Annotated in this window: 107 protein-coding genes, 1 tRNA gene and 1 pseudogene (1 of these 109 cut by a window edge); 49 read left to right on the top strand and 60 right to left on the bottom strand. The window is 69.9% G+C overall.

Going from position 1 to position 109,859, the window contains the following annotated elements; all coding sequences use genetic code 11:
* Nucleotides 1-136 precede the first annotated feature (136 nt).
* From dnaB to FM051_RS25270, 7 genes are all read right to left on the bottom strand, one after another.
* The gene (dnaB, locus tag FM051_RS25300) at nt 137-2,731 is read right to left on the bottom strand and encodes a replicative DNA helicase (RefSeq protein WP_202919003.1); all 2,595 of its coding nucleotides are present in this window, start codon (nt 2,729-2,731) and stop codon (nt 137-139) included.
* A gap of 411 nt (nt 2,732-3,142) precedes the next feature.
* Nucleotides 3,143-3,601, bottom strand: a complete 459-nt coding sequence (gene rplI / locus FM051_RS25295) for a 50S ribosomal protein L9 (protein ID WP_158847525.1) — start codon at nt 3,599-3,601, stop codon at nt 3,143-3,145.
* Between the two features lie 13 nt (nt 3,602-3,614).
* Nucleotides 3,615-3,854 (bottom strand): 30S ribosomal protein S18, encoded by a 240-nt coding sequence (gene rpsR / locus FM051_RS25290; RefSeq protein WP_015805710.1) that lies wholly within the window; start codon nt 3,852-3,854, stop codon nt 3,615-3,617.
* 52 nt (nt 3,855-3,906) lie between these two features.
* Complete coding sequence (locus FM051_RS25285; RefSeq protein ID WP_158847458.1) at nt 3,907-4,407, bottom strand: single-stranded DNA-binding protein; 501 nt, start codon at nt 4,405-4,407, stop codon at nt 3,907-3,909.
* A gap of 13 nt (nt 4,408-4,420) precedes the next feature.
* Entirely contained in the window at nt 4,421-4,771 is a 351-nt protein-coding gene (gene rpsF, locus FM051_RS25280) for a 30S ribosomal protein S6 (RefSeq protein WP_158847523.1), read from the bottom strand.
* A 138-nt stretch (nt 4,772-4,909) separates the two neighbouring features.
* Entirely contained in the window at nt 4,910-5,842 is a 933-nt protein-coding gene (locus tag FM051_RS25275) for a trypsin-like serine peptidase (RefSeq protein WP_158847456.1), read from the bottom strand.
* 109 nt (nt 5,843-5,951) lie between these two features.
* The gene (locus tag FM051_RS25270; RefSeq protein ID WP_158847454.1) at nt 5,952-6,947 is read right to left on the bottom strand and encodes a hypothetical protein; all 996 of its coding nucleotides are present in this window, start codon (nt 6,945-6,947) and stop codon (nt 5,952-5,954) included.
* A 166-nt stretch (nt 6,948-7,113) separates the two neighbouring features.
* Here FM051_RS25270 and FM051_RS25265 point away from each other — a divergent pair, with 166 nt between their 5' ends.
* The 3 genes from FM051_RS25265 to FM051_RS25255 all read left to right on the top strand — a co-directional run bounded on the left by FM051_RS25265 (nt 7,114) and on the right by FM051_RS25255 (nt 9,721).
* Nucleotides 7,114-7,884: a deoxyribonuclease IV gene (locus FM051_RS25265; RefSeq protein WP_158847452.1), complete on the top strand. Its 771-nt coding sequence runs from the start codon at nt 7,114-7,116 to the stop codon at nt 7,882-7,884.
* Nucleotides 7,881-9,290: a glycosyltransferase family 87 protein gene (locus FM051_RS25260; RefSeq protein WP_158847450.1), complete on the top strand. Its 1,410-nt coding sequence runs from the start codon at nt 7,881-7,883 to the stop codon at nt 9,288-9,290. The genes FM051_RS25265 and FM051_RS25260 overlap by 4 nt, the downstream gene beginning before the upstream one ends.
* Before the next feature lie 263 nt (nt 9,291-9,553).
* On the top strand, nt 9,554-9,721 hold the full coding sequence (locus FM051_RS25255; protein WP_158847448.1) for a DUF397 domain-containing protein: 168 nt from the start codon (nt 9,554-9,556) through the stop codon (nt 9,719-9,721).
* Here the strand turns inward: FM051_RS25255 and FM051_RS25250 are convergent.
* The 9 genes from FM051_RS25250 to FM051_RS25210 all read right to left on the bottom strand — a co-directional run bounded on the left by FM051_RS25250 (nt 9,718) and on the right by FM051_RS25210 (nt 18,959).
* Entirely contained in the window at nt 9,718-10,053 is a 336-nt protein-coding gene (locus FM051_RS25250) for a hypothetical protein (RefSeq protein ID WP_158847446.1), read from the bottom strand. The genes FM051_RS25255 and FM051_RS25250 overlap by 4 nt on opposite strands.
* Nucleotides 10,054-10,082: 29 nt before the next feature.
* Entirely contained in the window at nt 10,083-11,639 is a 1,557-nt protein-coding gene (locus tag FM051_RS25245) for a glycosyltransferase family 87 protein (protein ID WP_158847444.1), read from the bottom strand.
* A gap of 90 nt (nt 11,640-11,729) precedes the next feature.
* Nucleotides 11,730-12,908: a hypothetical protein gene (locus FM051_RS25240; RefSeq protein WP_158847442.1), complete on the bottom strand. Its 1,179-nt coding sequence runs from the start codon at nt 12,906-12,908 to the stop codon at nt 11,730-11,732.
* A gap of 97 nt (nt 12,909-13,005) precedes the next feature.
* Nucleotides 13,006-13,434, bottom strand: coding sequence for a hypothetical protein (locus FM051_RS25235; protein WP_158847440.1), 429 nt, complete (start codon nt 13,432-13,434; stop codon nt 13,006-13,008).
* Nucleotides 13,435-13,790: 356 nt separating this feature from the next.
* Nucleotides 13,791-14,048, bottom strand: a complete 258-nt coding sequence (locus FM051_RS25230) for a hypothetical protein (protein WP_158847438.1) — start codon at nt 14,046-14,048, stop codon at nt 13,791-13,793.
* A gap of 16 nt (nt 14,049-14,064) precedes the next feature.
* Entirely contained in the window at nt 14,065-14,316 is a 252-nt protein-coding gene (locus FM051_RS25225) for a hypothetical protein (protein ID WP_158847436.1), read from the bottom strand.
* Nucleotides 14,288-14,746 carry a hypothetical protein gene (locus tag FM051_RS25220; RefSeq protein ID WP_158847434.1) on the bottom strand — a complete coding sequence of 153 codons (459 nt, stop codon included), beginning with the start codon at nt 14,744-14,746 and terminating at the stop codon, nt 14,288-14,290. The genes FM051_RS25225 and FM051_RS25220 overlap by 29 nt, the downstream gene beginning before the upstream one ends.
* 170 nt (nt 14,747-14,916) lie before the next feature.
* Nucleotides 14,917-18,312, bottom strand: coding sequence for an RICIN domain-containing protein (locus FM051_RS25215; protein WP_158847432.1), 3,396 nt, complete (start codon nt 18,310-18,312; stop codon nt 14,917-14,919).
* Nucleotides 18,313-18,620: 308 nt separating this feature from the next.
* On the bottom strand, nt 18,621-18,959 hold the full coding sequence (locus tag FM051_RS25210) for a hypothetical protein (RefSeq protein WP_420803623.1): 339 nt from the start codon (nt 18,957-18,959) through the stop codon (nt 18,621-18,623).
* A 50-nt stretch (nt 18,960-19,009) separates the two neighbouring features.
* Here FM051_RS25210 and FM051_RS25205 point away from each other — a divergent pair, with 50 nt between their 5' ends.
* Nucleotides 19,010-19,159 carry a hypothetical protein gene (locus FM051_RS25205; RefSeq protein ID WP_158847430.1) on the top strand — a complete coding sequence of 50 codons (150 nt, stop codon included), beginning with the start codon at nt 19,010-19,012 and terminating at the stop codon, nt 19,157-19,159.
* A 605-nt stretch (nt 19,160-19,764) separates the two neighbouring features.
* On the opposite strand, the gene FM051_RS25200 is transcribed toward FM051_RS25205, so the two are convergent.
* Both FM051_RS25200 and FM051_RS25195 read right to left on the bottom strand, forming a co-directional pair.
* Nucleotides 19,765-22,140, bottom strand: coding sequence for a transglycosylase domain-containing protein (locus FM051_RS25200; protein ID WP_238412634.1), 2,376 nt, complete (start codon nt 22,138-22,140; stop codon nt 19,765-19,767).
* Between the two features lie 652 nt (nt 22,141-22,792).
* Nucleotides 22,793-23,197, bottom strand: a complete 405-nt coding sequence (locus FM051_RS25195) for a DUF5318 domain-containing protein (protein WP_202919002.1) — start codon at nt 23,195-23,197, stop codon at nt 22,793-22,795.
* A gap of 168 nt (nt 23,198-23,365) precedes the next feature.
* Here FM051_RS25195 and FM051_RS25190 point away from each other — a divergent pair, with 168 nt between their 5' ends.
* Both FM051_RS25190 and FM051_RS25185 read left to right on the top strand, forming a co-directional pair.
* Nucleotides 23,366-23,911: a PadR family transcriptional regulator gene (locus tag FM051_RS25190; RefSeq protein WP_158847428.1), complete on the top strand. Its 546-nt coding sequence runs from the start codon at nt 23,366-23,368 to the stop codon at nt 23,909-23,911.
* A gap of 29 nt (nt 23,912-23,940) precedes the next feature.
* Nucleotides 23,941-25,032 (top strand): inositol-3-phosphate synthase, encoded by a 1,092-nt coding sequence (locus FM051_RS25185; RefSeq protein ID WP_158847426.1) that lies wholly within the window; start codon nt 23,941-23,943, stop codon nt 25,030-25,032.
* Nucleotides 25,033-25,098: 66 nt separating this feature from the next.
* On the opposite strand, the gene FM051_RS25180 is transcribed toward FM051_RS25185, so the two are convergent.
* Both FM051_RS25180 and FM051_RS25175 read right to left on the bottom strand, forming a co-directional pair.
* A complete protein-coding gene (locus FM051_RS25180; protein ID WP_158847424.1) occupies nt 25,099-25,827 on the bottom strand; it encodes an SDR family NAD(P)-dependent oxidoreductase in 729 nt (242 codons plus the stop codon).
* A gap of 21 nt (nt 25,828-25,848) precedes the next feature.
* Nucleotides 25,849-26,490, bottom strand: coding sequence for an HAD family hydrolase (locus FM051_RS25175; protein WP_158847422.1), 642 nt, complete (start codon nt 26,488-26,490; stop codon nt 25,849-25,851).
* Between the two features lie 369 nt (nt 26,491-26,859).
* Here FM051_RS25175 and FM051_RS25170 point away from each other — a divergent pair, with 369 nt between their 5' ends.
* Together FM051_RS25170 and FM051_RS25165 are read left to right on the top strand one after the other, a co-directional pair.
* Nucleotides 26,860-28,902, top strand: coding sequence for a PhoX family protein (locus tag FM051_RS25170; protein ID WP_420803622.1), 2,043 nt, complete (start codon nt 26,860-26,862; stop codon nt 28,900-28,902).
* Between the two features lie 308 nt (nt 28,903-29,210).
* A complete protein-coding gene (locus tag FM051_RS25165; RefSeq protein WP_158847418.1) occupies nt 29,211-29,894 on the top strand; it encodes an SDR family oxidoreductase in 684 nt (227 codons plus the stop codon).
* A gap of 43 nt (nt 29,895-29,937) precedes the next feature.
* On the opposite strand, the gene FM051_RS25160 is transcribed toward FM051_RS25165, so the two are convergent.
* The gene (locus FM051_RS25160; protein WP_158847416.1) at nt 29,938-31,239 is read right to left on the bottom strand and encodes an amidohydrolase family protein; all 1,302 of its coding nucleotides are present in this window, start codon (nt 31,237-31,239) and stop codon (nt 29,938-29,940) included.
* A 174-nt stretch (nt 31,240-31,413) separates the two neighbouring features.
* Here FM051_RS25160 and FM051_RS25155 point away from each other — a divergent pair, with 174 nt between their 5' ends.
* Both FM051_RS25155 and FM051_RS25150 read left to right on the top strand, forming a co-directional pair.
* Nucleotides 31,414-32,505: a hypothetical protein gene (locus tag FM051_RS25155; protein WP_158847414.1), complete on the top strand. Its 1,092-nt coding sequence runs from the start codon at nt 31,414-31,416 to the stop codon at nt 32,503-32,505.
* Nucleotides 32,506-32,528: 23 nt separating this feature from the next.
* Nucleotides 32,529-32,786 carry a hypothetical protein gene (locus FM051_RS25150; RefSeq protein WP_158847412.1) on the top strand — a complete coding sequence of 86 codons (258 nt, stop codon included), beginning with the start codon at nt 32,529-32,531 and terminating at the stop codon, nt 32,784-32,786.
* 1 nt (nt 32,787) lies between these two features.
* Here the strand turns inward: FM051_RS25150 and FM051_RS25145 are convergent, their stop codons facing one another.
* The 4 genes from FM051_RS25145 to FM051_RS25130 form a co-directional block, all read right to left on the bottom strand.
* Nucleotides 32,788-33,948, bottom strand: coding sequence for a sensor histidine kinase (locus FM051_RS25145; RefSeq protein WP_158847410.1), 1,161 nt, complete (start codon nt 33,946-33,948; stop codon nt 32,788-32,790).
* A gap of 282 nt (nt 33,949-34,230) precedes the next feature.
* Entirely contained in the window at nt 34,231-35,352 is a 1,122-nt protein-coding gene (locus FM051_RS25140; RefSeq protein WP_238412633.1) for a nitric oxide synthase oxygenase, read from the bottom strand.
* Nucleotides 35,353-35,508: 156 nt separating this feature from the next.
* Complete coding sequence (trmB, locus tag FM051_RS25135) at nt 35,509-36,150, bottom strand: tRNA (guanosine(46)-N7)-methyltransferase TrmB (RefSeq protein ID WP_238412639.1); 642 nt, start codon at nt 36,148-36,150, stop codon at nt 35,509-35,511.
* Nucleotides 36,151-36,242: 92 nt separating this feature from the next.
* Nucleotides 36,243-36,824 carry a hypothetical protein gene (locus tag FM051_RS25130; protein WP_158847404.1) on the bottom strand — a complete coding sequence of 194 codons (582 nt, stop codon included), beginning with the start codon at nt 36,822-36,824 and terminating at the stop codon, nt 36,243-36,245.
* Nucleotides 36,825-37,094: 270 nt separating this feature from the next.
* On the opposite strand from FM051_RS25130, the gene FM051_RS25125 reads away from it, so the two are divergent.
* On the top strand, nt 37,095-38,252 hold the full coding sequence (locus tag FM051_RS25125; RefSeq protein WP_158847402.1) for a S8 family serine peptidase: 1,158 nt from the start codon (nt 37,095-37,097) through the stop codon (nt 38,250-38,252).
* Between the two features lie 36 nt (nt 38,253-38,288).
* On the opposite strand, the gene FM051_RS25120 is transcribed toward FM051_RS25125, so the two are convergent.
* The 3 genes from FM051_RS25120 to FM051_RS25110 all read right to left on the bottom strand — a co-directional run bounded on the left by FM051_RS25120 (nt 38,289) and on the right by FM051_RS25110 (nt 41,028).
* On the bottom strand, nt 38,289-39,200 hold the full coding sequence (locus tag FM051_RS25120) for an ABC transporter ATP-binding protein (RefSeq protein ID WP_158847400.1): 912 nt from the start codon (nt 39,198-39,200) through the stop codon (nt 38,289-38,291).
* A 139-nt stretch (nt 39,201-39,339) separates the two neighbouring features.
* Nucleotides 39,340-40,101: a hypothetical protein gene (locus FM051_RS25115; protein WP_158847398.1), complete on the bottom strand. Its 762-nt coding sequence runs from the start codon at nt 40,099-40,101 to the stop codon at nt 39,340-39,342.
* A 6-nt stretch (nt 40,102-40,107) separates the two neighbouring features.
* Nucleotides 40,108-41,028, bottom strand: coding sequence for an ABC transporter ATP-binding protein (locus tag FM051_RS25110; RefSeq protein WP_158847396.1), 921 nt, complete (start codon nt 41,026-41,028; stop codon nt 40,108-40,110).
* Nucleotides 41,029-41,240: 212 nt separating this feature from the next.
* Between FM051_RS25110 and FM051_RS25105 the strand changes: the two genes are divergently transcribed.
* Nucleotides 41,241-41,675 carry a PPOX class F420-dependent oxidoreductase gene (locus FM051_RS25105; protein ID WP_158847394.1) on the top strand — a complete coding sequence of 145 codons (435 nt, stop codon included), beginning with the start codon at nt 41,241-41,243 and terminating at the stop codon, nt 41,673-41,675.
* 84 nt (nt 41,676-41,759) lie between these two features.
* Here the strand turns inward: FM051_RS25105 and FM051_RS25100 are convergent, their stop codons facing one another.
* Together FM051_RS25100 and FM051_RS25095 are read right to left on the bottom strand one after the other, a co-directional pair.
* A complete protein-coding gene (locus FM051_RS25100) occupies nt 41,760-42,410 on the bottom strand; it encodes a response regulator (RefSeq protein WP_158847392.1) in 651 nt (216 codons plus the stop codon).
* Complete coding sequence (locus FM051_RS25095; RefSeq protein ID WP_158847390.1) at nt 42,407-43,543, bottom strand: sensor histidine kinase; 1,137 nt, start codon at nt 43,541-43,543, stop codon at nt 42,407-42,409. Before FM051_RS25095 ends, FM051_RS25100 begins: the two co-directional genes overlap by 4 nt.
* A gap of 250 nt (nt 43,544-43,793) precedes the next feature.
* On the opposite strand from FM051_RS25095, the gene FM051_RS25090 reads away from it, so the two are divergent.
* A complete protein-coding gene (locus FM051_RS25090; protein ID WP_158847388.1) occupies nt 43,794-45,254 on the top strand; it encodes a multicopper oxidase family protein in 1,461 nt (486 codons plus the stop codon).
* Here FM051_RS25090 and FM051_RS25085 read toward each other — a convergent pair whose 3' ends face one another.
* The gene (locus tag FM051_RS25085; protein ID WP_158847386.1) at nt 45,255-46,049 is read right to left on the bottom strand and encodes an HAD family hydrolase; all 795 of its coding nucleotides are present in this window, start codon (nt 46,047-46,049) and stop codon (nt 45,255-45,257) included.
* Nucleotides 46,050-46,099: 50 nt separating this feature from the next.
* On the opposite strand from FM051_RS25085, the gene FM051_RS25080 reads away from it, so the two are divergent.
* Nucleotides 46,100-46,669, top strand: coding sequence for a TetR/AcrR family transcriptional regulator (locus tag FM051_RS25080; RefSeq protein WP_158847384.1), 570 nt, complete (start codon nt 46,100-46,102; stop codon nt 46,667-46,669).
* Nucleotides 46,669-47,583 carry an SDR family oxidoreductase gene (locus FM051_RS25075; RefSeq protein WP_202919007.1) on the top strand — a complete coding sequence of 305 codons (915 nt, stop codon included), beginning with the start codon at nt 46,669-46,671 and terminating at the stop codon, nt 47,581-47,583. The genes FM051_RS25080 and FM051_RS25075 overlap by 1 nt, the downstream gene beginning before the upstream one ends.
* 49 nt (nt 47,584-47,632) lie before the next feature.
* Here the strand turns inward: FM051_RS25075 and FM051_RS25070 are convergent, their stop codons facing one another.
* The 3 genes from FM051_RS25070 to FM051_RS25060 all read right to left on the bottom strand — a co-directional run bounded on the left by FM051_RS25070 (nt 47,633) and on the right by FM051_RS25060 (nt 50,090).
* Complete coding sequence (locus FM051_RS25070) at nt 47,633-48,289, bottom strand: response regulator (protein WP_158847382.1); 657 nt, start codon at nt 48,287-48,289, stop codon at nt 47,633-47,635.
* Nucleotides 48,290-48,320: 31 nt separating this feature from the next.
* Complete coding sequence (locus FM051_RS25065; protein WP_158847515.1) at nt 48,321-49,484, bottom strand: sensor histidine kinase; 1,164 nt, start codon at nt 49,482-49,484, stop codon at nt 48,321-48,323.
* A 129-nt stretch (nt 49,485-49,613) separates the two neighbouring features.
* On the bottom strand, nt 49,614-50,090 hold the full coding sequence (locus FM051_RS25060; RefSeq protein WP_158847380.1) for a hypothetical protein: 477 nt from the start codon (nt 50,088-50,090) through the stop codon (nt 49,614-49,616).
* 87 nt (nt 50,091-50,177) lie between these two features.
* Between FM051_RS25060 and FM051_RS25055 the strand changes: the two genes are divergently transcribed.
* The 8 genes from FM051_RS25055 to FM051_RS25020 all read left to right on the top strand — a co-directional run bounded on the left by FM051_RS25055 (nt 50,178) and on the right by FM051_RS25020 (nt 58,453).
* Nucleotides 50,178-51,722, top strand: a complete 1,545-nt coding sequence (locus tag FM051_RS25055; RefSeq protein ID WP_158847378.1) for a dynamin family protein — start codon at nt 50,178-50,180, stop codon at nt 51,720-51,722.
* Nucleotides 51,719-52,138, top strand: a complete 420-nt coding sequence (gene grpE / locus FM051_RS25050) for a nucleotide exchange factor GrpE (protein ID WP_158847376.1) — start codon at nt 51,719-51,721, stop codon at nt 52,136-52,138. Before FM051_RS25055 ends, grpE begins: the two co-directional genes overlap by 4 nt.
* A gap of 13 nt (nt 52,139-52,151) precedes the next feature.
* Nucleotides 52,152-53,969 carry a dynamin family protein gene (locus FM051_RS25045; protein ID WP_158847374.1) on the top strand — a complete coding sequence of 606 codons (1,818 nt, stop codon included), beginning with the start codon at nt 52,152-52,154 and terminating at the stop codon, nt 53,967-53,969.
* A gap of 429 nt (nt 53,970-54,398) precedes the next feature.
* Complete coding sequence (locus tag FM051_RS25040; protein ID WP_158847372.1) at nt 54,399-55,238, top strand: hypothetical protein; 840 nt, start codon at nt 54,399-54,401, stop codon at nt 55,236-55,238.
* Nucleotides 55,235-56,125: a copper resistance D family protein gene (locus tag FM051_RS25035; protein WP_238412632.1), complete on the top strand. Its 891-nt coding sequence runs from the start codon at nt 55,235-55,237 to the stop codon at nt 56,123-56,125. Before FM051_RS25040 ends, FM051_RS25035 begins: the two co-directional genes overlap by 4 nt.
* 26 nt (nt 56,126-56,151) lie before the next feature.
* Nucleotides 56,152-57,048, top strand: a complete 897-nt coding sequence (locus FM051_RS25030; RefSeq protein WP_238412631.1) for a cupredoxin domain-containing protein — start codon at nt 56,152-56,154, stop codon at nt 57,046-57,048.
* A 59-nt stretch (nt 57,049-57,107) separates the two neighbouring features.
* On the top strand, nt 57,108-57,704 hold the full coding sequence (locus FM051_RS25025; RefSeq protein ID WP_158847368.1) for a cupredoxin domain-containing protein: 597 nt from the start codon (nt 57,108-57,110) through the stop codon (nt 57,702-57,704).
* A 74-nt stretch (nt 57,705-57,778) separates the two neighbouring features.
* Entirely contained in the window at nt 57,779-58,453 is a 675-nt protein-coding gene (locus FM051_RS25020; protein WP_158847366.1) for a DUF6802 family protein, read from the top strand.
* Here FM051_RS25020 and FM051_RS54030 read toward each other — a convergent pair.
* Nucleotides 58,440-58,535, bottom strand: a complete 96-nt coding sequence (locus FM051_RS54030) for a DUF397 domain-containing protein (RefSeq protein WP_420803626.1) — start codon at nt 58,533-58,535, stop codon at nt 58,440-58,442. The two genes, FM051_RS25020 and FM051_RS54030, sit on opposite strands and share 14 nt — an antisense overlap.
* 462 nt (nt 58,536-58,997) lie before the next feature.
* Between FM051_RS54030 and FM051_RS25010 the strand changes: the two genes are divergently transcribed.
* Both FM051_RS25010 and FM051_RS25005 read left to right on the top strand, forming a co-directional pair.
* Nucleotides 58,998-60,809 carry a phosphoenolpyruvate carboxykinase (GTP) gene (locus FM051_RS25010; protein ID WP_158847362.1) on the top strand — a complete coding sequence of 604 codons (1,812 nt, stop codon included), beginning with the start codon at nt 58,998-59,000 and terminating at the stop codon, nt 60,807-60,809.
* A 261-nt stretch (nt 60,810-61,070) separates the two neighbouring features.
* Nucleotides 61,071-61,418 carry a hypothetical protein gene (locus FM051_RS25005; protein WP_158847360.1) on the top strand — a complete coding sequence of 116 codons (348 nt, stop codon included), beginning with the start codon at nt 61,071-61,073 and terminating at the stop codon, nt 61,416-61,418.
* 52 nt (nt 61,419-61,470) lie between these two features.
* On the opposite strand, the gene FM051_RS25000 is transcribed toward FM051_RS25005, so the two are convergent.
* Nucleotides 61,471-62,301, bottom strand: a complete 831-nt coding sequence (locus tag FM051_RS25000) for a septum formation family protein (protein ID WP_158847358.1) — start codon at nt 62,299-62,301, stop codon at nt 61,471-61,473.
* A 53-nt stretch (nt 62,302-62,354) separates the two neighbouring features.
* Nucleotides 62,355-63,128: a LamB/YcsF family protein gene (locus FM051_RS24995; protein ID WP_158847356.1), complete on the bottom strand. Its 774-nt coding sequence runs from the start codon at nt 63,126-63,128 to the stop codon at nt 62,355-62,357.
* Between the two features lie 112 nt (nt 63,129-63,240).
* On the opposite strand from FM051_RS24995, the gene FM051_RS24990 reads away from it, so the two are divergent.
* From FM051_RS24990 to mctP, 3 genes are all read left to right on the top strand, one after another.
* Complete coding sequence (locus FM051_RS24990; protein WP_158847354.1) at nt 63,241-63,939, top strand: GntR family transcriptional regulator; 699 nt, start codon at nt 63,241-63,243, stop codon at nt 63,937-63,939.
* A gap of 121 nt (nt 63,940-64,060) precedes the next feature.
* Nucleotides 64,061-64,327: a DUF3311 domain-containing protein gene (locus tag FM051_RS24985; RefSeq protein WP_158847352.1), complete on the top strand. Its 267-nt coding sequence runs from the start codon at nt 64,061-64,063 to the stop codon at nt 64,325-64,327.
* The gene (mctP, locus tag FM051_RS24980) at nt 64,327-65,961 is read left to right on the top strand and encodes a monocarboxylate uptake permease MctP (RefSeq protein WP_158847350.1); all 1,635 of its coding nucleotides are present in this window, start codon (nt 64,327-64,329) and stop codon (nt 65,959-65,961) included. The genes FM051_RS24985 and mctP overlap by 1 nt, the downstream gene beginning before the upstream one ends.
* Before the next feature lie 23 nt (nt 65,962-65,984).
* On the opposite strand, the gene FM051_RS24975 is transcribed toward mctP, so the two are convergent.
* The 8 genes from FM051_RS24975 to FM051_RS24940 form a co-directional block, all read right to left on the bottom strand.
* On the bottom strand, nt 65,985-66,890 hold the full coding sequence (locus tag FM051_RS24975) for an ROK family protein (protein WP_158847348.1): 906 nt from the start codon (nt 66,888-66,890) through the stop codon (nt 65,985-65,987).
* A gap of 63 nt (nt 66,891-66,953) precedes the next feature.
* Entirely contained in the window at nt 66,954-67,325 is a 372-nt protein-coding gene (locus FM051_RS24970; protein ID WP_158847346.1) for a hypothetical protein, read from the bottom strand.
* A gap of 155 nt (nt 67,326-67,480) precedes the next feature.
* Nucleotides 67,481-69,661 carry a hypothetical protein gene (locus tag FM051_RS24965; protein WP_158847344.1) on the bottom strand — a complete coding sequence of 727 codons (2,181 nt, stop codon included), beginning with the start codon at nt 69,659-69,661 and terminating at the stop codon, nt 67,481-67,483.
* Nucleotides 69,662-69,724: 63 nt separating this feature from the next.
* Nucleotides 69,725-70,504 carry an amino acid ABC transporter ATP-binding protein gene (locus FM051_RS24960; protein WP_158847342.1) on the bottom strand — a complete coding sequence of 260 codons (780 nt, stop codon included), beginning with the start codon at nt 70,502-70,504 and terminating at the stop codon, nt 69,725-69,727.
* Nucleotides 70,501-71,325: an amino acid ABC transporter permease gene (locus FM051_RS24955; protein ID WP_158847340.1), complete on the bottom strand. Its 825-nt coding sequence runs from the start codon at nt 71,323-71,325 to the stop codon at nt 70,501-70,503. The genes FM051_RS24960 and FM051_RS24955 overlap by 4 nt, the downstream gene beginning before the upstream one ends.
* A gap of 75 nt (nt 71,326-71,400) precedes the next feature.
* Nucleotides 71,401-72,219 (bottom strand): transporter substrate-binding domain-containing protein, encoded by an 819-nt coding sequence (locus FM051_RS24950; protein WP_158847338.1) that lies wholly within the window; start codon nt 72,217-72,219, stop codon nt 71,401-71,403.
* A 156-nt stretch (nt 72,220-72,375) separates the two neighbouring features.
* Complete coding sequence (locus FM051_RS24945) at nt 72,376-75,057, bottom strand: MGH1-like glycoside hydrolase domain-containing protein (protein WP_238412630.1); 2,682 nt, start codon at nt 75,055-75,057, stop codon at nt 72,376-72,378.
* A gap of 229 nt (nt 75,058-75,286) precedes the next feature.
* Complete coding sequence (locus FM051_RS24940) at nt 75,287-76,717, bottom strand: M20/M25/M40 family metallo-hydrolase (RefSeq protein WP_158847334.1); 1,431 nt, start codon at nt 76,715-76,717, stop codon at nt 75,287-75,289.
* A 489-nt stretch (nt 76,718-77,206) separates the two neighbouring features.
* Here FM051_RS24940 and pdhA point away from each other — a divergent pair, with 489 nt between their 5' ends.
* From pdhA to FM051_RS24925, 3 genes are read left to right on the top strand one after another with little or no spacing between them, the layout of a single operon-like run.
* Nucleotides 77,207-78,400, top strand: coding sequence for a pyruvate dehydrogenase (acetyl-transferring) E1 component subunit alpha (gene pdhA, locus FM051_RS24935; RefSeq protein WP_158847332.1), 1,194 nt, complete (start codon nt 77,207-77,209; stop codon nt 78,398-78,400).
* Nucleotides 78,400-79,428, top strand: coding sequence for an alpha-ketoacid dehydrogenase subunit beta (locus FM051_RS24930; RefSeq protein ID WP_158847330.1), 1,029 nt, complete (start codon nt 78,400-78,402; stop codon nt 79,426-79,428). The genes pdhA and FM051_RS24930 overlap by 1 nt, the downstream gene beginning before the upstream one ends.
* A gap of 10 nt (nt 79,429-79,438) precedes the next feature.
* Nucleotides 79,439-80,812 carry a dihydrolipoamide acetyltransferase family protein gene (locus FM051_RS24925; protein ID WP_158847328.1) on the top strand — a complete coding sequence of 458 codons (1,374 nt, stop codon included), beginning with the start codon at nt 79,439-79,441 and terminating at the stop codon, nt 80,810-80,812.
* Between the two features lie 54 nt (nt 80,813-80,866).
* On the opposite strand, the gene FM051_RS24920 is transcribed toward FM051_RS24925, so the two are convergent.
* Nucleotides 80,867-81,094: a hypothetical protein gene (locus FM051_RS24920; RefSeq protein WP_158847326.1), complete on the bottom strand. Its 228-nt coding sequence runs from the start codon at nt 81,092-81,094 to the stop codon at nt 80,867-80,869.
* Between the two features lie 50 nt (nt 81,095-81,144).
* Between FM051_RS24920 and FM051_RS24915 the strand changes: the two genes are divergently transcribed.
* Entirely contained in the window at nt 81,145-82,047 is a 903-nt protein-coding gene (locus FM051_RS24915) for a helix-turn-helix domain-containing protein (protein WP_202919001.1), read from the top strand.
* A 1-nt stretch (nt 82,048) separates the two neighbouring features.
* On the opposite strand, the gene FM051_RS24910 is transcribed toward FM051_RS24915, so the two are convergent.
* The 3 genes from FM051_RS24910 to FM051_RS24900 form a co-directional block, all read right to left on the bottom strand.
* The gene (locus FM051_RS24910; protein WP_158847322.1) at nt 82,049-82,417 is read right to left on the bottom strand and encodes a VOC family protein; all 369 of its coding nucleotides are present in this window, start codon (nt 82,415-82,417) and stop codon (nt 82,049-82,051) included.
* A gap of 92 nt (nt 82,418-82,509) precedes the next feature.
* A complete protein-coding gene (locus tag FM051_RS24905; RefSeq protein WP_158847320.1) occupies nt 82,510-83,724 on the bottom strand; it encodes an acyl-CoA dehydrogenase family protein in 1,215 nt (404 codons plus the stop codon).
* Between the two features lie 7 nt (nt 83,725-83,731).
* Entirely contained in the window at nt 83,732-84,388 is a 657-nt protein-coding gene (locus tag FM051_RS24900; protein ID WP_158847318.1) for an SCP2 sterol-binding domain-containing protein, read from the bottom strand.
* A 101-nt stretch (nt 84,389-84,489) separates the two neighbouring features.
* Here FM051_RS24900 and FM051_RS24895 point away from each other — a divergent pair, with 101 nt between their 5' ends.
* Nucleotides 84,490-85,191 carry a TetR/AcrR family transcriptional regulator gene (locus FM051_RS24895; protein ID WP_158847316.1) on the top strand — a complete coding sequence of 234 codons (702 nt, stop codon included), beginning with the start codon at nt 84,490-84,492 and terminating at the stop codon, nt 85,189-85,191.
* On the opposite strand, the gene FM051_RS24890 is transcribed toward FM051_RS24895, so the two are convergent.
* A complete protein-coding gene (locus tag FM051_RS24890) occupies nt 85,188-86,114 on the bottom strand; it encodes an alpha/beta hydrolase (protein ID WP_158847314.1) in 927 nt (308 codons plus the stop codon). The two genes, FM051_RS24895 and FM051_RS24890, sit on opposite strands and share 4 nt — an antisense overlap.
* A 131-nt stretch (nt 86,115-86,245) precedes the next feature.
* Between FM051_RS24890 and FM051_RS24885 the strand changes: the two genes are divergently transcribed.
* Nucleotides 86,246-86,677, top strand: a complete 432-nt coding sequence (locus FM051_RS24885; protein ID WP_202919000.1) for a MarR family winged helix-turn-helix transcriptional regulator — start codon at nt 86,246-86,248, stop codon at nt 86,675-86,677.
* On the opposite strand, the gene FM051_RS24880 is transcribed toward FM051_RS24885, so the two are convergent.
* Together FM051_RS24880 and FM051_RS24875 are read right to left on the bottom strand one after the other, a co-directional pair.
* Complete coding sequence (locus tag FM051_RS24880) at nt 86,667-87,491, bottom strand: MaoC/PaaZ C-terminal domain-containing protein (RefSeq protein ID WP_158847312.1); 825 nt, start codon at nt 87,489-87,491, stop codon at nt 86,667-86,669. The genes FM051_RS24885 and FM051_RS24880 overlap by 11 nt on opposite strands.
* Nucleotides 87,491-88,798, bottom strand: coding sequence for a 3-oxoacyl-ACP reductase (locus FM051_RS24875; RefSeq protein WP_158847310.1), 1,308 nt, complete (start codon nt 88,796-88,798; stop codon nt 87,491-87,493). Before FM051_RS24875 ends, FM051_RS24880 begins: the two co-directional genes overlap by 1 nt.
* A gap of 87 nt (nt 88,799-88,885) precedes the next feature.
* On the opposite strand from FM051_RS24875, the gene FM051_RS24870 reads away from it, so the two are divergent.
* The gene (locus tag FM051_RS24870; RefSeq protein WP_158847308.1) at nt 88,886-90,154 is read left to right on the top strand and encodes an acetyl-CoA C-acetyltransferase; all 1,269 of its coding nucleotides are present in this window, start codon (nt 88,886-88,888) and stop codon (nt 90,152-90,154) included.
* A gap of 259 nt (nt 90,155-90,413) precedes the next feature.
* Here the strand turns inward: FM051_RS24870 and FM051_RS24865 are convergent, their stop codons facing one another.
* Nucleotides 90,414-91,040, bottom strand: coding sequence for an SIMPL domain-containing protein (locus FM051_RS24865; protein WP_158847306.1), 627 nt, complete (start codon nt 91,038-91,040; stop codon nt 90,414-90,416).
* A 123-nt stretch (nt 91,041-91,163) separates the two neighbouring features.
* On the opposite strand from FM051_RS24865, the gene FM051_RS24860 reads away from it, so the two are divergent.
* The 3 genes from FM051_RS24860 to FM051_RS24855 all read left to right on the top strand — a co-directional run bounded on the left by FM051_RS24860 (nt 91,164) and on the right by FM051_RS24855 (nt 93,552).
* Entirely contained in the window at nt 91,164-92,357 is a 1,194-nt protein-coding gene (locus tag FM051_RS24860) for an ATP-binding protein (RefSeq protein ID WP_158847304.1), read from the top strand.
* A 252-nt stretch (nt 92,358-92,609) separates the two neighbouring features.
* Nucleotides 92,610-92,756 carry a hypothetical protein gene (locus FM051_RS50715; protein WP_170211556.1) on the top strand — a complete coding sequence of 49 codons (147 nt, stop codon included), beginning with the start codon at nt 92,610-92,612 and terminating at the stop codon, nt 92,754-92,756.
* 418 nt (nt 92,757-93,174) lie between these two features.
* Nucleotides 93,175-93,552: a PIN domain-containing protein gene (locus FM051_RS24855; protein ID WP_158847302.1), complete on the top strand. Its 378-nt coding sequence runs from the start codon at nt 93,175-93,177 to the stop codon at nt 93,550-93,552.
* A 121-nt stretch (nt 93,553-93,673) separates the two neighbouring features.
* Here FM051_RS24855 and FM051_RS24850 read toward each other — a convergent pair whose 3' ends face one another.
* Entirely contained in the window at nt 93,674-94,246 is a 573-nt protein-coding gene (locus FM051_RS24850) for a PIN domain-containing protein (RefSeq protein ID WP_158847301.1), read from the bottom strand.
* 3 nt (nt 94,247-94,249) lie between these two features.
* Entirely contained in the window at nt 94,250-94,714 is a 465-nt protein-coding gene (locus FM051_RS24845; protein ID WP_238412629.1) for a helix-turn-helix domain-containing protein, read from the bottom strand.
* A gap of 126 nt (nt 94,715-94,840) precedes the next feature.
* Here FM051_RS24845 and FM051_RS24840 point away from each other — a divergent pair, with 126 nt between their 5' ends.
* From FM051_RS24840 to FM051_RS24825, 4 genes are all read left to right on the top strand, one after another.
* Complete coding sequence (locus FM051_RS24840; RefSeq protein WP_238412628.1) at nt 94,841-96,676, top strand: NHL domain-containing thioredoxin family protein; 1,836 nt, start codon at nt 94,841-94,843, stop codon at nt 96,674-96,676.
* 36 nt (nt 96,677-96,712) lie between these two features.
* On the top strand, nt 96,713-97,006 hold the full coding sequence (locus FM051_RS24835) for a GroES family chaperonin (protein ID WP_158847508.1): 294 nt from the start codon (nt 96,713-96,715) through the stop codon (nt 97,004-97,006).
* A gap of 102 nt (nt 97,007-97,108) precedes the next feature.
* Nucleotides 97,109-99,367 (top strand): VanW family protein, encoded by a 2,259-nt coding sequence (locus FM051_RS24830; RefSeq protein ID WP_238412627.1) that lies wholly within the window; start codon nt 97,109-97,111, stop codon nt 99,365-99,367.
* A 65-nt stretch (nt 99,368-99,432) separates the two neighbouring features.
* Nucleotides 99,433-100,221 (top strand): DUF1206 domain-containing protein, encoded by a 789-nt coding sequence (locus FM051_RS24825; RefSeq protein ID WP_238412626.1) that lies wholly within the window; start codon nt 99,433-99,435, stop codon nt 100,219-100,221.
* Nucleotides 100,222-100,381: 160 nt separating this feature from the next.
* Here the strand turns inward: FM051_RS24825 and FM051_RS24820 are convergent, their stop codons facing one another.
* Entirely contained in the window at nt 100,382-102,220 is a 1,839-nt protein-coding gene (locus FM051_RS24820; RefSeq protein ID WP_158847502.1) for an acyl-CoA dehydrogenase, read from the bottom strand.
* Between the two features lie 185 nt (nt 102,221-102,405).
* Nucleotides 102,406-103,035 (bottom strand): response regulator transcription factor, encoded by a 630-nt coding sequence (locus FM051_RS24815; protein ID WP_238412625.1) that lies wholly within the window; start codon nt 103,033-103,035, stop codon nt 102,406-102,408.
* Nucleotides 103,036-103,355: 320 nt separating this feature from the next.
* Between FM051_RS24815 and FM051_RS24810 the strand changes: the two genes are divergently transcribed.
* From FM051_RS24810 to FM051_RS24795, 4 genes and pseudogenes are all read left to right on the top strand, one after another.
* Nucleotides 103,356-104,870: a sodium:solute symporter family protein gene (locus tag FM051_RS24810; protein WP_158847294.1), complete on the top strand. Its 1,515-nt coding sequence runs from the start codon at nt 103,356-103,358 to the stop codon at nt 104,868-104,870.
* Between the two features lie 105 nt (nt 104,871-104,975).
* Nucleotides 104,976-105,362, top strand: coding sequence for a hypothetical protein (locus FM051_RS24805; RefSeq protein WP_158847293.1), 387 nt, complete (start codon nt 104,976-104,978; stop codon nt 105,360-105,362).
* A gap of 139 nt (nt 105,363-105,501) precedes the next feature.
* Nucleotides 105,502-105,819: pseudogene (locus FM051_RS24800) on the top strand (MarR family winged helix-turn-helix transcriptional regulator); the annotation flags it as partial.
* The gene (locus FM051_RS24795; RefSeq protein WP_158847291.1) at nt 105,816-106,094 is read left to right on the top strand and encodes a DUF5313 family protein; all 279 of its coding nucleotides are present in this window, start codon (nt 105,816-105,818) and stop codon (nt 106,092-106,094) included. The pseudogene FM051_RS24800 and the gene FM051_RS24795, both read left to right, overlap by 4 nt.
* Before the next feature lie 66 nt (nt 106,095-106,160).
* On the opposite strand, the gene FM051_RS24790 is transcribed toward FM051_RS24795, so the two are convergent.
* Nucleotides 106,161-106,231: transfer RNA gene (locus tag FM051_RS24790), tRNA-Gly, on the bottom strand.
* Between the two features lie 36 nt (nt 106,232-106,267).
* On the opposite strand from FM051_RS24790, the gene dcd reads away from it, so the two are divergent.
* Nucleotides 106,268-106,849, top strand: coding sequence for a dCTP deaminase (gene dcd, locus FM051_RS24785; RefSeq protein ID WP_158847289.1), 582 nt, complete (start codon nt 106,268-106,270; stop codon nt 106,847-106,849).
* Here dcd and FM051_RS24780 read toward each other — a convergent pair.
* Nucleotides 106,846-107,829: a cation diffusion facilitator family transporter gene (locus tag FM051_RS24780; RefSeq protein WP_158847287.1), complete on the bottom strand. Its 984-nt coding sequence runs from the start codon at nt 107,827-107,829 to the stop codon at nt 106,846-106,848. The genes dcd and FM051_RS24780 overlap by 4 nt on opposite strands.
* 116 nt (nt 107,830-107,945) lie before the next feature.
* On the opposite strand from FM051_RS24780, the gene FM051_RS24775 reads away from it, so the two are divergent.
* Entirely contained in the window at nt 107,946-109,253 is a 1,308-nt protein-coding gene (locus FM051_RS24775; protein WP_158847285.1) for a hypothetical protein, read from the top strand.
* Between the two features lie 34 nt (nt 109,254-109,287).
* Nucleotides 109,288-109,671 (top strand): phage holin family protein, encoded by a 384-nt coding sequence (locus FM051_RS24770; RefSeq protein ID WP_158847283.1) that lies wholly within the window; start codon nt 109,288-109,290, stop codon nt 109,669-109,671.
* 81 nt (nt 109,672-109,752) lie between these two features.
* On the opposite strand, the gene FM051_RS24765 is transcribed toward FM051_RS24770, so the two are convergent.
* Nucleotides 109,753-109,859 carry the final stretch of a (Fe-S)-binding protein gene (locus FM051_RS24765; RefSeq protein ID WP_158847281.1) on the bottom strand. Its footprint extends 2,167 nt past the window's final position, so only the last 107 of its 2,274 coding nucleotides appear in the window; the start codon falls outside the window, past its right edge — the gene reads right to left on this strand; the stop codon is at nt 109,753-109,755.

Raw genomic sequence — 109,859 nt, 5'->3', positions numbered from 1 at the left:
CGACCACATGGACCACGAGTACCAGCAACCGATCTTGCTCGGGGCGCCTGTCTCAAACCCGACTTCATTCATGAAGCCGAGACGAAGTCGGCCGTGAGAATATGAAGTGAGATTTGAGATCCTACACAAAAGCCGGTCAGCCCTGGGCGAGGTCGGCGAAGCGGCTGTAGTGGAGTTGGTGGGCGACGGTGATGGTGGCGGTCGGGCCGGCGCGGTGCTTGGCGATGATCAGGTCCGCCTCGCCCGCGCGCGGGTCGTCGCGTTCCCAGGCGTCCGGGCGGTTGATCAGGATCACCATGTCGGCGTCCTGCTCCAGCGAGCCCGATTCACGCAGGTCGGAGAGCTGCGGTCGCTTGTCGGTCCGTTGCTCCGGACCGCGGTTCAGCTGGCTGATCGCGATGACCGGCACCTCGAGTTCCTTGGCGATCAGCTTGAGGTTTCGGGAGAACTCCGACACCTCCTGCTGACGGGACTCGGTGCGCTTGCCCGACGACATCAGCTGGAGGTAGTCGACCACCACCAGCCGCAGGTCGTGGCGCTGCTTCAACCGCCGCGCCTTGGCCCGGATCTCCATCATGGTCAGGTTCGGCGAGTCGTCGACGAACAGCGGCGCCTCGCTGATCTCGCTCATCCGCCGGGCGAGCCTGGTCCAGTCGTCGTCGCTCATCCGCCCACCGCGCATGTCACCGAGCCGGATCCGCGCCTCGGCCGACAACATGCGCATGACGATCTCGGTGCGCGACATCTCCAGCGAGAAGATCGCGCTGGTCAACCCGTGCTTCACCGAGCACGACCTGGCAAAGTCCAGTCCCAGCGTGGAGTTGTGGGTCGGGATCATCGATCGGCCGGCGAGGTACAGGTGGTCGTGGTTGTCCACCTCCACGCAGCGCACCGGCACACTGGGGATCGGACGCACGTCGACGATGAACCGCGCCCCCGTCCGAACGGCGCTCTTGGCGCGCCGCCGTTCCTTCAGGACCAGCCGCTTGCGCTCCAACCGGAACACGTCGTCATCGGTGCCGAAGGTCAGGGTGTAGGCGGTGGAAGACCGGTCGCCGCGAACCTGCTTGGTGCTGGTCGAGCACCGGTAGCCGAGGCTCACCACCAGTTCGCGAACGTCTTCGGCGAGGCGTTGGTCGGTCACCGAGAACTGCACGGACCCACCGGCCGTCACCGTGCCGTCGGTGTCGAGCAGCCCGGCCAGCAGCGCGCGCCGTTGTGCGACGGACGCCCGGAGGTAGGCCGCCGGGATGTGCTTGTCGCCGAGCACACCGAGGCTGCGGAGGAGCGCCTGAACGGTCCCGTGGTCGTTGTGGCAGTCCTGGCACCGGCGCAGGCCGCACGACGGCCCACCGCAGTCCGGGCAGGTCGGCGCCGGCACGGGGCCCGACGTGAAACGCGACTTGCCGCCGCAGCTGCGGCCACACGTCTTGACCTGTGCGGTCTTGGGCGTGAAAGGAGTTCCGCAGACCACGCAATCGCGTGTCTCTGGTGCACCGGTCGCGGGCAGCCTGATGCTGTAGGCCAGTCCGCTCTGCGGCACCACGTCGTAGCCGTCGGCCTCGATGTTCCACGCGATCTCGGGATCCGCCGTGGTGAACCTGGCGCCCGCGGAATGACCGTCGCCCAGCCACGCGCCGAGGGTGTACGGACCGACCGGCAGCGATGCGTCGGGCAGGTCCAGTGGTTCGGTGTTGGTCACCGAGTGGTTCAGCCGCCGGTCCGCCGTTTCGCAGCGCAGGGTCGCGGCGATCTCGCGCGTGGTGCGGACTTCACCGAAGGTGCGCCGGCTGCGCCGGGGCACGGCCGCGGCCTCCTGCGCCGAACGACGTGAGGCCCGCGTCTCGGTGAGCCACTGGTGTTCGGCATCGGCCACGAGCACCGAGCCGTCGGAGAACTCGACCTCGTAGCACGGCCTGCCGCGCATCACGTCGGTCGCGGCCACCACGGTCGTCGGCCGACCGTCCGCACCGATGAGCCGGTCGCCGACCGCGACCTCGCCCATGGTCGTCCACCCGGTCGGCGTGGCGAGCGGGGTGTCGAGCGCGAGCGCCTTGCCGACGCCGGGTCGTGCCGCGACGATGATCATCTGGCCGGGGTGCAGGCCGTTGGTCAGCTCGTCCAGGTCGGCGAAGCCGGTGGGGATGCCGAGGGACGACCCGCCGCGCGAGGCGATGGCGTCGATCTCGTCCATGGTCGGCTGGAGCAGTTCCTCCAGCACCACGTAGTCCTCGGTGGTGCGGCGCTCGGTGACCTCGTAGATCGCCGCCTGCGCCCGGTCGACCACCTCGTCCACGTCGGCGCCCTCGGCGCCGTTGTAGCCGAGCTGCACGATCCTCGTGCCGGCCTCCACCAACCGCCGCAGCACGGCCTTCTCGGCCACGATCTCGGCGTAGTAGGACGCGTTGGCCGCCGTCGGCACGGTGGCGATCAGGGTGTGCAGGTACGGGGCGCCGCCCACGCGCAGCAGCTCGCCCCGGCGCTCCAGCTCGGCCGACACCGTGATCGGGTCCGCCGGCTCGCCCCGCCCGTACAGGTCGAGGATGCAGTCGTACACGGCCTGGTGCGCGGGCCGGTAGAAGTCGTTGGGCGCCAGGACCTCGACCACGTCGGCGATCGCGTCCTTGCTCAGCAGCATGCCGCCGAGCACGGACTGCTCCGCGGCGAGGTCCTGCGGCGGCTGCCGTTCGAAGCCGGGCTCGGCCATGCCCCGGTCGTCCACCAGCGCCACCGTGAGCTCACCCCAATCTGCTGCCGTGCGGATGTTGTACCTCGTGGGTCCGACAATTTCCGCGACGCCACGTTCGGCGATCCAGCGACGCTAGAGCCACCTGGATGGCCTAGGCAAACGCGCCTGTGGACAACTCGGTGGACAGCTTGGGGATGGTCACGCCGAGCTGACCACAAGATTGGGGAAAGCTGTGGACAACTTGGGTACAACTCGGGTCCAGAAAAAAGTTTTACCAGGTCAGACCCTGTGGACAAGTTTGTGGAAAACTCGTTCGCCACACCTTCGGCGTGTCGCGTGTTACCGCCGACACGGCGTGTCGCGCACAACGTGTAACACGAGTTGTCCACAGCCAGACGAGCGAAAGCGCCGCCCGACCAGAACACCTGGTCGAACGGCGCTTCCGGGGGTGTTTCAGCTCGCGTTCGCGACCTCGACGGACAGCGACACGGTGACCTCCGGGTGGAGCCGGACGCTCACCGAGTGCTTGCCGAGGGTCTTGATGTGACCCGCGATCTCGACGGCCCGCTTGTCGAGCGTGGGGCCGCCCGCGGCACGCACGGCCGACACGACGTCGGACGTGGTGACGGAGCCGAACAGCTTCTTCGAACCCGCCGCGGCCTTGGCCTTCAGCGTCACGGAGCCCAGGCCCTCGAGCGAGGCCTTGATCTCCTTGGCGTGGTCCAGGTCGCGGACCCGGCGGGACTCCTGCGCCCGGCGGATGACCTCCACCTGCTTGGCCGCGCCCTTGGTGGCGACGATCGCCAGGCCGCGGGGCAGCAGGTAGTTGCGGCCGTAGCCGTCCTTGACCTCGACGATGTCGCCGGGGCCGCCGAGGCCGGTCACGTCAGCGGTGAGGATGAGCTTCACGATGCCGTCCCCTTTCTCAGCGAGCGGTCGAGGTGTAGGGCAGCAGCGCCATCTCGCGGGCGTTCTTGACGGCGACCGCGACGTCGCGCTGGTGCTGGGAGCAGTTGCCGGTGACCCGGCGGGCGCGGATCTTGCCCCGGTCCGAGATGTACTTCCGGAGCAGGGTGGTGTCCTTGTAGTCGATGAGGTTGGCGTTCTTGTCCTTGCAGAACGCGCAGACCTTCTTCTTGGGCTTGCGCACAGGCGGCTTGGCCATGTGTGAACTCCTGGTATTACGCAGTGAAGTGTGGAGTGGACCGGTGCCGGGTCTAGAAGGGGGGCTCGTCGGCGAAGCCACCGGAGCCGGCCGGGGGCGCGGAGCCCCACGGGTCGTCCGCCGGAGCGCCACCGCCGCCGCCACCGCGAGACTGACCGCCGCCGCCGAAGCCGCCGCCGCCGTCTCCACGGCTCACCTTGTTGACCTTCGCGGTCGCGTAGCGCAGCGAGGGGCCGATCTCGTCGACCTCAAGCTCGATGACGGTGCGCTTTTCGCCTTCCTTCGTCTCGAAGGAACGCTGGCGCAGCCGCCCGGTCACGAGCACGCGCGAACCGCGGGTGAGCGACTCGGCCACGTTCTCCGCGACCTGACGCCACACGTTGCACCGCAGGAACAGCGCCTCCCCGTCCTTCCACTCACCGCTCGCCTTGTCGAACGTGCGAGGGGTGGATGCCACGGTGAAGCTCGCCACCGCGGCGCCGGACTGGGTGAAGCGGAGTTCGGGATCGGCGGTCAGGTTCCCGACCACCGTGATCGTCGTCTCGCCTGCCATGGTCGGAGAGCTCCTAGGCCTTGGAAGACTTGGCCGCGGCCTTGGCAGCGATCCGAGCGGCGGTCTTCGCGGCCTTGGCGGGCTCGCGGCGGATGACCTTCGTCCGGAGCACCGTCTCCTGGAGACCGAGCTGGCGGTCCAGTTCCTTCACCGCGTCGGGGCTCGAGATCAGGTCGAGGACGGCGTAGATGCCCTCGGCGTTCTTGTTGATCTCGAAGCTCAGCCGGCGCTTGCCCCACACTTCGACCTTTTCCACGTTGCCACCCGTGGTGCGGATGACGTTGAGGAACGTGTCAAGGGACGGCGCGATCGTGCGCTCGTCGAGACTGGGGTCGAGGATGACCATCACTTCGTAATGACGCATGAAGACCACTCACCTCCTGTGGACTCGGCGGCCACGGACGTTCCGTGGCAGGAGGGTCGTCGCGTCAGCAACTCACGAAGAGTAACAGGCCCAGGGGCTCGTACTCCCCCAGGGCCTGTTCGGGCAGCTCAGAGCGGCTCAGAGCTTCCAGTTGTCGAAGTTGTTGTACGCCGCTTCGGTGATCCGGGTCCCCCGGTTGTGGTCGCCGTAGCCGTACGCGTGAACGGCCAACGCGCAGAACGTGGTGCAGCCGCTGGTGTAGACCGCCGAACCGCTCTGCCCGCCCACGGTGTCCAGGTGGTAGGCCAGCTGGCGGGTGTAGGTGGCGCTGACCGTGCTGGACGTGAACCACTGCGTCGCCGACGCCTTGTCCTGCGGGTAGCCCGCGCTGCTGACGGCGGTGCCGTTGAACGAGCCGGTGGTCCAGCGCAGGCCGTACCAGCCGGTGGTGTTGCCGACGGTGCAGGTGAGCTTGAGTGCCGCGTAGTCGTACTCGGCGCTCGCGCTCTGCGTCCACCCGGTGACGCTGAACGCGGTGGACACGCCGCAGCTGCCGTACGGCGACGAGCTGCCGTTGCGGCCGGGGTAGACGGTGAAGTTGGTGTTCCACGCACCGCCGGTGCCGCCGGAGTAGACGCAGTGGCCCGCCGTCGCGACCGCGTTCGCCGCGTACATCCAGCCCGTGCACCAGCTCGTGGAGCCGTTGGGCTTTCTGTAGGTGAAGTAGACGTTGGCGCGGGCCGGGTAGGTGGTGGTGTTGGTGACCTGGGTGCGCTGGTCCGGCGCGATGATCGACTCGGTGGAGAACTCGTCGGGTGCCACCACGCGCGGTCCGGTGCCGGTGACCGGCCGCACGCCCTTGGCGTCGGCCGGGTTGCCGGTGCCCGCCGATCCGGCGGTGGTGAGGCGTCGGCCGGTCGGGATCTGGTCGATCTGCTGGATCTGCTGGATCTGGGAGCCGATGCGGCCGTCGTCGGAGATCGGGGTGTTCGGGTCGAGGGCCGGCGCCGCGGCCGCCGTCGTGGTCTGCACCGCGGTCAACGCCGCGGCCAAGCACAAAGCGGAGAGCATTCGTCGGGTCACCCTGAGAACGCTTCCACCGCCGGACGTGGTGAGGCAGAGAGCAGATGCAGGAAGAACTCGCGCCGGATTCGCCCTTATGGCGACTCAAGAGGGCGGCTCAAGCGAGCGCGCGCCGCAGCACCCACGTCCGGACGAGCGCACCCGTCACGCAGGACAGCAGCAGCACGGCCATCAGCACGGGAGCCGCAACGCCCCCGCCCATCCGGCCGCTGCCGGGCAGCGCCTGGGCCCGGCCCGCGGTCTGCACGCCGTCCGAGTCGGTCGCGCCGGGCAGCCCGTAACCGGGCCGGTAGCCGCTCACGCCGCCGCCGTAGCGCACGCCGGGCGACGGCGCGTACAGGCCGGGCATGGCGAACGGCAGGGAGCCGTAGCTGAACAGCGGCACGCGGCCGAAGTTGGAGCCCCACGGGCTCGACCCGTACAGCGGCACCTCCGGCCCGCCGACGCCGCCGACCGGGCTGACCGGGCTCGGGTTGCCAGGAGCGGTACCCGGATCGGCGCCGGGGTCGGTGCCAGGCCGGCCGGTCTTCGGCGGCTGGTTCGGCGCAGGCGTGGTGCCGGGCAGACCCGGCAACACGCCGGTGGCCTGCTCGGAGACGTCCGCGAGCGCCTTCGACCCGTCCTGGACGGGCGCGACGGCGGTGTTGGCGGCCTGCACGGTGACGCCGCACACCTTGGTCAGCTCGGTGCGCACGCCGTTGGAGAGGGTGACGATGACCGGTCCGAGCAGCGGCAGCTTGACCAGCTCGGCGTTGACCTTGTCCGCGATCTCGCCGCCGGTGATGACGCCGGAGCCGGTGGGGATCGCGCCGATCGGGATGGGCGGCAGGGCCGAGAACGCCTGCCGGAACGGGTCCGCGAGCGGCGGCCCGAGCAGCGGGATCGCCCGGATCAGCTGCACCACGGGGTCGAGCACGGCGGCCGGGCTCAGCGACACCGGCGTGCCGGGCGCGCCCTGCACGGTGGCCGCGCAGTCGCCCACGACGATGGGTTCGGCGGCCACGGCCGACCCGGAACCGGCGGCGGCACCGACCGCGCCGACCGCGAAAACGACACCGGCCGCGCTCAGCAGTCGAGTGAGCCGGGTCCGCATGTCTGGCCTCCTGGCGTGCCGCGCCCATCCCTTGCGAACATCTGTTCCTACTTGCAAGTAACGAGCGTAGGTCCTGATCGTGACGGCGGCCATCCCCCCTGGATGACAATTTTGGTATCGGCGGCGGTCGGCGGGGCGTTGCGGCGCACGACTACCCTGCACAGTCATGCGCATCGGGGCCCACGTCCGCGACGACGACCCGCTCGGCGCCGCCGTCGATCGCGGCGCCGACGTGGTGCAGTTCTTCCTGGCCGACCCGCAGGGGTGGAAGGCGCCGAAGCCGCACCCGCAAACAGAGGGGTTGCTGGCCTCCGACCTGGACGTTTTCATCCACGCGCCGTACCTGGCGAACGTCGCGTCGCTCAACAACCGCATCCGCATCCCGTCCCGGAAGATCGTGCTCCAGCACGCCGAGGCGGCGGCGAAGGTCGGCGCCAAGGGCCTGATCGTGCACGGCGGGCACGTCACCAAGGGCGAGGACCCGAACGAGGGCATCTCGAACTGGCGGAAGATGTTCGAGCGGCAGGCGGAGAGCGGCGGGTTCGCCGTGCCGATCCTGATCGAGAACACCGCCGGCGGCGAGAACGCCATGGCGCGGACGTTCGACATGCTCGGCAGGCTGTGGGACGCGGTCGGCGAGTTCGACGCCGGGTTCTGCCTCGACACGTGCCACGCGTTCGCCTCCGGTGAGGACCTGGTCGGCATCGTGGACCGGGTCAAGGCCGTCACCGGCCGCATCGACCTGGTCCACCTCAACAGCTCGCGCGACGAGTTCGGCTCCTCGCGCGACCGGCACGCCAACATCGCGTCCGGCACGATCGACCCCGAGCAGCTGGTCGCGGTGGCCGCCGCCGCCGGCTCACCGGTGCTGGTCGAGACGCCGGACGAAGGCCAAGCGGAGGACATCGCGTTCCTCCGCGAGCACTTGGGCCGATGAGCGTGACACGGGAGGTGGTGGCCGTGCCCGAGCGCGCGGACGCCGGGCCGCGGTCGCCGCGGTTCGGGCGGGTCGCGCTCGCCGCGGTCGTCCTCCTGTGCGGGCTGACGATGTTCGTCGGCTTCCTCAACAAGGACCGGTGCACGGGTCCGGAGTTCGACCAGTGGGGCCGCAGCGCGCCGGACTACGAGGAGCGCAACAAGGCCGAGGTCTGCTATTCGGACATCCAGCACCTGTGGATCGGCCGTGACGTCGACCGGCACGTGTTCCCGTACGTGCACGGCAGCATCAACAGCAAGGGCGTGCTGATCGGGGGCGTGGTCGAGTACCCGGTGCTGACCGGGCTGCTGATCTGGGCCGGCGCGATCTTCGCGCACACCGACGCGGCGTTCCTGCTGTTCTCGGCGTTGCTGATGGCGCCGTTCGGGCTGGCCACCGGGTGGCTGCTGGGCAAGCTGAGCCGGTGGCGGGCGCTGATCTGGGCGCTCGGCCCGCCGATGGTGCTGTACGCGTTCCACAACTGGGACCTGCCGGTCGTGTTCTGCGCGGTGGCGGCGGTGTACGTCGTGCACCGGGGTTGGGGACGGCGCGAGCGGCCGTTGGTGGAACGCGCGGTGGTCGCGTCGGTGCTGTTGGGCATCGGGTTCGCGTTCAAGATCTACCCGGCGATCTTCGTGCTGCCGCTCTGCTTGTACGTGCTGACCGGTGGGCCGGGTGGCCGTTCGCTGCCGCGCGGGTCGCGGTACGACGTGGCGGGCGCGGTGAAGGTCGCGCTGGCGTCCATCGTGACGGTGGTGCTGATCAACCTGCCGTTCGTGGTGGTCGGGTTGGAGGGCTGGAAGGCGTCGTTCGCGTTCCAGGGCCTGCGGCGGGTGGACATCACCACGAACTCGATCTGGTTCTGGTCGATGCGGCCGTTCATGTCGGACGCCACCATGCAGTCGGTGGTCGGTGTGCTGTCGCCGGTCGGGATCGTGGCGTCGTTCGTGCTGGCGTGCTGGATCGGGTGGCGGCGGTACTCGCGCGAGGGCAGCTACCCGTGGGTGCCGGTGTCGGCGGCGATGCTGTGCGGGTTCCTGTTGCTGCACAAGGTGCACTCGCCGCAGTACACGTTGTGGCTGGTGCCGATGTTCGTGCTGCTGCGGGTGAACTGGGGTTGGGTGGCGGCGTACTTCGCGGCGGACTTCGCCATGGGCGTCGGCATCTTCCGCTGGTACTACGCGATCGAGTTCGGTGAGCCGTCGGGCATCTACGACGGGTTCTCCGCGCAGGCCGTGGTGATCGGCGTCTGGGGCCGTGCCGCACTGCTGGTCGCGCTGTTCGTCGTCTTCCTGCGCTCCGAAGTCACCTTCGCCGACCGCAAACCCACCCGCCGCCGACGCCCCGCCTCCGCACCTGCCGCCTGAGGAGCAGGGCAACTAGCCACCGTGTCGGCCCGGCGCACTCCGGGCAAAAAATGTGGCCCCCGAGGGGGCCACCCTGTCGGCCGTGACCGACGTCGTATGCCAATAGGATATTGGCCGCTCCTGGACCGGCTGTTCAACTGGAGACCCTGTGGGTCGCGCCGTCTTCTATGTCGACGGCATGAACGCCTATCACGGAAGTTGATCGGTCGCGTGATCGACGAGCTGTCAGGGGAGACGATCCCCTACTGACGTGAGGGGCCGACATGACCTTGGCGTGGCGCAAGAGCAGCTACAGCACTGCCGGCCAAGAGTGCGTCGAGGTCGCGTACGGCGAGCGGACGGTCGGCCTTCGGGATTCCAAGAACCCTGAAGGCGACCGGCTCGCTGTCAGCCCGCGGGCGTGGCGGAGCTTTCTGACCCGGCTGCGCTAGGCCGCGTGCGCGCACGTCGTGCAGGTGCAGTCGTCACAGGTGCACGACGAGCACGCGTCCGAGCAGTTCGCGCACGAGCACGTGGCGTGGTTGCACGTCTCGCACGTGCAGTCCGCACAGTCGCACGCCGCGCAGAAGTCACCGCAACCCTCGCACGCACACCGCGTGCACTCGTCGTAGTGCACGCCGGTCTTCGTGGCGTGCTCGTGGTGCAGGTGGCCGTCGTGCACGTAGTCGACGTGGTTCTCGTGCAGCACGGCGTCGTGCCCGCAGCCGGGACCGTGGGTGTGGCGGTGTTCCTCTGCCTGCTGGTGCTCGATCGTCGCGGTCATCTGCGGCCTCCTATGCGCTTATGCGCACGTTAGGCCGGCTGGTCCACCTTCGCCCGGCGGCGGAACCGGAGCACGAAACGGTCCGGCGCGCCGTCGATGAAACCGCCGCACGGGTCGTCGTCCCCGGTCTGGCGCACCTTGTCCAACGCCGGCCGGTAGATCTCGCGCACGATGAACGCGCACAGCACGATCACCGCGATGTCACGCGCCACCACCGCGCCCAGGAACCAGTCGATCGGCAGCCCCTTGTTCTCCTCACCCAGGTAGAAGAACATCCGCGGCACCCAGACGAACGCGTCCAGCGCCATCCACGCCAGCAGCAGCTTCCACCGGGGCAACGCGAGCACCGCGAGCGGCACGAGCCACAGCGAGTACTGCGGGCTCCACACCTTGTTCGTCAGCAGGAACGCCGCCACCACGAGGAACGCCAGCTGCGCGAACCTCGGCCGGCGCGGCGCGGACATGGCCACGAACCCGACCGCCGCGCAGCACACCAGGAACAGCACCGCGCTGACCGCGTTCAACACCTCCGGCGCCTGCCCGTGCGGCAACCCCGGGTCGAAGCCGGGCCACCCGGTCCACTGCGCGACCACGTTGTACAGCGAGTCCGGGTCGACCCCGCGTTCGGTGTTCAGCCGGAAGAACTCACGCCACCCGTCCGGGTACAGCAACGCGATCGGCGCGTTCACCAGCGCCCACGTCGCCAGCGTCGCGCCCAACGTCGTCAACCCGGCCCGCAGCCGGTCCGACCGCCAGCACAGCAACAGCAACGGCCCGAGCAGGAACAACGGGTACAGCTTCGCCGCGCCGCCCAACCCCAGCAGCACTCCCGCGAGCACCGGCTTCTTCCGCGCCCACGCCAGCATGCCCGCCGTCGCGAACGCCGTCGCCAACGTGTCGAAGTTGGTGAACGCGTGCACGATGACCAGCGGCGACACCGCCACCAGCACCGCGTCGTACGGCCGTCGCCTGGCCAGCTGCGCCACCGCGTAGGCGGTCACCAGCCACGCCAGCGCCAACCACAGCGCGGTGATGTTGAAGTACACGATCACCGTCATGGGTGAAGGCAGCCACCCGGACGCGGCGATCGCCGTCCACCCCTGCGCCATGCGCGCGTTGAGCAACTGGAACATGCCCGTCAGCACCGGGTACTCCATGTACCGCACGTGCGCCGTCGGCTTGCCCTCGTCGTCGACCCAGGACGTCTTGTAGGGGAACGTGTCCGGCTTGTCCAACCGCTCCGCCGTGTACAGCGGCACGGTGTCCGAGTAGCACATGGCGGTGAACTGCTTGCTGCCCCGCCAGTCGAGCTGCACCACGCCGTTGTCGTCCACGTACTGCTGGATGCACGGCGATTTCTGGAACCACGCCAGCGCCAGCGTGACGACCGCGAACAGCAGCACCACCCGCAACGGCGTCCAGAACCACTGCCGCCCGACCGACGCGTGCCGGCCGACCGGCCCGCCGAGCGGCTTGCTCGCCGCCCGCGCCAGCGGTTCGGTCCAGGTCGGGTTGACCCGCTCTTCGGGACCGAGCGAATCGGTGTCGTCGGCGTTCGCCTGCGAGGGATGCGAGGGGCTGGCCACGCAGGGATGCTACGGGCACCGGCCGACGGAGGTCGTGAGGTCCGGCCCAGGCCCGCCACGAACCCCGAAGGTTCGTGGCGGGCCCGCGGGTCAGCTCGCAGGCCAGAGCACGGCGTGCGCCACGAACCCGGGCAAGATCGCGAGGCCGACGACCGCGCCGCCGTCGTTCGCCCCGACCACGCTGGCCGAGGTCGCACCGGCCGGTGCGCCGAGTTGCTGAGCGACGTCACCGGTCCAGCGCACCGGGCGGTCGGTCTCACCGGCCGAGGAGGAGTTGCCGACGACGGAACCGTCCTCGGTCACGTCCACGGCACGGCTCGACACGTCACCCGCCAACGGGGGCAGTTCGGTGAGCTGCCCGGCCGCGTCCCAGGACAAGCCCAGGTAGAGCTGGCGGCCGACCCCGGCGTTGCCCGCGACGACGCCCGTCTCGTTCAGCCCCACCAGCTCGTAGAAGTTCCTGCCCGCCATGCTCAGCGCGCTCGTGCCCGCGCCGGTCCACCGCACCGGCACTGTCGGCCCCGCAGTGGTCTGGAACGACCCGACCACGTCGCCGGCCCCGTTCACGAACTGCGCCCGGGCACGCCCGCCGCCCGGCACGCCGAGTTCGCTGATCGCGCCGCTCGCGTCCCAACGCACCGCGTGCTCCTTGGCGTCGGCCGTGTAGACCGCGCCGACGACGACGCCGGCGTCGTTGATCGACGACGCCCGGTCGCTCACGACCGGCTCACCCGGCGGGTAGGAGCCGCCGGGCAGCACGCCCAGGTCGGTGACCGTGCCGTCGGCGGCCCACTTCACCGCGTGCGACCGGCCGTCCGCCGCGAACGAGTGGCCGACCGCGACGCCCGACGCGTTGACCGCCACCACCTCGCCTCTGGCGCCGCCGGGCAGCAGCGGCAGGGCGGTGATCGCGCCGTTCGCGTCCCAGCGGACCGGCCGCCGCTGACCCGACAACTGTGCGACGCCGACGACCACCGTGCCGGCGTCGTTGACGTCGACGGCGGTGCTCCACGTGCTGCCCGCCAGCGTGCCGAGCTGTCTGATGGCGTGGTCCGCGCCCCAGCGCACGGCGTGCGTCTGGCCACCGGCCGTGGTCGCCTCACCCACGATCACACCGGTCTCGCTGATGTCGACCGCCTTGCTCTCCGTGCCGCCGGGCAGCGTGCCCAGGTCGATCGGCCCGGTCGTGTCGGCGCCGGCGGGTTGGACACCCAGCAGCGCGACCCCCGCGGCGAGCAGTCCCACGGTGACGACAATGTTTTTTCGCATGACAAACAACTCCTGTTGTCCTTCTCGGTGACCGCCACCGAAGCCCGGCGCGGCCTCCGGTGGCGGTGCAATTCCTCGGACTATCAGGTCACCAGGGTCAGATGCAGACGTGGCCACCGGTGACGATCGGCGTGTAGTTCGGCGGCGGGCCAGTCATGATCTGCCCGTAGTAGCAGTTGTCCCACAGGTACACGTGGCGCCAGATGTAACCGCGGACCTCGCCCGCCGAAATGGTGAACGCGCCCTCGTCGTAGCCATTGCCCCCGCCGGCGTAGCGCAGTCGGATCGTGACCGGTGCGCCGGCGTGCTTGTCGTACCAGACCGTGATGTCGGCGTGATTGCCGTCGTAGCGGTCCCCGATTCTGATGCACACGTCGCCGTTGCCGATGTTCGCGCAGCTCTCACCGATCTGGGCGATGCTGATCGGCACCTCGGAGATCGGTTGCGCGCCGGCCTGGCCGGCACCGACCGCGGTGAGGGCGGCCAGTGTCAGGAAAATTGCGGAGAGCATGCGGATGAATCGCACTTGTTTCCTTCCGGTGTTTGCGCGGAAGCGACAGCGCGCAATGAAAAAGAATTCATCAGGCCCCCCTGATGTTGACGCTCCGTAGCGCCTGGTAGTCAACGTAAACCGGCTGGCCGCTCTATGTCAACGGATTGAAACCCCGCCGAATGTCGAGCAGTCCGGCATCGTCAGGCGTCAACCACCCGGTGCGGATCCATGACCGCTGACAAATCCCCTGCTGTTTCTTTTGATGAACGTGCCGTCCTGCCGCAGGACAGCGACGACCAGTCGGTGAGCCGAACAGTCCGGTCGAACGCGCCGAACCCCGGCGCACCGATCTGACGCGGCGGGGGTCCCGAAGAACCCCCGCCGCGCCGTCAGCCGTTCCGCCGGACCAGCAGCGCGCCCAGCCGGGCGAACACCACCAGCACTCCCGGCCCGACGATCGCGCACGTCAGGACGAGGTCGTCGGACGCACCGAACTCGGCGGCGGTCGCGGCCACCGCCCACGCGGACAGCCCGACGTGCACGGCGAACAGGGCCAGCCGCGCCGGCACGTTCCGCACCGGCGCGAGCGCCACCACGGCCCAGATCGCCGCGGCGACGAACGCCAGCGCGAGCACGATCAGTCCCACTTGTTCGTCCTCCCGGTCAGCCGCTGTGGCCCGGATCCGGTACCAGTGTCCCGAGCGAGCAGAACTTCTTGAACGGTGGGTTGATCCCGGCGTCGGTCGGGACCATCGGGTTGATCTCCCACGGGTTGCCGAACCGCTCCTGCGACGAAACCGCGCTGCAGAGGCCGTACGCCGTCGCCGACGAGAGCTCGGGCACGGCGCTGAACCGGAAGAAGTCACCCTTGGAGACGGGCTGGTTGCTACCGGAGTAGCGACCGGTCCGGTCCATCGCCCGACCGTCGTGGTACAGGTACTGGTCCGGCATCAGACTGCTGACCAGCACCGGTGCTGCCCGCCGCGAGCACCTCGTCGCGCCACCGGGAAGCCGCCGCCTTCGTCGCCGGCGGCAGGCAGCCGCTCGTCGCGGTCGAGCAACCCGACAACGCCATCATGTCGCCGGACGTCCTGGTGCCCCAGTCGTACGGCTTGACCCGGTCGCCGAGGGTGCCCGCCAGCCATGACGCCGCCAGCGGGGTGTCGATGTTCTGGTCCTCGTCGAACACGGCCACGGCCTCCACGGTCTCCTCGTGGTAGTCGCCGCTGATCGGCACGAAGGCGACCGCGTCGAAGGCGATGTCCTCGGAGCCGTTCCCGTCGGGGGCCACCGAGCCCAGGACCACCTCGGGAACGCCGTTGAACATGAACGCGCCCAGCCGCACCCAGAACCGGAGCAGCTCGTTGGCGCAGTGCGACCGCGCCGCCCGATTGTCATCTCTGCTGCTTGCATCACGATGCGTTTCCCTTTGTGGGTGTTCCAGGGACACGCGCCATCACGGCCGGAATTGCTCCGACCGTGATGACGCGTTTGTTCGCGGTTCGTGCCGACTGACTAGCCGAGGAACGTGAAACGCCACGTGGTGGCATTGGCGTCGTTGTTGCACACCTGGCCGTACGGGATTTGCTGCACCGGAGCACCCGGTGTCGTGTCGCAGCCCGCGAGGCCCATGTACAGCCCGCTGTTCCGGTTGGCGAAGTCGTTCTTGCCGTTGATGTCGAGGATGGTGCTGCCGGACGACCACTGCTGGTTGTAGGCGGTCCACACGCAATCCGCCTGCTGAACGGGTGCGCCCACGTCGGTCCGGTTGTTCGGGACCTCCAGGCACTTGCCGCTGTTCTCGTTCCGGAACTTGTAGACGTAGCGCTTGAGGCCGTTCGCGTCGGTGTAGGTCGTGATCCAGTTCACGGACCATTTCTCCGCGAAATCATCGTTGCACGCCCGCTGCACGGCAGGCACGCCGGAATCGACCCCGTTGTTCTGGGGGGCCAGGCACAGGCCGGCGTGGCTGGTGATCTTGGCGACCTTGCCGCTCGACGCCTGCGCCGGAACGAAGGCGACCGCGTCGAAGGCGATCTTGGGGGTGGTGGCGAAGCTGGTCTGCTTGAGGGAGCTGACCGACACCGACGGCTTGCCGTTGAACGGGAAGGTGCCGAGGTTGATCCACTTGTCGCCCAGGCCCGGGTACTGCGCGGTGACGGTCAGCGGCCCGTTGGCCGTGTCGACCACGTAGTCCATCGGGAGGGTGCTGTCCTCCATCGCCTTCGGCCGGTTCACCCACACCTCGGCCGGCGTGGTGATGACCCGGTCGAGCGTCCACCGCGCCTTGACCTCCAGCTGACGGCTCTCCTCGTCGGAGGCCATGCCGAGGTCGGTGAAGTAGAAGTGCGAGCCGTACCCGCCGCCGGACTGCTGGAGGCCGATCTTCCCGGATTCCTGGCCCGCGGCGTTGCGGCCGTAGGTCAGTTGGAAGGCGCCGTCGGCGAAGTTGGTGCGCTTGCAGTTGACGTCCCGGACCGGCGGGGTCAGCCGCGGGATGTCGTCCACCACCAGGGCGCTGGTGGGCAGCCCGGCCGTACCGCACGTCGGCGGGTAGCTGGTGCCGTCGACGGGCTCGGAGTTCGCGTAAGCCGGGTAGTCGTAGCGGATGAACTCGTTGCCGCAGGTGTTCGGGCAGTCGGTCTTCCAGCTGACCGAGTCGTGCCACCAGCACTTCAGGTCGTAGTACCCGTCCACCGACTTGTGCCCGCACGGTCCCGCCGGCTCACCGATCACGTCCGGGTGGTTCGGGACGTAGTCGTTCTCCGGGAAGCACGTGTTCTTCGCCGGGTCGCAGAAGGTCCTCCAGTCCGGCTTGACGCCATCGCGGAACGCCTCCGAGTTCCACCAGGCGGCGCGGAAGAACGGCACCTCGACGCCCGGCGCCTCGTACCCGGACGGCGGGTTGGCCGCGAAGCCCATGACCCGCTCGGGGTAGGGCCACTGCTGCGGCCTCGCGAAGTCGCGCGGGTCCTTGCCGAACGGCGCGCGGCCCTCGGGGTAGCGCGGGTTGGCCGGGTTGTTGGTCCAGCCGAGGCCGTACGCGCCGTTCGAGCCTTCCTTGCCCGGCTGGTGGTAGCCGGAGTTGTACGACCACGCCGCCGCGAACCAGTTCTCGATCTTCGACGGGTCGTTGTCGTTCATCCGCACGCCGGCGGCCTGCAACTCGTTCCACTTGTCCTGCAGCAGCTGCATGCCGGCGGCGATGGCCGTCGCGTAGTCCGTCGCGATCGCCTTCTGCTGGAAGGGCGACAGGCTGCCGCCGCGCCGCATCCCGTCGGTCATCTGGGACACGCCGTAGCCGCAGTCCGCGTGCTCGGGCCGGATGATCCAGTCGTTGCTCGGGTCGTCGTCGTAGCTCTCGAGGCCGTAGTAGTTGCCGATCAGCGGGTTGCCGTAGTCGCCGGGCATGATGTGCTTGCTGGCCTGCCAGAGGTTGGACTCCTGGCCCAGGATGCCGAGCATGACCTGCGCGGGAACCTTGCCGGTCATGATGCGGGGCGGGAAGAGGCCCTGCGGGCTGTAGGCGGGGAGCCCGTTGCTGTGCCAGTTGTCCGGCCGCTGGATGCTCAGGCCGCCCTCGATCGCCATGTTCGCCGCCCACTCCACCTGCTTCGGCTTGGGCTGCAAGACCTGGATGGCCGGGTCGTTGCGCGGCACGGAGCACAGCGAGTCCGGGTCGTCGGCCGCGATGCCGACCTCGCCGGTGGTGGCGTCGCCGTTCGCCGGGGGCTGCTGGATCTCGACGCCCTCGGACTTCGACCCCGTGCCGCGGACGGGGTTGTCCGCCGGGTTCACGGTGAACCCGAGGTCGCGTCCGGTCTTCGTGCTCTTCGCCGCGATGTGCACCGGCTGGGTGGCGAGGACCGCCTTGCCGGACGCGCGCAGCCCGGTGACCACGGCCTCACCGGAGGTGGAGACCTCCGCGCGGGCGTCGACGTCGAGCTTGACGACGCTCTTGGGGAGCTTCTCGACCTTCGCGGGCTTGCCGGTCAGGAACACCCGGCCCTGCGTGCCGCGGGCGATGCCGACCTCGCCGGTGCGGCCCGCCGCCAGCAGCTCCGACTCCTTGCCGGAGCCGGGGAAGCGCCGCACCTCGACGCCGTCCTTGTCCGCGCCCTGGGCGTAGACCACGCCGCCGTCCGCGTCCGGCGTGAGGTTGTACGCCACGCCGCGGGTCGGGTTGAGGCGCTCCAGCTTCCCGTCCTTGCCGACCAGCGCCAACGTGCCCGCGGCGGCCACGACGAGCCCCTTCGGGGTGGGCACGGCCGAGGTGAGCTGGCTGCGCAGCTCGGTGCGCGCGCTCAGCGCGCCGGTCGCGGTGTCCAGGGTGAACACGCCGGTCTTGCCCATGTCCGTGTCCGCGCCCTGGGTGAGGGCGACGACGTCGCCCGCGCCGCAGCCCGGGTTGAAGTAGGCGAGAGAGGTGCGGACCGGCAGTTCGGTCACCGCGCCGGAGGCGAGGTCGACCACGGCCGTGTACCCGCCGCGGTTGGAGAGCTTCTCGTCGTTGGTGAAGGTGCGGGGCGCGTACACGACGACCGCCCGCTTGCCCGAGCCGGTCACGCAGACGTTGCCGATCCACTGGTCGGCGGCCAGACCGGGCTGCCGCAACGAGGCGGCGGTGCGCCAGGTGTAGCCCGTCTTGGCCTCGGCGGTCAGCAGGTGGAAGCCCTCGGCGTCGCCGGAGGTCGTCCACAGCAGGTCGCCCGACTGCTGCCACCCCTGGCCGAGGAGCTCGTCGCGCTTGCCGTTGTCGATCGAAGGCGGCTCCACGGGCGGCGCCGCCGCCTGTGTCGCCTGTACGGACCCCGGCGGGAGCGTGGGTTCCGCTTGCGCGGTACCCACCACCGGGGCGAGCAGCAGCAGCGAGAACGCGCACAGCGCGGCTCGCGACCACGTTCTTGACATGGTTGCCTTTCATTGTGATCGAGGCGCGGACCGACACCGCGCGGTGATTTCGCCGCGCGGTGAACAATTTGGGGCCCGTGCCGTTAATTGGGCGTTTTTGAGCGCACCCGGCCGCCGCGATCGGGCGGGGGTGCGCCGAAGAACTTGATCACCGCCGGAATCCGGAGGGTGTCGAGGTGCTGGTGAACGTCAGATCAGGAAGCGCTCGTTCTGATTCGGGAAAACGACGGCCCACGAAAGGAAATATTCATCAGCCCCTCTGATGCCGGCACTCCGCAGTGACCGGTAAAATCAGTAAAACCGGCTGATCAAGGATTGTCAACGGGTGCTGGGGACGGCCTCACGAAGGGACTTGGAACGTAGTGCCCGGCGGTCCGGCGCGCCGTCCGGGAACCACCACACGGGTCATCATCGCCGGCTTGGCGCACCAAGTCCCGGACGAGTCGGTAGATCTCTCGGACGATGAACACGCACAGCACGACCACTGCGATATCCCGCACCACCACCACGCCGGGGAACCAGTCGATCGGCAGGCCCTTATTGTCCGGTCCCAGGTAGAAGAAACCGCCGCGCCCGGCCAGTTCGTCCTTGTTCGTGAAGATGCGCGGCGCGTGCACCACGACCGCGCGCTTGCCCGACTCCGTCACGCAGGCGTGCGAAACCGTCCCGCAGCGGGACAGCGGAGGTGAACTGACCGGTGACCTCGGTGTGCTCGCTCACCTTCCCGGTGTTCGCGTGGACCGCCAGGTCGGTGACGACGCCGGTCACCAGGTCGCCCGCGTTGCCGATCCACGTGTCGGCCTCGACGCCGGGTTCGGCCGGTGTGGCGGCCGTGCGCCAGGAGTAGCCGGTCTTCGCCTCGGCGACCAGCACGTGGAGGCCCGCGCCGTCACCGGTGGTGGTCCACAGCCGGTCCCCGGACGACTGCAGCCGTTTTCGAGCAGTTCACCGCGCTTCTCGGCCGCCACCACCGGCGGCTCGACCGGGGCGGTCACCAATGCCGCGACCACTGCTGTCTCAGGGCTACCGGTGTCGTTTTTCTCCGCATGTGCCCACCGTTCCTCGATTGATCGCAGGGGTGATCACGTCGAATTTGTGGAGCAGGTGAATTTGCGCGCGATGAATGCAGCGGTCGGCGGTCGGCGGTCGCTGCGCGCGCGACCTCGGCCGGTATGTGCTGATCAGGTGCTGTGGGAAACCGTCTAATGGCGCGCTTCGGTCTCGCTCACCCGTTCCCCCCGGGGTGTGATGGACCCTCGGTATCGAGCAAACTCCACAGGCCGTTCATGGTCAACCGGATTAAAACATGATTGAGATCACGTTGGTCTATTTGTGTGAGCGTCGGCAATGGGAAGTCTGATTCCCGATACGCCGGTCGAGTGAATATGCCGGAAAAAGCGAGAAGGGGCCCGGCACATGGCCGAGCCCCTTCTGGTGCGCTTAACCGGTGCGCTAACCGTTCGGTGGTGCGCCGCCACCGCCGTTCGGATCGGGCTCTTCCTCGCCCGTCGTGGTGGGCGTGGTCGGACAGATGAGGGCTCCGCACGACCCCGGCCGGGTCGGGCGGGGCTGCGTGGTCGTCGGCGGCTGAGTGGTCGTGACCTCGCCGGTCGTCGTCCGGTTGTCCTCGTCCCTCTTGGGCGTGGTGATCGACGGGGGCGTGCTGGGCGGCTTCGTCGCGGCCGTGGCCGGACCCAGCAGCTTGATCTTCGGGAACGGCTCCGCGGCCGTGCCGTTCAGGGCCCTGTCCATGAACTTCTTCCAGATCTGACCCGGCAGGCCGCCACCGAAGATCGGGTTGCCCTTGTTGTCCACCAACGCCTCGTCGCCCCGGTCACGACCCATCCAGACGGACGCGGACAGCGACGGCGTGTAGCCGACCGTCCAGGCCTTCGAGTTCTGGTTGACGCTGCCCGGGAGCTCGTGCGTGCCGGTCTTGGCTGCGCACTCGCGGCCCGCGCACTGGATCTTCGCTTCCTTCACGACGCCCTTGAGCGCTTCGGTCACGTTGTCCGCGATGTCCTGGCTCTTGGTGGGGTCCGGGTCGAACGCGGGTTTGGACTTGTCGATGTGCTGGTAGACCGGCTTGCCCTCGCTGTCGACGATCTTCGAGACGAAGAACGGCTCGTGGTAGACGCCGCGTGCGGCGAAGGTCGCGTAGGCCGAGGCCATGTCGAACGGCCGCACCTGCGCCTGACCGTCGCCGATCGCGATACCGACGTTCGGCGCGCCGCCGTTCTCGTTGACCAGGAGCTTTTGCTCCCCCTCACCCGTCGGCACCGACTTGGGGATTCCCGCCTCGAAGGCGGCGTCCGCGACCGGCTGGGTGCCGATCTCGATCACCATCTCGTAGAACACCGTGTTCAGCGACAGTTCCATCGCCCTCTTGACGGGGCACTTCTCGCCACAGGTGTTGTTCCGGTCGGAGGCGTTGCGGATGACGAGGGGTTCGTTGCCGCCGAGCTTGAACTCCTTGGGCGACCGGCCGTCGTAGGTCGAGTTGAGACCCTTGCCCTTCTTCAGCGCGGCGACCAGGTCGAACGGCTTGAACGACGAGCCGGGCTCCTGGAGCGTGCCGAGCGCGTAGTCCAGGCCGGTGCCATCCTCACCCGCGTAGTACGCCTTGACCGCGCCCGTCTGCGGGTCGATCGCGGTGAGCGAGGACTTCAACCCTTCCGTCTGGCCCTTCAGCACCTCGTTCACCGAGTCCTCCGCCGCCTGCTGCATCGGCGGGTCGATGGTGGTGTGCACGGTGACACCGAGCTGCTGAGCCTTCTGCTGCGGCCACTCGAACCGCGCCATCTCCTGGAGGACCTGGTCCTTGATGTGCAGGCGCGGGCCGCTGAGGCCGGAGTCGTCGGTCACCTCGACGGGCACCGGCTCCGGCTCGGAATTCCGGTAGGCCTCGTCGATCCACTGGTGCCTGAGCAGCTGGTCCATGACGTAGTTCCAGCGCTCTTTCCGGTACGCGGGCTTCTCGGAGTTGCTCGGGCTCTGGATCATGCCGGCGAGCAGGGCGGCCTGCGACTGGGTGAGCTTCTGGAGGTCGTCGACGTCGAAGTACTCCTTCGCCGCTGTCTTGATGCCGTAGGCGGAGCGACCGAAGTAGATCGTGTTCAGGTACGCGGTCAGGATGTCGGGCTTCTTCTGCTGCTCCGACATCTTGTACGCGGTGACCATCTCGTTGAACTTGCGGGTCAGCGTCCCGTCGTCCTGCTCGGTCGCCTGCTTCACGTACTGCTGCGTCAGACCGGAGCCGCCGGACTGGCGGTCGGTCAGCTGGTAGTAGACCGCACGGGCGATGGCCGACATGTCGAAGCCGGGGTTCGTCTCGAACGTCGGGTCCTCGGCGGCGAAGACGGCCTTCTTGACGGTGTCCGGGATCTCCTCGTACGTGACCAGGGTGCGGTTCGCGCCCTCGGGGGCGATCGTGGTCATCGGCGAGCCGTCGGAGTAGAGGATCGTGATCGTCTTGTTCTGCTCGGAGGCGACCTGCTCCGGGTTCGGGACCTCGACCACCTGGTAGGCGACCGCGAAGGCGACGACCGGGGCGAGGAGCATCAGGCCCAGGGCCATGTAGGTGCCGCGGCGCACGCGGCGCCAGACCTTCTTCCGACGCACGACGCGGGCCTCCTCTTCGGTCAGCTCCTCGTCGTACTCGTCGTCGTAGAACGGTTCGACCTCGAGCTCGTCCTCGCGGTGCGTGAGGAGCTCGGGCTCGCGCGGCGTGCTCTGGTACACGGGCGGCAGCAGGTCCGTCGGCTCTTCACCGGGACGCCGTTCCGGACCGGGGCCACCGGGGCGACGAGGACCGCCGGGACCGGACATCGGGGGACGGCCGCCTGGCGGCACCGGACCGCCGGGGCCTCCGGGACCGCCCGGTCGGCGCATGCCGCCGGGAGGGGTATTCGGGCGCAGGGGCGGGCCGCCGGGCACGCTGCCCGCGGCTGCCACGCCGTCGAGGCCACCCGGACCACCCGGACCACCAGGACCGCCGGGGCGTGCGCCGGGACCGGCCGGGCCGAGCCTGCCGTTCGGGCCGGGACCGCCGGGGCCTGCCGGACCGCCTGGTCCACCCGGACCACCGGGAACGGCCGGTCGGCGTGGCGGCGGGCCACCTCGGGGGATGCCGCCGGGCGGGGTACCTCCCGCCGGCGGGAGACCGCCCGGCGGCGTCATCGGGCGGGAGAACCCACCCGGTGGGGTGCCGTGGCGCGGGCCGGGGCCGTCGAGCGGAGCGCGTGCGAAACCACCTGGTGGGGTGTTCGGACGCTCCGGCTGATCCCCGGCGCCGTGCCGCGGTGGGTGCGCGGCGCCGTCCGGGTCTTCCCCGGTAGGCCACTGCGGCTCCGCGCCACGATGCCTGTCGTCATGCTGGTCGTTCACGAAATGGCCTCCCAGACCGGCGTGCTCCTGCACGCGGTTCGGTGGTCGTACGCCACTGCCCCTAGTCGGAGCGGCGCCCGTGGCGGGAGCAGGTTCACTCCGCCGCGGTCCTCCTGCGCGGCTTTCGGGAATTCAGGCCACGCGTTCCCAGGACGTATGACTGCACCAGGTGGTTCCAACTACATGTGCGGCAAACTTCAACCACATACACGGTGAACTCCTCGAAAAGGTTCGCCATGCGGGTGAGCTCATCGGCGGTGCGCGCGGATCCGGCCGCGTGCTTGAGCTCGTCGCCGTAGACCCAGGACACGTGCGTGAGCGGTTCCTTCCGGCACACAGGACAGGTCACATCGCTCGGTTGGCCGTGGAACTTCGCAGCTCGCAGCAGGTACGGGCTGGCGTCGCAGACCTCCATCGTGCCCACTCGACCCGCGTAGACCTCCGCCAGCAGCGCACGGCGCTGCAAGGCGTAGTCCACGACCTGTCGTTGGGTCAACACGACGACCAGAGTACGTGGCACCCCAACTCCACCGATGGGCCGTTCGGGGCAGTGGCCCGAAGGCAGGGGGTCATGTGTGCCACGCGACACAGCGTCAAGATGCGTGGATGTATCGGGCCGATATACTGGTTGCACCCATCGGCGCTCGCCGGAGCGAGGAGGTGCTACGTGCTGGAGTTCGCGATCCTCGGCCTGCTGCACGAAGCGCCCATGCACGGCTACGAGCTGCGCAAGCGCTTGCACGAGCTGCTGGGGGCGTTCCGCGCGTTCTCCTACGGGACGCTGTACCCCACGCTGCGCAAGTTGCAACGTGGTGGCCTCATCGTCGAGGAAGTGCCCGAGGACGACTCGGCCCGTTGGGGCCGCCGGGCGCGCAAGGTCTACAAGCTCACCGCCGAGGGCAAGGAGAGGTTCGCCGAACTGCTGGCCAACGCCGGTCCTCAGACGTGGGACGACGACTCGTTCGGCGTCCACCTCGCGTTCTTCTCCCGCACCCCCGCCGAGATCAGGATGCGCATCCTGGAAGGCCGCAGGCGCCGCGTCGAAGAACGCCGCGAAGGACTGCGCACCTCATTATCGGCGACCAGCGAGCGCATCGACCGGTACACCCGGGAGTTGCACCGCCTCGGGCTGGAGAGCACCGAGCGCGAGGTGCGGTGGTTGAACGAGCTGATCGCCCACGAGCAGGCCGAACAGCGCGAGCGGGACCAATAACTCTCACTGATGAACAAGGAGGACTCGGCATGGGCGACAACCGCCGCACCGTTCGAGTGGCCATTGTCGGGGTCGGCAACTGCGCGGCGTCGCTGGTGCAGGGCGTCCACTACTACCGCGATGCCGACCCGAGCACCCGCGTGCCCGGTCTGATGCACGTCCGCTTCGGCGAGTACCACGTCAGCGACATCGAGTTCGTCGCCGCGTTCGACGTGGACGCCAAGAAGGTCGGCACCGACCTGTCCGAGGCCATCGGCGCGAGTGAGAACAACACGATCAAGATCGCCGACGTGCCGCCGCTGGGCGTCACCGTGCAGCGCGGGCACACGTTCGACGGGCTCGGCAGGTTCTACCGGGAGACCATCGAGGAGTCCGACGAGCAGCCGGTCGACGTGGCGCAGGCGTTGCGCGACGCGTCGGTCGACGTGCTGGTGTCGTACCTGCCGGTCGGCTCGGAGGAGGCGGACCGCTTCTACGCGCAGGCCGCCATCGACGCCGGTGTGGCGTTCGTCAACGCGCTGCCGGTGTTCATCGCCTCCGACCCGGAGTGGGCGGAGAAGTTCCGCGCGGCCGGCGTGCCGATCGTCGGCGACGACATCAAGTCGCAGGTCGGCGCCACCATCACGCACCGCGTGCTGGCGAAGCTCTTCGAGGACCGCGGCGTCCAGCTCGACCGGACGATGCAGCTCAACGTGGGCGGGAACATGGACTTCCTGAACATGAAGGAGCTGGAGCGGCTGGAGTCCAAGAAGGTCTCCAAGACGCAGGCGGTGACCTCGCAGGTCGACCGCGACCTCGGCAAGCGGAACGTCCACATCGGACCGTCCGACTACGTGGCGTGGCTCGACGACCGCAAGTGGGCGTACGTGCGGCTGGAGGGCCGGGCGTTCGGCGACGTGCCGCTGAACCTGGAGTACAAGCTCGAGGTGTGGGACTCGCCGAACTCGGCGGGCATCATCATCGACGCGGTGCGGGCGGCGAAGATCGCGCTGGACCGGGGGATCGGTGGCCCGATCCTGTCCGCGTCGTCGTACTTCATGAAGTCCCCGCCGGTGCAGTACTCGGACTCCGAGGCGCACGAGGCGGTCGAGGCCTTCATCCGCGGCGACGTCGAGCGCTGACAACGTTGAGCGGTACCCCCTTGGACCCGGCTCGCCGGGCCCAAGGGGGTTTTGTCGTGGGCGTGATCAGCGCTTCGACAGCCGCAGCGACTGCCACGACCCGTCGGCCGTCCAGCCGCCGTCCACGGGCAGCGCGACACCGTTGACGAACCCGCTGCGCGCCGGGTCGGCCAGGAACGCCACGGCCTGCGCGATGTCGTCGGGAACGGCGAACCGGCCGAGCGGCACGTGGTCGGTGATGTCGGTGTCGCCGTAGTGCCCGCCGGCCTGCGACTCGACGTCCATCTCGGTCTTGACCCAGCCGGGGCACACCGCGTTGACCCGGACACCGCGCCCACCCCACTCCACCGCGAGGGTGCGCGTCATCCCGATGAGCCCGTGCTTGGTGGTGTTGTAGGCGGCCCGATCCGCCACCCCGCGCAAGCCGGCCACGGACGCGATGTTGACCACCGACCCCGTGCCCGCGTCCAGCATCAGCCTGCCCAGCGCCTGCGTGAGCAGGAACGGCCCGGTCAGGTTGACTTCGAGCATCCGCTGCCACTGCGCCAAGGACGTGTCCTCGAACGGCACGATCCCCGCGATCCCGGCGTTGTTGACCAACACGTCGACCCGCCCGGCCACCCGCTCGACCACCTTGGCGACGTCACCGGGCGACGACACGTCCCCGACCACCCCGCCGTCCGTCGCGGCGAGGTCGAACCCCACCACCTCGTACCCGTCCCCCCGCAACACCTCGGCGATCCGCAACCCGATCCCCTGAGCCGCCCCGGTGACAACCGCAACCCGTCGTTCCATGAGCTGCACGCTAGGCGGTCGTCATCGGCCGGACAGCGCTCCGGGCAGGTCGGACAGCGAGCGCAACACCGTGACGTGCGCCAACACCGCCGGGTCCGGGGGGAAGTGGGGGTTGGGTACGGCGTAGACGGTCATGCCGGCGGCCAGGGCCGAGCGCAGGCCGTTGGTCGAGTCCTCCACGGCGGCGCAGTCGGTCGGCTCCACGCCCAGCTTGGACGCGGCCAGCAGGTAGACGTCCGGCGCGGGTTTGCCGGCGCCCGCCTGCTCGCTCGACAACGCCACCGGGACGACGCCGGTCAGGTCGGTCGCCGCCAGGAACGACTTGATCAGCACCGGCGGTGACGAGCTGGCGATCGCCACCGGGTAGCGGGACGCCACCTCGCGCACGACCTCGACCGCGCCCGGCAGCACGGGCGGGCCCTCGGCGTAGCGCTCGGCCATCTCGCCGATCACGCCCGCCGCCGTCTCGGCCGGGGTGAGCCGGACGCCCACCTCGGTCACCAGGTACGTCGCCCACTCGGGTGTGCTCATGCCCTGCATCGCGCGTGTCGACGCGGGCAGCCACCTGCCCCCGTGTCGAGCGGCGAAGGCTTGGCGCACCTCGTCCCACATCCGCTCGGAGTCCACCAGCACGCCGTCCAGGTCGAACACCACAGCTTCCACACCCATGACCGTAGTGCGAGGCCGCTTGCTTAGCTAGGCTAAGCAAAATCGGAACTGGTCGAATGGTGGGTTGACGAAGGGTGAGCGTGATCGGCGGAAAATGAGTCGCGAACGACCGACGCGACCTCGCGGTGTGGGTTGCCGTGGAAGTCGTGGGGGAGGGCGGGCGCATCGGCGTGTGATCGACTGACCACACGCCGTGTGAGCAGGCGGTTCCGGTTGGTTGGCCGTGGAGGTGTTCTCCTGCCGTTCACTTCGACGTTTGTTGCAGGAGGGGTTGCACTCCTACGGTCGCCCAGTTCCCACTGAGCGATCTCGGAGGTCCGTGTGTCCTCATCCACCGATCGGGGCCGGCGCCTGCTGCCCCTGTTGCCCAATCACCCCCTCGGGCGTTCGGCGATCACCTGCAAGTACCGCTGCGGCGACGCGTGCGCGCACGAGGCGCCCAACACGTCCGGCAACGCCTACTTCGGTGACGTCGTCGGCGAGGTCGTGCGTCGGCGTGGCCTGCTGAAGGCGGGCGCGGTGCTCGCCGTCGCGGGCGCGGGTGTCGGGCTGGTCGGTGCCGGCAGCGCCGTCGCTGAGCCCACCACCGCCGACGCCGATGTCGACCTGGGCGGCGGGCGGCGCAAGGACGGCCTGAACTTCACCGCCGTCGCGCCCAACACCGAGGACCGCGTCGTCACGGCCGAGGGTTACGAGCAGGGCGTCGTGCTGCGCTGGGGCGACCCGGTGGTGCCCGGCGCGCCCGCGTTCGACTTCGACGGCCAGACCCCGGCGGCGCAGGCGAAGCAGTTCGGCTACAACTGCGACTTCCTCGGCCTGGTGCCGGTCGGCAGGCACGACCAGTGGGTGCTCGTGGCCAACCACGAGTACACCAGCGAGGAGTTCCTGTTCAAGAACTGGGACGCGAACAACCCCACCCGCGAGCAGACCGAGATCGCGTGGGCCGCGCACGGCGCCTCGGTCGTGCTGGTCGAGCGCGACCGGCGCAGCGGCAAGCTGGTGCCCAAGGTGGACCGGCGCTACAACCGGCGGCTGACCGCGACCTCGGAGTTCAAGGTCACCGGCCCGGCGGCGGGTTCCGCGTTCCTCAAGACGTCGGCCGACCCGACCGGCACGAAGGTGTTGGGCACGCTCAACAACTGCGCCGGCGGCGTCACGCCGTGGGGCACGATCCTGTCCGGCGAGGAGAACTTCAACCAGTACTTCGGCAACGCGGGCTCGGTCACCGACCCGGTGGTGAAGGCGCGGCTCACCCGGTACGGCCTGTCCGGCGCGGCGTCCACGCGCAAGTGGGAGCGGTTCGACAAGCGGTTCGACGTGGCGCAGGAGCCCAACGAGGTCAACCGGTTCGGCTGGGTCGTCGAGATCGACCCGCTCGACCCGACCTCGACGCCGGTCAAGCACACCGCGCTCGGCCGCTTCAAGCACGAGGGCGCCAACGTGATCATCGCCCGCGACGGCCGCGTGGTCGCGTACATGGGTGACGACGAGCGCTTCGACTACATGTACAAGTTCGTGTCCGACGAGAAGTTCAAGCCGGGCAACAGCAAGCACGCCCGTGAGCACAACAAGAAGCTGCTGGACAAGGGCACGCTGTACGTCGCCAAGTTCACCGGCGACAGCCCGGTCGCCGAGATCGACGGCTCCGGCAAGCTGCCCGCGGACGGCGAGTTCGACGGCTCCGGCGAGTGGATCCCGCTGGCCAGTGGCACCAAGTCGTTCGTGCCCGGCTTCACCGCCGAAGAGGTCTACGTCTTCACCCGGCTCGCGGCGGACAAGGTCGGCGCGACCAGGATGGACCGCCCCGAGGACGTCGAGCCGAACCCGCGCAACCGCCGGGTGTACGCGGCGCTGACCAACAACACCGACCGCGGCAAGGCGGGCAAGGAAGGCGCCACCGAGCCGAACCCGCGCCTCAACAACCGGCACGGGCACGTGCTGGAGCTGGAGGAGCGCCGCGGCGACAACACCGCGACCACGTTCTCGTGGAAGCTGATGCTGGTGTGCGGCGACCCGACGTCGCCCGACACGTACTTCGGCGGCTACGACAAGACCCAGGTCTCGCCGATCTCGTGCCCGGACAACGTGGCGTTCGACGCGCAGGGCAACCTGTGGATCTCCACCGACGGCAACGCCCTGAAGTCGAACGACGGCCTGTTCGCGGTGCCGGTCGAGGGCCCCTACCGCGGTCGCGTGAAGCAGTTCCTCACCGTGCCGAAGGGCGCCGAGACGTGCGGCCCGGTCATCGAGGACGACTTCGTGCTGGTCGCCGTGCAGCACCCCGGTGAGATCGACGGCGCGTCGGCCTCCAACCCGGCCTCGCACTGGCCGGACGGCGGCACCTCCCAGCCGCGCCCGTCCGTCGTCGCGGTGTGGAAGAAGGACAAGGGCCGCATCTGCGGCTGACCCCGAGGTGGAGGGCTCGCGCCCAGTGCCGGGCCCTCCACACAACTCCCGAGAGTCGAACCCTCAGGTAGCGAGAGTCGAACGTTCAGGTCCTGTGAGTTCAACGCTCAGGACGCGCGTGGCCGGAACCTGAGTGTTGAACTCGGCCCACCTGAGTGTTCGACTCTCGGGACGCGAGGGTTCGACTCTCGCGTGTGTCCTACGTTCGGAACGCGTGTGTCCTACGTTCGGAATGTCCGAATTCAACGTTCAGGACGTTGCTGGTCCTCCGGGTGGGTTACGGCGGAAGTGCCGGTTAGGGTCGGTTCATGAGCCGACCCGTTGCCTTGATCACCGGTGCGTCGCGCGGCATCGGTGCGGCTGTCGCCCGTGTTCTCGCACCGACGCACGACCTGCTCCTGGGCGGTCGGGACGAGGCGGCGTTGGCGGAACTGGCCGGGTCACTGGTGTCCGCCCGCACCTGGCCGGTGGAGTTGACCGACCCGGACGCCCTGGCCACCGCCACCACCGGCCTCACCCGCCTGGACGTCCTCGTGCACAGCGCGGGCATCGCCGAACTCGGACCGCTCGCCGAAACGACCGCCGACGTCTGGCGCCGCACCCTCGAGATCAACGTCGTCGCCGTCGCCGAACTGACCCGGCTCGCGCTCCCCCTCCTGCGCGCCACCCGCGGCCACGTGGTCCTGATCAACTCCGGCGCCGGCCTGCACGCCAACCCCGACTGGGGCGTCTACGCCGCCAGCAAGTTCGCCCTGCGCGCCTTCGGTGACGTCCTGCGCGCCGAAGAGGGAGACATCCGCGTCACGTCCGTCCACCCCGGACGCGTCGACACCGACATGCAACGCGGAGTCCGCGCCCAGGAGAGCGGCGACTACCAGCCGCACCTCTACCTGCACGCGGACTCCGTCGCCCAGGCCGTCGCCACCGCCGTGCACGCGGGCGACGACGCCCACTTCACCGAGATCGTGGTCAGACCCAGGCCGCGCGCCTGACCGCCCTCCACCGCGGTGACGTCACAAGACCGAAATCCGCTGCCTACCGGAGCCGACTCGCCGCCGCACGCACACCGGCCTGCGCCTCACGCCGGTCCACGTTCGTGGTCTCCCCGTCGGCGACGACCTGCTTGCCCGCCACCCACACGTCCTTGACCCGCCGCGTCCCCGACGCCCACACCAGGTTCGCCAGCACCTGCTCGTCCGGCGCGTCCAACCCGGTCGCGAACGCCGGGTCGTCCACGTCCACGTGCACGACGTCCGCCCACCGACCCGCCTCCAACGCACCCAGGTCGTCACGGCCCAACGCCGCCGCCCCACCCCGAGTGGCCAGCAGCAACGCGTCCGCCGCCCGCATCGCGGTGGCGTCCCCCGACGTCACCCGCGCCAGCAGTGCCGCCAGCCTGGCCTCCTCGAACAGGTCCAGGTCGTCGTTGGACGCCGGCCCGTCCGTGCCCAACCCGACCGGCACGCCCGCGTCGACGTAGGACCGCAGCGGCGCGATCCCGGACGCCAGCTTGGTGTTCGAGCCGGGGCAGTGCGCGATCCCGACCTGGTGCTCGGCGTAGATCCGCACGTCCTCCGGCGACAGGTGCACGGAGTGCGCCGAGAGCACCCGCCCGCCGAGCACGCCCGCCTTCTCCAGCAACCGCGGCACGGACCCGTGCGACGCGCGCTGCTCCAGGTCCTCCTCGGCCGACTCGGCGACGTGGATCTGCACCAACGCCCCGCGCTCGCGCGCCTCACCGGCGATCTCGCCCAGCGCCTCCGGCGACAGGATGTACGCCGAGTGCGGCCCGTAGCTCAGCTCGATCCGCTCGTCCGGCCCGAACCGCAGCCCGTCCGCGTCGATCCACCGGGTGATGTCGTCGGTCATCGGCCGCCACGGCATCCCCGGCAGGTCCATGATCGCCGCGCCGAACAGCACCCGCGACCCGGCCGCCAGCACCGCGTCGGCCAGCTGCTCGCCGTGGAAGTACATCTCGGCGCTGGTGGTCACGCCGTTGCGCAGCATCTCCACCGCGCCGAGCAGCATGCCGACCCGGATGTCCTCGGGCTTCATCTTCGCCTCGGCCGGCCACATCGCCTCACGCAGCCAGCGCAGCAGCGGCAGGTCGCCGCCCAACCCGCGCAGCAGCACCATCGGGCTGTGCGCGTGGGTGTTCACCAGACCGGGCAGCAGGATTCCGCTCAACCGGCGGACCTCGCCCGCGAACTCCGGCGCGTCGGCCTCCGAGCCGACGTACGCCACCCGACCGTCGACGACGTCGACCACGGCGTCGCGCAGGACGGTGCAGGCGGGATCGCAGGGCAGGACAACGGGGGCGTGCAGGCGAAGCGACATGGCCACGATCCTGCCTGACCCGATCGGGCGACACACAACGTGGCCGCCTAGGCCTCTGGCGGTAACCCGAAAAGTGGGTTTGACCTTTTCGGGCGGTGGTCAGCCGCCGGACGGACGTAGCCTCCGAAACGTTGGGAGAGGTGGTCGTCCCGCTGATCCGGCGAAGGAGTGGCAGTGACTCGTAGTGGTGGTGGTGAATCCGTCGGGCGGCGTGGTCGTGGGCAGCCCGCGGTGATGGTCCTCCGGTCGGAGGCCGATTTCTCAGATCGGGCCCTGTCCCGAGAACGTCGTTGGCTGGCGTTGTTCCTGCTGGTCCACCTGGTGGACGAGCACGGTCGGATGGGCGCCGCGTACCGGCGGATCCTCCGGCGTGCGGCGGGCGTGCCGGGGCACTGGGCCCACGGCCGGTCGCTCGGCGCGGTGCGGGCCGAGATGTCGCGGTGGATAGGCGTCCACGCACGGCCCGACTGCATGCCGCCGTGGGACCGGATCGCCGATCTGATCCACGACGCCGTGCACCCGAGGCTCGCGCTGGACGTGCTGGCGACCGCCCGTTACCTGCACTGCCTGGCCGCAGGTGGGGAGAACGACGCCGAGTCGCACCGCCCGCACTGGTTGGACCCGGGCATCGAGAACATCACCACGGTGATGATCGGCGGCCCGGACTGGGCGCGGAAGCACGGCCTGTCCACGTCCGAAGCCGAGCCGCTCGAAGCCCGGCTGCCTGAAGCCCGGTCGCCCGAAACCCAGCCGGACGAAACGCAACCGGACGAAACACAGGCGTCCGAAACGCAGCCGAGCGACGTGCAGCCGAGCGACGTGCAGCCGGACGACGTGCAGCCGGACGACGCGCAGCCGGACGACGTGCAGCCGCAGGAAGTCGGGCCGGAAGAGGTCGAGCCGCCCCGAACACAGCCGCACGTGTTCCAGCCGCCCGAACCCCCGCCCGACGAGAGCGGATCGGCGGAGGTGGAGCGCAGCGCCTACCAGCTCCTGTGGTCGGTCGTCCGGGTCCACCGCGAGGCGGAAGCGCGGATCGCCGAGTTGGAGCACCGGGTGCGCGAGCTGCACGCGGAGAACGCCAGGGTGTCCGGCGACGTCACCACCTGGCTGGGCGACTACCAGCCGACCATCCCGGACCAGGAACGCCGGACGCGCTCCCGCAAGCCGGTCACGGATCGCCACCTGGCCCTGGAGGACCCGGCGAAGGCCTTCACCTACCCGCTCCCGGCGGAACTCCCCGCGACGCGCCACACCGCGAGCTGATCGATCGTGGGCATACTCGGTTCATGGGCGAACCCCGCGAGTCCGGGGCGACCGTGCCGGACCGCGTGATCCGGCAGTGGCTGCACTCGTGCGACGGCTACCGGCGCCACGCCGATCAGTCCGAGCAGAGCCTGATCGGCGTGGTGCTGCGGCAACAGGGCTCGTGGCAGGCGGTGGCCGAGGTGTTGGACCTGCCGGACGAGAGGGCAGCCCAGGAGTACTACGGCGACCTGGTCGTGCGGTTGAAGAAGTGGCCACCGCGCGGTCCCAGCCGCCTGTAGGTCACTCCGCCACGGGCAGCGCGGCCCGGACTTCCCACCCGCCGCCGGAACGCGCGCCGGCGCTGAACTTCCCGCCCAGCAGCTCGACCCGTTCCCGCATCCCCACCAACCCGTAGCCGCCGGACCCGCCGACCGGGGCCACCTTCTGCGCCCGCCCGTCGTCGGCCACAACCACGTGCACCACACCGTCGGACACCGACACCGAGACGTCCACAGAGGACAAGCCCTCGGCGTGCTTGCGGGTGTTCGTCAACGACTCCTGCACCAACCGCAGCACCGAACGACCCAACGACGGCGGCACGGACACCGGCAGGTCGACGTGCAGCCGCACCGGCTGACCGGACTGCTCCACCACCCCGCGCACGTCGTCGGCCAGGTCGCTGGTCGCGGTCGGCGCGTCGGCGTCGGTGCCGCGCAGCGTCCCCACCAGCCGGCGCATCTCGGTCAACGCCTCGTTGCCGCTGCGCACGATGATCGGCAACGCGTCCTGCGCGGCGGACGGCACGGCCTGCGCCGCCTGCGCGTGCACCACCATCCCGGTCACGTAGTGCGCGATCACGTCGTGCAGCTCGCGCGCCAACGCCATCCGCTCGGCGTGCTGCGCCGCCGCGACCTCGGCCCGCACGGCGGTCGCCCGCTCCCGGTCACGGGCCCGGAAGTACAACCCGGTGCCGATCGACAACGTCAGCAGCACCGTGCCGCCGATCGCCTGCTCCCAGAACGGGGGCCCGCTGTAGCCGTCCGGCCACCACTCCGACCGGTAGGTCGGTCGCACGATCCGCGTTCCCGCCGACACCACGACGAGCAGGACCACCCCCTGCACGGCCCGCGCCAACGGCGCGTAACGCACCACGATCGCGGTGATCGCCATCAGCGCCGCGACCTCGGAGATCACCAGACCGCTGATCACCGGCACATCGGGCGCGATGTCGAGCACCCGGAGCACGACGGAACTCGCCGCCACGGCCGTCGCGGCGGCCAGCGCGGCGTCGAACGGCCGCCGGGGCGCGAGCACGGCCAGCGCGCACACCACGGCCGTCCCGGGGAACTGCCACCAACTCGCGTCACCGAGCCGTTCGGTGCCCAGGAAAAAGAGCAGGGCGCAGGCCAGCGGCCACTGGCGGCGGAACAGGGTTCGCCACCCGAGGTGTGTGCTCTCCACGGAACGTCACCGTAGGTCCCCCAGGAGGATTGCGCGTCCGACCCCGGTCGGGTGGGCCGTCCACCACAAGGCTGACCCGAACGCCACTCGAAACACACCAGTGGCCGATGCCGGATGACGAATCCGAGGGTGACTCTGGTGTTGCGGGTCGGGGAACGGAGGACACCATGTTCGGAGTGGTCGCTACTTGGGCGGGCGCGGTGCTGGGCCTGCTGGTGCTGGTCCTGATGGCGTTGGCGGGCGTGTTGATCGATTCCCAGCAGTAACGCGGGTCTTCGGGGCTCACCCTTCGACGCGCCGCCGGAGCAGTTCGGCGAGCCGTCCGGGGGAATGGGGTTGAGTCGTTTCCACGGGGGCGGGGGAAAAGCGGGCGGGGCCGCCGGCGCGGGCACGGCGGGCGGCCGAGGGGTCGAGTCGGAACGCGGGGCGGTTGCCGGAGTGGCGTTGTCGTGAGCGCAGCCACGACAGCCGGTGCAGCGATTCGGCGTGGTGGTCGGTGATGGTGACCTCGGCGAGGTCGAACGAGTGCAGCACGGCCCGGTTCAGCTCCACGACGGCGCGGTCGCGCCACAGGGAGCGCTCGGTGGACGTGTCGAGGCCCAGCGCCTCGGCGACGGGCCGGGCCGCGCCGTAGGCGTTCTCGTCGCCCAGGCTCCTGGTGCCGATCTCGGAGCCGACGAACCACGAGTTGAACGGCGCGGCGGGGTAGGTGATGCCGCCGATGGTCAGCCGCATGTTGCTGATCACCGGCACGGCGTGCCAGCGCAGGCCGAGCCGGCCGAACCAGGGCAGTTCGGGGTGTTCGATCAGCACCTCGTGCACCACGTCCGGCGGGATGGCGAACAGCTTCGCGCCCTCGTGCGCGGTCTCCACCACGAGCGGCAGCAGGTCGAAGCGGCCGGGCGGGGCCGGTGGTCGCCAGCCCATGCCCCGCACGGCGTCGGTGAACGCCCGGTAGCGGCGGTCTCCGGTGCCGTCGCCGTGGCCCGCGTACCTGATCAGCTGCTCGTTCCAGATGACAGGTCCGGGCGCGGTCGGGGCGTCCGGCGCGAACACCGTGACCAGCGGGCGGATCTCGCCGCCGTTGGTGGCCAGGCGCAGGTGCTCGACGCACTCGCCGGCCACGGCGGCGGCGTTGCGGAACCCGCGCAGGTCGCGGACCTTGAGCCGGCGCCACGGCACGCCGCTGGTGCACCAGCCGGAGTCGCGCAGCGCGATCCGCGCGCCGTAGGCCAGCTCGTTGGTCGTGTGGCGGTAGGTGCCGGTCTCGGCGATCTCGTCGCGGACCTGGCTCAGGCGCGGTCCGACGGGTCCGGCTTCGGGGTGGGCGATGTGGAACATGCGGAGGAACCCCTCCGCCGCGTCCACGTCGAACGTTATCGGTTCGTTGTCAACTACGGTCACGGGCGGCAACCGTAGTTGCGGAACGGTGTCACACGTCACTGCCAGACGGGGCACATCGGGTGATCAACAAAGACCGCCCGATCCGGTGACGAAACGACTGGGAGTCGCCGCGTCGTCCGCGCATCGTCCGTGCCGTGCCGTGACTTTATGACACGGTCAGGTGAGTTCGGTGCGCTCGAAGATCAGATCGTGGCTGATCCGGTCTTCCTCGACGGCCCGCTGCTCGAACTTCGTGACCGGCCGCCAGTCCGGTCGCGGCGCCCAGTCGTCGTACCGGTTGCGCAGCAGCGGCTCGGCCGAGCACACCTCCAGCATCTGCTCGGCGTACTGCTCCCAGTCGGTCGCCAGGTGCAGCGTGCCGCCCGGCTGGAGGCGCGTCGCGACCAGGTGCACGAACTCGGGCTGGACGAGCCGGCGCTTGTGGTGCTTCTTCTTCGGCCACGGGTCGGGGAAGAAGATCCGCACCCCGGCCAGCGAGCCGGGCTCGATGTGGTCGGTGAGCAGGTCGACCGCGTCACCGCGCAGGACCCGCAGGTTGGTCACCTCGAGCGCCTCGGCGCGCAGCAGGAGCTGCGCCAGGCCGGGCTTGTAGACCTCGACGGCGACGTAGTTGACGTCGGGTGCGGCGGCCACCAGCTGGGAGGTGGTCTCGCCCATCCCGGAACCGATCTCCAGCACCACCGGCGCCTCGCGGCCGAACCACTCGGCAAACCGCACGGGACCGGCCGGGAGCGCCTTGACCTCCTGGCCCAAGCGCTCCCAGTGGCGGTCCCATGCGCGCTGCTGCCCCACGGTCATCCGTTCGCCGCGTTGCACGTAGCTGACGACGGAACGGTGGTGCGGCGGTCGCTGGTGGCTGGACGTCACGGGCGTACAGCCTAGGTGGTGCGCTAAGCGATGTTCTCCAGGTCCTCGATCTGCTCACGCAGCTCGGCGGGGGTGAACTCGATGGCTTGGCGCTGACCGGGGCCCCGGTGCGCCGGGATGAGGTCCACGAAACCGGGGTGCCGGTCGGTGAACTGCACGGTGGTCGGCTCGGCGGGGCCGTACACGCCGCTCTCGGACGGCACGAACTCCCAGTAACCGACCTCGCCCTCGGTCGCCCACGGGACGAACACCCAACCCGGCCGGCTGCCCAGCAACCGGGTTATCTCGTCCTCGAGGGCGAACGCCGCCGCGCGCGAGGCGATCTTGCCCCGGTCCAGGGCACGGAGCCACCAGGGTGCTGGAGCGTCCTTGCCCACCGCGCGGAACAGCGCGAGCACTTGCTGTTCGTCGGCCTTGTGGATCCAGGCCCGACGGGACTGCGCGGGCGAGTCGGCGACACCGACGCCTCCCGCGGCCTCGATAGCGTGCGACCATTCCAGCGCCAGCATCGGTTCGACGCGAAGGGCGTGGTCGCGTTGCCGTGGCAGCTTCTTCGACCCGGTCGCCGAGTGGTCGGCGTTCAGGTCCGGATCAAGCACCGTCACGGGTTCACCTCCGGGGGGTTCCTTGACGGGGGGTATCCGAATTCGCGTGCGGGCAGGCGCCCACCTCACGATTCGCACTTTCCATCTGACCCGGTTCAGTGGAACTTGTCATGGGGCTGTGCCGGAGTTCACGGCTTCTTAACGAACGGCGTACTCCGCTTGCCCGAATCCAGAAGTGTGAAACATGACTGACATGGAATATTTGTGATCCCGAACACAGGGGGGAATTGCGTGAGGGGGAGAGCGGTTGTCGCCGCGATCTTGATCGCGATGATCGCGCCGGGGGTCGCCGGCGCGCAGACGATCGAGGAACAACAGTGGCACCTGGCCGCCATGGGGGTCCCGACCGCACACGCCACGACGCGCGGGGAGGGCGTGGTCGTCGCGGTGGTGGATTCGGGCGTTGACGACACCCGTCCGGACCTCACCGGCGCGCTGCTGCCCGGCGCCGGGTTCGGCTCGGCGAGCGGCACGGACGGCACCGAGGACAACGACGGCCACGGCACCGCGATGGCCACGTTGATCGCCGGCCGGGCCGTGGACGGCGGCGCGCTCGGCGTCGCTCCCGGCGCGATGATCCTGCCGATCTCGGTCGGCGCGGACGGCGACAAGTTCACCACCGCGTCCGTCGCCGAGGGGGTGACCTGGGCCGTCGACCACGGCGCGAAGGTGATCAACCTGTCGCTGACGTCGCTGGCGACGCTCACCCCGGACCTGCTGCGGGCGGTCAACTACGCGTTCGACCACGACGCCGTGGTGGTCGCCGGCACCGGCAACGACGGCGACGAGCACGTGGGCGCGCCGGCCAACATCAAGGGCGTCATCGCGGTCTCCGGCACCATCGAGGGCAACGGTCCGTGGCCGGAGTCGAACACCGGACCGGAAACCGTGCTCGCCGCGCCCGCGCAGCGGATCGTCACGGCCGTGCCGCTGAAGGTCGTGGACACCGGTTACGCCGAGGTCGACGGCACGAGCGCGGCAACGGCGCTGGTCTCGGGCGCGGCGGCGCTGGTCCGCGCCCGCTACCCGGACATGGACGCGGGCAACGTGGTGAACCGCCTCGTCACCACCGCGACCGACCTGCTGGCGCCCGGCCGGGACAACGCGACCGGGTTCGGCCTGGTCAACCCGGTCGCCGCGCTGACCGCCGACGTCCCCGAGGTGGCGTCGAACCCGCTGGCCCCGCCGCCGCCCACGTCGTCCGCCGTGCCGCCGCCGTCCGCCGAGGGGCTGCCCGCGTCACCGGCCGACCCGGACAGCCGGACGCGGGTCCTGGTGGCGTTCGGCGGGGTGGGCGCGGTCGGGGTCGTGGTGACGGTGGTGAGCCTGCTGCTGGCGCGGCGCGGCCGAATCCGCCGGGCGCCCGTCCCGGTCGTCACCGAAATCCCGCCACCGACCGACGACTTCTGGCGCACGGACCGCTTCTGATTCGTTCGCGTTGATTGCTGCGCGGATTTGTTCGGATCAGTCGGAAGCGGCGTGGTATTCGACGGATTCCTTCGTGAGTTGCATGAAGGCTTCCTCCAGAGAGCCCAGTTGCGGGCTCAACTCGTGCAGGGTGATGCCGTTCGCCGCGGCCAACTCGCCGATGAACGCGGGCTCCACCCCGTGCACGACGAGGGCGCCGTCGGAGGCCGCGGCGTCGGCGATGCGGGCGCGTCCGTCCAGCAGCTCCCGCAGCCGTTCGAGCTGGGGCGAGCGGACGCGGACGGTGTCCTCGGTGGCGTCCTTGATGAACTGCGCGGTGCTGGTCTGCGAGATGAGCCTGCCGCGCCCGATCACGATCAGGTCCTGCGCGGTCTGGGCCATCTCCGACAGCAGGTGGCTCGACACGAACACGGTGCGCCCGTCGTCGGCGAGCCGGTGCATGAACTGGCGGATCCAGAGGATGCCCTCCGGGTCCAGGCCGTTGACCGGCTCGTCGAACATCAACACCTTGGGGTCGCCGAGCAGCGCGCCCGCGATGCCGAGGCGCTGGGACATGCCGAGGGAGAACCCGCCGGCGCGGCGCTTGGCGACCTGGGTGAGGCCGACCATCTCCAGCACCTCGTCCACCCGCTTGTCCGGGATCTGGTTGGACCGGGCCAGCCACTGCAGGTGCGCCCGCGCCGAGCGGTTGGGGTGCACCCACTTGGCGTCCAGCAGCGCGCCGACGGTGCGCAGCGGCTTGTGCAGCGACTGGTAGTCCTGGCCGTCCACGGTGACCCGGCCGCGGGTGGGGCGGTCCAGGCCGAGGATCATCCGCATGGTGGTCGACTTGCCCGCGCCGTTGGGTCCGAGGAAGCCGGTGACCCGGCCCGCTTCCACGGTGAACGACAGGTCGTCGACGGCCACGGTCCTGCCGTAGTGCTTGGTGAGGCCGGTCGCTTCGATCATGACTTCTCCCGTCCGATCAAACGCTCGTGGCGAAACCTATGGCAGAAAAGCTCGGGCCACCCCCCGAGAGGTGACCCGAGCTCCCCCCTTCCCCCAGCCGCCCGCGCCGACCCCCGGCGCCGGTGACGCGGAACCCCCGTTACGCGTCCCGCCGCTTCACGACCACGAGCGAGATGATGTAGATCGCCAGCGCGATGCCGGCGAAGTAGGCGAACGAACCCCACGGGCTCAGCTCGCCGATCGCGGGCGGCCCGGCGCCCTCCGGGATGGCGCTCGGGTCCGGGTCGCCGAAGATGAACTTGTTGACCACGGTGAACGGCATCCACTTCTGGATGTCGTCGCCGATGTTCGGGATGAGCGCGACGACGTTCTCCACGACCAGCGCGAACACCAGGATGATCGACACCGCGCCCGCGGTGTGCCGCACGAGGGCGCCGATACCCAGCGCGAGCAGCGCGCCCGCCGCGAAGACCAGGCCGATGCCCGCGACGTGCCGCCAGTCGTTGGCCGTGGTGAGCGCCAGATCCGAGTTGTCGTCCGCGAGCACCCAGCTCAGGCCCCACGACCCGAACGCGGCGGCCAGGCCGACCAGGCCCGAGAGCAGCATCACGACGACCGCCTTGGCGATCATCGGCGAAACGCGGTCGGGCACCGCCTGGAACGTCGACTTGATGGTGCCGAAGCGGTACTCGGTGGTGACCGCCAGCGCGGCCATCACCATGATCACGAACAACCCGAACGTGTAGCTGAACACCGCGCCCAGCACGGGCATCGGCGCGCCGTCCCAGTTGGCCGCGATGATCGCGGTGATGCCGATGGTCGACCCGAGCGCCAGCAGCATGCACCACCACGGCGAGCGGGTGGAGAAGAGCTTGATCCGTTCAACGGCGAGCAGAGTCATCGGTGGTCACTTCCCCGTCTCGGCGAGTTCGGCGTGGTACTCCACAGAATCGCCGGTGAGCTGCATGAATGCCTGTTCGAGCGAACCGCGCTGCGGGCTCAGCTCGTGCAGCACCACGCCGCTCGCCGCCGCGATGTCCCCGATCTCGTCGCTGGCCGCACCCGTGACGGTGAGCGACCCGTCCTCGTCCTCACGGACGGTGAAGCCCTTGTCGACGAGCATCGCGCCCAGCTTGTCCGCGTGCGGGCTGCGCACCCGGACCGTGTTCTCGGTGGACCGCTCCACGAACTCGGTGGTGCTGGACTGCGAGATGAGCCTGCCGCGCCCGATGACCACGAGGTCCTGGGCGGTCACCGCCATCTCCGACAGCAGGTGGCTCGACACCAGCACGGTGCGCCCGTCGGCGGCCAGGCCCTGCATGAACTGGCGGATCCAGAGGATGCCCTCCGGGTCCAGGCCGTTGACCGGCTCGTCGAACAGCAGCACCTTCGGGTCGCCCAGCAGGGCGCCCGCGATGCCGAGGCGCTGGGACATGCCGAGGGAGAAACCACCGGCGCGGCGCTTGGCGACCTTGGTCAGGCCGACCAGGTCCAGCACCTCGTCCACCCGCTTGGCGGGCAGACCGTTGGACTTGGCCATCCACTGCAGGTGCGCCCGCGCCGAGCGGTTGGGGTGCACCCACTTGGCGTCGAGCAGGGCGCCGACGGTCCGCAGCGGCCGGTCGAGCTGCCCGTACGACTTGCCGTCGATCAGGACCTTGCCCGCGCTCGGTCGGTCGAGGCCGAGGATCATCCGCATCGTGGTGGACTTGCCCGCGCCGTTGGGACCGAGGAAGCCGGTGACCCGACCCGGCTCGACGGTGAAGGACAGGTTGTCCACCGCCACCGTCTTCCCGTAGCGCTTGGTGAGGCCGACAGCCTCGATCATGGTTTCTCCCCTGGACGACACATCCCCCGGACTAGGCAGAACCTTGCCTTGTCCACGGGGGCTCGCACATCGGTCTGTAGTTGACTCGTCGGTGCGACTTCAGTCTTATCGTGCTCGCTACCTCGGTTGTAGTAATCCGTGTTGACCCTGAGTTGTCCCCTAGGTGTTCACCGGGTCGTTCTCAGGGATGGGATGGCTCTACGGTTGTGGTCATGGGTTACACCGATGCACCCGATGGCTGGTGGCGCGAGTTCGTCTCGGCGACGCCCGCGCGGACCGGCAAGCTCGCGGTCGTCCGGAAGGACGGGTCGCCGCACGTCTCGCCCGTCTGGGTCGACCTCGACGGCGGCACGATCGTGTTCACCACGTCCCTGGAGTCGATCAAGGGCAAGGCGATCCGGCGCGACGGCCGGGTGTCGGTCTGCCTGGACGACGAACGGCCGCCGTTCGCCTTCGTCACCGTGTCCGGCCGGGCCGAGCTGGTCGACAACCCCGAGCAGGTCAGCTACTGGGCCGGCCGCATCGGCGCCCGCTACATGGGCGCCGACCGGGCGAACGAGTTCGCCGAGCGCAACGGCGTCCCCGGCGAGGTCGTGGTCCGGATCCGCGACGCCGAGATCGTCGCCAAAACGGGCATAGCGGACTAACCGCGTGAGTCCTGCGTTCAGCAAGCGTGTGTCCTACGTTCACGACCCCCGAATTCAACACTCGGAACACGCGGGCGGCCGGCGCTAGCCGGGCTGGACCAGGCCGTGCTGGTACGCCAGCGCGACCAACTGCGCCCGGTCGCGGGCGCCCAACTTGGCCAACGCCCGGCTGATGTGGGTCTTCGTGGTGGCCGGGCTGATCACCAGCTGACGGGTGATCTCCTCGTTGCTCAACCCCTGCGCGGCGAGCGCGACGACCTCCCGTTCCCGCGTGGTGAGCTGGTCGAACACGGTGTGGTCGACGGCGCCGGGCTTGGTCATGCGCGCGATCAGCCGCCGGGTCAGCCCCGGTGACAGCAGCTCCTCGCCGCCCGCGACCACCCGGATGCCGTGCAGCAGCTGCGCCGGGTCGGTGTTCTTCAGCAGGAACCCGCTCGCCCCCGCGGCCAGGCCCTTGATCGCGTACTCGTCCTCGTCGAACGTGGTCAGGATCAGGATCCGCACCCCGGACAGCTCCGGATCACCCGCGATCCGCCGGATGCCCTCCAACCCGTCCACACCCGGCATCTGCACGTCCATCAGCACCACGTCCGGCCTGGTCTCACGGGCCAGCGCCGCCGCCGTGCCGCCGTCACCCGCCTCGCCGACCACGGCCATGTCCGGCTCGCTGTCGACCAGCACCCGGAACCCGCCGCGCACCAGCGCCTGGTCGTCGGCGATGAGCACCTTGATCATCGAACCTCCCGCGTCGGCAACCGGCACCGCACCTCGAACCCGTCGGCCAGTCGTCCAGCGGACAGCTCGCCACCCAGCGCACGCGCTCGCGCACGCATTCCCTCGATCCCGTGACCCCCGACCGGCGTGGACTGCGTCACGCCCGGTGACCCGTTGTCCCGCACCACGACCTCCAACGAGTCCTCGCCGTAGCTCAACGTCAGCCACACCTTCGACGCGCCGGCGTGCCGCCGAACGTTGGTCAGCGACTCCTGGACGATCCGGAACGCCGCCAGGTCCACCCCCACCGGCACGGCCCGGTCGTCGCCGCTCACCGACAGCTCCACCTCGACCCCGGCCACCACCAGCAGCTTCTCCAACTGCGCCAGACCACCGGTCGCGGTCAACGCCCGCACGTTCTCCGACCGCATCACGCCCAGCAGCACCTGCACCTCGGCCAACCCGTCGTCGCTGATCCGCTTGATCGCCTGCAGCGCCTCGGCGGCCTGCTCCGGTTTGCGCTCCATCACGTGCACCGCGACCCCCGCCTGCACGCTGATCGCCGCCATCGTGTGCCCGAACACGTCGTGCAGCTCGCGCGCGATCTCCAGCCGTTCCTCGGCGGCCCGCGCCTTGGCCTGCTCCTCCGCCTGCTCGGACCGCGCCTCCGCGATCCGCTCGGCCCGTTCCCGCGCACCCGCCCGGAACGCCCGGTGCGAGTGCACCGCCGCACCGAGCGCCGTAGCCGCCGCCTCCAGCGGGATCGCGTTGACGACCTGGTCGTCGAACCACGCCCCGCCCAACGTCAGCCGCACCACGACCACCGTCACCGCCGCCGTGACCAGCGCGCCGCCGACGCCCGCCCGCCAGCCCCGGTGGGCGGCCAACGTGTAGCAGGCGATCAGCGGCGCGACGGTCACCAGCCGGCCGTGGTAGTCGAAGTGGAACCACGCCAGCGTGATCGCGTTCGTCGCCAACACCACCAGCCACGGGTTGCGCCGGCGCAACGCCACGGCCACGCCCAGCGCGACGACGAGTGCCACCGCGCCCCAGTCCAGCGGTCCTTCCGGCCCTTCCGGCCCCACGCCGAGCAGGCTCAGGCCGAGCACGAGTGCCGCGAGCCCGCCGCCCAGCGCGATGTCGGCCCGTGCCATGGTCAGTCCCCCTCCACCGCGATGAGCGCGCGCATACCCCGTGCGGCGAACATCTTGCCCGTACGCAAGTCGCCCGGACCCGTGCTTCACGCCGCCGAACACTGCTCGCCGAACCCCGGTCACCGCGTCAGCCCAGCACGGACACCGCCCGCGTACCGCCAGGGGATGACGACTACCGCCACCGGACTACGCCGCGTTTTACCGTTGTCGGCCGACGTTTCCGAGCCGCGCGGAAACCACGATCGTCACCATGAGACGACGCGGCTTCCTCGCCCTCGCCGGCCTGGTCGGCACCGGACTGCTCGGCGTGACCGGCCTGACCGGCTGCGGCGCGGGCGCGGGCGGCAACACCGGCACCCTGACCTTCACCAACCCGCTGCGCATCCCGCCGGTGCTCGACCCGAAACCCGGCCCGGACGGCGTCAAGCGCTTCCCGCTGCACCTGCGCGCCGGCCGGGCCGAACTGCTGCCCGGCAAGACCGCCTCCACCTGGGGCGTCAACGGCGACCACCTGGGACCGACGCTGCGCGCCCGCCGCGGCGACCGGATCGCGATGGGCGTGGTGAACCAGCTGGACGAGGCCACCACCCTGCACTGGCACGGCGTCCGCCTGCCCGCGGTCATGGACGGCGGCCCGCACCAGATGATCGCGCCCGGCGCCACGTGGAACCCGGAGTGGACGGTCGACCAGCCCGCCGCCACCTGCTGGTACCACCCGCACCCGCACGGCCTGACCTCGCGACACGTCTACCGCGGCCTGGTCGGCATGTTCATCCTCGACGACGACCAGGCGCCGAACCTCCCGAACACCTACGGCGTGGACGACGTCCCGCTGATCGTGCAGGACAAGAAGTTCCGCCCGGACGGCGAGCTGGACGAGGCGTTCGGCGGCACGTTCGGCCTGCTCGGCGACGACATCCTGATCAACGGCACCTACAACCCGTTCTTCGAGGTCACGACGACGAAGGTCCGCTTCCGCGTGCTCAACGGCTCCAACGCGCACGTCTACAGCATCGGCTTCGCCGACAACCGCACGTTCCACGTGATCGGATCGGACGCGGGCCTGCTCAACGCCCCCGCGCCCGTGCGGCGGTTCCGGATCAGCCCCGGCGAGCGGTTCGAGATCGTCGTCGACTTCACGCCCGGCGAGCAGGTGGTGCTGCGCGGTTACGCGGGCGACAGCGATGTCGAGGAAGGCGACTACGACCTGCTCAAGCTGACCGCCGCCACGACGCTCAAGCCGTCACCGGACCTGCCCGCCACCCTGTCGGGCGTGCCACCGATCGCCCCCGGCGCCAAGGTCCGCAAGTTCACCCTCGGCGGCACCAACATCAACGGCAAGGAGATGGACATGGCCCGCATCGACGAGGTCGTCCCGGCGGGCGCGCGCGAGGTGTGGGAGGTCGACAACATCACCTTCTCGCACAACTTCCACGTCCACGAGGTGGCGTTCACCGTGCTCGACATCGACGGCGAGGCGCCGCCGGAGCACCTGCGCGGCCCGAAGGACACCGTGTTCGTGGAGGGCAAGACGAAGGTCCGGCTGGCCGTCGAGTTCGGTCACCACGCCGACCCGACCACGCCGTACATGTACCACTGCCACATCCTCAAGCACGAGGACAAGGGCATGATGGGCCAGTTCGTGATCGTCGAGCCGGGCACCGAGGACCGGACCCCGCGCACGCTGTCCGCCAAGGGCCACCACCACTAGCTAGGCGGCGAAGTACCGGTCCAGCACGGCCGCCGCGCCGTCGTCGAGGATCGTGCCGGTGACCGCGTCCGCGATCTCCTGGACGGCGACCGGCGCCTGGCCCATGGCGACGCCGTGCGCCGCCCACCGCAGCATCTCCACGTCGTTGGACCCGTCGCCGATGGCCAGTGTGTCCTTTTCGGACACCCCGAGCGCGGACCGCAGGTCCTCCAGCGCCGCACCCTTGGTCACGCCGGGAGGCGACAGCGTCAGCCACGGCTCGGTGTGGTCGCACGACATCGCGACACCGGGCAGCTCCACGTCGAGCACCCGCAGCGCCAGTTCCTCGGGCGTGCGGCCGACCCAGCGCATGACCAGCCGTGACGTCGGCGTGGCCACCAGCTCCTCGAACGTCACCTCGTGCACGTCGCCCCACAGGTCGCCGTCCGGGAACCGGCCGAGCGACAGGCTGCCCACCCCGGTCACCTCGACCGCGAACACCGCGCCGGGCAGCAGGGCGCGCAGCCGTTCGACCGAGGGGCCGGGGTCGAACTCGAGCTGCCGGACCACCTCGCGGGTGTTCGTGTCCCACCACACCGCGCCGTTGGAGCAGATCGCGGTGGTGCCGCGCAGGTCGAGGTCGTCGACGATCGGTCGGGTGCCGATGAGGCTGCGGCCGGTGGAGAGGACCACGTGCGCGCCGTCGTCGACGGCCCGGTTGATGGCCGCGCGCACGGCCGGCGCGATGTCCTCGCGGCCTACGGGGGTGATGGTGCCGTCGATGTCCAGGGCGATGAGGCGTGGTCTCCAGGTCACTGTGGTCACCCTACTGGGCGAGCATTAATGAACCGTGGTTCAATAATGGCGTGGCACGACCGAAGACGATCACGGACGAACGACTGCTGACCGCCGCGGCGGAGGTGATCGGCCGTAAAGGGCCGGGCTTCACCATCGTCGACGTGGCGGCGCGGGCGGGTGTCTCGGTGGGCACGGTGGCGCAGCGGTTCGGTTCGAAGAGCGGCCTGCTCCAGGCCCTGACCAGGCAGACCACGGCGGCGATCGCGCAGCGGATGCGTGCGGCGGCGGCCGTGGCGGACCCGGTCGACGGGCTGCGGGCGGCGTTGCTGTCGTGGTTCGAGGGCATGACCGACCCGGTCGAGGCGCAGAACCACCTCGCCCAGCTCGGGGTGGACCTGATCGACCCGGAGCTGCGCGCGCTGCTCGCCGAGCTGTACGTGGTGACCGAGGAGACCGTGCTGGAGCTCACCCGTCGGGTGGACCTCCCGCACGGTCCGTCACCGGAACGCGCGGCGCGGGTGCTCACCGGACTGCTCTCCGGGGTGTCGATGGACTGGTCGGTCCGGCCGCGCGGTGCGCTGGCGGACCGGCTGGCGGAGGACGTGGACGCGGTGCTGGACGCGTGGAAGGGGAGATGATGGCGAAGGCGCTGTCAGGCAAGGTCGCGGCGGTCACGGGGGCGACGCGGGGAGCGGGGCGGGCGATCGCGGTCGAGTTGGGCGCGGCGGGCGCGACGGTGTTCGTCGGCGGTCGGTCGACGCGCGAGCGGAAGTCGCCGATCGGCCGGGACGAGACGATCGAGGAGACGGCGGAGCTCGTCACGGCGGCGGGCGGCCGGGGCGTCCCGGTGCGCTGCGACTTCACCGTGCCGGCGGACGTGGACGCGTTCCGCGCCCGCATCGAGTCCGAAGTGGACGGGCAGTTGGACGTCCTGGTGGACGACGTCTGGGGCGGTGAGGCGGACACCGAGTTCAAGGTGTTCTGGGAGCAGGACCTGGAGAAACAGCTCAAGCTGTGGCAGAACAGCGTGCAGGCGCACCTGGTCACGCTGCACCGCCTGCTGCCGCTGCTGGTGCGCAGGCCGGGCGGGTTGCTGGTCGAGGTGACCGACGGCGACAGCGACGACTTCTACAGCGAGTCGTTGGCGTACGACTCGGTGAAGGTCGCGATCCGGCGGTTCGGCACGGTCATGGCGAAGGAGCTGGAGGCGTTCGGCGGGACGTCGGTCGCCGTCACGCCGGGTTTCCTGCGGTCGGAGCAGATGCTGGAGCGCTTCGGTGTGACGGAGGCGGACTGGCGCGACGCGATCGCCAAGGAGCCGCACTACGCGATGTCCGAGACGCCGCACTACGTGGGGCGCGGCGTGGCGGCGTTGGCCGCCGATCCGGACCGTCACCGGTTCACCGGCAGGGCACTCGCGTCGTGGACCCTCATGCGTGAGTACGGCTTCACCGACCTGGACGGTTCACAACCGGATTGGGGCCGTTGGTACGAGGAGGTCTTCAAGGCGGGCGTCGACCCCACGACGGCGGACGCGTCGAAGTACCGCTGACCGTGCGGTGACCCCTGTCGAACGGGCGTAGTCGGGAAGTCCGGTCCGGTCAGACGTCGCCGGGTCGGACCAGTCCCGTCTCGTACGCCAGCACCACGGCCTGCACCCGGTCCCGCAGCTCCAGCTTCGCCAGGATGCGCCCCACGTGCGTCTTCACCGTCGCCTCCGACAGGAACAGCTTCCGCGCGATCTCGGTGTTCGACAGCCCCTTGGCGATCAACACCAGCACCTCGCGCTCCCGCTCGGTCAGCACCTCCAGCACCGAGGCGTCCCGCAGCTCACCGCCGCCGTCACCGAGGAACCGGCTCAGCAGGCGCTTGGTCACCGAAGGCGACACCACCGCGTCACCGCTGGCCACCGCCCGCAGGGCCGACACCAGGTCACCCGGCGGCGTGTCCTTCAACAGGAACCCGGAGGCGCCGTTCCGCAACGCCGACAACGCGTACTCGTCCAGGTCGAACGTGGTCATCACGAGCACCTTCGCGGTGCCCGCCTCGGCGATCCGCTTGGTCGCCTCGACCCCGTCCAGCACCGGCATCCGGACGTCCATCAGCACCACGTCGGGCCGCAGCCGGTCGGCCATGTTCACCGCGTCGAGGCCGTTGGCGGCCTCACCGACCACGTCGACGTCCTCTTGAGCGCCGAGCACCATCCGGAAGCCCATGCGCATGAGCTCCTGGTCGTCCACTAGCAGTACTCGGATCACACTGGCACCTTTCCTAGACGACCGGCGCACCCTATGACGGGACCAGCGGGAGCACGGCGCGCACCCGCCACCCGCCGCCGGGGTTGGGGCCGGCCTCCAGCGTGCCCCCGAGCACGCCGGCGCGTTCACGCATCCCGATCAGGCCGTTGCCACCGGACACCGAGACCAGGTCGTGGGGCGTGCCGAACCCGTCGTCCGCCACCAGCACCTCCACCAGATCACCGACCTGAGTGACACGAACGGTCGCCGAAGCGCCGGAGCCCGCGTGCTTCAACGTGTTGGTCAGCGCTTCCTGGACGATCCGGTAGACGCCGAGCCCCAGGCCGGCGGGCAGCGCGTCGAGATCGCCCAGCGTCTCCAGCCGGACCGGCAGCCCGGCCGCCCGGCAGTTCTCGGCCAGTTCGTGCAGGTCACCCGCGTCCGGCTGGGGCGCCCACTGCGTCCCGGACTGGTCCTCCGACCGCAGCACGCCCAGCAGCCGCCGCATCTCGGTCAACGCCTGCCGGCCGGTGTCGGCGATGGTCCGCACGGCGGCCTCGGCCAGGTCGGGGTTGGTCTTGATCGCGTAGCTCGCGCCGTCGGCCTGCACCACCATCACGCTCACCGCGTGCGCGACCACGTCGTGCAGCTCGCGCGCGATCCGCGACCGCTCCTCGCCGACCGCGATCCGCGCCTGCTGGTCCCGTTCGGTCTCCAGCAGCTTGAGCCGCTGCTCCAGCTCGGAGTGGTAGGCCCGGCGCGCGCCGACGAACTCGCCCATCGCCCAGCTGAACGCGAAGATGACGGCGATCACGAACACCGCGGCCGCGGCCTCGCCGGTCCCGCCCATCCGCCACAAGGCCCACGTGAACGTGCCGATGGCGAGCCAGATCGCGTACAGCAGGCCCTGCCGGCGGCCGACGTACGCCACCACCGTGTACAGCCCGATCGCCAGCGCGAAGTCGGCCATCCGGAGCGGCAGCCCGGTGTCGACCCCGCCGTGGGTGAGGAGTTGGACCACCCCGCCGAACAGGATCACGTAGGACGAGCCCAGCGGGTACTTGCGGCGGAACGCGACCGGAACGATCAACATCACGCCGACGAACAGCAGCGTGGAGCCGGCCACGGTCGCCCAACCGGACGCCAGCGAGACCAGGTCGGACAACAGCAGCAACCCGGCCATCAGGGAATCCCCGAAGACCGGGTGCGCTCGCATCCACAGGCTCAGCCGCCGCACGTGACCAGGTTAGATACCGGTCGAATTACCGCGCGTCGCGCCACGGGTTGACCTCGCCTAGTCCTCCAGGCGGATGAACCCACGTCTGCCGACAAGGCCGACAAGCGTCTAGCGGATGGTCTTGACCTGCGTCGGGTCGACCTGCTCCTCCGGCAGCGGCGCGTGCGCGCCGTGCACCGGTTCGACCCTGGTCTGGGGCGGCACTGCCCGCTGCTGCTCGTACTGCCGGTGCTCCTCGGTCATCTCGTCGGCCAGCTGCTGCTGGAGCTGCCGGTCGCGGATGCGGCCCAGGATCATCATCGTCACCGCGTGCACGAGCGCCAGGACCAGGAACATCACGCCGAGCTTCACCACGACGTCCTTGACCGGGTCGCCGGTGTCGACCGTGATGATCGACACGATGGCGAGGAACCCGAGCACCACGAGGTGGAAGAGCACCGTCGCGAGGCGGGTCATCGACTTGGCCGCCTCCGGGTCGCCGTACGCGCGGCTCATGTACCCCTTGCCACCGCGGTAGATGAGCTGGCCGTCGATCAGCACCAGCACCACGCCGAGCAGCAGGAACACCGCATATCCCTGTTCCATGGGCGGACCTCCCTCGTCGGTCGCGGAAATACCCCGGTCGCCTCGTTCGCAAACCGCGCGCCACGCTCACGTGGCACGATCTCCGGCGTGACGACGCAGGCCCAGCAGCTCGCCGGTCCGCTCTCGGCGGCGGTCGCGAACCTCTGCGTCGGCTTGCAGCAGCAGGTGTCCCCGGCGACCGCGGCGGGGTTCCGGGAGGTGCTGCGGCGGCTGTCCGCGCCGTTGCAGGTGGCCGTCGCGGGCCGGATCAAGTCCGGCAAGTCGACCTTGGTCAACGCGTTGATCGGGCGGCGGGTCGCGCCGACGGACGTGGGCGAGTGCACCCGGCTGGTGACCCGCTTCCAGTACGGCACGGTGGACCGGATCGAGGTCGTGTTCACCGACGGCCGCAAGCAGGTGCTGCCGTTCGAGGCGAACGGCTCGATCCCGCCCGACCTCGGCGTGGAGATCGACCAGGTCTCGCACATCGAGGCGTACCTCACCAACGCGGTGCTGCGGGACCTCACCGTGATCGACACACCCGGTCTGGGGTCGCTCGACGCGGCGTCGGTGGCGCGCACGGAGGCGTTGCTCGGCGCGGGAGCGGACTCCGACTCCGGCTCCGGTGAGCTGGACCCGGTGTCGCGCAACGCGGTGGCCGGCGCGGAGGCCGTGCTGTACGTGGTCACGCAGGGCGTGCGCGCGGACGACCAGCAGGCGTTGGCCGCGTTCACCGCCGCCACCGCGAGCCGCGAGGCCGGTCCGGTGAACGCGATCGCGGTGTTGAACAAGGCGGACACGATCGCCGCCGAGACCGTCGAGGGTTCGGGCGGCGACACGTGGCAGGCCGCCGTGCTGCTCGCCGAACGGCAGGCGCTCACCCTCAAGCCGCGGGTCGCGGACGTGCTGCCGGTGATCGGCCTGGTCGCCGAGTCCACCGAGACCGGCGGCTTCACGTCGGCCGACGCGGACGCGCTGCGCCGGCTGGCCGAGCTGGACGACGCGACCCGCGAGACCATGCTGATCTCGGCGGACCTGTTCGTGAGCTGGGACTGCGAGGTCCCGGTCGGCACCCGCACCCGGCTGCTGGAGAAGCTCGACCTCTACGGCATCCGCAAGGCGCTCGAAGCCGTGGACGCGGAACCGGCCATCACCGCGGGCGCGCTGCGGCGGAAGCTGCTCGACGCCTCCGGGCTGGACGGTGTGCGCGCGAAGCTCAACGCGGTGTTCCGGTCGCGGGCCGACGGGATCAAGGCCGCCGCCGCGCTGGCCTCGGTGACGTCGCTGGCCGCCGCGTCCGGCGACCCGAACGAGCGGCAACGCGTGCACGACGCGATCGAGGTGCTGCTGGCCAAGCCCGAGGCGCACCAGCTGCGGCTGCTGGAGGCGTTGACGCTGGTCGCGTCGGGCGCCGTGGCGATGCCGAACGACCTGGTGGAAGAGGTGCTGCGGTTCGGCAGCTCGCCGGACCTGTCCGAGCAACTCGGTCTGCGCGGGCGGCCACCGCAGGAGCTGATGGCCTACGCCCTGGAACGGGCGGGCTGGTGGCGTTCCTTCGCGTCGTTCGGCGCCACACCCGCGCAGAGCCGGGTGGCGCACGTGGTGCACCGGGCGTACTTCCTGATCTGGCAACAACTGCGGGGACGGCGATGAGCGGAACGGAACAGGGCGGCGCGGCGTCCGAGCAGGCTGTGGAGACACACCCGGTCGAGACCACGCTGGAGACGCACCCGGTCGAGGCAACGCTGGAGAGCACCATCGCCGGTGAGCTGCTCGACCAGGCGTTGGCGGAGCGGCGCGCGTTGGTGCAGCTGTGCCTGTACGCGCTGGACCGCGCCCGCAGCGCCGGGGTCGTGGAACGGCTCGAAGAGGGTTTGGCGGCCATCGGCGTGACCGCGTTGCGGCCGGACGGCGAGCGGTTCGACCCGTCCCGGCACGAGGCGGGCGGCACCGTGCCGACGGCGGACGCGTCGCTGGACGGTGTGGTCGCCGAGACCGAGCTGGTCGGCTTCTCCGATCGCGGGCGGACGCTGCGCGCGCCGGTCGTCACGGTCTACACCGCCAGATGAGGGTGAAGGCCTGATGAGCACGCTCCCGCAAACGGTCCGGCAGACCAGGGAGAAGCTGACGAACCTGGTCCGCGCGCTGGACCCGTCGGCCGCGTCGTTCGTGGAGGCGCGCCGGGCCGGTCCCGCGTCGGTCGTGGTCGTCGGCGAGACGAACCGGGGCAAGAGTTCGCTGGTCAACGCCCTGTTGGCGACGCCGGGCCTGTCGCCGGTGGACGCCGAGGTGGCGACCGCGACGTACCTGGTGTTCCGGCACGGCGAGCAGTGGTCGGCGCGGGCCTGCTACGCCGGGTCGATGTCGCCGGTGCCGTTCGACCGGTCGGAGATCGTGAACTGGGTGTCTGCGGCGCACGAGCTGCCGGAGGGGATGCTGCCGCCCCGGTACGTCGAGGTCGACGCGCCGATCCCGCTGCTGGAACGTCTGTCCGTTGTGGACACCCCGGGGGTCGGCGGGCTCGACTCGGTGCACGGCGAGCTGGCCGCCGAGGCCGCCGCTTCGGCCACCGCGCTGCTGTTCGTGGTCGACGCCTCGGCCCCGTTCACCCGCGGTGAGCTGGACTTCCTGCGCACGGTCGGCGAACGCGTCGAGACCGTGGTGTTCGCGTTGGCCAAGGTCGACCAGTACCGGGGCTGGCGGCAGGTGCTGGAGGCCGACCAGGCGTTGCTGGCCGAGCACGCGCCGAGGTTCCGGGGCGCCACGTTCCACCCGGTGTCGTCGCGGATGTTCGAGCTGGCGGGCAAGGCGCCGAACCCGGACGCGGCGGCGATGCTGCGCGAGCGGTCCGGGATCGGGGAGCTGCAGGAGGCGTTGCAGGAGCTGGTGGTCGGCCGGGCGGCGATGCTCGGCGAGGCCAACGGCTTGCGTGCGCTGGCGACCGTGCTCGATGAGCTGATCGCGCGGAACGAGGCGGACAAGCGCGCGCTGTCGTCGGGGGAAGAGGAAGCCGAGACGTTGCGCGAACGGCGTGACGAGCTGAACTCGCAGCGCCGTTCGTCCACGCGCAGTTGGCAGGTACGGCTGCGGGGCGAGGTGCAGCGCGCTCGGGTGGAGGGCGCGCACGAGGTCAGCCGGCAGATGCGGGACGTGCAGACGTGGTTCCGCACGGCGATCGACTCGGCGTCACGCGAGCAGCTGGCCACGTTGCCGCAGCAGGTGGACGCGGCGCTGCAGATGGTGTCCGGCCGGATCAGCGCCGGGTTGGGCGTGCGGTTGTCCCGCGTCGCCGACTCGGCGTTGGCGGACCTGTTCTCGGCCGAGGAGCTGGCCGTGATCCGGGGCCAGTTCGCGCGGGGCGTGACGCCGCCGGTCGTGCTGAGGCCGCCGGAGAAGCGGGTGCCGACCGCCGAGGACAAGCTGCTGGTGTTCATGGGCGTGTCCGGCGGGTTGGGCGCGGGCCGGCTGGCCGCGTTGCCGCTGGCGGGGCTCGGGGTGGCGGCGCTGAACCCGATCGTGCTGCCGGTGACGATCGCGCTGGGGCTGGGCGCGGGCTGGTGGATGGCGCGCACGCGCAAGCACTCGGCCGACAAGCAGCACCTCAAGCAGTGGCTGTCGGACGCCATCGCGGACGCCCGGTCCACTGTGGACCAGCTGGTGGCGGAGCAGTTGATCGAGGCCGAGCAGCAGCTGTCGCTGGCGTTGGACGACGCGCTGGGCAAGCGGGTCGACGCGATCGAGGCGGAGTTGCGCGAGGTCGACAAGGCGCTGCGGATGGAAGCCGGTGAACGCTCCCGCGCGTTGCAGGCGGTGACGCGGCGGCTGGCCGAGCTGACCGCGGGCCGGGTGAAGGTGGACGAGCTGCTGGCCCGGATCAGGGCGGTACGCGACCGCGTTTGACCTTGCGGTCTCCCTGGCCTACCGCGGCGGTTCAACGCCACTGCCGCCCACGTGGGCACGGTGAGCCTGTTCGAGGCGGCCGGATTTGTCCGGGTACTGGATACCCGGTCGCGTTCCGACCGCTTGCCGCGGTGGCTGACGAGAATCGAACCGGCGTAGTCGGGGCACAATTTTTTGGCAGATCAGAGTAATAACGAGCCATTTCTGCATTGGGTGCGCCGTGTCACCCGATCAGCCTAAGGTTGACAGTAAAGCCGCAGGTAGGAGGCTCCTTGCAAGCACATTTAAATTCGATGTTTCGTACTTCTCCCGCACTGCGGTCAACTCTGGTGGGTTCCACTTAACGGTCGATTGACCATTGCGACATGCCTGTTCACGTGCGACTGATTCGCTGATTTCGGTAAATACCGACTGCGGGGGCGAATCGAGATGACGTTGAACAGGGACCGGGTGGTGGCGGCGAGCCTCGTCGGCACGGTGGTCGTCGTCCTGGGTTTCGCCTCGGGTCTGGGCCGGGTGCCGATCGGCGCGGCGGACCAGCAGGTGATCGCCCACCCGCCCCAGTCGCCGGACCACGTGACGGGCACGACGCCGCAGGCGCCGGTCGTCTACACCGGACAGCCGCAACCCCAGGGGCACCAGGGAAACGTGGTCCCGCGCCCCAACCCGGTCCACCCGAACCCGGTCCACCCGGACCCGACCCACCCCGGTGGCGGCGGCCACCCGGCCCCGGACCCCACCACACCGCCGACCACCACGCCGCCGACCCAGCCGCCGTGCGACGTGGACGCCATCAGCGCCCTGCTGGCCCGACTCGGCGCGGTGGTCGAAGGACTGCCGCTGGTGTCCGACCTGACCGGCGCGCTGCCGCTGCTCGGCGGTGCCGGGCTGGGCGGGCTGACCGGGGTCCTCGGCGGGGCGACCGGCGTGGTCGGCGGCCTCGCAGGAGGCCTGACCGGCACGCTCGGCGGTGGTCTCGGCGGTGGTCTCCTCCAAGGGGATGGCACCGCCACCCCGACGCCGCTCACCGGCCCGCTCGCCGGTGTTCTCCCCACCGGTGCTCCGGGCAGCCTCCAGCCCGGAACGGCCGTGGGCGGCGTCGGCGGTCTGCCCGATCTCGCCGGTGTGGTCGGCACGGCGACGTCGACCGGCGCGTTGCCCGTCGCCGGCACCAACAACACCGAGCTCAACGGTCTGCTCGGTGACCGCTGCGGCCTCCTCGTCCAGCCCGAGGACGGCCGGATCGTCGGATTGCTGAGCACGCCGTGAGCCTCGCGCTGGCGGCCGGAGACGCCGCGAAGTCCTGGTTCACCCTGGCCCGGATCATCGACTACACCGGCACCGTCCTGTTCTTCGGCGGCGCGGCGTTCCTGGCGTTCCTCTGGCCGTCCGGCGCGAACGAGCGCCGCACCGCCCGACTGCTCGTCGCCAGTTGGCTCCTCGGACTGCTCGGCACCCTCGCCGGACTGCTGATGGAAGCCGCCTGGATCGGGCAGGTCGAGCCCGGCGACGTCGACCTCGCCGTCGTCATCCCGATCCTCGACATCCCGTTCGGCCGGGCGTGGGTGGCCCGCGGCCTGCTGTGGGTGCTGGCGGGCGTCGTGCTCGCCGACCTGCTGCGCCGGGGCGAACGGGCCGTCACGTCACTGCCGTGGCGGGTCGGCGCGGGCGCGGTCGCGTTCGGCGTGCTGCGGACCAGCGGCATGACCGGCCACGCCCCCGACCTCGGCTGGTGGGCGCAGGTGGCCGTGCTGGTGCACATCGCCGCGATCTGCCTGTGGGTCGGCGGCCTGGTGCTGCTGCTGCTCGGCGTCCTGCCGCTGCGCGACCTCGACACGATCACCGAGGTCGTGCCGCGCTACTCGAAGCTCGCCCTCGGCTCGGTCACCGCGCTGGTCGCCGCGGGCGGTGTGCTGGCCTGGCGGCTCAACGGCTGGCGCTTCGACACCGACTACGCCCGGATCCTGCTGATCAAGCTCGCCCTGTTCGGCGTGCTGCTGGCCGCGGGCCTGTTCAGCAAGAGGTGGGTCGACCGCCGCCTCGCCACAGCCACCTCCGTCGCGCCCTTCGCCCGCTCGGTCGCCCTGGAGGCCGTGCTCGCGATCGCCGTCATCGGCGCGGCGGGCTTCCTCGTCACCGCCAGTCCTGGCCGGTGAACTCCACAATGAAGAAGGAGTCCATAGTGGACAGTACGGAACCCCGGCGGGGCGGCAAGTTCGCCCTCGTGCTGGCCGTCCTCGGCATGGCCGGGGCGGTGTTCAGCCTGGCCGCGGTCGGCGCGTCGTCGCCGACGTCCACACCGGTCGGTCAGGTCGACCTGGCCGCCCAAGCGGGCCACCAGGCAGCCGCGGCAGCCCCGCAGGCCGCGGCCGCCAAGACGGTCAGCATCTCCGGCTACGCCTACAGCCCGGCGACGCTCACCGTCAACGTCGGCGACACCGTCACCTGGACCAACCAGGACACGGCGCCGCACAACGTGGTGGTCACCTCCGGCCCGGAGAAGTTCACCTCGCCCACCCTGCAAAAGGGCCAGTCCTACACGTTCACGTTCACCAAGGTGGGCAGTTACCAGTACTACTGCTCGATCCACCCGGACATGAAGGCGTCGATCACCGTCGCCGGTGGCGCCACGACCACGGCTCCGCCCACCACGACCGCCGCGCCGACCACGACGATGCCCGGTCACCCCACCACCACCCCGCCCACGACCACGACCCCGCCCGCGGGTGAACCGCCGGCGTCGTGCGTCCCGAAGGAAGCCCTGGCACCGCTCCTCGCGCACATCAAGGCGGCTCACCTGGAGACCTCTCCCCTCCAGCAGGTGACCGACGCGCTGGCGTTCGACCAGTACATCAAGTCCCACACCGTGATGTTGGGTCAGGTACTCGACCCGTTGCTCAGCAGTTCCCTGAGTGGCGACGTGTTGTCGCCGTTCATCGCCCACGTCAAGGCGGCTCACCTGGAGATGTCCCCCCTGGAGCAGGTGAACGAGGCGCTGGCGTTCGACCAGTACATCAAGACCCACACCGTGATGTTGGAACAGATGCTCGACCCGGCATTGGCGCAAGCGACCTGCTGATCAGCCGGCGACCCGGACAACGCCGTCCGGGTCGCCCCCCGCTTCTTGGAGACCACTTCATGCGCGCCCTGCTCGCCGCCGCGTTCCTCCTGTTCCTGGTGCTGCCCCCGGTGCAGGCCCAAGCCGCCGCTGCCGCCGCTCAAGGCCACCAGATCCCGATCGCCCAGTACGCCTACCAGCACGCCGACATCACGGTGCGCGTCGGCGAGACGGTGACCTGGACCAACCAGGACCAGGCGCCGCACGACGTGGTCACCACCTCCGGGCCGGCGGTGCTCAAGTCGCCGATGCTGTCCCAGGGGCAGTCGTGGAGCTTCACGTTCACCGTGCCCGGCACCTACGACTACTACTGCTCGGTGCACCCCGACATGCGAGCCCGCATCACCGTGCTGCCCGAGGAGACCACCGCCGCCGCACCGCCGGTCGTGCAACAGCCACCGGCCGCCGAGGTCCCACCGGCCGCCGCGCCCCAAGAGACAGCCGCACCGGCCCCCGCCCCGGCCACGACCACCACGACCACCGCACCGACCCAGGTCGTAGCCGCCGCCCCACCGTCGTCGGGTGGCCTGGACCCGATGCTCCTGTTGGCTGGTCTGGTCGCCGCCGTGACGACGTTCTGCCTGCTCCTCATCGGTTCACGACCCGAGAGGACGTGACGGGCTTCCGCAGCGGAACCGAACAGGCATAACGTGAGTCCTACCGGTGCAGAACGCGGGAGGGTGGGACACGGGTGTACATCGACGAGACAGGCGCGACCGACGGCGAGCTGAAGGTCACGGTCAGCGACGAGGAGTACACCGCCGAGGCGACCTACGACCTGGACCAGGACGGTGTCGAGGACAGCGCGGTCGTGGAGACGGACGACGGCGGCCACCTCGCGTTCACCGACACCGACGGTGACGGCCAGGCCGACCTGATGAGCACGTTCGACGCCGACGGCGAGCTGACCGGCCAGGCGGAGTTCGACGAGGGCTCCGGCGAGTGGGTGGCCGTCGAGCCGACGGACGACCGCGGCCAGCAGACGAACACGAACGCCGGCAAGGCCATCGTGGTCGACGTCGAGGACGGCCAGGACCAGAACGTCGGCCCCGCCACCGAGGACACCGACGGCGACGGCCGCGCCGACACGGCGGTGGTCAAGGACGAGGACGGCGACACCTGGCTCTTCACCGATGCCGACGGTGACGGCACCGCCGACCTGGCCACCGAGATCACCCAGGACGGCGAGGTCACCGTCACGAAGCACACGGGTGACGACGAGTGGACCGAAGTCGAGCACGGCCGCATCGGCGAGGACGGCAAGTACACGCCGGACAACGACGAGGTCTGGTCGGGCGAGAAGGTGACGGTGTCGGGCGTGGTCCGCATCGACTCCGTGACCGGCCAGTGGATCAGCCCGAACTGACCTGAGCCAGGAACGTCTTCCACCCACGGGCCGCGAACACCAACCGCGGCCCGTCGGCATTCGTGGAGTCCCGCACGCCCACGCGGGAGCGCACGCTGGGCGTGTTCGGCGCCCCTCCTGGCCGGGGTCGGGCCGGCTCTTACCGCCCTGCTCGGTCCTCCCGTGCGTCAAACCTGAAACGGTCACGCAAATCAGGTATTTCGCGCGACAATTCTTTCGCCATGCCATGAGAGCGCTCTCATACGTAACCACCCGTACACCCTGAGGTGTGGTGATCGACGCACCGCCACGCCCTTGCATTCCGAGAACTAAAGCCCAGGTCACAGGCCGATTTGTGGTAATCGGGTGCTGAATCGATTCCAGAATCGGTTTTGTGAGCCAGCCGACAGGTCGGATGCGCGTTACCGAGGATTAACCCGGCTAACCTCCGTCTATCCCCTTAAACGGCACGCCCTCCACCGGGCGGGCGGAGCCATTCCCGAGGACGTCCCACCAGGACAACGACGTCCACCGTGGCCGGCGCTCAGCTAGGAGACGAGACGAGATGACGGCAGTGACCATTCCCGGTCTCGACCAGGCCCCCACCGACCACCCCCGCCTCCTGTCCTGGGTGCGCGAGGTCGCCGAGCTGACCTGCCCCGACGAAGTCGTGTGGGCCGACGGCTCCCAAGAAGAGTGGAACCGGCTCACTGCCAAACTCGTGGACGCGGGCACCTTTGTTCCGCTGAAGAAGAAACCCAACTCGTTCTGGGCCGCGTCGGATCCCACCGACGTGGCGCGAGTCGAGGAGCGCACCTTCATCTGTTCCGTGGACCCGGCCGACTCGGGCCCCACGAACAACTGGATGGACCCCGCCGAGATGAAGGCGATCATGACGGAGCTCTACCGGGGCTCCATGCGTGGTCGCACGATGTACGTGATCCCGTTCTGCATGGGTCCGCTGGACGCGGAGAAGCCGATGCTCGGCGTGGAGATCACCGACTCCGAGTACGTCGTCGTCTCGATGCACATCATGACCCGCATGGGCACCAAGGCGCTCAACCGGTTCGGCGACGACGCCGACTTCGTCCAGGCGCTGCACTCGATCGGCGCGCCGCTGGAGCCGGGCCAGGCCGACGTGCCGTGGCCGTGCAACGAGACCAAGTACATCACCCAGTTCCCCGAAGAGCGGATGATCTGGTCGTACGGCTCGGGCTACGGCGGCAACGCGCTGCTGGGCAAGAAGTGCTACTCGCTGCGCATCGCCTCGGTGATGGCGCGTGACGAGGGCTGGCTGGCCGAGCACATGCTGATCCTCAAGCTCACCTCGCCGGAGCAGAAGGCGTACTACATCGCGGCCGCGTTCCCCAGCGCCTGCGGCAAGACCAACCTCGCCATGCTGGAGCCGACCATCCCGGGCTGGAAGGTCGAGACCCTGGGTGACGACATCGCGTGGATGCGGTTCGGTGACGACGGTCGGCTGTATGCGGTCAACCCGGAGAACGGCTTCTTCGGCGTCGCGCCCGGCACCGACTACCACACCAACCCCAACGCGATGCGCACCATCGAGAAGGGGAACTCGCTGTTCACCAACGTCGCGCTGACCGACGACGGCGACGTGTGGTGGGAGGGCATGGGCGAGCCGCCGGCCCACCTGACCTCGTGGAAGAAGCAGGACTGGACGCCGGACAGCGACGAGCTGTCGTCGCACCCGAACTCGCGCTACTGCACGCCGATCGACCAGTGCGACATCAAGGCGCCGGAGTGGGACGACCCGAACGGCGTGCCGATCTCGGCGATCTTCTTCGGTGGCCGCCGCGCCACCACCGTCCCGCTGATCACCGAGTCGCGCGACTGGCAGCACGGCGTGTTCATGGGCGCCACGCTGTCCAGCGAGACGACCGCCGCCGCCGTCGGCAAGACCGGGGTCGTGCGCCGCGACCCGATGGCGATGCTGCCGTTCATCGGCTACCACGCCGGTGACTACTTCCAGCACTGGATCGACACCGGCAAGTCGGCCGACGCGGACAAGCTGCCGAAGATCTTCTACGTCAACTGGTTCCGCCGGGGCGAGGACAAGCGCTTCCTGTGGCCCGGGTTCGGCGAGAACTCGCGCGTGCTGAAGTGGGCCGTCGAGCGGATCGAGGGCAAGGCCGCCGCGGTCGAGACGCCGATCGGCCACGTGCCGCCGGCGGACGCGCTGGACCTGTCCGGGCTCGACACGCCGCACGAGGACATCGAGGCGGCGCTGGAGTTCGACGCCGACGAGTGGCGGGCCGAGATCCCGATGATCGAGGAGTGGTTCGCCAAGATCGGCGAGAAGGTGCCGACCTCGCTGCGTGACGAGCTGGAGGCCCTGAAGCTCCGCCTCGGCTGAGCCTCGAAGCTGGAACTCCTTCAGCGTGACCCGGTGGACAACGGCGTCCACCGGGTCTTTTTTGGTCGCTTCGGGTGTGTCCGGCTCGTCCGGAGGTACTACTCAGCTGTGAGCCAATCGGACGATTTTCTCGGTGGACTGCACTTCGACAGTCCTCGCGATGTGCAGCAGCGCGCGCCGCGCCCGGGAGTCGTGCACTACCGCCCGCCGACGACCCGTTCCCGTCCCGCAGCCCGTCCCGCGACCCGTCCGGTCGCACGGGTGAGGACGCGCGTGTCGCCGTGGTGGCATGTCGCCGGCTTCGTGCTCGGTGCGCTCGGGGCCGTCAACGCGGCGGTCATCTGGGGTTACGCGCTCGACCAGCTCGACGAGAGGCGCATCTACGGGCTGGTGGCCTTGGGGCTGGCGGGACTGTTGATGGGTCTGCTGTCGTTGGGGAAGCTGTCCCCAGCCGCGCCGTTGACCGCCGGGGTGGCCGCGTTGGCTGCTTCGGTGTTGTTCGAACGTGGGACTTTCCAGTTCTTGCCGGTGCTCAGGCCGGTCTTCGAGAGCGGAGCCCCGGTTCTGGTCGGCGTGCTGCTGCTGTTGCTGGCCTGGCGGCGGCGGTAGTTGTCCACAGGTTGTGGACAGAGCTGTGCACAGCCTGTGGGTCAGTTGTGGGTCAGTTGGGGAGGGCGTTCGTGCCCAGGCCCCAGAGCCTGCCGCTGAACGGGCGGGTCGCCTCGGCGTAGCAGATCGCCGACGTGTAGCCCTCGGACCAGGCCTGGCTGCCGAACGCGCGCCAGGACGCGAAGACGTCGGCACGCGGTGCGCCGACGTAGTTCGTGACGGCCTTCGCGCAGTGCTCGGCCGCCTTGGCGTTCACCTGGTCGAGGGACGGTGCGGGGTCCTGCGGATTGCCCAGCGCCAGCACTCCGGGCACGGCTTCGGCCTTGTGCGGCTGGTCGCAGGCAGTGATCCCGGCGTCCTTCGCCTGGCCGGGTGACGCGGTCGCGCACAGCTGCACGGTGCTGAAGCCGGCCGCCTTGAGGAGGTCCTTGGCGCTGTTCTCGCGCACCACCCGGCTGCCGTCCGGCTTCATCTCGACCACCGTGCAGACGCGCCAGCGGTCGCCCTTGGCCCAGCCGTCGCGGCTCGGCCACAAGGCGTGTGCCTGGAGTCGGGTGGCGTCGTGGTCGGCGCTGCCGAGGTAGGCGGTGAGGGCGGCGCGGCACGGTGGCAGGGCGGCACGGCGCAGGTCGCGGTCGTTCGGGTAGTCGGCGCTCAGGCCGTCCAACCGGCCGACCTCGGTCACCTCGGCCTCGTGCTCGGTCTTGCAGTCGAGGACTTCGAGGCCGGTGTTCGTGCACTGGCCGGCCTTGGGGAGCTGGTCGGCGGTCGGCGTGAGGGAGGGGTGGACCACCTCGGCGTCCGGCACGCCCGGCACCTGGGCCGTGCAGGCGGCGAGCGACAACGCGCACAGTGCCCCGACCGCCGCCCGCCAGCCCCTCACGTGGATCAGGTTACTGACACCGGCGCGGCGCACCCGCCCGCGCTGACCTGAACTCACGCGCTCATCCGGTCCAGCCCGCCGGAGAAGGGACCGAGCGCCACGCCCGCGTCGGTCAACGCCGCCCGCACCGCCCGCGCGATCGCCACCGCGCCGGGGCTGTCGCCGTGCACGCAGATCGAGTCCACCGGCATCCGCAGCACCTGCCCGTCCACCGCCCGCACCCGTCCCTCGGTCGCCAACCCCACGCACCGGGCCGCGATCTCGTGCACGTCGTGCAGCACCGCCCCCGGCTGCCGCCGGTCGACCAGCGTCCCCACCGCCGTGTACGCGCGATCCGCGAACGCCTCGTACCGGACCGGCAGCCCGGCCACCTCCGCCCGCTTCAACCACACCGCGCCCGGCAGCCCGAGCACCGGCAACGTCGGGTCGTACGCCCGTACCGCGTCGACCACCGCGTCGGCCTGCGCCTCGTGCGTGACCAGCGCGTTGTACAGCGCCCCGTGCGGCTTGACGTAACCCACCCGCGTCCCGGCCGACCGGGCGCACGCGTCCAGCCCGCCCAGCTGGTACAGCACCTCGGCGGTCAAAGTCTCGGGCGATACGTCGACAAATCGCCTACCGAAGCCGGCCAGGTCCCGGTACCCGACGTGCGCGCCCACCGCCACACCACGCGCCGCCGCCGGCTCGCACGTCCGCCGCATCGTCTCCGGATCGCCCGCGTGGAACCCGCAGGCGACGTTCGCGCTGGTCACGACGTCGAGAAGGGCTCGATCACCACCCAGCGTCCACCGGCCGAAGCCTTCACCCAGATTGGCGTTGAGGTCCATGAGACACCCTCCCCTCACAGTATTGTTCAATGTAGGGATTGTTCAACGATCCTTCAATACTCCATTTGAGTCGTGGGGCAGTAGGTTCGTTCAACACAAGTAGACTTGAGTCATGACGACCGCCGAGGCAGACAGCTGGCTGAACGCCCTCGCGAAGGACCGCGGCGACATCGACCGCTCCAGCACCGCCGAGCGCGTCGCCGACAAGCTCCGCGCCAGCGTCCTCGACGGCGACATCAAACCCGGCCAGCAGCTCAACGAGAAGGCCCTCGGCGAAGCCCTCCGCGTCTCCCGCAACACGCTGCGCGAGGCGTTCCGGCTGCTCACCCACGAACGCCTGCTCGTGCACGAGTACAGCAAGGGCGTGTTCGTCCGCCGTCCCGACGTGGCCGACATCGTCGACCTCTACGCCGCCCGCCGGGTCATCGAGTGCGGCGCCGTCCGCCGCTGGGCGGACGTGGCCGACGACGCGAGGCAGGCCGTCCGCGACGCCGTCGACCTCGGCCTGGCGTACCGCGCCGAGGACGACTGGACCGGCGTCGGCACGGCGAACGTGAAGTTCCACCAGGCCATCACCGCCCTCGCCGGCAGCGCCCGGCTGGACGAGGAGATGAAGCGGCTGCTCGCCGAGGTGCGCCTGGCCTTCCACGTGATGGGCGACCCGGAGGAGTTCCACCGCGACTACCTGCCGCTGAACCAGTCCATCGTGGACCGCCTCGACGCGGGCGAGGTTCGGCAGGCCGAAGAAGCCTTGCTCACCTACTTCGACCGGGCCGAGAAGCACTTGGTGACTGGCCTGCGCGGTGAGTGAAAAACGGTCACGATCCAGCTACTTCATCCGGCGGTAACCCACCTGACATGGTGACTACAGTCCCTCCTCCGGCCTAGCATCGCGCGACACCGCGTCACCGGGCCGCCGTACGGAGGGGCACATGCCGACCGCTCGAAAATCCAGCCTCCGCTGGAGCAATTGGAACCTGCTGTTGTTGGTTCCGCTCCTCATGCTCGTCACGCCGTGGTTCAACTTCGATGAGCCGAGGGTGTTCGGGCTGCCGTTCTTCTACTGGTACCAGTTCGCCTGGGTCCCGGTCGGTGTTGTCTGCGTCGGCCTGGTCTACGTGAAGACGAAGGACGAACCCGTCGTCAAGGGCAAGCCCGACCTGCTGAGCGTGGACGACCTGGACGAGGGGGCCAAGTAATGCAGTGGACCGAATTGGTGGTGTTCAGCGCGCTGTTCCTGCTGGTCACCGTCCTGGGCTTCTTCGCGGCCAAGTGGAAGGCCGGCGACACCCTCGAGCACCTGGACGAATGGGGTCTGGGTGGCCGCAAGTTCGGCTCCTGGATCACCTGGTTCCTGGTCGGCGGTGACCTGTACACCGCGTACACGTTCGTCGCGGTGCCCGCGCTGGTCTTCGGCGCCGGCGCGATGGGCTTCTTCGCGCTGCCCTACACCATCATCCTGTACCCGATCGTGTTCCTGCCGCTGGTGCGCATGTGGTCGGTCTCCCGCGTGCACGGCTACGTGACGCCGGCGGACTTCGTCCGGGGCCGGTACGGCTCGCACTGGCTCGCGCTGCTGATCGCGATCACCGGCATCGTCGCGACCATGCCGTACATCGCGTTGCAGCTGGTCGGCCTGGAGGCCGTGCTGCGCACGATGGGCCTCAACGGCTCCGGCCTGCTCGGCCACCTGCCGCTGTTCATCGCGTTCGTGATCCTCGCGCTCTACACCTACCAGTCGGGCCTGCGCGCGCCCGCGCTGATCGCGTTCGTCAAGGACACGTTGATCTACATCGTGATCCTGGTCGCGGTGATCTACCTGCCGTCCAAGTTCGGCGGCTGGGGCGCGATCTTCGACACCGCCCAGGCGAAGTACGCCGCGTCCGAGAGCAAGGCCGACGGGATCATCCTCAACGGCAACAACCAGCTCCAGTACGCGACGCTGGCGTTGGGCTCGGCGTTGGCGCTGTTCCTCTACCCGCACTCGCTGACCGGCATCCTCGCCTCGCGCGGCCGGAACGTGATCAAGCGGAACATGGTCGCGCTGCCCGCGTACTCGCTGCTCCTGGGCCTGCTGGCGATGCTCGGCTTCGTCGCGATCAGCGCGGGCGTCAAGCCGATCACCAACCAGGCCACCGGCCGCCCGGACACCAACACCATCGTGCCGGTGCTGTTCGGCCAGGAGTTCCCGGGCTGGTTCGCGGGTGTCGCGTTCGCGGCCATCGCGATCGGCGCCCTGGTGCCCGCGGCGATCATGTCGATCGCGGCGGCGAACCTGTGGACGCGCAACATCTACAAGGAGTACCTGAAGAAGGACGCCTCGCCGGCGCAGGAGGCCAAGCAGGCGAAGCTGGCGTCGCTGGTGGTGAAGTTCGGCGCGGTCGCGTTCATCGTGTTCGTCGACCCGCAGTTCTCCATCGACCTGCAGCTCATCGGCGGTGTGATGATCCTGCAGACGCTGCCGGCCGTGGCGATCGCGCTGTACACGCGGTGGTTCCACGTGTACGGCCTGATCGCGGGCTGGATCGCCGGCATGGGCTACGGCATGTACCTGCTCTACAACATCGGCAACCCGGCCATCGGCAAGGCGCACTTCGCCGGTTCCGCGCTGCCGCTGGACAAGCTGTCGCTGTTCGGCTGGCACCCGTTCGCCGGGTCCGCCGTGCAGATCTACGTCGGCGCGATCGCCGTCGTGGCCAACCTGCTGGTCGCCGTCATCGTGACGCTGATCGCGAAGCGGGCCCGGGTGTTCAACGGGACCGACCAGACGTCGGCCGACGACTACCACGTGGACGAGGACAGCGACCGGGTCAAGCCGGTCGCCGTCCACTAGCCGTCCACTGGTCGGTCGATCGGCTAGCCGAGTACCAACCGAGCGGCACCGACGAGCCCCGCCTGGCCACCCAGCCGGGCGGGCTCGACTCGCAGATCGTCCAGGTAGGACAGTCCACAGTGGTCGGCGACGGCCCGGCGGATCGGGTCGAACAGCAGGTCACCGGCCTGCGCCACGCCGCCGCCGACCACCGCGAGGTCCAGGTCCACCACTGCGGCGGTGGCCGCGATCGCCATCCCGACCGCCCGTCCGGCGCGTTCGAACGCGGCCTTGGGGATCTCCTCGCCCAGGCCGGCCGCCGCCGCGAGGTGCGCCGCGTCCGCGTCGTCCGGCGCCTGCCAGCCCTGACGCCTCGCCCACGCCACCATCCGAGGCCCACCGGCCACGGTCTCCGCGCACCCGCGCCCACCGCACGTGCACGGTTCGCCGTCGTCGGGCTCGACCACCACGTGCCCGATGTGCCCGGCGTTCCCGGTGCGCCCGCCGAACGGCCGCCCGCCGAGCACCAGCCCGCCACCGACACCGGTGCTCACGACCAGCCCGACCATGAACCGGCTGCCCTGGCCCGCGCCGAGCCAGTGCTCGCCGAGAGCCATGCACGGCCCGTCGCCCGCGAGTTCGACCGGCACCCCGGGCATCAACGCGGACACCCGTTCGCGCAACGGAAACCCACGCCACCCGGTCACGTTGATCGGACTGACCGTCCCGTCGTCCGCGTCGACCGGCCCAGCCGACGCGATACCGACCCCGGCCACGCTCTCGCCCCGCGAAACCTGCTCGACCACGGACGCCACCGCGCCCCAGGTCTCCTCAGCGGCCCCAAGCGGTGTAGCCACCCGAACCGCCCGCCGCACCGCACCACTCCGGTCCACCAGTGCGCCGGCGATCTTGGTGCCGCCAACGTCCAGTGCCAGCACCAAGTCCGTCATGCCGGTCACCCTAAAACATCGGGCCCGGATCCCTGAGGATCCGGGCCCGACATCACTTCAGCACTAGCTCCAGAACTCGACGACCTTGGTCGTCGTGGTGCCGGTCTCGCCCCAGTACGCGGTGATGGTCGCGCGGTACTTCGTGTCCTCGTACGCGGTGGCCAGGCTGCCGCAGTTGTTGCCGGAGTCGTTGTTCTCGTCGTAGATGTTCAGCGACGGGCCGACACCGTTGATCGGCTTCGCGACGGCCCGGACCCAGCGCCGGCCCTCGCTGTTGTACGCGTGCACGCACAGCGAGTCCGAAGCGTCGGCGTAGGACACGGTGCCACCCTGCGTGCTCTCGGTGAACGAGTTCGCCAGCGCGGGCTGGGCGAGCAGCAGGCTGACGGCCGCGACGCCGCCGGCGACGAGCGCGCTCTTCGTGGTGATCTTCATGAAACTGTCCCCTCAGTCATGCGCCGACACCCCCGTCGGCGCTGGTCAGCACGCTATCCGGGAGCGTTTCCCAAGATCCATTACCGACCGATGAACTTCGGGTGGGGCTTATGTGAACGATCATCAGGTTTTCCGGAGGCCGGATCGGCACCGGGTCAGCGCTTCAGCATCCGGGTGAGGCCGGCCGCGACCGTGGTGGCCAGGATCCAGCCCATCACGATCAACCCGGACGCGATCCACTGCGACTCGTCCGGTGTCTGCCACCGGTTCTTGTTGCCGAAGTCCACGATCGGCACCACCAGGTCGATGGTGAACAGCCACGGGTTCCACGGCAGGTGGTCCTGCTCGTTGATCTCCTCCAACCTCGGGCCGGTGGCGAAGTACGTGCTGCCCAGCAGCCACGTCACCACCAGCCACGCCAACGCGCGCGCCGGGCGGTAGCCGTAGCCGACCATCGCGCGTTGCAGCCAGCTCCACAGCAGCACCAGCGGCCTGAGCCAGCGACGGCCCTCGGCGACGGCCCGGTACCGCAGCCGCTGCTTCTCCACCAGCACCGTGGCCGCGTGCTCGTCGTTGCCGCTGGCCCTCAGCATCTCGGCGAACTGGTCGTACGGGCCGGGCCGGTAGGTGCGCCGCATCGCCTGCCGCAGCCAGCGCAGCCGCCGTTCGACCTCGGCGTCGTCACGCAGGTCGATCGGGTGCCGCAGCGAGTCGTAGCGGAACTCCTCCAGGTCGATCCGGCCGGTCGCGCTCCAGAAGGTCTCGTTGTCGTCCAACACCGTGCAGCGCACCTGCCGCAGCGTCACGTCACCGCGCGGCGGCGTGACGGGCGTGACCACCAGTTCCTGCACCTGCATCCCGAGCAGGTTCAACGCGTGCGCGTCGAGCTTGTCGCCGAGCACCGCGCCCGCGAACGTGGCCATCCGGCCGATCTGCGCCCGCCTGGCCCGCACGCCGCCGTGCGCGACGAACTCCTTGGCGCCACGCGCGCAGATCAGGTCGCGCCCGATGACCGCGCCGCCGACGTCCAACGACGGCTTGCCCGCCGGCTGGTGCCGGTACCGGCCGGGCTGGGTGATCCGGCTGCCGCGCAGGTCGAGGTTCGCGCCGACGTGCACGCCGCGCAGCTCCAGCCCGCCGGTCACCTCCACCTCGCGGGCGGTGAAGTTGCTGCCGATCCGCGACCGGTTGCCCAGCACGGCGTCCGCACGCGGGTTGTCTAAAGTGGACCCGTCGAGGATGAGGCTGCCCTTGGCCTGGAAGTCGACCATGCGGAACTGGCCGCGCACCTGCGCCTGGCGGCCGATGATGTCGCCGCCGACCTGCGTGCCGTCCAGGTGCAACGCGCGCCCGTACCCCGTGGGCTCGGCGGTGCCCGTCGCCAGCGCGCGCCCGAAGCCCGTCGGCTCGTTGTCCGACTCGCCCAGCGCGTCGAAAGCGCCGCCGGACAACGACAACGTGCCGCCGACCGTGGCGTTGACCATGCGCACGGTCCCCGCACTGCGGAAACCCCGGTCCAACTGCACGTCGCCGTCCACGGTGAGGCGGTCGAACACGAGCGTGGCGTTCGGGTCGGAGTGCGGGTCCAACGCGTCGTCGTCCGCCCGGCCGTCGGCGGCGGTCGTGCCGCGCAGCGTCAACGCCGAGTCGACGCGCGCGCCCGCGAGCAGCATGGTGCCGTGCAGCGTGCAGCCGTTCATCAGCAGGTTGCCGCCGACGTGCAGACCGGTGCCGTTGAACGAGTGGCCCAGCGGGTTGTCCAGCAGCCCGCCGCTGAAGTTGCAGTACCCGCCGACGTTCGCGCCAGCCATCCGCAGCTCACCGGCGACCTTCACCCGCTGCGCCAGCAACCCGCCCGCCAGCTTCAACCGGTCCGCGTGGAACGCGATCGCGTCCGGCACGCTCAACGAGCTGTCCCGCAACGACAGCGACCCGGCCACGTCCGCGTCGACCAGGTCCACCAGGCCCTCGACCGTGCTGCCGGCCAACGACACCTCGTTGGCGCTGCTCAGGTTCCGCGCCGACAGGCCGGGCAGCCAGGAGTCCGCGAACTCGATCCCGGCCAGCTTGCCCTGCCGCAGGTCCGGCGGCTCCTCGAACCGGCACCGCACGAACTCCAGCAGGTACGGGAACTCCACCGCCCGCAGGTCCAGCGTCCCGGTCAGGAACCGGTCCGCCACCCGCACCACCGGTGGCATCCCGGCCCGCCGCCTCGGTAACCGCCACGTCCCGTCCGGCTCGCCGACGCCGCGCAGCACATCGGCCGCGGCCATCCGGGCGGAGCGCGGCGGGCTGGGGTCGAACACGTCCAGCCGCCGCGGCCCCACCTCAGTCATGTGATCGACAATGCGCGGTCGACCGACACCTTGGCAAGCTCGGGCCGGGGAGGATCAACGGGATCAGTCGCGGGGTCCCTGGTGCGTCGGGTCGAGCACCCGGGCCAGGAACGACTGGGTGCGCTCGTGCTGAGGCGCCCCGATGACCTGCGCGGCAGGCCCTTCCTCCACGACGTACCCGCCGTCCATGAACAGCACCCGGTCGGCCACCTCGCGGGCGAACTGCATCTCGTGCGTCACCACGAGCATCGTCATGCCCTCGTCGGCCAACTGCCGCATCACGCCCAGCACGTCGCCGACCAGTTCAGGGTCCAGCGCCGAGGTCGGCTCGTCGAACAGCATCACGTCCGGGTCCATCGACAGCGCCCGCGCGATCGCCACGCGCTGCTGCTGGCCGCCGGACAGCTGACCGGGCATGGCGTTCACCTTGTCCGACAGCCCGACCCGCTCCAGGTTCCGCAACGCGACGTCCTGCGCCTGCTGCGCGCCCCGCTTGAGCACCTTGCGCTGCGCCACCATCAGGTTGTTCAGCACGTTCAGGTGGGAGAACAGGTTGAACGACTGGAACACCATGCCGATGCGGGTGCGCGCGGCGTCGATGTCCACGTCCGGGTCGGTCAGCTCGGTGCCGTTGACCACGATCTTGCCGCCGGAGGGCTCCTCCAGCAGGTTCACGCAGCGCAGCAGCGTGGACTTGCCCGAGCCGGACGGCCCGATGATGCACACCACGTCACCGCGGTTCACCTGGACGTCGATGCCCTTGAGCACGTCCAGCGTCCCGAACGACTTCTTCAGCCCGGTGATCTCGACCGCGAGGCCGCCGGTCACGTCGTCGACGCTCATGCCGACACCCCCAACCCGGTCGATTCCGGCGTGCTGATCTTCTTGCCGCCGGTGCGCCGCTCCAGGTACCGCGACAGGTGGCCCAGCGGCAGCGTGATGATCAGGTAGCACAGGCCGACCACCAGGATCGGGGTCAGCGACGGCGACCGGCTCAGCGTCTCGCGGCCGAACTTGGTCAGCTCGTACTGGTCGCGGGCCAGGCCGATGATGTAGATCAGCGACGAGTCCTTGGTGAGCAGGATCAGCTCGTTGGTCAACGGCGGCAGGATGATCCGGAACGCCTGCGGGATCACCACGGTCAGCAGCGTGCGGCCGTGCGACATGCCCAGCGACCGGGCCGCCTCGATCTGGCCCTTGGGCACCGCCTGGATGCCCGCGCGGATCGTCTCGGCCATGTACGCGGCGCCGACGATGCCCAGCGCCAGCATCACCGTGGAGTAGATGTCGAACTGCAGGCCGAACGCCAGCGGCACGCCGAAGCTCAGCGCGATGAACACCAGCAGCGCCGGCACACCGCGGAAGAACTCGATGTAGATCGTGGCCAGCCACCGGTAGGGCGCGACCGGCGACAGCTTCATCAACGCCAACACGAGGCCGAGCGCCAGACCGAACGCGAAACCGAGCGCGGTGTAGACGAGGGTGTTCGTCAACGCCACCGTGATGACGTTGGGGAACATCTCCGCGGCGATGTCGAGGTTGAAGAAGCTGCGCTGGATCTCGCTCCAGTCGGCGACGAACGCCAGGACGACGGCGACCACGACCAGCAGCGCGTACTGGCCGATGCGGAACGCCTTGGCCCGTTGTCGCTTGGAGAGTGCCATGTGGATTACCTCGTGGGTGGGGTTGGACAAGGCGCGGGGCCGGTGCTTGGCAGCACCGGCCCCACGGTCAGCCGCTTACTTCGACTCCGGCTTCTTGCCGAACCACTTCTCGTAGATCTTGTCGTACTCGCCGCTGTCCTTGGCCTTCTTCAGGACCTCGTCGACCTTGGCCTTGAGGGCGGTGTTGCCCTTCTTCATGCCGATGCCGTACTTCTCCTGCGTGTCGAACTCCGCGACCACGGCGGTGTCGGGGAACTCCTTGACGTAGTCGAACAGCACGCCGTTGTCGTTGATGGCCGCGTCCACCGCGCCGGTGCGCACGGCGGTCTCCATCAGCGGCAGGTCCTCGAACTGGACGACCGTGTAGCCGTACTTCGAGGCGTTCTCGTTGGCGTAGATCTCGCCGGTGGTCTCCAGCTGGACGCCGATCTTCTTGCCCTTGAGGTCGTCCAGGCTCTTGACCGGCGAGTCCTTCTTCACCAGCAGCGCCTGCGAGGCGTCGAAGTAGGGCTCGGAGAAGTCGATGACCTCGGCGCGGTCCGGCTTGATGGTCATGCCGGCCGCCGCCAGGTCGCACTTGCCGGTGTTGAAGACCTCACCGGAGGTGATGGTCTCGAACGGCGTGTCGAAGATTTCCTGAGTGACGCCGAGGTCCTTGGCCACCAGATCGACCAGGTCGACGTCGAAGCCGACCGTCTTGTCGCCCTCGGAGAACTGGAAGGGCTTGTAGGACAGGTGCGTGCAGGTGACCAGCTTGCCGCTCTGGACCAAGGTGATGCCAGACCCGCTGCTGTCCGAGCCGGTGTTGACCTTGGTCGCGCACGCCGTCATCGTGGCCGCCAAGGCGAGCACGGGGAACAGGGCGAGCGCAGCGTGCCTGGTACGACGGGCCACGGTGTCACTCCTCGTAACTGTGTCGGTCGAGTGTTCGGCATACTGCCACTTGGGTGACGTGGTGCACAGCACGTGCGTGTTACAGACCTTCGGTGTGCATGAATCTTGCGTCACATAGCGCGGATGGCGGCAAATTATTCAGCTGTTTGGCCTTGATCACACAATTGATTCACCCACAGCGCCCGTTTGACGACGATCCGTCAACAGGCTCGCGACCAGGGCCGTCCACCCCGTTTGGTGCGTCGCGCCCAGGCCCTCGCCGGTGTCCCCGTCGAAGTACTCGCTGAAGGTGACGTGCTCCCGCCACAAGGGTGAATCGGTCGACTCGATCCGCTTGCCGTCCGCCGGCCTGCGCCCGTCGTGGTCCGGCAGGAACAGCGACACCAGCCGCCTGACCAGCTCGTCCGCCGCCTGGCCGGCCGTCACGTTCCGCTGGCTGCGGGTGGGAAGTTCCACGTGGAACTTCCCGCCGTGGAACTCCTCGACCGTCCGCAGGGCCTCCACCAGCAGCGCGTTGGTCGGGAACCAGACCGGGCCGCGCCAGTTCGAGTTGCCGCCGAACATCGGCGTGCGCGACTCGCCCGGCTCGTAGCCCATCCGGTGCTCCTGGTCCGCGACCTGCACCTCCAGGCCCTCGCGGTGGGCCGCGGACAGGCTGCGGATGCCGTGCGGCGAGAGGAACTCGCCCTCGTCGAGCATCCGGCTCAGCACCCGCCGCAGCTTGCGCTCGTCGAGCAGGCTGAGCAGGGCCCCACCGCCGCTGCGGCTCAGGAACTGCTGCAACTCCGGCCGCCGGGACAGCAGGTGCTCCAGCCGCCGGGCGAAACCGGGCAGTTCCTCGAACACCCACGGCTCCAGCACCGCGCACGCCAGCACCGGGATCAGGCCCACCATCGACCGCACCCGCACCGGCTGCGACTCCACGTGCCCGTCCGGCAGCCGGCGCGACACCACGTCGTAGCAGAAGCCGTCCGTCTCGTCCCAGATGCCGCGCCCGCCGGAACCGAACTGGGTGGACGCCTCGGCGATGCTCAGGAAGTGCTCCACGAACTTCGTGGCCACGTCCTCGTACGACTCGTCGTGCCGCGCCAGCTCCAGCGCGATCTGCATCAGGTGCAGGCTGTACGCCGCCATCCACGACGTGGCGTCCGACTGCTCCAGCCGCCACTGGCCGAGCATCGGCTCCGACCGGTTCACCGGGCCGATGTTGTCCATGCCGAGGAAGCCGCCCTCGAACAGGTAGCTGCCGTCGGCGTCCTTGCGGTTCACCCACCAGGAGAAGTTCAGCAGCAGCTTGTGGAAGATCTTGGCCAGGAACTTCCGGTCCTTGGTCTCCTCGGACCGGTAGACCTGCAGCGCCGCCCACGCGTGCACCGGCGGGTTGACGTCGCCGAACTCCCACTCGTACGCCGGGAGCTGGCCGTTCGGGTGCATCAGCCACTCGCGGCACAGCAGGAGCAGCTGCTCCTTGGCGAACGCCGGGTCGACCTTCGCGAACGGCACGGTGTGGAACGCGAGGTCCCACGCGGCGAACCACGGGTACTCCCACTCGTCCGGCATGGAGATCACGTCGGCCACGTCGAAGTGCCGCCAGTGCGTGTTGCGGGCGTGCATGTTCTTGCGCGACTTCGGCGCGGCGGGCTGCGCCGGGTCGCCGTCCAGCCACTCCCTGGTGCGGAAGCGGTAGTGCTGCTTGGTCCACATGAGGCCCGCGAGCGCGCGCCTCACCACGGCGGCGCGCTTCGGGTCCAGATCGGTCTGGTGGAACTCGTCGGCCTCGGCTTTGCGCTGGTCGACGGTGTCCTGGAAGCTCGGCCCGAACGCGTCGAGGTGCCCGTCGCCGTCCACCAGGCGCAGCCGGACGGTGACCGACTCGCCCGGCTCGACCGGGTCGAACGAGTACCAGGCGGCGACCTTCGTGCCGGGCTCGCTGGTGTCGTCCGGGCCGATGACCTGGCACGCCTTCGCGTCCTGGCCGATGACGTACCGGTCGATGCCGTCCTTGGTGTAGCGGGTCGGGTTGCGCGCGGTGCCGAACAGCTCGACCTCGTTGGTCTCGTTGTCGGTGACCAGGAGCGTCGGGGTGCCCTCGACGTGCAGCGTGTAACGGCCCAGCGCGCCGTGCTCGGCGGTGATCCGCCGCCAGCCGTCCCTAGTGCAGGCGCGCAGGCTCGGCTTGCGGTCGTCCCGGCCCCACGCCCACGTGTTGCGGAACCAGATCTGGGGGAGCAGGTGCAGCGGCGCCGGGTCCGGGCCGTGGTTGGTGGCGGTCAGCTCGACGCAGATGTCCTTCGGGCCGGCTTTGGCGTAGCTGACCCGGACGTCGAAGAACCGGTTCTCGTCCAGCGCGCCGGTGTCGGACAGCTCGGGCTCGCGCTCGTTGCGGCCGGCGCGCTTGGCCATCTCGCGCAGCTCGGCGTAGGGGAACTCGGACTGCGGGTACCGGTAGACGACCTGCATCCACGAGTGCGTGGGCGTGCCGTCGGTCACCCACCAGTGCTCTTTGACGTCCTCGCCGTGGTTGCCCTCGTTGTTGGTGAGCCCGAAGTAGCGCTCCTTGAGGATCGGGTCGCGGCCGTTCCAGAGCGCGACCCCGATGTTGAGGAAGCCGTGGACGTCGCAGATGCCCGCGATGCCGTCCTCGCCCCAGCGGTAAGCACGTGAGCGGGCGTGGTCGAACGGGAAGGACGTCCACGCGTCCCCACCCGCCGAGTAGTCCTCCCGGACCGTTCCCCACTGGCGTCCGGCCAGGTAGGGGCCCCAGAGACGCCAAGGTGCGGTAGGCGAGTCGGACTCCGCCAACCGCGTCCGCTCGGCTTGCCGGCTTTGCTCGTTCACTCGGCCAGTGTGCGGCATCGATCCAGTAAACCGGTTACCGGCCGGTTAGGTCCCAGCCCTGACCGGTGTTTCCCGCACCCCTGTCGGAGGCTGAATCATCACGCTCCGTGGACTGCCACGCACGGCCCTGGCGCAACGGCGGTGACGCTCCGGAGCGGTGGTCGGACCCGACCACCGCCCTCGGCCCGCAGCACGACGATCTCCGCGTCGACCTCGACCGGCTGACCGGTCAACGGCCGGCGTGCGCGTCCAGCACCACGGCCACGGCCTCGGTGATCCGGGCCGCGTGCGCCAGGTGCAGCCACTCGTCCGGCACGTGGCAGTTGGAGTCCGGCCCGACCGCACCCGTGACCAGGAACTGAGCCGCCGGGTACGCCTCGTGCAGCAACCCCATGAACGGGATCGAGCCGCCCAACGACACCGTCCGCCACGGCGCGTCGAACACCTCCTTGCCGACCCGGTCCAACGTCTCGCGCAGCCACGGCGCCAGCTCCGGCGCGTTCCACCCGTCCGCGAACTCGACCCGCGACAACTCCACCGACGCCCCGTACGGCACGTCCGTCGTCAACGCCCGGCGAACCGCCTCCACGGCCGCCGCCGAATCAGCCGTCGGAGGCAGCCGGAAGCTCAGCACCAGCGTGGTGAACGGCCGCAGCACGTTGCCCGCGTCGTCCGGCTCGGGCAGCCCGGACGCACCGGTGATCGACAGCGTCGGCCGCCACCCGGCGTTCAGCGCCAGCTCGACCTCGTCGCTGCCCATCGCCTGCGTCCCGCCCGCCCACGGCACGCTCCCGACCAGCACGCCGGGCGCGCTGGCCATCGCCTCGCGCACCTCGAGCACCCGGTTCTCCGGGATGTCGACGTGCATCTCCCGCACCAGCACCTCGCCGGTCGCGGAGTCCTCCAGCCGGTCCAGCAGCTGCCGGGCGATCCGGAACGACGACGGCACGATCCCGCTCGCCATCCCCGAGTGCAGCCCGCTCTCCAGCACCCGCACGGTCATCGTGGCCTGCGCCAACCCGCGCAGCGACGTGGTCAGCCACATCCGCTCGTAGTCGTTGCCGCCCGAGTCCAGGCACACGACCAGCGACACGTCACCGAGCCGGGGCCGCAGGTGGTCCAGGTACGCGGGCAGGTCCGGGCTGCCGGACTCCTCACCGGTCTCCAGCAGCACGACGCAGCGCGAGTGCGTGCCGCCCGCCTGCCGGACGCCCTCGATCGCGGCGATCGCCGCGTAACCCGAGTAGCCGTCGTCGGCGGCGCCGCGCCCGTACAGCCGCCCGTCGCGCACGACCGGCGTCCACGGCCCGAGCCCGTCGCCCCAGCCACCGACCGGCGGCTGCTTGTCCAGGTGGCCGTACATCAGCACCGTGTCGGAAGTGGGTTGAGCACCGGACGTCGGCGCCGTGCCGGGCACGTCGACCAGCAGCAACGGCGTGCGGTCGGGCAGTTGGACGACCTCGGTGGTGGCGCCGGGCAGGTCGCGGTCGGCGAGCCAGGCGCGCACGTGCTCCACGGCGGTGGCCAGGTGGCCGTGCGAGGCCCACGCGGGGTCGAAGGCGGGGGAGATCGCGGGTACCGCGACCAAGGCGGACAGGCTCGGGAGGATGTCGTCGTCCCAGAGCCCGCGAACGGTACGGGTCAGCGCTGAACGGTCCACCCCTCGATCCTGTCACGGTCCGGTTTCCGGCCGCCCTCGGCGAGCGGACCGTTCAAGCGGGGGACGTGGAGGTTTCGCGTGGTGGAAATGGTCCGTCCGGCCGATGGTCGGTCGTCCATCCAAGACACGTCCGGCACACGGGCTGCCTACGTGGGCCGTTCCGGCCGACCGGACGTGTCCGAACCCCTACGGATGGTGGTTAACGATCGGTAACCGGGACAACGGTGTTCGCTCACCGGACGCTCTACTCGGACTGCCGAAGATTGGCCGTCCTACCGTTACCGCACGTCAGAACGTTGCGTGAAGTGTTACGAAGTGGGACGGGGCTCACCATGTCGAGTGAGGCCATGTCAGGATGTGGATGAGAACACCGTCAGCGCCGACGGTTGCCCGACCCCCGACACCCAGGGGGCGACGGCGACTGGCGGTGCAGCCGCCCAGGGTCGCCACAAGCGACCGGGCGGCCTCGTAGACGAGGAGAACAGGCGCATGTCGTCCCCCGAGAAATGGACGCACCCAGGGCCGGATGCCGCGCCGGCCACTGCTGCCAAACCGACGGCGGAACAGGTGATGGCAGGCTTGCGAGCGACAGACGAGGGCGGCGCCGACCTGGTGCAGCTGCTCACCCCCGAGGGCGAGCGCGTCCAGCACCCGGATTTCGACATCGACATCACGGCCGAGGAACTGCGCGGGCTGTACCGCGACATGGTCCTGGTCCGCCGGGTCGACCGCGAGGCCAACGCGCTGCAGCGCAAGGGCCAGCTCGGCATCTGGGTGCCGCTGCTGGGCCAGGAGGCCGCGCAGATCGGCGCCGGCCGGGCCATGCGCCCCGAGGACATGGCGTTCCCCAGCTACCGCGAGCACGGCATCGCGTGGACGCGCGGCGTCAAGCCGACCGAGCTGCTCGGCATCTTCCGGGGCACCGACAACGGCACGTGGGACCCGGTCGCGACCCGGTTCCACCCGTACACGATCGTCATCGGCAACCAGGTGCTCAACGCCGCCGGGTACGCCATGGGCCAGAAGTTCGACGGCAAGGTGGGCGACGCCGACGGCGAGGCCACCATCTGCTTCTTCGGCGACGGCGCGACCAGTCAGGGCGACGTGCACGAGGGCTTCGTGTGGGCCGCCGTCTACGACGCGCCGCTGGTGTTCTTCTGCCAGAACAACCAGTGGGCCATCTCCGAGCCCACCGAGCGCCAGTCCCGCCTCCCGCTCTACCAGCGGGCGCGCGGCTACGGCTTCCCCGGCATCCGGGTCGACGGCAACGACGTGCTGGCGACCCTCGCGGTCACCCGCTGGGCGCTGGAGGAGTGCCGCCAGGGCAACGGCCCGATCCTGATCGAGGCGTTCACCTACCGGATGGACGCGCACACCACCTCCGACGACCCGTCCCGCTACCGGCTGTCCGACGAGCTGGAGCTGTGGAAGCTCAAGGACCCGATCGAGCGGGTCAAGGTGCACCTGGTCAAGCAGCAGTGGGCCGACCAGGCGTTCTTCGACTCCCTCGAGGCCGAGGCCGAGCAGATCGCGATCGAACTGCGGGACTACTGCGTCAACCTGCCCGACCCACCGGCCGGGCGGATCTTCAGCGAGGTCTACGCCGAGGCCAACCCGGCCCTGGAGGCGCAACGCGACGAGTTCCTGGCCTACCACGCCGGGTTCGCGGGAGGTGAGCACTGATGGCTGCTCCGACGATGGACCGCCCCACGGCGGACGACACGGGCGCGCCCGCGGTGCAGACGCTGACCGTCGCGAAGGCGTTGAACAACGGCCTGCGCGCGTCGATGGAGGCCAACCCCAAGGTCATCGTGATGGGTGAGGACGTCGGCAAGCTCGGCGGCGTCTTCCGGATCACCGACGGCCTGCAGAAGGACTTCGGCGAGCAGCGCGTGCTGGACACGCCGCTGTCCGAGTCCGGCATCATCGGCACCGCCGTCGGCCTCGCGATCCGGGGCTACCGGCCGGTGTGCGAGATCCAGTTCGACGGGTTCATCTTCCCCGGCTTCGACCAGATCGTCAGCCAGGTCGCCAAGCTGCACTACCGCACCCAGGGCCGGCTCAAGCTGCCCATGGTGATCCGGGTGCCGTTCGGCGGCGGCATCGGCGCGGTCGAGCACCACTCGGAGTCGCCCGAGTCGTACTTCGCGCACACCGCCGGCCTGCGGGTCGTCTCGTGCTCGAACCCGGCCGACGCGTACTGGATGATCCAGCAGGCGATCGACTGCGACGACCCGGTGCTGTTCTTCGAGCCGAAGCGGCGCTACTACGAGAAGGGCGAGGTCGACACGACCGCCGCGCCCGGACCGCTGTTCCGGTCGCGCACCCTGCGCACCGGGCGTGACGTCACCGTGGTGACGTACGGCCCGATGGTGCGCACGTCCCTGGAGGCCGCCGCGGCGGCCGAGGAGGAGGGGCGTTCGCTGGAGGTCGTCGACCTGCGCACGTTGTCGCCGCTCGACCTCGCGCCGGTGTACGAGTCGGTGCGGCGCACCGGACGGCTGGTCGTGGTGACCGAGGCGCCCAGCGAGTCCTCCATCTCCAGCGAGATCGCGGCCAAGGTGCAGCAGGAGTGCTTCTACTCCCTGCAGGCGCCGGTGCTGCGGGTGACCGGTTTCGACACCCCGTACCCGCCGTCGAAGTTGGAGGAGGAGTTCCTCCCCGACCTCGACCGCGTGCTGCACGCCGTCGACCGCTCGCTGGCCTGGTAAGGGGATAGCTGTGCCGCAGTTCAAGCAGTTCTCCATGCCGGACACGGCAGAGGGGCTGACCGAGGCCGAGATCCTCACCTGGCACGTCAAGCCCGGTGACGCGGTGAAGGTCAACCAGATCATCCTGGAGATCGAGACCGCCAAGGCGGCCGTCGAGCTGCCGTGCCCGTGGGACGGCGTGGTGACCGAGCTGCTGGCCGAGGTAGGCCAGACGGTCGAGGTCGGTACCCCGATCATCACCATCGACGTGGACCCGTCCGGCGCCTCTCCGGCTCCCGCTCCTGCCCCGGCTGCCGCTGCCGCTCCCGCTCCCGCCGAGTCGAACGGCAAGATCGGCGAGGAGATGCCGGGTGGCCGGATCGCCACGCTGGTCGGCTACGGCCCGCGTTCCGGGTCGGCCAAGCGCCGTCCGCGCAAGGACGCCCCGGCCCCCGTCGCCGCGGCTCCCGCCCCTGCCACCCCCGTCGCCACCCCCGCCGCCCCCGCTCCGGTGGCGCCGGAACCGGTCGCCGCGCCAGGGGGTTACGTCCCGCTGGCCAAGCCGCCGGTGCGCAAGCTGGCCAAGGACCTGGGCGTCGACCTGTACGCGCTGTCCGGCTCTGGTCCGGGCGGCGTGATAACGCGGGAGGACGTCGAACAGGCCGTCGCACCCGCACCGACCGTTCCGTCCGTTGTGGACAGTGGGGCGCGGGAGCGTCGCGTCCCGATCAAGGGTGTCCGCAAGGCGACCGCGCAGGCGATGGTGGACAGCGCGTTCACCGCGCCGCACGTCACGGAGTTCCTGACGGTGGACGTGACGCCGATGATGGAGCTGCGGGCGCGGTTGAAGAACGCGCCGGAGTTCCGCGACGTGAAGCTCACGCCGTTGGCGTTCGCCGCGAAGGCGGTCGTCCTGGCCGTCCGCCGCACCCCCGACGTCAACGCGACGTGGGACGCGGAGGCCGGCGAGATCGTCTACAAGGACTACGTGCACCTGGGCATCGCCGCCGCGACACCGCGCGGTCTGGTGGTCCCGAAGGTCCGCGACGCCGACCGCATGTCGCTCAAGGAACTGGCCGTGGCGCTGGACAACCTCGCCACGACCGCCCGTGACGGCAAGACCACGCCCGCGGACATGATGGGCGGCACGTTCACCATCACCAACGTCGGCGTCTTCGGCGTCGACACCGGCACGCCGATCATCAACCCCGGCGAGTCGGCGATCCTGGCCTTCGGCGCGATCCGCGACATGCCGTGGGTGGTGGACGGTCAGGTCGTGCCGCGCAAGGTCTGCCAACTGGCCCTCAGCTTCGACCACCGGGTGGTCGACGGCCAACAGGGCTCGCAGTTCCTGGCCGACGTGGGCGCCCTCCTCGCCGACCCCGGCGTGGCGATGACCTACTGACCGCGCGACGGGTGGGGGCCGGTCGGACCCCCACCCGTCGCGCTGTTCAAGATGTCAGATCACCACTCCCCGGACCGCTTCCATCGGTAGGCCGAGCCCGGTCGTGCCCACCTCACGCCACTCGCCCGGGTTCGCGCACCCGTTGCCCGACCAGCCGTGGTCGCGCACGTGCGCCGCGCCGCACAGCTGGGAATTGCTGTCCGGCTGACCCACGTACACGGCCACGGCCTGGGCATCGCGCAAGCGGGACGCGGCATGCCGGCGGGACGGCATGCCGGTCATCGGGTAAACCAGTTGAAGTTCCAGTGACTGGAGAGTCCAGGGTGGTTCCCGTGACGCACTACTCGATCGGCGAACTGGCGCGGATGACCGGGCTGTCCACGCGGACGATCCGGTTCTACTCCGACTCCGGCGTGATCCCCGTGGCGGGGCGCACGGCGGGCGGGTTCCGCACCTACGACTTCGACGGGTTGGCGCGGCTCAAGCTCGTGCGGACCCTGCGTGCCCTGGGCGTGGACCTGCCCACGGCGCAGCGGGTGTTGGCGCGGGAGGTGTCCGTGGCCGAGGTGGCCCGGACGCACGCGGAAGCCATCGACGCGCAGATGCGCACGCTCCGGTTGCGCCGGGCCGTGCTGCGGGTCGTGGCGCGGAACGGGGAGGTGGAGATGGTGCACGAATTGGCGCGGCTGTCGGAGGAGGAGCGGCAGGCGATCCTGGACGACTTCTTCGAGGAGGTGTTCGGCGGGCTGGACCTGGAGCCCGGCTTCGAGCGGATGATGCGGTCGGTCCGGGTGGAGTTGCCGGACGACCCGTCGACTGAGCAGCTGGAGGCGTGGATCGAACTGGCGAACCTGGTGCGCGACCCGGACTTCCGGGCGTCGATCCGGCGGATGTCGGTGCGGCACGAGGAGTTGCGGGCCGAGGGTGCGGACATGTCCGCACCGTCACCGGAGAAGATGGAGGCGTTCCAGTACGCGACCGCCCAGGCGCGGGAGGCGTTGGACGCCGGCATCGACCCACGTGCTCCCGAGGCGGCACCGATCGTCGCCCGGATCAACGAGAAGTGGTCAGCCCTGAACCAGCCGATCGGCCCGGAAGTGGCCGACTGGCTGGACGAGTTCGGCGACCCGAGGGCGGAGCGCTACTGGACGTTGATCGCGACGATCAACGGCTGGGAGAACCCCGTCCCGGACACCACCGCGGAACGGGGCTGGCTGGCCGACGCGCTCCGCTGACTCACTCCCACACCAGGCAGAACGGGTGGCCCGCGGGATCGGCGAACACCCACCACACCTCGTGGGAGTCGTCCGACAACGTCCCGCCCAGCCGAAGGACCTCAGCCTTGGCCACGCTGAGGTCCTGCACCCCGATGTCCAAGTGGAACTGCTGCGGCTTCCGCGGATCGGGCCACTCAGGCGCCACGTACTCGACCGCCCGCTGGAAGCCGAGCACCATCGTGTCGGTGTGCAGGGTCGACCAGTCGTCGTCCAAACTCCAGCGGCGATCCGGCCGGTCGACGTCACCACCGAGAATCCCCTGGTAGAACCCGGCCAACGCCTTGGGCTCCGGACAATCAAGGACAACGCACTGCAACACACCGATCATGCGTCGAAGCCTAACCACAAGTGGGCGGGGTCTTCCGCGTCCTGAAGACCCCGCCCGACCCAGGCGGTCCGGAGACGGCCTGGGAGATCAGCTCACTTGATGTACATGCCGGAAATGGCCCTGGCCACGACCAACCGCTGGATCTCCGACGTCCCCTCGAAGATGGTGAAGATCTTGGCGTCGCGGTGCATGCGCTCCACCGGGTGCTCGCGCGTGTACCCCGCCCCGCCCAGGATGTGGATCGCGCGTTCCGTCGCCCACACCGACACCTCGCCGGCCTTGAGCTTCGACATCGAACCCTCGCCCGCCGTGAACGGGACGTTGTTGCGGCCCATCCACGCGGCCCGCCACACGAGCATGCGGGCGGCGTCGATCTCCATCTTCATGTTCGCCAGGTCGAACGCGATGGACTGGTTCTCGATGATCTTCCGGCCGAACGCCTCGCGGTCCTTCGCGTACTCCAGCGAGTACTCGTACGCCGCCCGCGCGACGCCGACCGCCATCGCGCCGACGGTCGGCCGGGTCGTCTCGAACGTCGCCATCGCCGCCTGCCCACCGGCCTTCTGCCCCTCACGGGCACGGGCCAGCCTGGCGTCCAAGCGCTCCTTGCCGCCCAGCAAGCACCGACCGGGCACGCGCACGTCGTCCAAGAACACGTCCGCCGTGTGCGACGCCCGCATCCCGTGCTTCTTGACCTTGCCCGGCGACGACAGGCCCGGCGTGCCCGGCGGGATGATGAAACCGGCCTGACCGCGCGCGCCCAGAGCCGGGTCGACGACCGCCGTCACGACGTGGACGTTCGCGATCCCGCCGTTCGTCGCCCACGCCTTCTGCCCGTTGAGCACCCACTCGTCCGAGGCCTCGTCGTACACGGCCCGCGTCCGGTACCCCGCCACGTCCGACCCCGCCTGCGGCTCGGACGCGCAGAACGCCGCCAGCTTCGGGTCGTCCTCCGTCCCGAAGCACTCCGGCACCCACTCGGCCAACTGCTCCGGTGAGCCGGACGCGAAGATCCCGGCCGCCGCCAACCCGGTCCCCATCAGGGCCAACGCGATCCCCGCGTCACCCCAGAACAGCTCCTCGGTGGCGATCGGCAACGACAACCCGATCGGGTCCGCGAACCAGGTGGCCAGCGACTCGAACCCGTACAGGCCGATCTTCGCCGCCTCCTGGATCACCGGCCACGGTGTCTCCTCCCGTTCGTCCCACTCGGACGCCGCGGGCCGGATCACGTCCTTCGCGAAGCCGTGCACCCACTCGCGCAGGTCAAGCTGGTCCTCGTTCAGCTCCAGCGAAAAACCGCCCATGGTCCCCTCACGCCTTCGGAATGTTGAACAGGCTCATGAACCCGGCCGCGAAGCCGAGATCCCCCTTGACCTTCAGCTTGCCGGTCATGAACAGCACCGGCGCGGACGCGTTGCCGGTCGCGAGCTTCAGGAACTCCACTGGTCCCAACGTCACAGTGGCCCTGGGGTCACGCGTCTCACCCTTGTTGATCGTGCAGGCGGCGTCCTCGATGACCACCTCGTACACGTCGTCCGAAGCGCCGAACCCACCGAACCCGCCGGTCAGCCGGAACTGCACGACGGCACGCGTGGCGCCCGCGCGTTCGCTGCGGAAGTGCGCCTCCATGCGCCGGAACACCTCGTCCAGCACGCGTTCGCGCAGGCCGGGCCGGGACGTCACGGACTCGACCTGGTCCTTGGACGCCCGCGAGATGATCCGCGCGAAGTTCTGCGGGTCCATCCCGGCCAGGTCGAGGTCGGCGCCACCGTCGGCCAGCGCGCCGAGCGCGGCCAGCAGGTCGGCGAACTCGTCGTCGCCGAGCTTCTTCGGGTCGATGCCGCGCGCGATGACGTCGATGTCGACGTCCCTGAGCGCGGGGTCGCCCGGATCGACCTGCTGGAGCGTTGAGATCAGCTCTTCGGGGCTGAGCTTCGCGATCGCCTCGGTGGTGAGGTCGATGGTCATCTGTGGCACCTCCGCTACCTACTGATTGGTAAGCCTACTGGCGAGTAGGTAGGGCGGCAAGGGGCTCAGAGTAATCTTGTGCCAGCCATCCAGGGGGTGCGATGCACGCAGAGCAACCGGTTCGCTCGGGTAGGGCCAAGAGACTGCCACGCGCGGTGCGCGAACGGCAGATCATGGACGCCGCGGTGGACGTTTTCTCGCGTTTGGGTTTCCACGCGGCGTCCATGGACGAGATCTCCGAGGTCGCGGGCATCTCCAAACCCATGCTGTACGCCTACCTCGGCTCGAAGGAGGAGCTGTTCGCCACCTGCATCCGCCGTGAGTCGACCCGGATGATGGAGGCGATCTCGAGCGGAGTCGAGTCCGAGGAGCCGCCGGACGTCCAGCTGTGGAGCGGACTGCGGGCGTTCTTCGGGTTCGTCGGCGAGAACCGCGCCGGCTGGCAGGTCCTGCACCGGCAGGCGTCCTCGCAGGGCGGGCCGTTCGCGGAGGAGTTGGCCGACATGCGCGGCCGGGCGATCAGCCTGGTGGCGGCGCTGCTGGTGCACTCGTCGGACTTCACCAACGTGCCGCGGGCGGGCGACAAGGAGGCCGAGTCGCTGGCCGCGGCACTGGTCGGGGCGGGCGAGTCGTTGGCCGACTGGTGGCTCGACAACCCCGAAGAGCCGGCCGGCGTGGTCGCCGCCCGGCTCATGAACCTGGTCTGGATGGGTTTCGGGGACCTCGTGGCGGGTGACGTGTGGCACCCGCCGTCACGGAGGTCGGAGCGTGGGACCGAGCGTGGAGCGGAAGAGGGCGCCTAGGCCAGCGCGCCCTTGAGCACGGCCACCGCCTGGCTGATCGCGGCTTCGGCGGCGTGGGTCTCGCGCATCGAGTTGACCATCACGAAGTCGTGGATCACGCCCTGGTAGCGGACCGCGGTCACCGGCACGCCGGCTTCGCGCAGCTTGTTCGCGTAGGCCTCGCCCTCGTCCCGCAGCACGTCGGCCTCGGCGGTGATCACCAACGCCGGCGGCAGACCGGTCAGCTGCTCCACCGACGCGCGCAGCGGTGAGGCGGTGATCTCGGCGCGCTCCGCCTCGGAAGTCGTGTACTGGTCCCAGAACCACTGCATCGCGTCACGCCGCAGGAAGTAGCCCTCGGCGAACTCGTGGTACGACGGCGTGTCGAACGACGCGTCCGTCACCGGGTAGAACAGCACCTGCTGCTTGAACGCCACGTCACCGCGTTCCTTGGCCACCAGGGTCAACGCGATGGCCATGTTCCCGCCGACCGAGTCGCCCGCCACGGCCAGGCGCGTCGCGTCCAGTCCGCGAGCGCCGCCTTCCTCGGCGATCCACTGCGCGACGGCGTAGCTCTCCTCCAACGCCACCGGGTAGTGCGCCTCGGGCGAGAGGCTGTAGTCGGGGAACACCACGGCCGCGCCGGTGCCGACGGCCAGCTCGCGGACCAGCCGGTCGTGCGTGTGGGCGTTGCCGAACACCCATCCCGCGCCGTGGATGTAGAGGACGACGGGCAGCGTGCCGGTCGCGCCGACCGGGCGGACGATCCGGACGGGCACCTCGCCCACGGTCACCCACTCCTCGGCGACCTCGGGCTTGAACACCTCGCCGGACTGGACGCCGTCCACGGCCTTGCGGCCCTCGACCGGGCCCAGGTCGAACAGGTACGGCGGGTTGGCGGTGGCGGCGGCGAACTCGGCGGCGGCCGGCTCCAGGACGGTCATCTTCGGCTCCTCGGGCGTCGTGCTGGCTGAACCTGACAAGACAGAACCATAGTGCCCGATTACATCGTGCACAATCTAAATGGGCGCAGGTGTATCGTGGGCTCAGTCACAGGGGGTGGAAGGGGACGGACATGCGGAACTTCACCCTGGAGCTGGACGACCAGCTCTGCTTCGCGCTCTACGCCGCCTCGCGGGCCGTCACCGCGCGGTACCGGCCGTTGCTGGACGACCTGGGCCTGACCTACCCGCAGTACCTGGTGCTGCTGGTGCTGTGGGAGCGGGGCTCGGTCCCGGTGAAGGACGTCGCCGCCGCGCTCCAACTCGACTACGGCACGCTCTCGCCGCTGCTCAAGCGGCTGGAGTCGGCCGGCCTGATCCGCCGGGAACGCCGTCCGGACGACGAGCGCTCGGTCCGGGTCGTGCTCACCGAACAAGGCGAGGAGCTGCGCGAACGCGCCAAGGACGTGCCGCCCGCGATCGGCGACGCGATGAACCTCAGCCAGGAGGACACGGCCCGGCTGCGCGCCCTCCTGCGCACGTTGGCCGACAACGTCAGCCGCTGATCACGCCCTCCAGGTGCGGCCGGTGCGACCACAGCGCGAACCGCCGGCCGTCACCGGTGGTCGAGGTCGAGAAGTCGACCTCCCCCGGTAGCGGAATCGGCGCCTTGAACCGCACGTCGACCTCGTACGCGTCGGGCAGCCGGCCTTCGAACGCGGCCACGCACCGGGCCTTCGACCACATGCCGTGCGCGATGGCCCGGGGGAAGCCGAACGCCTTCGCGGCCAGCGAGTGCAGGTGGATCGGGTTCCGGTCGCCGGACACGTCCGCGTACCGCCGCCCGAGGTCACCGGGCAGCCGCCACACCGCCGTCGGCACGGGCGGCTCGGCACGCGCGGACTGGCCCTCGGACTGGCCCTCGGACCGGCCGGCAGAGGCCCCGCCGCCGCGCCGGAGATAAGTCGACACGTCGACCCAAGCCTCTTCGCCCTCGACGCACACCGTGGTCACCACGTCGAACTGCCGACCGCGCTCGTGCGGCCGCAGGTTCGCCAACGCCACGTGCAGCGACAGCGGTTCGGACACCAGCAACGGCCGGTGCTGCGTGATCCGGTTGGCCACGTGCACCAGACCGGGCAGCGGGAACGGGAACCCGCGCGCCGTCATCAGCCGGATCTGCAGCCCGAACCCGAGCACGTGCGGGTACGTGATCGGCAGCTCGTCGCGCACGCCGAACCCGCACACCTTGTTGTACCGCGCCAAGTGCTCCGGGTCGACCGTGACCTCGGCGTCCGAAGAGGACTCCGGCAGCTCGGTCCCGCGCCGGGTGAACCCGGTCAGCGCGGCCTTGGCGTACAGCAGGGTCAGGTTCGACATCACGCCCCCAGCAGGCTCTGCCCGCACACCCGCACGACGTTGCCGTTCACCCCGGCCGACGCCGGGTGCGCGAACCACGCGATCGTCTCGGCGACGTCCACCGGCAGACCGCCCTGCGCCATGCTGTTCATCCGCCGCCCCGCCTCGCGGATCAGCAACGGCACCGCGGCGGTCATCTTCGTCTCGATGAACCCCGGCGCGACCGCGTTCACCGTGGCCCGGCCCGCGACCCGCCGGGACAGCGAGTCGACCACGCCGATCACACCCGCCTTGCTGGTGGCGTAGTTGGTCTGGCCGACGTTGCCCGCGATGCCCGCGATGGACGACACGCCGATGATCCGCCCGTCGGGCCGCACCGCGTCCGCCGCGAACAACGCGTCGTCGACCCGTTCCTGCGACGCCAGGTTCACCGCGATCACCGCGTCCCACCGGTCGGCGTCCATCCGCCCGAGCGTGCGGTCCCGCGTGATGCCCGCGTTGTGCACCACGATGTCGACGCCGTGGTGCCGCTGCGTGAGGTGCTCGACGATCTTCATGGGTGCGTCCGGCGCGGTGATGTCGAGTTGGAGCGTCGAACCGCCGACCCGGTTCGCCACCGCGGACAGTTCCTCGCCCTGCGCGGGCACGTCCAGGCACACGACGTGCGCGCCGTCGCGTCCCAGCACGTCGGCGATCGCCGCGCCGATACCCCGCGACGCACCCGTGACCAGCGCGACCTTCCCGGCCAACGGCCGGTCCCAGTCCTCCGGCGCCTCGACGTCGGCCGGCCCGATCCGCACCACCTGCCCGGACACGTACGCCGACCGGCCCGACAGCAGGAACCGCAACGTCGACTCGATCGCGCCCTCGGCGCCGGGCGCGACGTACACCAGCTGTGCCGTGCCGCCGCGCTTGAGCTCCTTGCCGACGCTGCGCGTGAACCCCTCCAGCGCGCGCTGCGCGACCTGCGACTCGGCCTGCTCGGGCGGTGTCCCGAGAACCACCACCCGCCCGCACGGCGCCAGCGACCGGATCACCGGCTGGAAGAACTCGTACAGCTCGCGCAACCGCTCGACCGAGTCGATGCCGGACGCGTCGAACACCAGTCCGCCGTACCGATCGGCCTCGGACACCACGTCCAGGCCGATCGACTTCACCACCGCGCCGACCGGGTCGACGAGTCGTCCGCTGCCACCGACCAGCACGGGGCCGTCGAGCGGGGGCTGCGCGGGTGAATGGCGGCGCAACGGGTACGGATCGGGTAGGCCCAGCTTGCCCACGACGAACCGCCCGAGGCCGGACTTGGCGAACGACTGGTATCGATCCATGCCGACATCACACTCCCTACTTGCTAGTAAGTCTACTGGCGAGTAGCTAACATTGGCGGCGACACGCCCACCACCCTGGAGGACGACATGGCCCGCGTAGCCATCCTCGGCGGCAACCGCATCCCGTTCGCCCGCTCGAACGGTCCGTACGCCACAGCGTCGAACCAGGACATGTTCACCGCCACCCTGGACGGTCTGGTCAGCCGGTTCGGCCTCCAGGGGGAACGGCTCGGCGAGGTCGTCGCGGGCGCGGTGCTCAAGCACAGCCGCGACTTCAACCTGGTCCGCGAGGCGGTGCTGGGCAGCAGGCTGTCCGCCGAAACCCCTGGTTACGACATGCAGCAGGCGTGCGGCACCGGTCTGCAGGCGGTGATCGCGGTGGCCAACAAGATCGCGCTCGGGCAGATCGAGGTCGGCATCGCGGGCGGCGTGGACACCACCAGCGACGCGCCGATCGCCGTGAACGAGGGCCTGCGCGGCGTGCTGCTGGAGTTCAACCGGGCCCGGAGCGCCGGCGCGAAGCTCAAGGCCGCGCTGAAGCTCCGCCCTCGGCACGTGGTGCCGGACGTGCCGCGCAACGGCGAGCCGCGCACCGGCCTGTCCATGGGCGAGCACGCCGCGATCACCGCCCGCGAGTGGGGCATCTCGCGTGAGGACCAGGACGAACTGGCCGCCGCCAGCCACCGCAACCTCGCCGCCGCCTACGACCGCGGGTTCTTCGACGACCTCGTCACGCCGTTCCAGGGCCTGACCCGCGACCAGAACCTGCGGCCGGACTCGTCGGTGGAGAAGCTGGCCAAGCTCAAGCCGGTGTTCGGCCGGGGCGAGGGCGCGACGATGACCGCGGGCAACTCCACGCCGCTCAGCGACGGCGCGTCGGCCGTGCTGCTGGCGTCCGAGGAGTGGGCGGCGGCGCGGAACCTGCCGGTGTCGGCCTACCTCACGTTCACCGAGACGGCCGCCGTCGACTACGTCCACGGCGCCGAGGGCCTGCTGATGGCGCCCGCCTACGCCGTGCCGCGGATGCTGGCGCGGGCCGGTCTGGCGTTGCAGGACTTCGACTTCTACGAGATCCACGAGGCGTTCGCGTCGCAGGTGCTGACGACGTTGAAGGCGTGGGAGGACGCGGACTTCTGCAAGGGCAGGCTCGGCTTGGACGGTCCGCTCGGCGCGATCGACCGCTCGAAGCTCAACGTCAACGGCTCGTCGCTGGCCGCCGGCCACCCGTTCGCCGCCACCGGCGCCCGAATCGTGGCCACCCTGGCCAAGCTCCTGGCCGAACGCGGCTCAGGCCGCGGCCTGATCTCGATCTGCGCAGCCGGCGGCCAGGGCGTCACCGCGATCGTCGAGCGATAACCCCGAGAGTCGAACCCCCAGATCCCGAGAGTCGAACCCTCAGGTCGCGTGAGTCGAACCCTCAGGTGCCGAGAGTCGAACCTCCAGGCCGCGCGAGTCGAACTCTCAGGACCGGTGAGTTCAACGTTCAGGTCCGGCGAGTTGTCCACAGGCAAGGCCCGACGGCCCGATCTTGTCGGTCCGGTCTGGCAGGATCAAAAACAGGGATCCCCTGGGCGGGGACCCCTGCGAAGCGGTCCGTCAGCGCGAAGCACCCCGGTCAGTCGAGGAGCGTCCACGAGGCCGTGCAGCGGACCGTCACCACGATCTGCTGCGCCTCCAGGTTGAGCTGGTCCATCTGCGGCGGCACGCCGGGCGCGCCGCCGCCGTAACCGCGCGTCATCGTGCGGTGCGACTCGGCCGCCCACACCTCGGCGTCGCCGTCGGTCAGCCGTTGGAGCGGGCCGAGTCGTGCACCGAGGGCCTCCGTGTACCCCTCGGCACGGCGGCGCGCGTCCTGCACGGCCTCGCGCTGCGCCTCCCGGACGGCGTCCGCGTCGTCCTTGAGCTGCCACGTCGGCCCGTTGAGCCACGTCGGCTCGGCGATCACGAGGGTGGCCAGCAGGTCGTCCACGCCCGTGATGTCGTTGATCCGCACGAGGTAGTTCTGCGCGGCACGGCTGCCGGAACGGCGCTTGCCGTCCCAGTTGTCGTGCACGTGGAGCTGCCGTGAACGCACCTCCACGCCCGGCCGTTCGAACGCGGGCTCCACGGCGGCGATCCGCGCGGTCAGCGCGTCCACCGCCTCGTTGCGCGTCGAGCCCGTCGTCTCGAAGCTCACGTTCACCTCGGCGCGGTCGGCGGTCCGCTCGACCTTGCCGACGCCCTTCGTCACCACCTCAGCCATGGCGCCGACGCTACCGGTCATGGCGCTCGATAGCTCTGTATAGCTTTGGCCCTAGATAGATGAATACCCGCCGACACGGCGTGAGTATTGGATCGGTCGTAGACACCTCGATACCGTCCGAGGATGGACCCGGTGCGCAACCCGTTCGCCCCCGGTGCGGGCCAGCGGCCACCCGAGCTGGCGGGGCGCGACAAGGAGTTGCGCGCGTTCGAGGTGGTGCTGGAACGGGTCGCTCGCGGCCGGCCGGAACGCAGCCTCGTGCTCACCGGGCTGCGCGGCGTGGGCAAGACCGTGCTGCTGGGCGAACTGCGGTCGATGGCGGTGAAACGCGGCTGGGGCGCGGGGAAGATCGAGGCACGGCCCGAGGCGGGGTTGCGCCGACCGCTGTCGGCGGCACTGCACCGGGCGATCCGCGACCTGGCCGTGCGGCACCGCGCGCCGGACCGGGTGGAGGCCGTGCTCGGGGTGCTGAAGGCGTTCGCGCTGCGGGCCAACCCCGAGGACGCGAAGCTGCGCGACCGGTGGCAGCCGGGCATCGACGTGCCCGCGGCGGTCGGACGGGCGGACTCCGGTGACATCGAGATCGACCTGGTGGAGCTGTTCACGGAGGTCGCGGAGCTGGCGCAGGACGTCGGCACCGGCGTGGCGCTGCTGATCGACGAGATGCAGGACGTGCAGGCGGACGACATCTCGGCGTTGTGCGCGGCGTGCCACGAGCTGTCGCAGTCCGGGGCACCGCTGGTCGTGGTCGGCGCCGGGCTGCCGCACCTGCCCGCCGTGCTGTCGGCGTCGAAGTCGTACTCGGAGCGGCTGTTCCGGTACGTCCGGATCGACCGGCTGGCGCGTGAGGACGCGGACCGGGCGGTGTTGGCGCCGGTGGACCGCGAGGAGGCGGGCATCGAGCCGGAGGCGTTGGACGCGCTGTTCGACGCGTCCGGCGGCTACCCGTACTTCATCCAGGCCTACGGCAAGGCGGCGTGGGACGCGGCGCCGGCCGACCCGATCACCGCGGTGGACGTGGCGGTGGCCGCGCCGGAGGCGGACGTCGAGTTGGCGGTCGGGTTCTTCGGGTCGCGGTACGAGCGGGCGACGCCGGCCGAGCGGGAGTACCTGCGGGCGATGGCGGAGCTGACCGACGGCAAGGACGCGGGCGTGAACACCGCGCAGGTGGCCGACCACCTGGGGCGCAAGCCGTCGTCGTTGTCGCCGGCGCGGGACAGTCTGATCAAGAAGGGGCTCGTGTACTCGGCCGAGCGCGGGCAGATCGCGTTCACCGTGCCCCACTTCGGCCGGTTCCTGCTCGGTCGCGAGGACTGACGTCGGCCTGACCTGCGGTTATTCGTTCGCTTCGGTTGCATTGGGTGATCTAGCGTGCACGCTAGAGAGTTCTCTTCGGCGCGTCCGGTCTGCGAGGTGAACATCAGGCGAATCGCCGGGCTCCTCCAGGTGGCTGCCGATGATTCGTCGGCATGTGCGGCACCTCACCGGAAAATCGGGTGCGCTCGCGCACGCGAGGGTGCATACTTGAGGCACACCACCGAGAGAACCTTTGAGAGGGATGAATCCCCGATGAACTTCACTGCGAAGCTCCGCGCTCGTCGTGTCGAGGCTCGCAACCGCAAGGCTGTCGCCCGCGCGATCGACATGGCGCCCACCCCGGCCATGCGTCACGAGCTGATGGCGATCGCCCAGGCGCAGGTGACCACCCTCCGTTGAGGAGGACCTCCCGGCGCGCGTGACGACCACCCGATCGATATCGGGTGTGCAGCCCCGTCGTCCGCGCTCTGGCGAAGGGTGAACGACGAAGCCCTGCCGCACCTCCCGCGCGGCAGGGCTTCGTCACATCGAAACGTGACCTGTGTCACATCCAGTAGGGGATGTAACAGTCCACGATCGTGTCTCGATGTTCCAGATGACCCCGCGATGCTGTCGGACCCCCGACCTGGCAGCACCGCGGGGTTTCCCATGTCCGGCTACGCGGCCGTGGCCGAGCCGTTCCAGGCGTCGTCAACTCTCCGGGCACGCCCGATCATCACCATCTCCCCCTGCGGTGTTTCACCTGTCCCCCACGGACAACACCATCGTGCCACCGGGGTACGACAGTTTCTCCGAGGTTTGCTGAGAGCATGACCGGATGACGCCTCCGCTCCTGGTCGTGGACGCGGCCAACGTCGTCGGCTCCGTCCCGGACGGCTGGTGGCGCGACCGCGCCGGCGCCGCCACCCGCCTGCGGGACAACCTCGTCGAAGTGGCCGAACACGGCCTGCCGACGCTCCCGGGCCCGCTGGAAGTGGTCCTCGTGGTCGAGGGCAGGGCCCGCGACGTCGAGTCGATCCCCGGCGTCCGCGTCGTCTCCGCCCCCGGCTCAGGCGACGACACCATCGTGGACGTAGTCCGCACCAACCCCCCGAACCGCCCGTGCACGGTAATCACCGCCGACCGAGCCCTCCGCCACCGCGTGGAAGCCCTGAACGCCGCCGTCCTCGGCCCCCGCACAGTCCGTTCCCGCTAGTCGTCTCAGTTGGTGGACGGCGAAATAGCCCGCCAGGGGCATCGTGTTGACCGCCGGTCGTTGGCCGACGTGCGCCGCAAGGTGGTCCTGCTCGACTACTGGTCCTTCTGCTGCCAGTAGGTCAACTTCTCCACGTGCCGAAGTCGCGATCCTCGCGACATGCCGCCGCGGAGCGCGGGCAGCCGTGTCCCTCGTTGCCGAGGATGACGAGCAGGTCCTCAACCGTGCGCGGCTCGCGTCGATAGCGGGACACCTGTCTGCGCAAGGCCGCCTGAACCACCCTGGGCGACAGGTCGAGTTGGTCCAGCAGGAAATCGTCCTGATGGAGCACCGTGATGGCGTAAGGCGTCACCGCGGACTCCGGGAAGTCTTTGAGGTTCTCAGTGACCAGGACCTCGGCTCCTCCTCTCACAGCGGCGGCCAGGACGTGCCGGTCCTTGGGATGGTTCTCCATCGAGTCGACGAGGTGTTGGTAGCCGGTGATCTCCGCGTCGGGGAAGTGGCGGTTCATCTGGTCGAGGCGATGTGCGACCTGAGCTTCGGTCGCTCCGCGCTTGCGCAGGTTTCGATCAAGCTCGGTGAGCACGCCGGCCGACCAGAGCGGGCGGTAGAGACCGCACTCGGCGATGCTCAGCGCGGTGTCGCACAGGTACGGCTTGAGCAGTACGCAGGTGTCGATGAAAACGGGGAACAAGGCTCACCTGAGGTCGTCGTCCGCCGGCATCCGCTCGAACGGCGCGTCGAGCGGCAGGTCGTACAACCCGTCGTCCTCGCCCGCCCGCACCATCTCGTCCAGCCCCGCAGCACGTGCACGGCGGGATCGGTCCTGATAGGCGAGCAGGTCGACCAGTCGCACCCGACGGTGGCGGTTCGGCTGCTCGAAGGGGATCTCCCCCGCTTCGAGCAAGCGCACCAGAGTCGGTCGGGAAACTCCCAGCAGGTGGGCTGCCTCGCTGGTGGTCAGAACGGTGTGCTGGGGCGCAACCGTGATGGCGAGGCCCTGTGACATGGCCAGGACGACATCGCGAAGGACCTCGAACACCTCGGCGGGCAGTTCCAGACGGCTTCCGTCGGGGCCGACGAGCGCGGCGTTGTCCTCGCGCAGCCGAGTCAGTGCCGCGATCCATGGCGTCAGGCTTTCCGGTCGTGCCGGCGGCAGCACTGTCCGTTCCCCAACGGTGCTTGTCATGCATCAACCATACCTGGAAACGAACAAAACGAACGGGTGAATCCGTCCACATCGCGGACGTCGGAACACCCAGCCCTTGACGTCGTGTTGACTCCGGACGTGACGACCGCACAACGACGCCGCGCCCGTGTCCGCGCCCCCGAACTGGTGGGCCGCGGGTGGCTCAACACGGGTGGGCGGGACATCAAGCTGGCCGAACTGCGCGGCAAGGTGGTCCTGCTCGACTTCTGGTCCTTCTGCTGCATCAACTGCCTGCACGTCCTCGACGAGCTGCGCCCCCTCGAAGCCGAGTTCGCCGACGTCCTGGTCACCATCGGCGTGCACTCGCCCAAGTTCGTGCACGAGGCCGAGGCGGCGGCCCTCGAAGCGGCCGTCGAGCGGTACGAGGTGGAGCACCCCGTGCTGGACGACCCCGAGCTCACGACGTGGCAGAACTACGCGGTGAAGGCGTGGCCCACGCTCGTGCTGGTCGACCCCGAGGGGTACGTCGTGCACGTCGCCGCCGGCGAGGGCCACCTCGACGCGCTGCGCCAGATCGTGTCCGAGATCGTCACCGAGCACGACGCCAAGGGCACCCTCCACCGCGGCGACGGCCCGTACGTCGCGCCGCCGCCCAGGGCCACCGAACTCCGGTTCCCCGCGAAGGCCGTCCTGACCGGGAACAACACCCTCCTCGTCAGCGACTCCGCCCGCCACAGCCTGGTGGAGCTGGACCTCGACGGCGAGACCGTGATCAGGCGAATCGGCACCGGCGAACGCGGTCGCCGGGACGGCCTGGACCCCACCTTCTCCGAACCCGCCGGCATCGCGCTCCTCCCCGACGACGTCGCTGCCGAGGTCGGCTACCACGCCGTCATCGCCGACACGGTCAACCACCTCCTGCGCGGCCTCGACCTGGTCACCGGCGAGGTCACCACGATCGCGGGCACCGGCGAGCAGTGGCGCGACGGCGACACCGACGGCCCGGCCGACGAGATCCACCTCACCAGCCCGTGGGACGTCACCTGGTGGGAACCCGCTGGTGGCGTGGCCATCGCCCTCGCCGGCAACCACACCCTCGGCCTGTTCAAGCCCCTGGAACGCCGCCTCGAACGCCTCGCCGGCACCACTGTCGAAGGCCTGCACGACGGCCCGGCGGCGGAGGCGTTCTTCGCCCAGACCTCGGGCCTCGCGGCCGACGGCGACCGGCTCTGGCTGGTCGACTCGGAGACCTCCGCGCTGCGCTGGCTGGACGCCGACCGCACCGTGCACACCGCCGTCGGCAAGGGCCTGTTCGACTTCGGCCACCGCGACGGCCCGGCCGACCAGGCGCTGCTCCAGCACCCGCTGGGCGTCACGGTCCTGCCCGACCACCAGATCGCCATCTCCGACACCTACAACGGCGCCATCCGCCGCTACGACCCGTCGACCGGCGAGGTGTCGACCCTGGCCACCGACATCGCCGAACCGTCCGACGCGGTCCTGGTGGACGGCGAACTGGTCGTCGTCGCCTCCGCCGCGCACCGCCTGGAACGCCCCGTCGCACCCGGCGCGCAGCTGGTCAGCGGCGACGCGCACAAGGTCCGCCGCCCGCCGTCCGTGATCGCGCCCGGCGACCTCGAACTCGCCGTCGTCTTCACCCCGCCGACCGGCCAGAAGCTGGACGACCGGTTCGGCCCGTCCACCCGCCTGGAGATCACCAGCTCCCCGCCCGAGCTGCTGGAAGCGGGCGCGGGCGTCGGCACGGACCTGGTCCGCACGCTGCGCGTCGCGGAAGGTTTCACCGAGGGCGTGCTGCACGTCGTGGCCCAGGCCGCGAGCTGCACGGACGACCCGAGCGTCGAGCACCCGGTGTGCAAACTGGCCCGCCAGGACTGGGGCGTGCCCGTCCGCGTGGTAAAAGACGGACCGCACCGGCTACCCCTGATGATGGGCGGCCTCGACGAGGGCATCTAGACTCTGCCGGTGCCCGATGTCAAGCTCGAGATCCAGATGCTGCACGACCGCGTGATGGTGCGGATCTCGCCGGAGGACGGCGAACGCCGCAGCAGCGGTGGCATCGTGATCCCGGCGACCGCCCAGATGGCCAAGCGCCTGGCCTGGGGCGATGTGCTCGGGGTCGGCACGAACGTGCGGCACGTCAAGGTCGGCGACCGCGTGTTGTTCAACCCCGAGGAACAGTTCGAGGTCGAGGTTCAGGGCCAGACCTACCTCGTCATGCGGGAACGGGACGTGCACGCCACCGCGACGGAGCGGACGGAACACGGGACCGGGCTTTACCTGTGAAATCTGCTGTGAAACCTGTGAACCGCATCGACCGTGATCGACGCGTGACGACGGTCGGGTAAGCAGTCCCAGGACCTTTGCGGAGAGGCAAGAGGGGGAGCGGTGCCGGAGAACCAGCGACCGGAGTACGACGCTGAGCGGACCAGGGCCATGGAGCCGGTCCGCCCGTCGGACACCGCCTCGGAGCGCACGACGAAGCTCCCGGCGGGCACGGTCCAGGAGGCCGAGTGGCCCCAGGACGAGCCGGACAACGACCCGGACACCGCGGCGACCGTGCAGAACGTGACGCCCCCGTCGGGCAACCCCGACAACGCGACGGCCCCGCCGAGCGTCTCTCACAACGTGACGCAGCACCCGACGCACAACCCACCCCGCGACGTGCCGCCGACGGGCGCCGATGCGACCCAGGCGATCATGCCGTCCGGTGACGTGACCCGAGCCCTCACGCCGCCGCCCGCCGCCGAGCAGACCCGCACGATCAACACCCCGCCCGGCGGCTTCGGCCGGCCGATGGCGGCCCCGTCGGCCCAGTCGTTCCCGTCGGCCCCGTCGCCCTCGGAGGCCACCACGGTCTTCGCCGCGCCGGTGACCGCGCCGGAGCCCGAGGCGACCGTCTACGGCCCGGTGATGGTCGACCGGGACACCGAGACCGACGAGGCCGACGCCCGCCGCAAGCGCTTGCGCAAGGGCGGTCTGATCGCCGCCGCCGTGCTCGGCGTGATGGTCCTCCTCTACGGCCTGGACATGGTCGTCTCCGGCGGCGACGTGCCGCGCGGCGTGACCGTCGCGGGCGTGGACGTCGGCGGCATGAGCCACACCGACGCCGAGCAGAAGCTGCGCGACGAGATCGGTCCCCGCCTGGCCGCGCCGGTGAAGGCGCGCGCGGGCGACGTGGAGACCGAGATCGACCCGAAGGCCGCCGGCCTGGAGCTGGACTGGACCGCCACGCTGGACCGCGCGGGCAGCCAGCCGCTGTCCCCGATCACCCGCGTCACCTCGTTCTTCACCTCCCGCGAGGTCGGCTTCGCCACCCGCAGCGACGAGGGCAAGCTGGCCGCCGCCCTGGAGGGCCTGCGCGCCACGACCGACCACGACCCGGCCGAGGGCGCCATCCGGTTCGAGGGCGCCACGCCGATCGCGGTCGACCCGAAGCAGGGCCAGAAGCTGGACCTGGCCGGCGCGTCGGAGAAGATGCTCGCCGACTGGGCGGACGGCGGCACCGTCGAGCTGCCGGTGGCCACCACCCCGGTCAAGACGACCAAGGAGGGCGTGCAGAAGGCCCTGGACGAGGTCGCCAAGCCCGCCACCTCCGCGCCGCTGATCATCCAGGGCGAGGGCAAGGACGCGACGCTCACGCCCGAGCAGCTGGCCACCGTGCTGGTGTTCGAGCCCGCCGACGACGGCAGCCTGACCGCGAAGGTCGACAACGGCAAGGTCGTCGAGCACGCCGGTCCGCAGCTGAAGGACACGGAGAAGGAGGGCAAGGACGCCCAGATCGTGTTCGAGGGCGGCCGGCCCGTGGTGAAGGAGTCGGTGGACGGTCTCGGCATCGACTGGGACAAGTCCCTGGTCACCACCCTCGACGTGCTCAAGCGCGCCGACAACCGCGCGATCAAGGCCGAGTACAAGCACACGCCCGCCAAGGTGACCACCGAGCAGGCGAACAAGATGGGCATCAAGGAGATCATCGGCGAGTTCTCGACCGGTGGCTTCGTGGCCGCGTCCGGCACCAACATCCGCGTCGTGGCCGAGAAGGTCAACGGCGCGATCGTGAAGCCGGGCGAGACGTTCAGCCTCAACGGCCACACCGGTCCGCGCGGCACCGCGCAGGGCTACGTCGAGGCGGGCATCATCGAGAACGGCGTCCCCGGCAAGGCGGTCGGCGGCGGCATCTCGCAGTTCGCCACCACGCTCTACAACGCCGCCTACCACGCGGGCATGAAGGACGCGGGCCACAAGGAGCACAGCTACTGGATCTCGCGGTACCCGAAGGGGCGCGAGGCCACGGTGTTCATGGACGGCGCGGGCAACAGCCTGATCGACATCAAGTTCACCAACCCGGACGAGACCGGGGTGGCGATCCAGACGATCTGGACCCCGTCCTCGATCAGGATCGTGCTGTGGGGCACCAAGAACTACGACGTGACCGGCTCGACCAGCGCCGACTTCAACCAGACCCAGCCGCAGGAGCGCAAGGTCAACAAGCCGGACTGCCAGCCGAGCAACGGCGCGCCCGGCTTCTCGGTCACCGACACCCGCACCATCACCGACCGCCGCACCGGCCAGTCCCGCTCGGAGAGCCGCACCGTCCGGTACGACCCGCAGTTCAAGATCGTCTGCGAGCCGCCGCCGGGCGGCTGAGCCGCCTGGGTTCGTGGTAGCCACGACGGGGTATTCACCCGATCGTGGCTACCACTGGGCAAGAGGTGCGAAGACATCCCGCCGTGCAGCTGCTGGGGCGCGCCGGGATGGTGTGTTACGGGCTCGTCCACGTGCTGCTGGCGGCGTTGACGGCGCAGGTGGTCCTCGGTGACACCGGGGAGCGGACCGACCAGAAGGGCGCGGTCTCGGCCCTCGCCCAGACCTCGATCGGGCCGGTGCTGTTGTGGGTGCTGGCGATCGGTCTGTTCGCGTTCGCGGGCTGGCAGCTCACCATGGCCGTGTCCGGCTACGGGTGGGTCGGCAAGAAGCGCAAACGCGTGTACCGCAAGTTCGGCTCGGTCGGTCGCGCCATCACCGGCACGGTGATCGGGATCGCGGCCATCGGCTACGCGACCGGGTCGTCGCAGAGCAGCTCGACCGAGCAGTCCCAGACGTGGACGGCGCGCGTGCTCGCGCTGCCGTTCGGGCAGGTCCTGGTGGGTGCGGTGGCGGTGTTCGTGCTGGGGCTCGGGGTGGCGGTGGCGCGCAAGGGCGTGAAGAAGTCGTTCGAGGACGACCTGAACATGTCCGAGTTGCCCGGCGGCACGCGGGCCTGGGTCGAGCGGCTGGGTCGGATCGGCTGGATCGGCAAGGGCGCGTCGTACGTGCTCATCGGCATCCTGGTCGCCTTCGCCGCGATCAACGCCAACCCGGCCGAGTCGGGCGGGATGGACAAGGCGTTGCACACGTTGGCCGCGCAGCCGTACGGGATCTTCGCGCTGGCCGTGATCGCGGTCGGCTTCCTGGGCTTCGGCGCCTACTGCTTCGCCGCCGCGAAGGCGCACAAGGGCTGATCGGGCCGTCATGGGTCGGGCCGAACGGGCGCGCGACCATGTTCGCCGAGTTCGCCTTGCCCCGGAGCGTTCGCAGGGGTCCCCGCCAAGGGGACCCCTGCTTTGATCTTACCGACGGGGTCTGACAATTCCGGGTCGGAACGAGGTCAGAACGATGAGGTCAGAACGAGGCCTCGTCGATGTCCATGAGGGCGTTGTCGGTGGCCTCGGCGATCTTGCGACGCGCGGTCAGCTCCGGCAGCACGGACTTGGCGAAGAACGACGCCACCGCGACCTTGCCCTCGTAGAACGCCTTGTCCTTGGCCGAGACCTGGCCGTCGAGCTTGGTCAGCGCCACGTCGGCCTGGCGCAGCAGCAGCCAGCCCACCAGGACGTCACCCGCCGTCATCAGCAGGCGGACGGTGTTCTGGCCGACCTTGTACAGGTTCCGGACGTCCTCCTGCGAGCTGGTCAGGAAGCCGACCAGCGCGCCGAGCATGCCCTGGAGGTCCTCCAGGCCCTGCTTGAGGAGCGCGCGCTCCTCCTTGAGGCGACCGTTGCCGGCCTCGTTGTCCAGGAACTTCTGGATCTCGCCGTTCAGGAAGCCCAGCGCCTGGCCCTTGTCGCGGATGATCTTCCGGAAGAAGAAGTCCAGCGACTGGATGGCCGTGGTGCCCTCGTACAGCGAGTCGATCTTCGAGTCCCGGATGTACTGCTCGATCGGGTACTCCTGGAGGAAGCCGGAGCCGCCCAGGGTCTGCAGGGACTGCGCCAGCTGCTCGTACGCGCGCTCCGAGCCGACACCCTTGACGATCGGCAGCAGCAGGTCGTTGACCTTCTCCGCCAGCTCCTTCTCCGGGCCGCCCAGCGCGATCTTGTCCTGCTGCGTCGCGGTGTACAGGTAGACCGCGCGCAGGCCCTCGGCGTACGCCTTCTGCAGCATCAGGCTGCGGCGCACGTCCGGGTGGTTGGTGATGGTGACGCGCGGCGCGGTCTTGTCCGTCATCCGGGTCAGGTCGGCGCTCTGCACCCGCTCCTTGGCGTAGGCCAGGGCGTTCAGGTAACCGGTCGACAGGGTGCCGATGGCCTTCGTGCCGACCATCATCCGGGCGTACTCGATGACCTGGAACATCTGCGCGATGCCGTCGTGCACCTCGCCGAGCAGCCAGCCCTTGGCCGGGACGCCGTGCTGGCCGAACGTCAGCTCGCACGTGGTGGAGACCTTGAGGCCCATCTTGTGCTCGACGTTGGTGACGAAGGCGCCGTTGCGCTCGCCGGTCGACTCACCGCTCTGCGGGTCGAAGTGCCACTTCGGCACGAGGAACAGCGACAGGCCCTTGGTGCCCGGCTTCGGCTCGATCCCCGGACCCTCGGGACGGGCGAGCACGAGGTGCATGATGTTCTCGGTCATGTCCTGGTCGCCGGACGTGATGAACCGCTTCACGCCGTCGATGTGCCAGGTGCCGTCGTCCTGGAGCACGGCCTTCGCACGGCCCGCGCCCACGTCGGAACCGGCGTCCGGCTCGGTGAGCACCATCGTGGCGCCCCAGCCGCGCTCGATCATGATCTCGGCCCAGCGCTTCTGCTGCTCGGTGCCGTTGCGGTAGACGACTGCGGCGAAGTTCGGACCGGCCAGGTACATGTAGACGGCCGGGTTGGCGCCCAGGATCAGCTCGGAGGCCGCCCACTGGACCGACGGCGGGATGCCGAAGCCGCCGAGTTCGTTCGGCAGGGACAGGCGGTACCACTCGCCGTCCCAGAGTGCCTGGTACGACTTCTTGAACGATTCCGGCAGCGTTGCCGAGTGGTTCTTCGGGTCGAAGACCGGCGGGTTGCGGTCGGAGTCGGCGAAGGACTCCGCCAGCGGCCCGACCGCCAAGTTGTTGAGCTCGGCAAGCACGCCGCGCGCGGTGTCCTCGTCGGACTGCTCGAACGGCCCCGTGCCGAGGTGGTCCTGCACGTTGAAGACCTCGAAGAGGTTGAACTCGAGGTCTCGGACGTTGCTCTTGTAGTGACCCATCTCGTCGCTCACTCCATGCTGGTCGGGGCGGTCCCCTACTGACCGGTAACAACAGGGTATTACCTGTCAGTAACCCCGGCAAGGCCGGCCACTCGGTTGTGGCGAACCAGACGGCCCTGAGCTGCGGAGTTACCGGGCGCAACGTTCGCTTTGCCGGAGTGCCCCTCGCGTGCGGGGGTAAGTGCTCAAGGGCGGGGCACGCCGCTGGACAGCAGGCCGGCCTGGTAGGCGAGGGACACGGCGTGCGTGCGGTCCCTGGCCCTGAGCTTGCGCAGGATGTTCTTCACGTGCGTCCGCACGGTCTCCACCGACACGTACAGCTCGTTCGCGACCGCCTGGTTCTCCAGCCCGTCCGCGATCAGCTGCAACACCTCGTACTCCCGTCGCGACAGCGACCGCCGCGTCCCCGCCTCCGCCGTCGGCGTGAACCCGGCCGCTAACGGCGCGAGCGTCGGGTCCACGTACGCCCGCTCCGCGTGGGCCCGGGAGATGGCCTGCAGCACCTCACTTATCTCCCCGGCTCTCGGCACCATCCCGTGCACCCCCGCCGACAGCGCCGAACGCACGAACTTCGCCGTCCGGTGCGGCTCGCGCACCAGCGAGATCACCACCAACGCCGGGTCGTTGCCGGTCAACAACGTCGCCAGGTGCCCCTGCGGGTCGAGCAGCGAATCCACCAGCAGCACGTCGGGCCGCAGCCGTTCGTGCATGCGCAACGCCGTGTGCAGGTGCCCGGTGGCGCCCAGCCAGTGCATGGCCGGCGTGCGCCGCACCACGGCCGCCACCCCTTCGCGGAACAGGGGCACGGGGTCCACCAGCGCCACCCCCGGCCCGGAGGCACGCCGATCAACGCCTGGTGTGAGCGGGCGCGCGTTGACACCGGTTCGCATGTCCCTGCGACCGCAACAGGGGCGAGCCATGACGCGAGTTTTCCGAATTACTTTCCGCGCAGCGCGGGTGGATCCGGTCACATACGTGAACAACAGTCACGAATGTGACTCAATGACCATGCGCGGCCTTCCGCCGGACGCAACAGCCTCGTAAGACCTACGTCACACACCCATGTGGGAAGCCGCGCACCGCCGCCGCCGAATCACGCGCTGCCACCCGTGGGCCGAGCACTCGTGGAGGCCTCATGGACACCCTCGACTGGGTCGTCGTCGGTGGGTACTTCTTCGTGATGGTGGCGATCGGCTACTGGTCACGCGGGCGGATCAAGAACATCGCAGACTTCTTCACCGCGGGCGGCAAGATGCCCTGGTGGTTGTCGGGCATCTCGCACCACATGTCCGGTTACAGCGCCGTCATGTTCGTGGCCTTCGCCGCCGAGGCCTACCGCCTCGGCCTGACCGTCTACATCTGGTGGGCGCTCACGATCGGTGTCGGTGTCGGCATCGGCGCGTTCCTCTGGGCGGGCACCTGGAACCGGCTGCGGTCCAAGCACGGCGTCAAATCGCCGCTGGAGTACCTGGCCATCCGCTACAACGTGCCGACCCAGCAGCTCATGGCGTGGGCGGGCGCGGCGCTGAAGGTCGTCGACATCTCGGCCAAGTGGGTCGCGGTCGCGCTGCTCCTCCAGGGCTTCGCGGGCGTCCCGGTGTGGCTCGGCATCACGCTCGTCGGCATCGTCACGATGATCTACTCGGTGATGGGCGGCCTGTGGGCCGACGCGCTGACCGACTTCGGCCAGTTCATCATCCAGGGCCTCGCGGGTATCGCCATGTTCGTCGCGGTCGCCGCGCACTTCGGCGGTATCAGCTTCATGTGGGAGATCTGGGACCAGCTGCCCGAGTCCCACTCCGAGCCGCTGACCGGCCAGTACACGCTGATCTTCTTCATGGCGCTGTTCCTGATCAAGACGCTGGAGTACAACGGCGGCATGTGGAACCTGGCGCAGCGCTACATGGCCGCGCCGTCCGGCGCCGCCGCCAAGCGCTCCGCCCTGCTGTCCAGCGCGCTGTGGCTGCTCTGGCCGCTGATCCTGTTCTTCCCGATGTGGGCGGCGCCGCTGATCGTGCCCGGCATGGAGGGCAACGCCGAGCAGGCCTACGTCGAGATGGGCAAGATGATGCTGCCCGCGGGCATGATCGGCCTGATCCTGGCGGGCTTCTTCTCGCACACCATGGCGATGGTGTCCTCGGACGCCAACGTGATCTCCGCGGTCATCACCCGGGACATGCTGCCCAAGCTGTGGAAGGGCGTGACGCGGCTCACCGAGCCGGCGCAGTTGCAGCTGGCGCGGATCACCACGTTCGCGTTCATCGGCCTGAGCATGACGGTCGCGTTGACCGCGGACACCAAGGGATTCGTGCTCAAGATCGTGATCGCGCTGGTGGCGGCCACGATGGGGCCGATCGCGATCCCGTTGATGCTCGGCATGCTGCCGTGGTTCAAGAAGGTCGGCCCGACCGCCGCGACGACCACGGTGATCGGTGGCCTCACCACGTGGGCCGTGCTGTACGTCCTGCAGATGAACAAGGTCGAGTTCGTCACCCAGGCGGTGATCGTGTCCTGGCCGCTGCTGGTGTCGCTGGTGCTCTACCTGGTGATCGGGCTCGTCATCAAGCCGGAGCCGTCGGCCGAGCGGGACGCGCTGGTCGACTCGCTGCAGTCCGACCCCGACGACGAGAAGGTGCCCGCGCGGGCGTGACCACGTCCTGTTGATCTGTGGGCCACGTTATCTGTGGGCCGTGTTATCTGTGCGACGCGTCATCTCCGCTGTGCGGGCGCCCTTCCGCGCCCGCACAGTGGGGTGATGGACGGTTGGCGACCGCGGGACGAGGCCGAGTCGGCCGCCGGGTGGAAGCTGTGGCTGGCGCTGAGCAGCCGGTTGTGGCCGTCGGCCGAGTGGGACGGCACACCGGCGGCGGCCGTCGGCGGGCTGCGGGCGGTCCTGGCCGAGTGCGACGGGATCCGCGGCACGTACGCCGGTGATCCCTCGGCGGCGGTGCTGCGGCTGGTCGACTCGGTGGTGTTCGTGGTGAGCCTGCCGGTGGAGCTGTGGCGGGACGACGAGCTGCCGGTCGACGCGGACCGGGCGGCGTTGCTGCACAGCGACCTGGCGGGCGTGGTCGAGCACGCGGCCGACGTGCGTGCCGTGCTGGCGCGCGGTGGGGGTTGGGCGGAGCTGGAAGCCCGCTGAAGCCCGCGGTAAAGCGATTGCCCCGACTCGTACGTTCGGAAGGTGGACGAGGGGATCCGGGAGTTCTACGCGCAGGGCTTCGAACAGGGGCGGTTGCGCGCCGGGAACGGGCGGCTGGAGTTCTTGCGCACGCAGGAGGCAGTACCTGGTGATGCTCGCCCTGTGGGGCCGCGCGCCGCTGTCGGTGAAGGAGCTGAGCCGGTTGCTGGCGTTGGAACCCGCCACCCTGTCGCCGCTGCTCAAGCGGCTGGAGGCGATCGGGTACGTGACGCGGTCGCGGGACGCGGCGGACGAGCGGCTGCTCGCCGTGACGCTGACCGAGGCCGGTGCGGCGTTGCGCGAGCGGGCGTTGGCGATCCCGCCCGCGGTGGTGGAGCGGTTGGGCATGTCGTTGGACGAGCTGCGCGACCTGCACTCCGTGTTGACCAGGGTGATCGCCGCGACGGAGCGGACGTGAGCAGGCCCGCCGTGCCGCTGCGGGTGTGGTACCTGCTCGGCGGCAGACTCCCGTTACGCCACCGCGAGTGGGTGTTCCGGCAGGCGACCAAGCCGACGTGGCTGGCGTGGTTCACCGTGAGGGCGTTCCTCCAACCACCGGATGACGAAGTACGGCTACCCGGCGGGCGCGGCGGCGGCCGTGCGCAAGGAGCGGACGCGGCGGGACCAGGAGCGCTACGAGCGGGTGTGGCGTTCGGCTGGGTAGTGCACGTGGAGTGCACGGTGACGCTCTAGCCCGACCGTGACGAAGGCCCAGGTCAGGACCGGAAACCGGCTTTGACCTGGGCCTTCGTTCACTTGAGCGGGTGACGGGAATCGAACCCGCCTCTACAGCTTGGGAAGCTGTCGTTCTACCAATGAACTACACCCGCGTGTTGCGTGCCCGATCATACACATAGGCTGTCCCCGTGCTGCTAAGTGACCGCGATCTGCGCAAAGAGGTCGACTCCGGCCGGTTGGTGTTGGAGCCGTTCGACGACGTCATGGTGCAGCCGTCCAGCATCGACGTGCGGCTGGACCGGTTCTTCCGGGTCTTCAACAACACCCGGTACACGCACATCGACCCCGCCATGCAGCAGGACGACCTGACCTCGCTGGTCGAGCCGGCCGACGACGAGCCGTTCGTGCTGCACCCCGGCGAGTTCGTGCTCGGCTCGACGTTCGAGCTCGTCACCCTCCCCGACGACCTGGCGGGCCGGCTGGAGGGCAAGTCCTCGCTCGGCCGCCTCGGTCTCCTGACGCACTCCACGGCGGGGTTCATCGACCCCGGCTTCTCGGGCCACATCACGCTCGAACTGTCGAACGTCGCCAACCTGCCCATCACCCTCTGGCCGGGCATGAAGATCGGTCAGCTGTGCCTGTTCCGGCTCAGCAGCTCGGCCGAGTTCCCGTACGGCTCGGCCCAGGCGGGCTCCCGCTACCAGGGACAACGCGGCCCCACGCCGTCGCGCGCCTACCTGAACTTCCACCGCACGGACACCAAGCGCTAGAGCTTCAGCTCCCCGTACCTGGCCAGCACGCGCGACCGCAGCTCCGGATCGGTCCTCGGCACCGGCTCCAGGAACACCTCGTCCAGCTCGGGGTGCGCGGCCCGCAGTTCGGCGTCGATCCGCACGCACGCCCGTTCCAGGTCGGCGGCACCCAACGCGTCGTCGAAGTCGAGCCGCGCGCACACCAGCACCCGGTCCGTGCCGACCGCCATCGTCAGCAGGTCCACCACCTGCTCGACCTCCGGCGCCTCCCGCAGCCGGGACCACACCGCGCGCACCAGCACCGGGTCGGCCTGCCTGCCGATGAGCAGCCCCCGGTTCGTCGACGCCAACGTGTACGCGGCGAACGCCAGCAGCACCCCGATCGCCAACGACGCCACGCCGTCCCACACCGAAGACCCGGTCAGCTGGTGCAGCCCCAGCCCGCCGAACGCGAGCAGCAGCCCGACCAGCGCCGCCGAGTCCTCCAGGAACACGGTCTTCACCGTCGGGTCGTCCGACACCCGCAGGAACGCGAGCACCGACCGCCCTTCGGCCCGCGCCTCCCGCCGCACCTGCCGCACGGCCTGCGTCCACGACACCGACTCCAGCGCGAACGCGATGCCCAGCACGACGTATCCGACGAGAGGGCTGCTCTGCTCCTCGGGCGCGCCGAACACCGTCCGGAAGCCCTCGTAGAACGCGAACACCGCACCGGACACGAAGATGGACACCGCCGCGAGCAGCGACCAGAAGTACCGGTCCTTGCCGTAGCCGAACGGGTGTCTGCGGTCCGCGGGCCGGGCCGACCGGCGCAGCGCGGTCAGCAGCAGGGCCTCGGTGAACGTGTCGGCGACCGAGTGCGCCGCCTCGGACATCATCGCCGCCGACCCCGTGATCACCCCGGCGACCGCTTTCATCACCGCGATGGCGAGGTTCACCGCCAGGGCGAGCAGGACGGTGAGCGTGCTCTCGCCGCCCTTCGGCTGGTCTGGTGCCATGCCCCGACGTTGGGCCCGACGGGCAAGATCCGCGCGGCTGTGACCGCCGTCACGAAACGATCATGATCATGGTTGCGACGACGAGGTGTCACATCCATTCTCGGGGGGAATTCCAGGTGCGAAACCTGACCGGTCGCTTGGCGGCCGTGTTCACGGCCGCCATCGCGGTTGCCATGACGAGCGGTGGTCCTGCGGGGGCGCAGGAGGACACCGTCACGATTGAAGGCCTGGTGTGGTTGGACCGCAACTCCAACGGCGTGGTCGACGCCCCGGAGCCGGGGCTCGCCAAAGCCCGCGGCGTGCGCGTCTACGACGCCACGACGAAGCTGCACATCAAGGACGTCGGCACCGACGAGAACGGCCGCTACAAGGCCGAGGGGCTGCCGAACGTCCCGCTCGCGATCTACAGCCACAACGCCGACGTCTACCTGTCGACGACCAAGTCGACGTTCAACCCCGTCAACGGCGGCGGCACGTTCGACTTCGGCATCAGGGGCGCGTACCTGCCGGTCCCCTGCTGGGTCGACAGCGACGGGAACCGCAGCTACGACGGCGAGCCGCCGCCACCCGGGGGCTGCCCGCTCCGCATCACCGGCGGGCCCGGCGTCGACCGGCCGGTCGACCCGCCCAACGCGGTCGCCAACATCACGCACTTCGCGGACGTGCCCTCGGGCGAGTACACCGTCACCGCGGGCACGCTGTTCGACCAGGGGCTCGCCCTGATCGAACCGACCAAGCAGAACCACGTCGACTGGGTGACGTACACCAAGAAGATCACGGTCAACGTCGGCCAGTCCGAACCGTGGATCGAGGCGGGTTACTTCGCGGCCGAGGGCGACATGGCCTACACCGCGCGGGTCGAGCCGGCCGAGGACGGTTACCGGATCGGTGACGAGGTCGACGTCGTCGTGCCGATCACGAACAAGGGCGACGTGCCGGAGCGGGCGGAGTTCGTGCTCGGCGAGCCGTTCGACGAGCAGGCCGAGAAGCTGTCGGTCAGCGACAACGTCGAGTCGGACGGCTCCAACCTCTACACGCTGAAGGACCGCCTGCTGCCGGGCGCGACGGCCGAGGTGCGCTTCAAGCTCAGGATCAAGACCGCGTTCAGCATGGTCAACGTGGTGGGGACCCACATCAACGAACTGCCCGACGCCGATTTCGGCAACAACGTCGTGAAGTTCCCGGTGCGGGTCGACGACGGCACGACCACCCAGCCGACCACGCCCGTCGAGACCACCACGACGACCACCGCGGCGCCGACGACCACGACCACGACCACGGCGCCGGCTGTCGTCCAGGTCGCGGGTGGCAGCGGGTTGGCGAGCACGGGCGCGGTGCCGTTGCCGTTGCTGGCGATCGGCGGGCTGCTGGTCGGCGGAGGCGCGTTGACCTTCTTGGCGGCACGCAGGCGTCGTCGCGCCTGACCCGTTTGGACGACCGCCACCGTTAGCCTGCGGCATGGGCATTTTGGTGCACGTACTGCTGACGGCGGTGGCGGTCTGGGTTGCCACGGTCATTCCGGGCATCGACCTGGATGCGGGCGCGTCGACGCCCGCGAAGATCGGCACGCTGATCGGCGTCGCGCTGCTGTTCGGTCTGGTCAACGCGGTGGTCAAGCCGCTGGTGAAGTTCTTCGGCTGCCTGTTCTACCTGGTCACGCTGGGGCTCATCGGCCTGGTGGTGAACGCGCTGCTGTTCTGGCTGACCGGGTGGCTGGCCGGCGAGCTCGGCCTGCCGTTCGAGGTCAGCGGCTTCTGGCCGGCGTTCTTCGGCGCCATCATCGTGGCCCTCACGAGCTGGATCCTGAACATCGTCTACGACCGCATCACCGAGCGCGGCTGAAAGCCCCGCGCGACAAGTCAGGCATGACAACGCCCCTCGGTCCGAACTCCGACCGAGGGGCGTCGCGCGTCCGCGAGCGACTCAGCCGGAGGTGGCCTTGTCCTCGTCCGGCAGCGGGGTGCCGGTGGGGGTTTCGTCCGTCGGCACGTCCTGGCGCTCCCGCTCCTGGCCGCGGCGCACGGCGGTCA

It is taken from the genome of Saccharothrix deserti, from assembly GCF_009769385.1.
Taxonomy (GTDB): Bacteria; Actinomycetota; Actinomycetes; order Mycobacteriales; family Pseudonocardiaceae; genus Actinosynnema; species Actinosynnema deserti.
This window is presented reverse-complemented; position numbering and strand designations above follow the sequence as displayed.

Coding starts and splice junctions, on each gene's coding strand:
- FM051_RS25165 (WP_158847418.1), top strand. CDS start 29,211: ATGAGCCGACCCGTTGCCTTGATCACCGGTGCGTCGCGCGGCATCGGT.
- FM051_RS24805 (WP_158847293.1), top strand. CDS start 104,976: ATGGACGGTTGGCGACCGCGGGACGAGGCCGAGTCGGCCGCCGGGTGG.
- FM051_RS25265 (WP_158847452.1), top strand. CDS start 7,114: ATGCGCATCGGGGCCCACGTCCGCGACGACGACCCGCTCGGCGCCGCC.
- FM051_RS24835 (WP_158847508.1), top strand. CDS start 96,713: ATGCTGCACGACCGCGTGATGGTGCGGATCTCGCCGGAGGACGGCGAA.
- trmB (WP_238412639.1), bottom strand. CDS start 36,150: ATGACCGTGGGGCAGCAGCGCGCATGGGACCGCCACTGGGAGCGCTTG.
- FM051_RS25095 (WP_158847390.1), bottom strand. CDS start 43,543: ATGGCACGGGCCGACATCGCGCTGGGCGGCGGGCTCGCGGCACTCGTG.
- FM051_RS24885 (WP_202919000.1), top strand. CDS start 86,246: ATGCGGAACTTCACCCTGGAGCTGGACGACCAGCTCTGCTTCGCGCTC.
- FM051_RS24975 (WP_158847348.1), bottom strand. CDS start 66,890: ATGACGGACTTGGTGCTGGCACTGGACGTTGGCGGCACCAAGATCGCC.
- FM051_RS24860 (WP_158847304.1), top strand. CDS start 91,164: ATGGACCCGGTGCGCAACCCGTTCGCCCCCGGTGCGGGCCAGCGGCCA.
- rpsR (WP_015805710.1), bottom strand. CDS start 3,854: ATGGCCAAGCCGCCTGTGCGCAAGCCCAAGAAGAAGGTCTGCGCGTTC.
- FM051_RS25270 (WP_158847454.1), bottom strand. CDS start 6,947: ATGCGGACCCGGCTCACTCGACTGCTGAGCGCGGCCGGTGTCGTTTTC.
- FM051_RS25255 (WP_158847448.1), top strand. CDS start 9,554: ATGACCTTGGCGTGGCGCAAGAGCAGCTACAGCACTGCCGGCCAAGAG.
- FM051_RS25150 (WP_158847412.1), top strand. CDS start 32,529: ATGGGCGAACCCCGCGAGTCCGGGGCGACCGTGCCGGACCGCGTGATC.
- FM051_RS25110 (WP_158847396.1), bottom strand. CDS start 41,028: ATGATCGAGGCTGTCGGCCTCACCAAGCGCTACGGGAAGACGGTGGCG.
- FM051_RS25010 (WP_158847362.1), top strand. CDS start 58,998: ATGACGGCAGTGACCATTCCCGGTCTCGACCAGGCCCCCACCGACCAC.
- FM051_RS25100 (WP_158847392.1), bottom strand. CDS start 42,410: ATGATCAAGGTGCTCATCGCCGACGACCAGGCGCTGGTGCGCGGCGGG.
- FM051_RS25200 (WP_238412634.1), bottom strand. CDS start 22,140: ATGTCCGGTCCCGGCGGTCCTCGTCGCCCCGGTGGCCCCGGTCCGGAA.
- FM051_RS25045 (WP_158847374.1), top strand. CDS start 52,152: ATGAGCACGCTCCCGCAAACGGTCCGGCAGACCAGGGAGAAGCTGACG.
- FM051_RS25160 (WP_158847416.1), bottom strand. CDS start 31,239: ATGTCGCTTCGCCTGCACGCCCCCGTTGTCCTGCCCTGCGATCCCGCC.
- FM051_RS25090 (WP_158847388.1), top strand. CDS start 43,794: ATGAGACGACGCGGCTTCCTCGCCCTCGCCGGCCTGGTCGGCACCGGA.
- FM051_RS24780 (WP_158847287.1), bottom strand. CDS start 107,829: ATGGCACCAGACCAGCCGAAGGGCGGCGAGAGCACGCTCACCGTCCTG.
- FM051_RS25240 (WP_158847442.1), bottom strand. CDS start 12,908: ATGCGAAAAAACATTGTCGTCACCGTGGGACTGCTCGCCGCGGGGGTC.
- grpE (WP_158847376.1), top strand. CDS start 51,719: ATGAGCGGAACGGAACAGGGCGGCGCGGCGTCCGAGCAGGCTGTGGAG.
- FM051_RS24820 (WP_158847502.1), bottom strand. CDS start 102,220: ATGGGTCACTACAAGAGCAACGTCCGAGACCTCGAGTTCAACCTCTTC.
- mctP (WP_158847350.1), top strand. CDS start 64,327: ATGCAGTGGACCGAATTGGTGGTGTTCAGCGCGCTGTTCCTGCTGGTC.
- FM051_RS25120 (WP_158847400.1), bottom strand. CDS start 39,200: ATGATCGAAGCGACCGGCCTCACCAAGCACTACGGCAGGACCGTGGCC.
- FM051_RS24900 (WP_158847318.1), bottom strand. CDS start 84,388: ATGACCATCGACCTCACCACCGAGGCGATCGCGAAGCTCAGCCCCGAA.
- FM051_RS24810 (WP_158847294.1), top strand. CDS start 103,356: ATGGACACCCTCGACTGGGTCGTCGTCGGTGGGTACTTCTTCGTGATG.
- FM051_RS24865 (WP_158847306.1), bottom strand. CDS start 91,040: ATGGCTGAGGTGGTGACGAAGGGCGTCGGCAAGGTCGAGCGGACCGCC.
- FM051_RS50715 (WP_170211556.1), top strand. CDS start 92,610: ATGAACTTCACTGCGAAGCTCCGCGCTCGTCGTGTCGAGGCTCGCAAC.
- FM051_RS25125 (WP_158847402.1), top strand. CDS start 37,095: ATGATCGCGCCGGGGGTCGCCGGCGCGCAGACGATCGAGGAACAACAG.
- FM051_RS24995 (WP_158847356.1), bottom strand. CDS start 63,128: ATGGACCTCAACGCCAATCTGGGTGAAGGCTTCGGCCGGTGGACGCTG.
- FM051_RS25105 (WP_158847394.1), top strand. CDS start 41,241: ATGGGTTACACCGATGCACCCGATGGCTGGTGGCGCGAGTTCGTCTCG.
- FM051_RS24955 (WP_158847340.1), bottom strand. CDS start 71,325: ATGGCACTCTCCAAGCGACAACGGGCCAAGGCGTTCCGCATCGGCCAG.
- FM051_RS25275 (WP_158847456.1), bottom strand. CDS start 5,842: ATGCTCTCCGCTTTGTGCTTGGCCGCGGCGTTGACCGCGGTGCAGACC.
- FM051_RS25215 (WP_158847432.1), bottom strand. CDS start 18,312: ATGTCAAGAACGTGGTCGCGAGCCGCGCTGTGCGCGTTCTCGCTGCTG.
- FM051_RS24880 (WP_158847312.1), bottom strand. CDS start 87,491: ATGTCGAACCTGACCCTGCTGTACGCCAAGGCCGCGCTGACCGGGTTC.
- FM051_RS25060 (WP_158847380.1), bottom strand. CDS start 50,090: ATGGAACAGGGATATGCGGTGTTCCTGCTGCTCGGCGTGGTGCTGGTG.
- FM051_RS24920 (WP_158847326.1), bottom strand. CDS start 81,094: ATGACCGGCATGCCGTCCCGCCGGCATGCCGCGTCCCGCTTGCGCGAT.
- FM051_RS24910 (WP_158847322.1), bottom strand. CDS start 82,417: ATGATCGGTGTGTTGCAGTGCGTTGTCCTTGATTGTCCGGAGCCCAAG.
- FM051_RS24960 (WP_158847342.1), bottom strand. CDS start 70,504: ATGAGCGTCGACGACGTGACCGGCGGCCTCGCGGTCGAGATCACCGGG.
- FM051_RS24985 (WP_158847352.1), top strand. CDS start 64,061: ATGCCGACCGCTCGAAAATCCAGCCTCCGCTGGAGCAATTGGAACCTG.
- FM051_RS24905 (WP_158847320.1), bottom strand. CDS start 83,724: ATGGGCGGTTTTTCGCTGGAGCTGAACGAGGACCAGCTTGACCTGCGC.
- pdhA (WP_158847332.1), top strand. CDS start 77,207: ATGTCGTCCCCCGAGAAATGGACGCACCCAGGGCCGGATGCCGCGCCG.
- FM051_RS25225 (WP_158847436.1), bottom strand. CDS start 14,316: ATGGACCGGACCGGTCGCTACTCCGGTAGCAACCAGCCCGTCTCCAAG.
- FM051_RS24890 (WP_158847314.1), bottom strand. CDS start 86,114: ATGACCGTCCTGGAGCCGGCCGCCGCCGAGTTCGCCGCCGCCACCGCC.
- FM051_RS25065 (WP_158847515.1), bottom strand. CDS start 49,484: ATGCGAGCGCACCCGGTCTTCGGGGATTCCCTGATGGCCGGGTTGCTG.
- FM051_RS25185 (WP_158847426.1), top strand. CDS start 23,941: ATGGGCGACAACCGCCGCACCGTTCGAGTGGCCATTGTCGGGGTCGGC.
- FM051_RS24875 (WP_158847310.1), bottom strand. CDS start 88,798: ATGGATCGATACCAGTCGTTCGCCAAGTCCGGCCTCGGGCGGTTCGTC.
- FM051_RS24965 (WP_158847344.1), bottom strand. CDS start 69,661: ATGACTGAGGTGGGGCCGCGGCGGCTGGACGTGTTCGACCCCAGCCCG.
- FM051_RS25040 (WP_158847372.1), top strand. CDS start 54,399: ATGACGTTGAACAGGGACCGGGTGGTGGCGGCGAGCCTCGTCGGCACG.
- FM051_RS24895 (WP_158847316.1), top strand. CDS start 84,490: ATGCACGCAGAGCAACCGGTTCGCTCGGGTAGGGCCAAGAGACTGCCA.
- FM051_RS25260 (WP_158847450.1), top strand. CDS start 7,881: ATGAGCGTGACACGGGAGGTGGTGGCCGTGCCCGAGCGCGCGGACGCC.
- FM051_RS25250 (WP_158847446.1), bottom strand. CDS start 10,053: ATGACCGCGACGATCGAGCACCAGCAGGCAGAGGAACACCGCCACACC.
- FM051_RS25115 (WP_158847398.1), bottom strand. CDS start 40,101: ATGACTCTGCTCGCCGTTGAACGGATCAAGCTCTTCTCCACCCGCTCG.
- rpsF (WP_158847523.1), bottom strand. CDS start 4,771: ATGCGTCATTACGAAGTGATGGTCATCCTCGACCCCAGTCTCGACGAG.
- FM051_RS25180 (WP_158847424.1), bottom strand. CDS start 25,827: ATGGAACGACGGGTTGCGGTTGTCACCGGGGCGGCTCAGGGGATCGGG.
- FM051_RS24970 (WP_158847346.1), bottom strand. CDS start 67,325: ATGAAGATCACCACGAAGAGCGCGCTCGTCGCCGGCGGCGTCGCGGCC.
- FM051_RS24855 (WP_158847302.1), top strand. CDS start 93,175: ATGACGCCTCCGCTCCTGGTCGTGGACGCGGCCAACGTCGTCGGCTCC.
- FM051_RS25025 (WP_158847368.1), top strand. CDS start 57,108: ATGCGCGCCCTGCTCGCCGCCGCGTTCCTCCTGTTCCTGGTGCTGCCC.
- FM051_RS24990 (WP_158847354.1), top strand. CDS start 63,241: ATGACGACCGCCGAGGCAGACAGCTGGCTGAACGCCCTCGCGAAGGAC.
- FM051_RS25285 (WP_158847458.1), bottom strand. CDS start 4,407: ATGGCAGGCGAGACGACGATCACGGTGGTCGGGAACCTGACCGCCGAT.
- FM051_RS24930 (WP_158847330.1), top strand. CDS start 78,400: ATGGCTGCTCCGACGATGGACCGCCCCACGGCGGACGACACGGGCGCG.
- FM051_RS24770 (WP_158847283.1), top strand. CDS start 109,288: ATGGGCATTTTGGTGCACGTACTGCTGACGGCGGTGGCGGTCTGGGTT.
- FM051_RS25075 (WP_202919007.1), top strand. CDS start 46,669: ATGGCGAAGGCGCTGTCAGGCAAGGTCGCGGCGGTCACGGGGGCGACG.
- FM051_RS24870 (WP_158847308.1), top strand. CDS start 88,886: ATGGCCCGCGTAGCCATCCTCGGCGGCAACCGCATCCCGTTCGCCCGC.